General features: G+C 64.1%; 100 protein-coding genes (2 of these 100 running past the window's edge). 50 read left to right on the top strand and 50 right to left on the bottom strand.

The window, feature by feature from the left end; all coding sequences use genetic code 11:
• From CXQ81_RS29025 to leuS, 5 genes are all read right to left on the bottom strand, one after another.
• Window positions 1-1,058 carry the 5' portion of a lytic murein transglycosylase gene (locus CXQ81_RS29025; protein WP_007927094.1) on the bottom strand. It extends 265 nt beyond the left edge of the window, so only the first 1,058 of its 1,323 coding nucleotides appear in the window; the start codon lies at window positions 1,056-1,058; its stop codon lies off the left edge, out of view.
• Between the two features lie 61 nt (window positions 1,059-1,119).
• Window positions 1,120-1,281 (bottom strand): alternative ribosome rescue factor ArfA, encoded by a 162-nt coding sequence (gene arfA, locus CXQ81_RS29020; protein WP_007927093.1) that lies wholly within the window; start codon window positions 1,279-1,281, stop codon window positions 1,120-1,122.
• Window positions 1,282-1,434: 153 nt separating this feature from the next.
• Window positions 1,435-2,472, bottom strand: a complete 1,038-nt coding sequence (gene holA / locus CXQ81_RS29015) for a DNA polymerase III subunit delta (RefSeq protein WP_101339219.1) — start codon at window positions 2,470-2,472, stop codon at window positions 1,435-1,437.
• A gap of 39 nt (window positions 2,473-2,511) precedes the next feature.
• The gene (lptE, locus tag CXQ81_RS29010) at window positions 2,512-3,117 is read right to left on the bottom strand and encodes an LPS assembly lipoprotein LptE (protein ID WP_053262795.1); all 606 of its coding nucleotides are present in this window, start codon (window positions 3,115-3,117) and stop codon (window positions 2,512-2,514) included.
• 88 nt (window positions 3,118-3,205) lie between these two features.
• Window positions 3,206-5,812, bottom strand: a complete 2,607-nt coding sequence (gene leuS / locus CXQ81_RS29005; RefSeq protein ID WP_101339218.1) for a leucine--tRNA ligase — start codon at window positions 5,810-5,812, stop codon at window positions 3,206-3,208.
• 260 nt (window positions 5,813-6,072) lie between these two features.
• On the opposite strand from leuS, the gene CXQ81_RS29000 reads away from it, so the two are divergent.
• Entirely contained in the window at window positions 6,073-6,393 is a 321-nt protein-coding gene (locus tag CXQ81_RS29000; RefSeq protein ID WP_009045783.1) for a hypothetical protein, read from the top strand.
• Between the two features lie 127 nt (window positions 6,394-6,520).
• A complete protein-coding gene (locus tag CXQ81_RS28995) occupies window positions 6,521-7,288 on the top strand; it encodes a YdcF family protein (protein WP_101339217.1) in 768 nt (255 codons plus the stop codon).
• 85 nt (window positions 7,289-7,373) lie between these two features.
• Here the strand turns inward: CXQ81_RS28995 and lnt are convergent, their stop codons facing one another.
• The 5 genes from lnt to miaB form a co-directional block, all read right to left on the bottom strand.
• Window positions 7,374-8,897, bottom strand: coding sequence for an apolipoprotein N-acyltransferase (lnt, locus tag CXQ81_RS28990; RefSeq protein ID WP_101339216.1), 1,524 nt, complete (start codon window positions 8,895-8,897; stop codon window positions 7,374-7,376).
• Window positions 8,898-8,905: 8 nt separating this feature from the next.
• On the bottom strand, window positions 8,906-9,745 hold the full coding sequence (locus tag CXQ81_RS28985; RefSeq protein WP_007927086.1) for an HlyC/CorC family transporter: 840 nt from the start codon (window positions 9,743-9,745) through the stop codon (window positions 8,906-8,908).
• A gap of 5 nt (window positions 9,746-9,750) precedes the next feature.
• Window positions 9,751-10,245 carry an rRNA maturation RNase YbeY gene (gene ybeY / locus CXQ81_RS28980; RefSeq protein WP_007927084.1) on the bottom strand — a complete coding sequence of 165 codons (495 nt, stop codon included), beginning with the start codon at window positions 10,243-10,245 and terminating at the stop codon, window positions 9,751-9,753.
• Entirely contained in the window at window positions 10,238-11,257 is a 1,020-nt protein-coding gene (locus tag CXQ81_RS28975; RefSeq protein WP_007927082.1) for a PhoH family protein, read from the bottom strand. The genes ybeY and CXQ81_RS28975 overlap by 8 nt, the downstream gene beginning before the upstream one ends.
• 178 nt (window positions 11,258-11,435) lie before the next feature.
• Window positions 11,436-12,764, bottom strand: coding sequence for a tRNA (N6-isopentenyl adenosine(37)-C2)-methylthiotransferase MiaB (miaB, locus tag CXQ81_RS28970; protein ID WP_178081123.1), 1,329 nt, complete (start codon window positions 12,762-12,764; stop codon window positions 11,436-11,438).
• Between the two features lie 135 nt (window positions 12,765-12,899).
• Here miaB and CXQ81_RS28965 point away from each other — a divergent pair, with 135 nt between their 5' ends.
• On the top strand, window positions 12,900-13,226 hold the full coding sequence (locus CXQ81_RS28965) for a DUF1820 family protein (protein ID WP_007927079.1): 327 nt from the start codon (window positions 12,900-12,902) through the stop codon (window positions 13,224-13,226).
• A 48-nt stretch (window positions 13,227-13,274) separates the two neighbouring features.
• Here the strand turns inward: CXQ81_RS28965 and CXQ81_RS28960 are convergent, their stop codons facing one another.
• From CXQ81_RS28960 to CXQ81_RS28945, 4 genes are all read right to left on the bottom strand, one after another.
• Complete coding sequence (locus CXQ81_RS28960) at window positions 13,275-13,829, bottom strand: tetratricopeptide repeat protein (protein ID WP_007927077.1); 555 nt, start codon at window positions 13,827-13,829, stop codon at window positions 13,275-13,277.
• 215 nt (window positions 13,830-14,044) lie between these two features.
• Window positions 14,045-15,328 carry a glutamate-1-semialdehyde 2,1-aminomutase gene (hemL, locus tag CXQ81_RS28955; protein WP_007927075.1) on the bottom strand — a complete coding sequence of 428 codons (1,284 nt, stop codon included), beginning with the start codon at window positions 15,326-15,328 and terminating at the stop codon, window positions 14,045-14,047.
• A 24-nt stretch (window positions 15,329-15,352) separates the two neighbouring features.
• Window positions 15,353-15,970, bottom strand: a complete 618-nt coding sequence (gene thiE, locus CXQ81_RS28950; protein ID WP_009045778.1) for a thiamine phosphate synthase — start codon at window positions 15,968-15,970, stop codon at window positions 15,353-15,355.
• A gap of 17 nt (window positions 15,971-15,987) precedes the next feature.
• On the bottom strand, window positions 15,988-16,785 hold the full coding sequence (locus CXQ81_RS28945; RefSeq protein WP_101339493.1) for a hydroxymethylpyrimidine/phosphomethylpyrimidine kinase: 798 nt from the start codon (window positions 16,783-16,785) through the stop codon (window positions 15,988-15,990).
• 292 nt (window positions 16,786-17,077) lie between these two features.
• On the opposite strand from CXQ81_RS28945, the gene CXQ81_RS28940 reads away from it, so the two are divergent.
• The 4 genes from CXQ81_RS28940 (at window position 17,078) to CXQ81_RS28925 (ending at window position 23,534) form a co-directional block, all read left to right on the top strand.
• Entirely contained in the window at window positions 17,078-19,459 is a 2,382-nt protein-coding gene (locus CXQ81_RS28940; RefSeq protein ID WP_101339214.1) for a hybrid sensor histidine kinase/response regulator, read from the top strand.
• Between the two features lie 75 nt (window positions 19,460-19,534).
• Window positions 19,535-21,184 (top strand): acyl-CoA dehydrogenase family protein, encoded by a 1,650-nt coding sequence (locus CXQ81_RS28935; protein ID WP_101339213.1) that lies wholly within the window; start codon window positions 19,535-19,537, stop codon window positions 21,182-21,184.
• Between the two features lie 165 nt (window positions 21,185-21,349).
• On the top strand, window positions 21,350-22,822 hold the full coding sequence (gene amn / locus CXQ81_RS28930; protein ID WP_162136172.1) for an AMP nucleosidase: 1,473 nt from the start codon (window positions 21,350-21,352) through the stop codon (window positions 22,820-22,822).
• Window positions 22,823-22,892: 70 nt separating this feature from the next.
• Window positions 22,893-23,534 (top strand): pseudouridine synthase, encoded by a 642-nt coding sequence (locus tag CXQ81_RS28925; protein ID WP_101339212.1) that lies wholly within the window; start codon window positions 22,893-22,895, stop codon window positions 23,532-23,534.
• Here the strand turns inward: CXQ81_RS28925 and CXQ81_RS28920 are convergent.
• Both CXQ81_RS28920 and CXQ81_RS28915 read right to left on the bottom strand, forming a co-directional pair.
• Window positions 23,529-23,738, bottom strand: a complete 210-nt coding sequence (locus CXQ81_RS28920) for a DUF2788 domain-containing protein (RefSeq protein ID WP_007927060.1) — start codon at window positions 23,736-23,738, stop codon at window positions 23,529-23,531. The two genes, CXQ81_RS28925 and CXQ81_RS28920, sit on opposite strands and share 6 nt — an antisense overlap.
• A gap of 227 nt (window positions 23,739-23,965) precedes the next feature.
• The gene (locus CXQ81_RS28915; protein ID WP_009045772.1) at window positions 23,966-24,445 is read right to left on the bottom strand and encodes an Lrp/AsnC family transcriptional regulator; all 480 of its coding nucleotides are present in this window, start codon (window positions 24,443-24,445) and stop codon (window positions 23,966-23,968) included.
• A 443-nt stretch (window positions 24,446-24,888) separates the two neighbouring features.
• Here CXQ81_RS28915 and CXQ81_RS28910 point away from each other — a divergent pair, with 443 nt between their 5' ends.
• A complete protein-coding gene (locus tag CXQ81_RS28910; protein ID WP_101339211.1) occupies window positions 24,889-25,896 on the top strand; it encodes a DUF6515 family protein in 1,008 nt (335 codons plus the stop codon).
• Here the strand turns inward: CXQ81_RS28910 and CXQ81_RS28905 are convergent.
• Window positions 25,890-26,786 (bottom strand): cation diffusion facilitator family transporter, encoded by an 897-nt coding sequence (locus tag CXQ81_RS28905; RefSeq protein ID WP_101339210.1) that lies wholly within the window; start codon window positions 26,784-26,786, stop codon window positions 25,890-25,892. The genes CXQ81_RS28910 and CXQ81_RS28905 overlap by 7 nt on opposite strands.
• Window positions 26,787-26,817: 31 nt before the next feature.
• On the bottom strand, window positions 26,818-27,237 hold the full coding sequence (locus CXQ81_RS28900) for a hypothetical protein (protein ID WP_007927053.1): 420 nt from the start codon (window positions 27,235-27,237) through the stop codon (window positions 26,818-26,820).
• Between the two features lie 117 nt (window positions 27,238-27,354).
• On the opposite strand from CXQ81_RS28900, the gene hrpB reads away from it, so the two are divergent.
• The gene (gene hrpB / locus CXQ81_RS28895) at window positions 27,355-29,886 is read left to right on the top strand and encodes an ATP-dependent helicase HrpB (RefSeq protein WP_101339209.1); all 2,532 of its coding nucleotides are present in this window, start codon (window positions 27,355-27,357) and stop codon (window positions 29,884-29,886) included.
• Between the two features lie 98 nt (window positions 29,887-29,984).
• Here hrpB and CXQ81_RS28890 read toward each other — a convergent pair whose 3' ends face one another.
• Entirely contained in the window at window positions 29,985-31,064 is a 1,080-nt protein-coding gene (locus CXQ81_RS28890) for an endonuclease/exonuclease/phosphatase family protein (RefSeq protein WP_101339208.1), read from the bottom strand.
• An 89-nt stretch (window positions 31,065-31,153) separates the two neighbouring features.
• Complete coding sequence (locus tag CXQ81_RS28885; protein WP_007929142.1) at window positions 31,154-31,813, bottom strand: membrane protein; 660 nt, start codon at window positions 31,811-31,813, stop codon at window positions 31,154-31,156.
• Between the two features lie 180 nt (window positions 31,814-31,993).
• Here CXQ81_RS28885 and CXQ81_RS28880 point away from each other — a divergent pair, with 180 nt between their 5' ends.
• The 3 genes from CXQ81_RS28880 to CXQ81_RS28870 all read left to right on the top strand — a co-directional run bounded on the left by CXQ81_RS28880 (window position 31,994) and on the right by CXQ81_RS28870 (window position 34,037).
• Entirely contained in the window at window positions 31,994-32,776 is a 783-nt protein-coding gene (locus tag CXQ81_RS28880; protein WP_007929140.1) for a DUF2076 domain-containing protein, read from the top strand.
• Between the two features lie 137 nt (window positions 32,777-32,913).
• Window positions 32,914-33,393: an NYN domain-containing protein gene (locus CXQ81_RS28875; protein ID WP_007929138.1), complete on the top strand. Its 480-nt coding sequence runs from the start codon at window positions 32,914-32,916 to the stop codon at window positions 33,391-33,393.
• Window positions 33,394-33,425: 32 nt separating this feature from the next.
• Entirely contained in the window at window positions 33,426-34,037 is a 612-nt protein-coding gene (locus CXQ81_RS28870) for a PolC-type DNA polymerase III (RefSeq protein WP_007929135.1), read from the top strand.
• Window positions 34,038-34,160: 123 nt separating this feature from the next.
• On the opposite strand, the gene CXQ81_RS28865 is transcribed toward CXQ81_RS28870, so the two are convergent.
• Window positions 34,161-34,613, bottom strand: coding sequence for an Lrp/AsnC family transcriptional regulator (locus tag CXQ81_RS28865; protein WP_007930752.1), 453 nt, complete (start codon window positions 34,611-34,613; stop codon window positions 34,161-34,163).
• Window positions 34,614-34,774: 161 nt separating this feature from the next.
• Between CXQ81_RS28865 and yedA the strand changes: the two genes are divergently transcribed.
• Window positions 34,775-35,689, top strand: coding sequence for a drug/metabolite exporter YedA (yedA, locus tag CXQ81_RS28860; RefSeq protein WP_009045765.1), 915 nt, complete (start codon window positions 34,775-34,777; stop codon window positions 35,687-35,689).
• A 72-nt stretch (window positions 35,690-35,761) separates the two neighbouring features.
• Here yedA and CXQ81_RS28855 read toward each other — a convergent pair whose 3' ends face one another.
• Both CXQ81_RS28855 and CXQ81_RS28850 read right to left on the bottom strand, forming a co-directional pair.
• Entirely contained in the window at window positions 35,762-38,629 is a 2,868-nt protein-coding gene (locus CXQ81_RS28855) for a discoidin domain-containing protein (protein ID WP_101339207.1), read from the bottom strand.
• A gap of 289 nt (window positions 38,630-38,918) precedes the next feature.
• Window positions 38,919-39,374 (bottom strand): hypothetical protein, encoded by a 456-nt coding sequence (locus CXQ81_RS28850; protein WP_085534561.1) that lies wholly within the window; start codon window positions 39,372-39,374, stop codon window positions 38,919-38,921.
• Window positions 39,375-39,588: 214 nt separating this feature from the next.
• On the opposite strand from CXQ81_RS28850, the gene CXQ81_RS28845 reads away from it, so the two are divergent.
• Entirely contained in the window at window positions 39,589-40,923 is a 1,335-nt protein-coding gene (locus tag CXQ81_RS28845; RefSeq protein ID WP_009045762.1) for a DEAD/DEAH box helicase, read from the top strand.
• A gap of 178 nt (window positions 40,924-41,101) precedes the next feature.
• Here the strand turns inward: CXQ81_RS28845 and CXQ81_RS28840 are convergent, their stop codons facing one another.
• Together CXQ81_RS28840 and CXQ81_RS28835 are read right to left on the bottom strand one after the other, a co-directional pair.
• A complete protein-coding gene (locus CXQ81_RS28840) occupies window positions 41,102-42,343 on the bottom strand; it encodes a TIGR03862 family flavoprotein (protein ID WP_101339206.1) in 1,242 nt (413 codons plus the stop codon).
• A gap of 1,005 nt (window positions 42,344-43,348) precedes the next feature.
• A complete protein-coding gene (locus CXQ81_RS28835; RefSeq protein ID WP_007928907.1) occupies window positions 43,349-44,269 on the bottom strand; it encodes a histone deacetylase in 921 nt (306 codons plus the stop codon).
• 74 nt (window positions 44,270-44,343) lie between these two features.
• Between CXQ81_RS28835 and CXQ81_RS28830 the strand changes: the two genes are divergently transcribed.
• From CXQ81_RS28830 to CXQ81_RS28820, 3 genes are all read left to right on the top strand, one after another.
• Complete coding sequence (locus tag CXQ81_RS28830; RefSeq protein ID WP_007928906.1) at window positions 44,344-44,913, top strand: GNAT family N-acetyltransferase; 570 nt, start codon at window positions 44,344-44,346, stop codon at window positions 44,911-44,913.
• A gap of 101 nt (window positions 44,914-45,014) precedes the next feature.
• Complete coding sequence (gene tesB, locus CXQ81_RS28825; protein ID WP_007928905.1) at window positions 45,015-45,884, top strand: acyl-CoA thioesterase II; 870 nt, start codon at window positions 45,015-45,017, stop codon at window positions 45,882-45,884.
• Window positions 45,881-46,474 (top strand): HAD family hydrolase, encoded by a 594-nt coding sequence (locus CXQ81_RS28820; RefSeq protein ID WP_007928904.1) that lies wholly within the window; start codon window positions 45,881-45,883, stop codon window positions 46,472-46,474. The genes tesB and CXQ81_RS28820 overlap by 4 nt, the downstream gene beginning before the upstream one ends.
• A 120-nt stretch (window positions 46,475-46,594) precedes the next feature.
• Here CXQ81_RS28820 and CXQ81_RS28815 read toward each other — a convergent pair whose 3' ends face one another.
• Both CXQ81_RS28815 and CXQ81_RS28810 read right to left on the bottom strand, forming a co-directional pair.
• Entirely contained in the window at window positions 46,595-47,572 is a 978-nt protein-coding gene (locus tag CXQ81_RS28815) for a hypothetical protein (RefSeq protein ID WP_101339205.1), read from the bottom strand.
• Window positions 47,572-48,468, bottom strand: a complete 897-nt coding sequence (locus CXQ81_RS28810; protein ID WP_101339204.1) for a neutral zinc metallopeptidase — start codon at window positions 48,466-48,468, stop codon at window positions 47,572-47,574. The genes CXQ81_RS28815 and CXQ81_RS28810 overlap by 1 nt, the downstream gene beginning before the upstream one ends.
• 139 nt (window positions 48,469-48,607) lie before the next feature.
• Between CXQ81_RS28810 and pcaQ the strand changes: the two genes are divergently transcribed.
• From pcaQ to pcaG, 3 genes are all read left to right on the top strand, one after another.
• Window positions 48,608-49,537, top strand: coding sequence for a pca operon transcription factor PcaQ (pcaQ, locus tag CXQ81_RS28805; protein ID WP_101339492.1), 930 nt, complete (start codon window positions 48,608-48,610; stop codon window positions 49,535-49,537).
• Between the two features lie 103 nt (window positions 49,538-49,640).
• Window positions 49,641-50,360 carry a protocatechuate 3,4-dioxygenase subunit beta gene (gene pcaH / locus CXQ81_RS28800; RefSeq protein WP_007928900.1) on the top strand — a complete coding sequence of 240 codons (720 nt, stop codon included), beginning with the start codon at window positions 49,641-49,643 and terminating at the stop codon, window positions 50,358-50,360.
• A 10-nt stretch (window positions 50,361-50,370) separates the two neighbouring features.
• Entirely contained in the window at window positions 50,371-50,976 is a 606-nt protein-coding gene (pcaG, locus tag CXQ81_RS28795; protein ID WP_101339203.1) for a protocatechuate 3,4-dioxygenase subunit alpha, read from the top strand.
• A gap of 174 nt (window positions 50,977-51,150) precedes the next feature.
• Here the strand turns inward: pcaG and CXQ81_RS28790 are convergent, their stop codons facing one another.
• On the bottom strand, window positions 51,151-52,878 hold the full coding sequence (locus CXQ81_RS28790; protein ID WP_101339202.1) for an FAD-dependent oxidoreductase: 1,728 nt from the start codon (window positions 52,876-52,878) through the stop codon (window positions 51,151-51,153).
• Between the two features lie 209 nt (window positions 52,879-53,087).
• Here CXQ81_RS28790 and CXQ81_RS28785 point away from each other — a divergent pair, with 209 nt between their 5' ends.
• The 4 genes from CXQ81_RS28785 to CXQ81_RS28770 all read left to right on the top strand — a co-directional run bounded on the left by CXQ81_RS28785 (window position 53,088) and on the right by CXQ81_RS28770 (window position 57,240).
• Window positions 53,088-53,864 carry an IclR family transcriptional regulator gene (locus tag CXQ81_RS28785; protein ID WP_007928890.1) on the top strand — a complete coding sequence of 259 codons (777 nt, stop codon included), beginning with the start codon at window positions 53,088-53,090 and terminating at the stop codon, window positions 53,862-53,864.
• Window positions 53,865-54,364: 500 nt separating this feature from the next.
• Complete coding sequence (locus tag CXQ81_RS28780) at window positions 54,365-55,420, top strand: Gfo/Idh/MocA family protein (RefSeq protein WP_101339201.1); 1,056 nt, start codon at window positions 54,365-54,367, stop codon at window positions 55,418-55,420.
• A gap of 2 nt (window positions 55,421-55,422) precedes the next feature.
• Window positions 55,423-56,238, top strand: a complete 816-nt coding sequence (locus tag CXQ81_RS28775) for a sugar phosphate isomerase/epimerase (protein ID WP_101339200.1) — start codon at window positions 55,423-55,425, stop codon at window positions 56,236-56,238.
• A 123-nt stretch (window positions 56,239-56,361) separates the two neighbouring features.
• A complete protein-coding gene (locus CXQ81_RS28770; protein WP_101339199.1) occupies window positions 56,362-57,240 on the top strand; it encodes a DMT family transporter in 879 nt (292 codons plus the stop codon).
• Between the two features lie 91 nt (window positions 57,241-57,331).
• Here the strand turns inward: CXQ81_RS28770 and CXQ81_RS28765 are convergent, their stop codons facing one another.
• The gene (locus tag CXQ81_RS28765; RefSeq protein WP_101339198.1) at window positions 57,332-58,669 is read right to left on the bottom strand and encodes an MFS transporter; all 1,338 of its coding nucleotides are present in this window, start codon (window positions 58,667-58,669) and stop codon (window positions 57,332-57,334) included.
• A gap of 646 nt (window positions 58,670-59,315) precedes the next feature.
• Here CXQ81_RS28765 and quiC point away from each other — a divergent pair.
• Window positions 59,316-61,223: a 3-dehydroshikimate dehydratase QuiC gene (gene quiC / locus CXQ81_RS28760; protein WP_101339197.1), complete on the top strand. Its 1,908-nt coding sequence runs from the start codon at window positions 59,316-59,318 to the stop codon at window positions 61,221-61,223.
• Between the two features lie 104 nt (window positions 61,224-61,327).
• Window positions 61,328-62,005 carry a TetR/AcrR family transcriptional regulator gene (locus CXQ81_RS28755; protein WP_101339196.1) on the top strand — a complete coding sequence of 226 codons (678 nt, stop codon included), beginning with the start codon at window positions 61,328-61,330 and terminating at the stop codon, window positions 62,003-62,005.
• A 4-nt stretch (window positions 62,006-62,009) separates the two neighbouring features.
• On the opposite strand, the gene CXQ81_RS28750 is transcribed toward CXQ81_RS28755, so the two are convergent.
• Window positions 62,010-63,497 carry a PLP-dependent aminotransferase family protein gene (locus tag CXQ81_RS28750; protein WP_101339195.1) on the bottom strand — a complete coding sequence of 496 codons (1,488 nt, stop codon included), beginning with the start codon at window positions 63,495-63,497 and terminating at the stop codon, window positions 62,010-62,012.
• Window positions 63,498-63,631: 134 nt separating this feature from the next.
• Here CXQ81_RS28750 and CXQ81_RS28745 point away from each other — a divergent pair, with 134 nt between their 5' ends.
• Window positions 63,632-64,831, top strand: coding sequence for a benzoate/H(+) symporter BenE family transporter (locus tag CXQ81_RS28745; protein ID WP_101339194.1), 1,200 nt, complete (start codon window positions 63,632-63,634; stop codon window positions 64,829-64,831).
• Window positions 64,832-64,906: 75 nt separating this feature from the next.
• Here the strand turns inward: CXQ81_RS28745 and CXQ81_RS28740 are convergent, their stop codons facing one another.
• Window positions 64,907-65,761, bottom strand: coding sequence for a shikimate dehydrogenase (locus tag CXQ81_RS28740; RefSeq protein WP_101339193.1), 855 nt, complete (start codon window positions 65,759-65,761; stop codon window positions 64,907-64,909).
• Window positions 65,758-66,207, bottom strand: coding sequence for a type II 3-dehydroquinate dehydratase (gene aroQ, locus CXQ81_RS28735; RefSeq protein WP_007928871.1), 450 nt, complete (start codon window positions 66,205-66,207; stop codon window positions 65,758-65,760). The genes CXQ81_RS28740 and aroQ overlap by 4 nt, the downstream gene beginning before the upstream one ends.
• Window positions 66,208-66,463: 256 nt before the next feature.
• On the opposite strand from aroQ, the gene CXQ81_RS28730 reads away from it, so the two are divergent.
• The 7 genes from CXQ81_RS28730 (at window position 66,464) to CXQ81_RS28700 (ending at window position 76,261) form a co-directional block, all read left to right on the top strand.
• Window positions 66,464-66,982 (top strand): RNA polymerase sigma factor, encoded by a 519-nt coding sequence (locus CXQ81_RS28730; protein ID WP_007928868.1) that lies wholly within the window; start codon window positions 66,464-66,466, stop codon window positions 66,980-66,982.
• A 63-nt stretch (window positions 66,983-67,045) separates the two neighbouring features.
• Window positions 67,046-68,050, top strand: a complete 1,005-nt coding sequence (locus CXQ81_RS28725; protein ID WP_101339192.1) for a FecR family protein — start codon at window positions 67,046-67,048, stop codon at window positions 68,048-68,050.
• A gap of 132 nt (window positions 68,051-68,182) precedes the next feature.
• Window positions 68,183-70,867, top strand: a complete 2,685-nt coding sequence (locus CXQ81_RS28720; protein ID WP_101339191.1) for a TonB-dependent receptor — start codon at window positions 68,183-68,185, stop codon at window positions 70,865-70,867.
• An 81-nt stretch (window positions 70,868-70,948) separates the two neighbouring features.
• A complete protein-coding gene (locus tag CXQ81_RS28715; RefSeq protein WP_007928863.1) occupies window positions 70,949-71,569 on the top strand; it encodes a heme acquisition protein HasA in 621 nt (206 codons plus the stop codon).
• Between the two features lie 218 nt (window positions 71,570-71,787).
• A complete protein-coding gene (locus tag CXQ81_RS28710) occupies window positions 71,788-73,572 on the top strand; it encodes a type I secretion system permease/ATPase (protein ID WP_101339190.1) in 1,785 nt (594 codons plus the stop codon).
• Window positions 73,569-74,921, top strand: a complete 1,353-nt coding sequence (locus CXQ81_RS28705; protein WP_256593443.1) for an HlyD family type I secretion periplasmic adaptor subunit — start codon at window positions 73,569-73,571, stop codon at window positions 74,919-74,921. The genes CXQ81_RS28710 and CXQ81_RS28705 overlap by 4 nt, the downstream gene beginning before the upstream one ends.
• Window positions 74,918-76,261, top strand: coding sequence for a TolC family outer membrane protein (locus CXQ81_RS28700; RefSeq protein WP_101339189.1), 1,344 nt, complete (start codon window positions 74,918-74,920; stop codon window positions 76,259-76,261). Before CXQ81_RS28705 ends, CXQ81_RS28700 begins: the two co-directional genes overlap by 4 nt.
• Window positions 76,262-76,431: 170 nt before the next feature.
• Here the strand turns inward: CXQ81_RS28700 and trmA are convergent, their stop codons facing one another.
• Both trmA and CXQ81_RS28690 read right to left on the bottom strand, forming a co-directional pair.
• Window positions 76,432-77,511 (bottom strand): tRNA (uridine(54)-C5)-methyltransferase TrmA, encoded by a 1,080-nt coding sequence (gene trmA, locus CXQ81_RS28695; RefSeq protein ID WP_101339188.1) that lies wholly within the window; start codon window positions 77,509-77,511, stop codon window positions 76,432-76,434.
• Entirely contained in the window at window positions 77,508-78,803 is a 1,296-nt protein-coding gene (locus tag CXQ81_RS28690; protein WP_007930015.1) for an NCS2 family permease, read from the bottom strand. Before CXQ81_RS28690 ends, trmA begins: the two co-directional genes overlap by 4 nt.
• 205 nt (window positions 78,804-79,008) lie before the next feature.
• Here CXQ81_RS28690 and CXQ81_RS28685 point away from each other — a divergent pair, with 205 nt between their 5' ends.
• Window positions 79,009-79,458, top strand: coding sequence for a DUF4879 domain-containing protein (locus CXQ81_RS28685; protein WP_037035572.1), 450 nt, complete (start codon window positions 79,009-79,011; stop codon window positions 79,456-79,458).
• Window positions 79,459-79,527: 69 nt separating this feature from the next.
• Window positions 79,528-80,079 (top strand): DJ-1 family glyoxalase III, encoded by a 552-nt coding sequence (locus tag CXQ81_RS28680; RefSeq protein WP_009050978.1) that lies wholly within the window; start codon window positions 79,528-79,530, stop codon window positions 80,077-80,079.
• 3 nt (window positions 80,080-80,082) lie between these two features.
• Here CXQ81_RS28680 and CXQ81_RS28675 read toward each other — a convergent pair whose 3' ends face one another.
• From CXQ81_RS28675 to CXQ81_RS28665, 3 genes are all read right to left on the bottom strand, one after another.
• Window positions 80,083-80,373, bottom strand: a complete 291-nt coding sequence (locus tag CXQ81_RS28675; RefSeq protein ID WP_009050977.1) for a HigA family addiction module antitoxin — start codon at window positions 80,371-80,373, stop codon at window positions 80,083-80,085.
• Between the two features lie 15 nt (window positions 80,374-80,388).
• Window positions 80,389-80,667 (bottom strand): type II toxin-antitoxin system RelE/ParE family toxin, encoded by a 279-nt coding sequence (locus tag CXQ81_RS28670; protein ID WP_009050976.1) that lies wholly within the window; start codon window positions 80,665-80,667, stop codon window positions 80,389-80,391.
• Window positions 80,668-80,775: 108 nt separating this feature from the next.
• The gene (locus CXQ81_RS28665; protein WP_087091929.1) at window positions 80,776-82,017 is read right to left on the bottom strand and encodes an MFS transporter; all 1,242 of its coding nucleotides are present in this window, start codon (window positions 82,015-82,017) and stop codon (window positions 80,776-80,778) included.
• A gap of 501 nt (window positions 82,018-82,518) precedes the next feature.
• On the opposite strand from CXQ81_RS28665, the gene CXQ81_RS28660 reads away from it, so the two are divergent.
• From CXQ81_RS28660 to CXQ81_RS28650, 3 genes are all read left to right on the top strand, one after another.
• Window positions 82,519-83,955 carry a cytochrome ubiquinol oxidase subunit I gene (locus CXQ81_RS28660; protein ID WP_101339187.1) on the top strand — a complete coding sequence of 479 codons (1,437 nt, stop codon included), beginning with the start codon at window positions 82,519-82,521 and terminating at the stop codon, window positions 83,953-83,955.
• Window positions 83,956-83,958: 3 nt separating this feature from the next.
• Window positions 83,959-84,966 (top strand): cytochrome d ubiquinol oxidase subunit II, encoded by a 1,008-nt coding sequence (gene cydB / locus CXQ81_RS28655; protein ID WP_101339186.1) that lies wholly within the window; start codon window positions 83,959-83,961, stop codon window positions 84,964-84,966.
• Window positions 84,967-85,057: 91 nt separating this feature from the next.
• Window positions 85,058-85,225 carry a DUF2474 domain-containing protein gene (locus tag CXQ81_RS28650; RefSeq protein ID WP_023969448.1) on the top strand — a complete coding sequence of 56 codons (168 nt, stop codon included), beginning with the start codon at window positions 85,058-85,060 and terminating at the stop codon, window positions 85,223-85,225.
• Between the two features lie 213 nt (window positions 85,226-85,438).
• On the opposite strand, the gene CXQ81_RS28645 is transcribed toward CXQ81_RS28650, so the two are convergent.
• Entirely contained in the window at window positions 85,439-86,563 is a 1,125-nt protein-coding gene (locus CXQ81_RS28645; protein ID WP_101339185.1) for a methyltransferase, read from the bottom strand.
• A gap of 228 nt (window positions 86,564-86,791) precedes the next feature.
• Between CXQ81_RS28645 and CXQ81_RS28640 the strand changes: the two genes are divergently transcribed.
• Entirely contained in the window at window positions 86,792-87,568 is a 777-nt protein-coding gene (locus tag CXQ81_RS28640; RefSeq protein WP_009045734.1) for a ferredoxin--NADP reductase, read from the top strand.
• Between the two features lie 56 nt (window positions 87,569-87,624).
• Here the strand turns inward: CXQ81_RS28640 and mscL are convergent, their stop codons facing one another.
• The gene (mscL, locus tag CXQ81_RS28635) at window positions 87,625-88,038 is read right to left on the bottom strand and encodes a large-conductance mechanosensitive channel protein MscL (protein ID WP_009045733.1); all 414 of its coding nucleotides are present in this window, start codon (window positions 88,036-88,038) and stop codon (window positions 87,625-87,627) included.
• A gap of 286 nt (window positions 88,039-88,324) precedes the next feature.
• Here mscL and katB point away from each other — a divergent pair, with 286 nt between their 5' ends.
• The 4 genes from katB (at window position 88,325) to CXQ81_RS28615 (ending at window position 92,776) form a co-directional block, all read left to right on the top strand.
• A complete protein-coding gene (gene katB, locus CXQ81_RS28630; RefSeq protein WP_009045732.1) occupies window positions 88,325-89,866 on the top strand; it encodes a catalase KatB in 1,542 nt (513 codons plus the stop codon).
• Window positions 89,867-90,055: 189 nt separating this feature from the next.
• A complete protein-coding gene (locus tag CXQ81_RS28625) occupies window positions 90,056-90,604 on the top strand; it encodes an ankyrin repeat domain-containing protein (RefSeq protein WP_101339184.1) in 549 nt (182 codons plus the stop codon).
• Between the two features lie 46 nt (window positions 90,605-90,650).
• Complete coding sequence (gene radA, locus CXQ81_RS28620; protein ID WP_007930034.1) at window positions 90,651-92,018, top strand: DNA repair protein RadA; 1,368 nt, start codon at window positions 90,651-90,653, stop codon at window positions 92,016-92,018.
• Between the two features lie 29 nt (window positions 92,019-92,047).
• Entirely contained in the window at window positions 92,048-92,776 is a 729-nt protein-coding gene (locus tag CXQ81_RS28615) for a hypothetical protein (RefSeq protein WP_101339183.1), read from the top strand.
• 25 nt (window positions 92,777-92,801) lie between these two features.
• Here CXQ81_RS28615 and CXQ81_RS28610 read toward each other — a convergent pair whose 3' ends face one another.
• Window positions 92,802-93,170 carry a PilZ domain-containing protein gene (locus tag CXQ81_RS28610; RefSeq protein WP_007930036.1) on the bottom strand — a complete coding sequence of 123 codons (369 nt, stop codon included), beginning with the start codon at window positions 93,168-93,170 and terminating at the stop codon, window positions 92,802-92,804.
• 53 nt (window positions 93,171-93,223) lie between these two features.
• On the bottom strand, window positions 93,224-93,685 hold the full coding sequence (locus CXQ81_RS28605) for an isoprenylcysteine carboxylmethyltransferase family protein (protein ID WP_101339182.1): 462 nt from the start codon (window positions 93,683-93,685) through the stop codon (window positions 93,224-93,226).
• 209 nt (window positions 93,686-93,894) lie between these two features.
• On the opposite strand from CXQ81_RS28605, the gene CXQ81_RS28600 reads away from it, so the two are divergent.
• The 3 genes from CXQ81_RS28600 to yjiA all read left to right on the top strand — a co-directional run bounded on the left by CXQ81_RS28600 (window position 93,895) and on the right by yjiA (window position 97,297).
• The gene (locus tag CXQ81_RS28600; RefSeq protein WP_007930038.1) at window positions 93,895-95,961 is read left to right on the top strand and encodes a carbon starvation CstA family protein; all 2,067 of its coding nucleotides are present in this window, start codon (window positions 93,895-93,897) and stop codon (window positions 95,959-95,961) included.
• 15 nt (window positions 95,962-95,976) lie between these two features.
• Complete coding sequence (locus tag CXQ81_RS28595) at window positions 95,977-96,174, top strand: YbdD/YjiX family protein (protein WP_007930039.1); 198 nt, start codon at window positions 95,977-95,979, stop codon at window positions 96,172-96,174.
• 151 nt (window positions 96,175-96,325) lie between these two features.
• On the top strand, window positions 96,326-97,297 hold the full coding sequence (yjiA, locus tag CXQ81_RS28590) for a GTPase (protein WP_053262749.1): 972 nt from the start codon (window positions 96,326-96,328) through the stop codon (window positions 97,295-97,297).
• 81 nt (window positions 97,298-97,378) lie between these two features.
• Here the strand turns inward: yjiA and CXQ81_RS28585 are convergent, their stop codons facing one another.
• The 5 genes from CXQ81_RS28585 to CXQ81_RS28560 all read right to left on the bottom strand — a co-directional run bounded on the left by CXQ81_RS28585 (window position 97,379) and on the right by CXQ81_RS28560 (window position 105,922).
• On the bottom strand, window positions 97,379-98,089 hold the full coding sequence (locus tag CXQ81_RS28585) for a GntR family transcriptional regulator (RefSeq protein ID WP_101339181.1): 711 nt from the start codon (window positions 98,087-98,089) through the stop codon (window positions 97,379-97,381).
• Window positions 98,090-98,133: 44 nt separating this feature from the next.
• A complete protein-coding gene (locus tag CXQ81_RS28580; protein ID WP_007930042.1) occupies window positions 98,134-98,838 on the bottom strand; it encodes a FadR/GntR family transcriptional regulator in 705 nt (234 codons plus the stop codon).
• An 83-nt stretch (window positions 98,839-98,921) separates the two neighbouring features.
• On the bottom strand, window positions 98,922-100,235 hold the full coding sequence (locus CXQ81_RS28575; protein WP_009045724.1) for a C4-dicarboxylate transporter DctA: 1,314 nt from the start codon (window positions 100,233-100,235) through the stop codon (window positions 98,922-98,924).
• A gap of 354 nt (window positions 100,236-100,589) precedes the next feature.
• Window positions 100,590-101,843, bottom strand: coding sequence for a serine hydroxymethyltransferase (glyA, locus tag CXQ81_RS28565; protein WP_007924771.1), 1,254 nt, complete (start codon window positions 101,841-101,843; stop codon window positions 100,590-100,592).
• A 239-nt stretch (window positions 101,844-102,082) separates the two neighbouring features.
• A complete protein-coding gene (locus tag CXQ81_RS28560) occupies window positions 102,083-105,922 on the bottom strand; it encodes a bifunctional diguanylate cyclase/phosphodiesterase (protein WP_101339180.1) in 3,840 nt (1,279 codons plus the stop codon).
• 285 nt (window positions 105,923-106,207) lie between these two features.
• Between CXQ81_RS28560 and ettA the strand changes: the two genes are divergently transcribed.
• Both ettA and gdhA read left to right on the top strand, forming a co-directional pair.
• A complete protein-coding gene (gene ettA / locus CXQ81_RS28555; protein ID WP_007924767.1) occupies window positions 106,208-107,872 on the top strand; it encodes an energy-dependent translational throttle protein EttA in 1,665 nt (554 codons plus the stop codon).
• 260 nt (window positions 107,873-108,132) lie between these two features.
• Entirely contained in the window at window positions 108,133-109,470 is a 1,338-nt protein-coding gene (gdhA, locus tag CXQ81_RS28550) for an NADP-specific glutamate dehydrogenase (RefSeq protein WP_062824535.1), read from the top strand.
• Here gdhA and CXQ81_RS28545 read toward each other — a convergent pair.
• The 4 genes from CXQ81_RS28545 to CXQ81_RS28530 form a co-directional block, all read right to left on the bottom strand.
• Window positions 109,467-109,961: a GreA/GreB family elongation factor gene (locus CXQ81_RS28545; RefSeq protein WP_007924763.1), complete on the bottom strand. Its 495-nt coding sequence runs from the start codon at window positions 109,959-109,961 to the stop codon at window positions 109,467-109,469. The two genes, gdhA and CXQ81_RS28545, sit on opposite strands and share 4 nt — an antisense overlap.
• Window positions 109,962-110,033: 72 nt before the next feature.
• Window positions 110,034-110,390 carry a hypothetical protein gene (locus tag CXQ81_RS28540; RefSeq protein WP_009045718.1) on the bottom strand — a complete coding sequence of 119 codons (357 nt, stop codon included), beginning with the start codon at window positions 110,388-110,390 and terminating at the stop codon, window positions 110,034-110,036.
• Between the two features lie 94 nt (window positions 110,391-110,484).
• Window positions 110,485-112,338, bottom strand: a complete 1,854-nt coding sequence (locus tag CXQ81_RS28535; protein WP_101339179.1) for a DUF4105 domain-containing protein — start codon at window positions 112,336-112,338, stop codon at window positions 110,485-110,487.
• Window positions 112,339-112,432: 94 nt separating this feature from the next.
• The gene (locus CXQ81_RS28530) at window positions 112,433-112,921 is read right to left on the bottom strand and encodes a DUF3015 domain-containing protein (protein ID WP_007924760.1); all 489 of its coding nucleotides are present in this window, start codon (window positions 112,919-112,921) and stop codon (window positions 112,433-112,435) included.
• A gap of 273 nt (window positions 112,922-113,194) precedes the next feature.
• On the opposite strand from CXQ81_RS28530, the gene CXQ81_RS28525 reads away from it, so the two are divergent.
• Window positions 113,195-113,573, top strand: the beginning of a protein-coding gene (locus CXQ81_RS28525) for a Lon protease family protein (protein WP_053262742.1). It continues 2,060 nt past the right edge of the window; 379 of the gene's 2,439 nt are visible here — the first part of the coding sequence; its start codon is at window positions 113,195-113,197; its stop codon lies beyond the right edge, outside the window.

Genomic DNA, 113,573 nt, shown 5'->3' with positions numbered 1-113,573 from the left:
GCATAGGACGAGGAGTTGTTGTACTTCAGAACGGCGCGGAAGTTGTCGAGGATCAGGAACGCCGGACCGCGATAACCCGCCGGCAACAGCAAGGCTGCCGAAAGCTGCTCGGCGCCGGCCGGAACGCTGGCGCCGTTGGGCAGCTGCATGCCCAGGCGCAGCCATTCGGCTACCGGTTTGCGGATCGCGCCATCCGCCAGCGCATAGTCGAAGCCGTTCGCCAGCTGCACTTCGAAACCCCATGGCTGGCCCTTCTGCCAGCCGGAGCTTTGCAGATAGTGCGCGGTCGAGGCCAGGGCGTCGGCCGGGCTGTTCCAGATGTCGCGGCGGCCATCGCCGTCGAAGTCCACGGCATGGGTGTTGTAGGTGGTCGGGATGAACTGGGTCTGCCCCATCGCGCCGGCCCAGGAGCCGAGCATCTTCTCGGGCTGGATGTCGCCGTGCTGGAGAATCTGCAGGGCGGCCAGCAGCTGGCTGTTGGCAAAGGCCGGACGGCGACCTTCGTAGGCCAGGGTCGCGAGGGAACGGATGACCGATTTGTTGCCCTGGAACTCACCGAAGTTGCTTTCCATACCCCAGACCGCCACCAGGGCCTGGCGATCGACGCCATAACGCTGTTCGATCTGCTGCAGGATGTCGGCGTACTGATTGAGCAGTGCCTGGCCCTTGCGCACGCGCAGCGGCGACAGGGCACCGTCCAGGTATTCCCACACCGGCCGGGTGAATTCCGGCTGGCTGCGGTCGGCCTTGATCACGCCCATGTCCGGGGTGATGCCGGCGAATGCACGGTCGAAAAGATCGGCGCGGATCCCGGCGTTCAGGGCTTCGACACGGAAGCCTGCCTGCCATTGGGCAAAGGTCTGGGTTGGCTGGATGTCCAGGTTGTCGACGGCCAGCGGAGCGACGGTTGCAGGCGCGGCGAGAGGGGCGGCTTGAATGCTTTGGAGTGGCTGGGCATCTGCGGCGGTGGGTTTTTCCGCGCAGGCGACGAGCAGGGCAAGGCTGGAGGCAGCGATCAGTTGGCGCAGGTGCCAACGACGGGAAAGACAAAAGGGCATGCACAGGTCCAGAGAATACGAATCAGATACAGACCTTATCACGCCGGCGGGGTTCTCCGCTTTATGCAGCCAGAAAGTAAGAAGCCTCCCAGCTTTTAGACTGGAAGGCTTCGCGGCGGTAGCTGCCTTTGCCCTTGGCGGGTCGTTCCTGACGGCTGCGGAACAGTGGCTGGGCGATGATGGATTTGGCCTTGTTGGGGCCATGCTTGGATGGCTTGCTCATTTTCGGTTCTCGCTTGAGGTGGGTTTGCGCGGCAGATGATCGGCCAGCTTGACCCTGCTGTCCAGCCCTGTGATGCGTAGGGTTTTTCAGCAAACCTTACGGGTTCCCCCCATTCCCTGTAGGAACGAGCCTTGCTTCTGCAAGACGTTGGGGTCACTCGGCTGGGAGAGGCAGACGTTGCCCGGCCATCAACAGCGACAGGCGGCTCAGGCTGCTCCAGGGCGAACCGGCGGCCTGCCCCTTGATCTGCGCATCGATACGCTGGGCGTCGAGCAGCAATTGCGCCCAGCGCGGCGCGGAATAGCGCTGCAGGGCCTTGCTCATCAGCGGCTTGCGTTTGTCCCAGACGGGCGGACGGGCCTGGCTGAATACTTTGTCCAGCGGAGTGCCCTGGCTGTACTGCAGCGACATATTGGCCAGCGCCCGCAATTCCCGGGACAGTGCCCAGAGAATCACCGGCGGCTCGACACCTTCGCCGCGCAGGCCTTCGAGCATGCGCAGGGCATGCGCGGCCTCGCCATTGAGGATGGCGTCCACCAGCCCGAAAACATCGAAGCGCGCACTGTCGGCGACTGCCGCTTGCACGGTTTCCACTGTGATCTGGCCACCCTCGGCCATCAGCTTGAGCTTTTCGATTTCCTGGGCCGCGGCCAGCAGATTGCCTTCTACCCGGGCCGCAATGAGTTCCACGGCGTCCTGGCTGGCGGAAAGCCCGGCCTGGGACAGGCGTTGGCGAATCCACTGCGGCAACTGGTTGGCATCCACCGGCCAGACCTGGATGAACTGGGTCTGCTCGCCATCGATCAGGGCTTTGCCCCATTTGGTCTTTTGCGCACTGCCATCGAGCTTGGGCAGGCTGATTAGCAGCAGGGTATCTTCGGCCGGCCGTGAGCAGTATTCGATGAAGGCCGCGGCGCCTTTGTCGCCGGGCTTGCCCGAAGGCAGGCGCAGTTCCAGCAGGCGTTTTTCGGCGAACAACGACATGCTCGCGCCGGCTTGCAGCAGCGTTCCCCAATCGAAATTGGCGTCGGCGCTGAATACCTGGCGTTCATCGAAGCCTTGCTGGCGGGCGGCGGTGCGAATGGCGTCGGCGGCTTCCTGGCACAGCAACGGGTCGTCGCCACTGATGACATAGACCGGTGCGAGCGTGCCTTGCAGGTGTTTGCCGAGTTGAGCGGGGGCGAGTTTCATAAGGAAGGGCAAGCGGGGCGCTTGCGCGCCCCACGAGACTTACTGGTTCGGCAGCTGCATGGGCGACTGTTGCGGGGTTTCCGCCTCAGCCTTCTGCGCGGCTTCCAGCGCCTCGGCTTCGGCCTTGGCGCGGGCATCCGCGGTCTGCTGCAGTTGATCCAGCTGGGTCGGGGTCAGCAGTTGCAGGCGCAGCATCATGTTCTGCACCAGGTCGCGACGCATTTCCTTACGCACTTCCAGCGACTCCTGGTCGGAACCCACCAGGTTGTTGCCGTCGTGGATGTAGACCTTCTGCACTTGCAGCTTGTCGCTGAGCAGGGTCAGGTTGTTCTGGCCCTGGATCTCGTAGTTCAGCACGGTGGTCATTTCATATTCGGCCGAACGACCGGCACCGGCGTAGCTGAGGCTGCGCTGGGATTCCTGCTCGCGGGTCAGCACCAGCTTGTAGGGCGCCCCGGCGTAGACCTTGACGCCACTGCTCTGCAGAACCTGGCGCAGCTGGGTCACGGTTTCGCCGTAAGCGTTACGGGCGCTCAGGTCGAGTTCCTTGATCGCCAGTTCGGTGGTGCCGGTACCGCGCAGCTGAAAGCCGCAGGCGCTCAGCAGTACGGCCAGGCCCATCACCAGGAGGTTGCGTTTGATCATCTTGTTGCTCCCCTTGAAACCATGTGGGCCGACAGGGCGGCCCTGGAGGTTTTATTCGGCGTCAGCCTTGGGCTGACGCCTGATCCAATTAGCTAGCGACGATATTGACCAGCTTGCCAGGCACGACGATCACTTTACGAATCGTCAGGCCTTCGGTGAAGCGCAGCACGTTCTCGTTGCTCCGGGCGGCGGCTTCGATCTCTTCACGGCTGGCGCTGGCCGGCATTTCGATCTGGCCACGCAGCTTGCCATTCACTTGAATGACCAGCTGCAGGCTGTCCTGAACCAGGGCGTTCTCATCCAGCACCGGCCAGCCGGCGTCGATGATGGCGCCGCTGCGACCCAGCTGGCTCCACAGCTCGTGGCTGATGTGCGGGGTGATCGGCGCCAGCAGCAGGGCCACGGTTTCCAGGCCTTCCTGCAACAGGGCACGGTCCTGCGAGGTGGCTTGCGGTGCTTTTTCCAGCACGTTCATCAGCGTCATGACCTGAGCGATGGCGGTGTTGAACTTGTGGTTCTGGCCGACGTCCTGGCTGGCTTGCTTGATCGCCAGGTGGATGGCACGACGAATGACTTTCTGTTCGTCGTTCAGCGAACCCAGCTCCAGTGTACCCGGCAGGCCCTGGGCTACGTGAGCCTGAGCCAGGCGCCAGACGCGCTTGAGGAAGCGATGGGCACCCTCGACGCCGGAGTCGGACCATTCCAGGCTCATGTCAGGCGGCGAAGCGAACATCATGAACAGGCGGCAGGTGTCCGCGCCGTACTGTTCGATCATCGACTGAGGGTCGACGCCGTTGTTCTTCGATTTGGCCATCTTCTCGGTGCCGCCGATTTCCACCGGCAGGCCGTCGCTGATCAGCTTGGCGCCGACGATCTTGGCCTTGCTGTCACGCTCCAGCTCGACATCGGCCGGGTTGTACCAGGTGTAGGCACCGTTGGCTTCGCGGCGGTAGTAGGTCTCGGCGACCACCATGCCTTGCGTCAGCAGGTTCTTGAACGGCTCGTTGGAACTGACCAGGCCCTCGTCGCGCATCAGCTTGTGGAAGAAGCGGGCGTAGAGCAGGTGCAGGATCGCGTGTTCGATACCGCCGATGTACTGGTCCACCGGCAGCCAGTGGTTGGCCGCGGCCGGGTCGACCAGGCCACCCTCGTATTTTGGCGAGGCGTAGCGGGCGTAGTACCAGGAGGACTCGACGAAGGTGTCCATGGTGTCGGTTTCACGCTTGGCAGGCTTGCCGCATTTCGGGCAGCTGCATTCGTAGAACTCGGGCATGCGCGCCAGTGGCGAACCGGCGCCGTCCGGCACCACGTCTTCCGGCAGCACTACCGGCAGTTGGTCTTCCGGTACCGGTACATCACCACAGCTGTCGCAGTGGATGATCGGGATCGGGCAGCCCCAGTAGCGCTGGCGGCTGATGCCCCAGTCGCGCAGGCGGAACTGGGTGCGGGATTGGCCGAGGTTTTTCTTCAGCAGGGCAACTTCGATGGCATCGAAGGCGCCGGCAAAATCCAGGCCGTTGAACTCGCAGGAGTTGATCAGTTCGCCGTGCTCGCCGTAGGCGTCCTGCCAAGGCGCAGGCGTTTCGTCGCCAGCGCTGGTGCGCACCACGTTCTTGATCGGCAGGTTGTACTTGGTGGCGAATTCGTAGTCGCGCTCGTCGTGTGCCGGAACGGCCATTACCGCGCCATCGCCGTAGTGCATCAGCACATAGTTGGCGACCCATACCGGGAGTTTTTCACCGGTCAGCGGGTGTTCGACGAACAGCGAAGTCGGCAGGCCTTTCTTCTCTTGAGTGGCGATGTCGGCTTCGGCGACGCTGCCGCCCTTGCACTCGGCGATAAAGGCTTGCAGCGCCGGGTCGTTCTGCGCCGCCAGGGTGGCCAGCGGGTGCTCGGCGGCCACGGCGACGTAGGTCGCGCCCATCAGGGTGTCAGGGCGGGTGGTGAAGACTTTCAGTGCGCCCGCTTCGCCGATGGAGGTCTGGTCGTAGGGGAATTGCACTTCCATGCCACGGGATTTGCCGATCCAGTTGCGTTGCATGGTCTTGACCTGCTCGGGCCAGCCCGGCAGTTCGTCGAGACTCTCCAGCAGCTCATCCGCGTAGGCGGTGATCTTGAAGTAGTACATCGGGATTTCGCGTTTTTCGATCAGCGCGCCGGAACGCCAGCCGCGGCCGTCGATCACCTGTTCGTTGGCCAGGACGGTCTGGTCGACCGGGTCCCAGTTCACGGTGCCGTTCTTGCGGTAGATCACGCCTTTTTCGAACAGGCGAGTGAACAGCCACTGTTCCCAGCGGTAGTAGTCCGGCTTGCAGGTAGTGACCTCGCGGGACCAGTCCACCGCCAGGCCCAGGCTGCGCAGCTGGGACTTCATGTAGGCGATGTTTTCGTAGGTCCACTTGGCCGGTGCAACGTTGTTCTTCATCGCGGCGTTTTCCGCCGGCATGCCGAAGGCGTCCCAACCCATGGGTTGCAGTACGTTCTTGCCTTGCATGCGCTGGTAGCGGGAGATCACGTCGCCGATGGTGTAGTTACGCACGTGCCCCATGTGTAGCTTGCCGCTGGGGTAAGGGAACATCGACAGGCAGTAGTAAGTTTCCTTGCCTGGCTGTTCACTGACTTCAAAGGACTTTTGCTCATCCCAGAACGACTGGGCGGCGGCTTCGATTTCACGGGGCTGATAGTGTTCGTGCATGGCTACTTTTGAACTGAATAGGGGTGGCCTAATCCTCTTCAATGCAACGTTGGGCGGTGATGACGCCAGATATGGCGTTTTCGCTACCCAGTCGAGCTGGAAGTGGAGTTACAGGAAGCGCCGTAGCATACATGACCGCGCTCTACCGAGGGAAACCCTGATTACGCGCCGTGGGCCGTTGGTCGCGGCACCCTGCCGGTTTCGGCAGTGCGGCTAAGCTCAAAAAGGGGGAGTGATTCTTACTTTCATGAGGTGAGTGGATGGTTGAGTCGCAGCGAAAAGTTACAAAACCCGAGTTGTACGAACGATTGATAGATCGTCTGGCTTTGGCCTTGGATACAGCGAAAACAGCAGGGAGCTTGCGTAATGAGCGTCCTGCGGAGTTGGAGTTGCGGGGCCTGAGTCACGCCGAGCTCGAGGTGATCAAAGCCTATTTGGATCGTAGCGAGCGTGAGACGCAATTGAGCGTGCTCGAATGCCTGAGGCACGAAGTGACTCCACATTCGGCCAAGGTCATCTGGTTGAAAGACAAGGTGCCCGCCCGGGATGCGGTAAAGGTCCGATCCCTGCAGTTCAAGTGAGTCTGCGCAGCCCATGCGGGCATCTGCGCAGCGTCAACGCCGCGTACCTTGTGCGTGAAATCTGTTTCGTATCTGTTGTCGCTTTGCTTTTACCCACTTAGGCTTCGAGCATCTTTGGAGATGCTCGATGCCTTTTCGTTATTTCGTCAAACAACTACTCCTGCCGCCAGGTCTTCTGTTGCTGCTGCTTCTGCTTGCCTGGTGGTTTCGCCGCTCGAGGCCGCGACTGGCCGGTGTGTGTTTTGCTCTCGGCCTGGGCGGGTTCTGGTTGATGAGCCTGCCTGTGATGGTGGAGTGGGGCGCCAGTGCCCTGGAAAGTGAGCCGGCGCTGACGCAAAGCCAGTGGTCGACCCTGGCCAAACAGGCCGATGCGATTGTGGTGCTGGGGTCGGGGCGTGAACGTGGCGATCCGGCCTGGGGTTCCGACCAGCCGACCGGTGTTGGCCTGGAGCGCCAGCGCTATGCGGCGCGCCTGGCCAAGGCTTCCGGGTTGCCGATTCTGACCAGCGGTGGCCTGCACTACGGCACGCCGCCAACGGAAGCCGCGCTGATGGCCGAGTCGTTGCTGAACGATTTCGACGTGACGGTGCGCTGGCAGGAAGGGCGTAGCCGCACGACCTGGGAAAACGCCCAATTCACTGCGCAAGTGCTTAAGCCGCAGGGTGTCAAGCGTGTGGTGCTGGTCACCCAGGCCTGGCATATGCAGCGGGCTGTCTGGAGTTTCGAACAGGCAGGATTCACTGTGGTGCCGGCGCCCGTGGGGTTCCTCGGGGTGGATAACGCCAGGCCGCTGGGTGGCTGGATGCCGGAGTTCAAGTCGATCTGGCAGAGCGGCCAGTTGTTGAACGAGGCGGTGGGGCTGGTGGGCTACAAGCTGTTTTATCGTGGAGAGTAGATTCATCGTGAGCCGGCCCGCTCCTGCAGAAATCGCAAATTCCTGGCAGGAGCAGCCGCTCGACGTTCGATGGCTCGCGATGACGTCAGACGGTCTTGGCGATCCGGCTGGCCAGCAGGGCCCAGCCGAACAGCAGGACGCTCAGGATGATCAGGGGCCACGAGCGCCACTGCAGGTAAGGCGTCAGGTTGTGCATCGGCACCACTTCGCCGTACAGGATTCCGCGTTCGAACTGCGGAATCTGCACGGTGATCTTGCCGAACGGATCGATCAGGCCGGTCACCCCGTTGTTGGTGGCGCGGATCATCCAGCGGCCGGCTTCCAAAGCTCGCATCTGGGCCATCTGCAAGTGCTGCAACGGGCCGATCGAAGTGCCGAACCAGGTGTCGTTGCTGATGGTCAGCAGCAGGTCGCTGCGGGCTGACAGGCTGGCGGCGAATTCCGGGTAGACCACCTCGTAGCAGATGAACGGCGCGATCTGGTAACCCTTGGCTTGCAGTAAAGGCTGGTCGGCGGGGCCGCGGGCGAAGTCCGACATGGGCAGGTCGAAGAACGCAATCAGGCCGCGCAGCAAGTCCTGCAGGGGCACGTACTCACCGAATGGCACGAGCTTCTGCTTGAGGTACTCGCCATCGCCTTCGCCGACTACGGTAATGCCATTGAAGTAGCGCTTCTGATGGTGCACGTCCTGGCGGATCGGTACGCCGGTGATCAGCGCCGAATGCCGGTCGGCGGCGAAATTGCCCATCATGTTCAGATAACCTTCGGCCGACTCCTTGAGCACGGGCACCGCGGTTTCCGGCCATACCAGCAGATCCACGCGCTTGGAACTGAAACTCATGTCGCGGTACAGCGCCAGCTGGGAGTTGAGTTGCGCAGGGTCCCATTTCAGGCTCTGTTCGATATTGCCCTGGATCGCCGCCACGGTCAGCGGCTCGCCCGACGGGCTGGTCCAGGCATGTCCCTTGAGTGCGATGCCGATCACCCAGGGGGCGACCAGCAGCACCAGGCCGGCGGCGATAAACCCCTTGCGCCCGGCACGGATCAGGCCGGGCAGGTTGTAGAACAGGGCGGCGGTCAGCGCCAGGGCAAAGGAGATCAGCCACATGCCGCCCAGAGGGGCCAGGCCGGCCAGCGGGCCGTCGAGTTGGCTGTAGCCGGAATAGAGCCAGGGGAAGCCCGTCAGGAACCAGCCGCGGAAGGCTTCCTGGCCCACCCAAAGGGCGGCGAAGGCCAGGGCATCGGCGAGAGGGGCTTCATTGCGACGCAGCCAACGCGCCCAGAGCCAGGCCGGCAGGGCGAAAAAGAAGGCGATGGCGGCAATGAAGGCCAGCATCAGTAAACCGGCCAGCAGCACCGAGGCGCCGCCGTAGGTATGGATGCTGACGTAGATCCAGCTGGTGCCGGCGGCAAACAGGCCGAAGCCGAAACACCAGCCGCGCCACAGCGCCTGACGCGGGCTCAGCTCGCGCAGGCCGGCATAAAAGAAGCCGACCGCCAGCAGTGCCAGCGGCCAGATGTCGTACGGCGCCAGGGCCAGGGTGGTGATTGCGCCAGCCGCCATGGCCAGCAGGTTACCGGGCCAGCCGGGGCGGGTTAAGCGCAGCATGTCGATCCTTAGCGGGGGATAGGCGTTAGTCGCAGCAGATGAATCCGACGGCTGTCGGCATTCAGGATACGGAAGCGATAGGCACCGATTTCGGTGATTTCGTTACGTTTAGGCAGGTGCCCGAACGCGCTCATCACCAGGCCGCCGACGGTGTCGAACTCGTCGTCGGAGAACTCGCTGTCGAAGAACTCGTTGAAGTTCTCGATCGGCGTCAACGCCTTGATCAGGAAATCGCCGCTTGGCAGGGGCTTGATGTAGCTGTCTTCCTCGACGTCGTGCTCGTCTTCGATGTCGCCGACGATCTGCTCCAGCACGTCCTCGATGGTCACCAGGCCTGCCACGCCGCCGTACTCGTCGATGACGATGGCCATGTGATTGTGGTTGGCGCGGAACTCACGCAGCAGCACGTTCAGGCGCTTGGATTCGGGAACGAAGGTCGCCGGACGCAGCAGGTCCTTGATGTTGAAGCTGTCGCCGTTCTCCTTGAGGATCAGCGGCAGCAGGTCCTTGGCCAGCAGGACGCCCATGACGTCGTCATGGCTTTCGCCGATCACCGGATAACGCGAGTGCGCGGAATCGAGGACGGACGGCAGGAATTCGCGGGGAGTCTGGGTCGCCTTGATGCTGATCATCTGCGAGCGCGGAACCATGATGTCCCGTACCTGCAGGTCAGCGACCTGGATGGCGCCTTCGACGATGGCCAGCGCTTCGCTGTCCAGCAACTTGTTCTGATGGGCTTCGCGCAGCAGCTCCAGCAGCTCCTGGCGGTTTTTCGGCTCATGGGCAAAAGCCTGGGTCAGTTTACCCAGCCACGACTTTTGCCCGCTGCTCGATCGGTCTTCGCTCATAGCGATTACTCTAAATCCTTGGTTGTTACAGATGGATGTTCTTCGGTTTCGTCGTCCGCATAAGGGTCGGGATGACCCAGTTCTGCAAGCAACGTTCGTTCCAGTGCTTCCATTTCTTCGGCTTCGTCGTCATCTATATGGTCGTAACCCAATAGATGCAAGCAGCCGTGAATCACCAGATGGGCCCAGTGGGCCTGGAGGTCCTTGCCTTGTTCGGCGGCTTCGCGCTCGACCACTTCGACGCAGATCACCAGGTCGCCGAGCAATGGAATGTCCAGCAGTTCGTCCGGCACGTCGGCGGGGAACGACAGGACGTTGGTGGCGTAGTCCTTCTGCCGCCAGGTGCGGTTCAGTTCGCGGCCTTCGGGTTCGTCCACCAGGCGGATGGTCAGTTCCGAGTCGGCGGTGCGCTGGCGCAGGGCCAGCTCACACCATTGGCGGAACAGGGCTTCACTGGGAGCAGGCTTGTCGCTTGCCAGTTGCAGATCAAGCTCAAGCATCGTGGCGATTGCCTTTTTCCGCGGCGGACTGGGCGGACTCGTCGGCCACGCGCTGCTCGAAGCGCTCATAGGCTTCGACGATGCGTTGCACCAGCGGATGGCGCACCACGTCCTTGGGCATGAAGTGGGTGAAGCTGATGCCCGGGACGTCCTTGAGGACGTTGATCACATGGGCCAGGCCGGACTTGGTGCCCTTGGGCAGGTCGACCTGGGTGATGTCGCCCGTGATCACGGCGGTGGAGCCGAAGCCGATCCGGGTCAGGAACATCTTCATCTGCTCGACGGTGGTGTTCTGGCTTTCGTCGAGGATGATGAAACTGTTGTTCAGCGTACGGCCGCGCATGTAGGCCAGCGGCGCAATCTCGATGACCTGGCGTTCGATCAGCTTGGCGACGTGTTCGAAGCCGAGCATTTCATACAGTGCGTCATACAACGGGCGCAGGTACGGGTCGATCTTCTGGGCCAGGTCACCCGGCAGGAAACCGAGTTTCTCACCGGCTTCGACCGCCGGACGCACCAGCAGGATGCGTCGTACCTGCTCGCGCTCCAGTGCGTCCACCGCACAGGCCACGGCCAGGTAGGTCTTGCCGGTACCGGCCGGGCCTATGCCGAAGTTGATGTCGTTGCCGAGGATTTCCTTGACGTAGCGCTGCTGATTCAAGCCGCGGGGGCGAATCATGCCTTTTTTGGTGCGCAGGGCCACGGCCGCTTCGGCGACAGGGTGATTGTCCAGTTCTTCGACGGCGGATTCCTGGAGGAACAGGTGAACCATGTCCGGCGACAGCTCGGTACCCTTGGTTTCCCGGTACAGGCGGCGCAGGAGGTTTTCCGCGGAGGTGGTGTGCTTGGGTTCGCCGATCAGTTCGAACTGATTGCCGCGGTTGCGGATCTCGATGGTCAGGCGCTGCTCGATCAAGCGCAAATGCTCGTCGAATTGCCCGCACAGATTGGCGAAGCGGCGAGCCTCAAAGGGCTCGAGGATGAAACGATGTGGTTCTATGGGTGCGTTCAAGGTCGTTTTTTAGCCGCCCAACGGCAATAAGGGATGAATTCAAGGATAACGCCAGCGGCCTGGGTGCGAAAGCTCTTATACAAAGCAATGTCTTTCGCCACATTTTCCTTGGAAGCCGGCTTCCCGGCGATGGCGTGCCCGAGGCCGCTACCGCTGGTCAGCCAGCATCGGCAGGAGGTTATTGCAGCAGCGATCCGCGCAGCGAGTGAGGCTGGGCCGAGTCGATGTGCACATCGGCAAACTGGCCGATCAGCGTCGGGTTGTCGCAGCGGAAATTGACGATGCGGTTGTTTTCGGTCCGCCCCTGCAGTTCGCCCGGGTCTTTCTTCGAATAGTCGGTGACGAGGATGCGCTGGATCGAACCGACCATTTGTCGGCTGATTTCGAATCCTTGCTGATTCAGCCGATGTTGCAGCGCGTTCAGGCGTTCCTTTTTCAACTCTTCCGGGGTGTCGTCCGCCAGGTCGGCCGCCGGGGTGCCCGGGCGCTGGCTGTAGACGAACGAGTAGGAGAAGTCGAAGCCGACGTCTTCGATCAGCTTCATGGTCTGTTCGAAGTCTTTTTCGGTCTCGCCGGGGAAGCCGACGATGAAGTCCGAGCTGATGCAGATGCCCGGCACGGCGGCGCGCAGTTTGCGCAGCTTGGATTTGTATTCCAGCGCCGTATGGTTGCGCTTCATGGCCGCGAGAATCCGGTCGGAACCCGATTGCACCGGCAAGTGCAGGTGTTTCACCAGTTCCGGCACTTCGGCGTGGGCCTGGATCAGGCTGTCGGAGAACTCCAGCGGATGGGAGGTGGTATAGCGGATGCGCTCGATGCCATCGACCGCCGCGACCACACGGATCAGTTCGGCGAGGTCGGCCAGGCGGCCGTCGTGGGTCTGGCCACGGTAACCGTTGACGTTCTGCCCCAGCAGGGTGACTTCGCGCACGCCGTTTTCCGCCAGGTGGATGATCTCGCAGATCACGTCGTCGAACGGCCGGCTGACTTCCTCGCCACGGGTGTAGGGCACCACGCAGAAGGTGCAGTACTTGCTGCAGCCTTCCATCACCGAGACATAGGCACTCGGGCCGTCGATGCGTGGCTCTGGCAGGTGGTCGAATTTCTCGATTTCCGGGAACGAGACGTCGACCTGCGGCAGCTTGCTGCTGCGGGCGGCATCGATCATTTCCGGCAGGCGGTGCAGGGTCTGCGGGCCGAAGACCACGTCGACATAGGGCGCGCGATCGCGGATGGCCGCGCCTTCCTGGCTGGCCACGCAACCGCCGACGGCGATGACCATGTCCGGGTTGGCCTGCTTCAGCTCGCGCCAGCGACCCAGTTGGGAATACACCCGGTCCTGGGCTCGTTCGCGGATCGAGCAGGTGTTGAGCAGGATGACGTCCGCGTCTTCGGCGCGGGCGGTGACTTCCAGGGCCTGGTGTTCACCCAGCAGATCGACCATGCGCGAGCTGTCGTACTCGTTCATCTGGCAACCGTGGGTTTCTATGTAGAGCTTCTTGGCCATGGACGGAGTCATCACGTGATTCAAAGAACCGCGCATTATAGGGAACATGGCCTGAGGTTCCTACCGCTGCGCGTCCGGTGGCTATGCTATAGTTCGCGCCCTCTTTTATATCCCCCGATGTGTTACCCGCCCACCATGACCAAACGTGAAGCTCCAATCTACAAGGTGATTTTCCTCAACCAGGGACAGGTGTTCGAAATGTACGCCAAGCAGATCTATCAAAGTGATCTGTGGGGTTTCCTGGAGGTGGAAGAGTTCGTCTTTGGCGAGCGCACGCAAGTGGTCGTCGATCCGAGCGAAGAGAAGCTCAAGGCCCAGTTCGAAGGCGTGGTACGCAGCTTTGTGCCGATGCATTCGATCGTGCGCATCGACGAGGTCGAGCGCCTGGGTACACCGAAGATCAGCGAGGCGCGTGGCGTGAGCAACGTCATGCCGTTTCCGATGCCGATGCCTGAGAAGTAAAGGACTGTATCGAGTGTGCTATCGCGAGCAAGCTTGCTCGCGATGTCATCAAGGCAGGGGTGAGAAGGGCGAACGCCCGTCGGCGCTCTGCAATTCCATCAGGTATTTGCGGAAAATCTGCCCCAGCACCTGGGTGGCGACTTCCAGCTCGTCGCGCTGCATGTGCTCAGCCACTTCGTCAGCCGTGTCCAGTGCCTCTTCGGCGCCATTGACTGCCGCCATCTTCAGCACGATATAGGCCTGAACGTTGTTGGCCGGTACGCCTTCGCCGCGAAAGAACATGGTGCCGAGTTTGAATTGCGCCTGGGCGTGGCCTTGCAGCGAGGCCTTTTCAAAGTAGCTCAGGGCCTGATTGAGATCGCGCGGGGTATTTTTACCTTCGTAGTAGAACTCGCCCAACTCGTATTGCGCTTGCGCATCCCCTTCGTCAGCCGCCTTCTGGCAGACCGCCAGGGCCTCGGACAGATCCTGTGACTGAGTATTGAGGGTGCAGCGACCCATCGCTGGGATCAACAACGAGTTGCCGCCTGCTTGTGCGTGCGCGAGCAGGGGCTGAAGGAGCAACAGGCAGCCCAGTGCAAGGGCGCGGCCGGTGCGGTTCATGGGAATCGACTTACCTCTGAAGGGCGCGCGGACCCATCGAGGGATCCAATAAGCGCGCATTATGAAATAAGCAGGGCCAACCTTACAAAGTCTTTACTCGTTTTTCTGCTGCGCGGGCGCGATATCCGCCGCTTTCGGGGCTGTTTCGGGAGTTGGGGCGCGAATGCAGCGTAAAACAGGCGCCAGCAAGTGTGGCGCCGGTTTGGTGGGGAAGGTTACTTCAGGGCAGCGAAAGCGCGTTCGGCCGCGTCCAGGGTCAGTTTCAGCTCGGCGTCGCCGTGGGCGATCGAGGTGAAGCCGGCTTCGAAGGCACTCGGGGCCAGGTAGACACCGCCTTCGAGCATCAGGTGGAAGAAGCGTTTGAACAGATTGGCATCGCTGGCCATCACATCGTCGAACGTGACGATGTCGTCGGCGCCGCTGAAATACAGGCCGAACATGCCGCCCGCCTGGGTGGTCACGAATGGGATGCCGGCGGCGTCGGCGCGTTGCTGCAGGCCGTCGAGCAGGCGGCTGGTGTAGTCGCTCAGCTCGGCGTGGAAGCCCGGACGGCTGATCAGGCGCAGGGTGGTCAGGCCGGCGGCCATGGCCAGCGGGTTGCCCGACAGGGTGCCAGCCTGGTAGACCGGGCCCAGCGGCGCGATGTGTTCCATGATCTGGCGTTTACCGCCGAAGCAACCCACCGGCATGCCGCCGCCGATGATCTTGCCGAAGGTGGACAGGTCCGGGGTCACCCCGTAGTGCGCCTGGGCACCGCCCAGGGCGACGCGGAAACCGGTCATCACTTCGTCGAAGATCAGCACCACGCCGTGCTTGTCGCACAGGCTGCGCAGGCCTTCGAGGAAGCCCGGGGCCGGTGGCACGCAGTTCATGTTGCCGGCCACCGGCTCGACGATGATGCAGGCCACTTCCTGGCCGACCTCGGCGAGCATCTTCTCGACCGCGTCGATGTCGTTGAACGGCAGGGTCAGGGTGTGTTTGGCGAAGGCCGCCGGTACGCCGGCCGAGCTGGGCACGCCCTGGGTCAGCGCGCCGGAGCCAGCCTTGACCAGCAGGCTGTCGGAGTGGCCGTGGTAGCAGCCTTCGAACTTGATGATGCTGTCGCGACCGGTGAAACCGCGGGCCAGGCGAATCGCGCTCATGGTCGCTTCGGTGCCGGAGCTGACCATGCGCACCATTTCCATGGACGGCACGATGGAGCAGACCAGGTCGGCCATTTCGGTTTCCATGGCGGTCGGTGCGCCGTAGGACAGACCGTGTTCCAGCTGTTTGCGCACCGCGTCCAGCACATCCGGATGGCTGTGGCCAAGGATCATCGGCCCCCAGGAACCGACGTAGTCCACATAACGCTTGTCGTCTTCGTCGGTGACGTAGGCGCCTTCGGCGTGTTTGAAGAACAGCGGCGTGCCGCCCACGCTCTTGAACGCACGTACGGGCGAGTTCACGCCGCCGGGGATGTGTTTCTGGGCATTGGCAAACAGGGTTTCGGAACGAGACATGATCGGACTCTCGAAAATCAGCGGTTAGAAGAGGGCGTTGAAGGCGCGGGCGCGGCGGGTCACTTCCTGGGCGCTGTCGGCGCCGAACAGGCCATGGACCACGGCCAGCAGGTCGACGCCATGGGCGACCAGCGGCGCGGCGTTCTCCAGGGTGATGCCGCCGATCGCGCAGATCGGCAGGTGCAGCCGGGCGCGGGCCTGGTCCAGCAGCTCCAGGTTGGCCGTCGGCGCGCCGGGCTTGGTGTTGGAATTGAAGAAGCGACCGAAAGCGACATAGCTGGCGCCTTCCTTGGCGGCTTGCTCGGCCAGCTCCAGTTGGGCGTGGCAGGTCGAGCCGATGATCGCCTGGCGGCCGAGCAGGGCACGGGCCGGAGTCAGCGGGCCGTCGGTCTGGCCCAGGTGTACGCCGACGCCAATGCGCGCGGCCAACTCGGCGTCGTCGTTGATGATCAGTTGCGTCTTGTAGCGCTCGCACAAGCTGTGCAGGGCTTCGGCTTCGCGCAGGCGGCGGGCCTCGTCGCTGCTCTTGTCGCGGTATTGCAGGAGGGTCACGCCACCGTCGAGCGCCGCCTCCACGTACTGCAGGAATTTGCCGGCCAACAGTTGGCTGTCGGTAATGGCATACAGACCACGTAGTTTCATCGAGCGAGCCTCATGGCTTACGAGCAGAAGTCCAGTGGCAGGCGGCGCGGTACGAACTGGCCTTGGCCCAGTTGCTCGGCGTCGCGCAGGGTGCGCCAGGTGTAATCGAGGGCCGACTTCACGGCGCTGGCCAGGTTTTCACCCTGGGCCAGGCGTCCGGCCAGGGCGCTGGCCAGGGTGCAACCGGAACCGTGATAACTGCCCGGCAGCCGCTGGCAGGTGTAGGTGTGACGGCTGCCGTCGCGGCTGTACAGGCGATTATGCACTTCATGCTCGTCGCCATGGCCGCCGGTGATCAGCAGGTGTTTGACGAACGGCAGGAGCTTTTCCGCGCACTGGTCCGCAGTGCCTTCGGGCAACTCGGCGAGGATTCGTGCTTCCGGAAGGTTCGGGGTGGCGATGGTCGCCAGTGGCAGCAGGCGTTCACGCATGGCGTAACCGACCTCGTCCTTGCCCAGGAGTCCGCCGCCGCCGGCGCGCAATACCGGGTCGCAGACCATCGGCAGGTGCGGATGCGCCTGCAACAGCTCGACCACAGTGTCGACCATTTCCAGCGAGCCGAGCATGCCCAGCTTGACCGCGGCGACCGTGGAGTCGTTGAGGACGGCGTTGGCCTGGGCCAGCACCCACTCGCGATCCAGCACACGGAAGTCGCTGACGTTGACCGTATCCTGCACGGTCAGCGCGGTCACGGCGGGAGCTGCATGGCAACCCTGGGCGAGCAGGGCTTCGATATCTGCCTGCAGGCCGGCGCCACCACTGGGGTCGTGGCCGGAGAGACAGAGGACAACGGGGCGAGAGCTGTAGATATTCATGGTGCGCGAGCTTACCACCAAACGTCTTTTTTGCACGGCTCCTCGCGTGTCGGCCGGGGCTGGTTTTTCCGCCTTGCCGACAAGTTGACCGAGGCAACAGCTCTAGATCAATGGATAGCGCTGAAACGCCCGTTCTAGAGCCTTTAAACTAAAACTTTTCATGGTGTTCTTTGGCCATCAACGGCTATGCTAGAGTGGATCCAAACCAATAACAGGTCATGCCGGTTTTACGTCTACTCAAAGGGAAATGGGGGGCTTCCTGACACCACCGGACAGGCCACGCTGGGGCTTTATGCGCTATTTGCTGATGTTGCTGTTGAGCTTGCCGATGCTGGCTGGCGCGGTCGAGTTCGACGAGTTCACCCAAAGCCTGCCCTTGGGTCGGGTGATGCAGGTGTTTGAAGACGCGAGTGGTCAGGCAACGATCGCGGATGTCAGCACAGCGGCGATGGCCGGCAGTTTCAAGACCCATGACAAGGCCACCCTCAACGCCGGTTACTCCCGCTCGGCATTCTGGCTGAAAATCCACCTCAGCTACCGTCCCGCCAACCCTTCCATACGACACACCTGGCTGCTGGAGCTGGCCTATCCGCCGCTCGATCATCTGGAACTGTATGTGCCCGATGAAACCGGGGGCTACCGTCTGGCCCAGCGCACCGGCGATGCCTTGCCGTTCGACAGCCGACAGATCCGCCAGAACAATTACCTGTTTGACCTGAGCTTCGCGCCCTACGAGCAAAAGACCCTGTTCCTGCGCCTGCAGAGCCAGGGCTCGGTCCAGGCGCCGGTGACGCTCTGGTCCAGCACGGCTTACCTGGAAGCGCAGCCGGTGCGCCTGTATGTACTCGGCCTGATCTACGGCGTGCTGCTGGGGATGCTGGTCTACAACCTGTTCATTTACCTGAGCGTGCGCGACACCAGTTACCTCTATTACATCCTCTACATCGCCTCGTTCGGGCTGTACCAACTGTCGGTGAACGGCGCCGCGGTGGAGTACTTCTGGCCGGACAACCCGTGGTGGGCCAACGCGGCAACGCCATTTTTCATCGGCGCGGCGGCCCTGTTCGGCAGCCAGTTCGCCCGCAGTTTCCTGCAGACCGCCAGCCACAGCCGTTGGGTCGATCGCCTGCTGCTGGTGCTGATCCTGTGCAGCGCCGTGGTGGTGGCCCTGTCGCTGATGACCAGCTACGCCCTGGCGTTGCGTCTGGCCACGGCCCTGGCGCTGATCTTTACCGTGGTGATCTTCGTCTCCGGCATCGTCGCCTGGTGCCGCGGCATGCGCGTGGCGCGCTACTTCATCATCGCCTGGTCGGCGTTCCTGGTGGGCGGGATCATCAATACCCTGATGGTGCTGGGCTATCTGCCGAACATGTTCCTGACCATGTATTCCAGCCAGATCGGTTCGGCCATCGAGGTGGCGCTGTTGTCGCTGGCCCTGGCCGACCGCATCAACTCGATGCGCGAGCAGCAGGCGCAGACCCTGTTCGATGCCGGGCAGAAGCTTGAAGTGCTCAACCAGCAGCTGGCCCACAGCAACCGGCTCAAGGATGAGTTCCTCGCCACCCTGACCCACGAACTGCGCACGCCGATGAATGGGGTGATCGGTTCCCTGGAACTGATGCAGACCGTCGATCTCGATCCGGAGCTGGAGCAATACCAGCAGACTGCCGCCGGTTCGGCCCGGGACATGATGCGCATGGTCAATGGCATCCTGACCCTGACCGAGCTGCAGGCCGGTAAGCTCAGCGCCCAGCACGAGACTTTCAGCCTGCGTTCGCTGCTCGATGCCTTGCTGGGCCAGTTTTGCGCCAACGCCTCGGCCAAGGGGCTGGGCTTCGATCTCGACCTGGCCGCCGGGCTGCCCAATCGGCTGCTGGGCGATCGCGGCAAGTTGAGCCAGTGCCTGGAGTGCCTGCTGGACAATGCCATCAAGTTCACCCGGGTGGGTGGCCTGGTCCTGCGAGTGACTGGCAAGCCGGTGGCAGCCGGGCGGGTGGCGATGACCTTTGCGGTGATCGACACCGGCATCGGTTTCGTCAACCTCGATGAGGCCTCGTTGTACCAGCGCTTCTTCCAGCTCGATGGATCGATGACCCGTGAGTACGGCGGACTGGGCGTGGGGCTGGCGATCTGTCGGCAACTGGTGGATCTGCTGGGCGGCCATCTGACCCATGAATCGGAGCCGGGGCGTGGCAGCTGTTTCCGCCTGGAGGTGACCTTCGAGGTGGACGGCGAGCAGCCGATGGCCTCCCAGCCGGCCCTGCGGGTCCGCGCCGTCCGGCGCATGCCGCAGGATTGCAGCGTGCTGCTGGTGGACGACAACAGCATCAATCAACTGGTGATCCGCGGCATGTTGCTCAAGCTGGGTTATCAGGTACGCACGGCCGAGAGCGCTCGCGGGGCGCTGGCGTTGTTGCGCCGGGAGTCGGTGGATGCGGTATTGCTCGATTGCCAGATCGAGCAGGCCGAGGCGCTCAAACTATGCGACCAGGTGCATGGCATGCCGGGTTGCGCCGGGTTGCCGGTGCTGCTGGTGTCGGCCTCGGCACATGGTCTGGATGCTGAGCGCTGCCTGCTCGATTACCTCTCTTGGCCGGTGAAATTCGAGGATCTGCAAGCTGTTCTGGCGCGTCGGGTACTGGCCTCGGAACAGGGCGAAAGCGCCGGCATTTAGGCGGGTATGCCACTTTGTTCGGTGGGGAGGGGGTGCTTAACTGAGGTTCTGGCACACCCCTCAAGGAGCCCCGACATGAACCTGCACCAGTTCGCCGAGACCCACGAAGTCACCAACCAGCCACCTTCCCTGGACGGTACCAACCTCTATCGAATCGATCTGCCGTTGCAGGAGTGGGCACGGCATTTCGGCGCCGGCTGGGCCGAATCGCGGATCGACGCCTACGGTGCCCTGGCCGGTGGGCCGCTGATGGAAGCGGGGTTCCTGGCCAACCAGAACAAGCCGGTATTCACCAGCCATGACCGTTACGGGCATCGCCTCGACCTGGTGGAGTTTCATCCGGCGTATCACGAGCTGATGCGCACCGCCATCGAGCACGGCCTGACGTCCTTGCCCTGGGCTCATCCGCAATCCGGGGCGCATGTCGCGCGCGCCGCCATGACCTATCTGCACAGCCAGGCCGAGGCCGGCAGCGGTTGCCCGCTGACCATGACCTTCGCCTGTGTGCCGGCGCTGAAGCTGCAGCCGGATCTCGCCGAACAATGGCTGCCGAAAGTCCTCGCCACCGAATATGACCCGCGCAATGTCGGCATGGCCCACAAGGCCGGCGTCACCATCGGCATGGCGATGACCGAGAAACAAGGCGGTACCGATGTGCGCGCCAACACCACCAAGGCGTATCCGGTGGGTGCTACGGGGCCGGGGCAGGCTTATGAACTGGTGGGCCACAAATGGTTCTGTTCGGCGCCGATGTGCGACGCCTTCCTGACCCTGGCCCAGACCGAAAAAGGCCTGACCTGCTTCCTGTTGCCTCGCCATCGTCCGGATGACAGCCGCAACCAGTTCTATATCCAGCGCCTGAAAAACAAGCTCGGCAATTGCTCCAATGCCTCCAGCGAAGTGGAGTTCCGTGGGGCCCTGGCGTGGATGATCGGTGAAGAAGGGCGCGGTGTGCCGACCATCATCGAGATGGTGGCCATGACCCGCTTCGATTGCATGGTCGGCTCCAGCTCGCTGATGCGCCAGGCGCTGACCCAGGCCGCCCATCATTGTGCCCATCGGCTGGTGGGCGGGCGTGTACTCAGCGAGCAACCCTTGATGCAGAACGTACTGGCCGACCTGGCGCTGGAAAGCGAGGCGGCGCTGGCCTTGAGCCTGCGCATGGGCCGCGCGCTGGACAACCTGGATGACCCGCAAGAAGCCATGTTCTCGCGACTGGTGACGGCGGTGGGCAAGTACTGGATCTGCAAGCGGGCCCCGGCAATGATCAACGAGGCCGCCGAGTGCATGGGCGGCGCCGGTTATGTCGAGGAGAGCATTCTGCCGCGGCTGTACCGCGAAGCGCCGGTCAACTCGACCTGGGAAGGTTCCGGCAACGTGCAGTGCCTGGATGTGCTGCGCGCCTTGTCCAAGGAGCCGGGCGTGCTCGATGCGTTGTTCGCCGAGCTGGGCGATGGCCATGGCGACAGGCGCCTGGCCGCGCATATCGCCAACCTGAAAGGCGCCTTCCAGGACACCGACGACATTCAGTACCGCGCCCGCCAGCTGACCGAGGACATCGCCCTGGGCCTGCAGGCCAAGCTGCTGCTGGAAGCCGGCAACGCGGCGGTCAGCGATGCCTTTATCGCCAGTCGCCTGGGTTCGGCGGGAAGGGTCTACGGCACCTTGCCGCGAGGGCTGGATGTGGAAGCGATAGTCGCGCGCTCCACCCCGACAGGCTTCTGACTGGTTTGTTGTAGGAGCGAGCTTGCTCGCGATAAATAGTCCAGGCTACCGATCGGCTGGGGCCTGAAAGATCTTTCGCGAGCAAGCTCGCTCCTACGCATATTCCGCTGTTCCCGTGAGACGGCGTTGCAGGCAAGATGAAGGCCTGCAAGATCAGAACACAGGATGCTTACCGTGACCGAAGCTTTTATTGTCGTTCAAACCGCCGAGCAAGCCGTGGACCGGCTTGCCGCTTTGCATGAGCGGGCCACCACGTCGCTGAGCCAGGCGCTCAAGCGTTACCTCAAGGATCGTGTCGAACCGGACGCCGAACAGCGCGCGCTGTTTCGTTACCCGGAATTGCGCCTGACTTATCTCTGTCAGGGCGAAGTTCCACAGACCACCCGGGCCTACGCCAAGGTCCAGTTGCCGGGCACCTACAGCGTCACGGTCACCCATCCCGCCGCCTTCCGTAAGTACCTGCTGGAACAGCTGGTGCCACTGATGCACGACTTCACCGTGACCGTGGAAGTGGGCGTCAGCGAGCAGAACATCCCGTATCCGTACGTGGTCGAGCAGGGCGATGAGCTGGCCGGTTCCGGCGTCACCGCCGCGGTGCTGGCGCGGGTGTTCCCCAGCACCGACCTGTCCGCCGCCACCGATGGCATCGCCGACGGGCTGTACGATTGGGAAAACACCCATCCACTGCCCCTGGCGCTGTTCGATGCCGCGCGGGTGGATTTCTCCCTGCGCCGCCTGGTGCACTACACCGGCAGCGACTGGCGCCATGTGCAGCCATGGATCCTGCTGACCAACTACCACCGCTATGTCGACCAGTTCATCACCCACGGCCTTGAGCAGTTGCGCAGCGATCCGCGGTTCGTGCGCATGGTCCTGCCGGGCAATGTGATCATCGAGAAGGGCATGGACCACGGCGAAGCCTCGTCGATCGCCGCCGGGGTGGTCTGGCACCGCTACCAGATGCCGGCTTATCACCTGCAGGCCAGCGACGGCCACGGCGTGACCCTGGTGAACATTGGCGTCGGCCCGTCCAACGCCAAGAACATCACTGACCATTTGGCGGTATTGCGTCCGCACTGCTGGCTGATGATCGGCCACTGCGGCGGCCTGCGGCAGTCGCAGACCATCGGCGACTACGTGCTGGCCCATGCCTACATGCGTCGTGACGGCATTCTCGATCGCGTGGTGCCGCCGAACATTCCGATTCCGGCCCTGGCCGAAGTGCAGCTGGCGTTGCAGCAGGCCGCCGCCAACGTCACCGGCGAGAAGGGCGACGACCTGAAAAAACGCCTGCGCACCGGCACCGTACTGACCTACGACGACCGTAACTGGGAGTTGCGCTGGGCCCAGGAGCGTCCGCTGATCAACCTGTCCCGCGCCGTGGCGGTGGACATGGAAAGCGGCACCATCGCCGCCCAGGGGTATCGCCTGCGGGTGCCGTACGGCACCTTGCTGTGTGTCTCGGACAAGCCGCTGCACAGTGAAATCAAGCTGCCGGGGTCGGCCAACGCCTTTTATGAGCGCGCGGTCAGCCAGCACCTGAAGATCGGTATCGCCGCGGTGGATCTGCTGCGCACCGAGCTCAACTCGCTGCACTCGCGCAAGCTGCGCAGCTTCGACGAGCCACCGTTCCGCTGATCGCGGGATGGTCATTTAACGGTCGGGCCACTAGCATGGTCGGCCCTGACCGTTAGATGTTCTGTTCGCCATGTCTCGTCCTCCTCGTCCCGCTTCCCGCCGCCCCGGCGTGAAGAGCCCTTCGTCTTCTTCCGCGCCGCGCCGAGTTGCCAAAGCGCCACCGGCCGAGCCGAAGCTGATCCTGTTCAACAAACCCTTCGATGTGCTGACCCAGTTCAGCGACGGCGAAGGGCGGGCGACCCTCAAGGACTTCATCGCGATCCCCGGCATCTACCCGGCCGGGCGCCTGGACCGCGACAGCGAAGGCTTGCTGCTGCTGACCAACGACGGCCAGTTGCAGGCGCGCATCGCCGACCCCAGGCACAAACTGGCCAAGACCTATTGGGTGCAGGTGGAAGGGGAACCCATGGCCGAGCAATTGCAGCGTCTGCGTGATGGCGTGGAATTGAATGACGGCATGACCCTGCCAGCCGAAGCCCGGCAGCTGGAAGAGCCGCAACTGTGGCCGCGCAACCCGCCGGTGCGCTTTCGCAAGAGCGTGCCCACCAGTTGGTTGGAATTGATCATTCGTGAAGGGCGCAATCGCCAGGTGCGACGCATGACCGCGGCCGTGGGGTTGCCGACATTGCGCCTGGTGCGGGTCAGGATCGGCGACTGGACGATCGAAGGGCTCGATCAGGGCCAGTGGAAGGAGGTTCCGGCGCGCTTATAAGGCGCCGGATTCGATCAGGCCGATCACCACGCTCTTGATAATGAACGCGGCCACGCCCAGGCCCAGGACGAAGAACAGGATGAAAGAGCCGAAGCGTCCGGCCTTGGACTTCTTCGCCAGATCCCAGACGATGAAGGCCATGAAAATGATCAGGATGGTCACCAGGCCGGTCATCATCCACTCTTCGAATACTGCAGGATCCATCGAACATCTCCAGCGCGGGCAAGGCTAAAAGGCGGGGGCGAGTATACGCCAAGGGGCCGCGACCGGGCATTGATCCAGGTGCGCTTCGTCGTCACACCACCGGGGTCTTCCGTAGGAGCGAAGCTTGCTCGCGATAGCGATCTCTAGGTTCAGGTGATGTGTGGCCTGGAATATTTATCGCAAGCAAGAACTGGGCTTCCCCCTCGCTCCTACAGGATGACGGCAGCTCAGTTGCGCAGGTGAGTCAGCGGCAGTTCGGTGCTGTTGAGCACCTGATTGAGCACGAAGCTGGAGCGCACGCTGGTCACGCCTTCGATGCGGGTCAGATGGCCCAGCAGCAGTTTCTGGTAGTGATCCATGTCCGGCACCACCACCTTGAGCTGGTAGTCGGCGTCCATCCCGGTCACCAGGCTGCATTCGAGGACCTGCGGCAGGCTGCGGATCGCCGCCTCGAAGTTCTCGAAACGCTCGGGGGTGTGGCGGTCCATGCCGATCAGCACGTAGGCGGTCAGGCTCAGGCCGAGCATCTTGCGGTCCAGCAGGGCGACCTGGCGGGAAATGTAGCCGTCGTCTTCCAGTTGCTTGACCCGACGCGAACACGGCGAAGGCGACAGGCCGATACGTTCGGCCAGTTCCTGATTGGAGATGCGGGCGTCGCGCTGCAATTCCGCCAAAATGCTGAGGTCGTATCGGTCGAGTTTGCTCATGGAACAGGCCTTTTTAATAACTATTGCGCAATATTATCTATCCTGAGTTAAAAATTGCGCAAGTCATGTTTATTGGAGCAATCTTCGCAATCCTCTGTCGACGCGCCAGGCCTATTCTTATCACCAGAATCACTGCCCGGACATAGAGTCCACTGCGGCCCGCCGAATCAGGCCTGCCGCGGCCGCCAATCCCACAGGGTTGAGCCGGCCCCCGGGCTACACACTGTCCAGAAGACGGCGTGAGGTGAGCCGGCGCCATAAGCGTCGAGCACGGACGAAATTCTCAAAGGGGGACCGACGGGTCCCCCTTTTTTATTGCCTGCGCGCCAGGAAATATCCCGTGGCGCCTCAATAAATAAGTGTTGCGACTGATAACCTGTGGCAGAACCGGCCTGGGCTTTTCCAGTCTTATCTACAGGCCCCCATCCGTAGTGAGGAATAGCATGAAATCGCGCATCTGGCGTTTGGCAGGTGTTGGTTTGCTGTGTGTGAGCGTCAGTGCGCAGGTGCTCGCCGATGACCGCGATAATCGCAATGACGGTCGCGGTGGCTCCGATGGCGGCCAGCGCGGTGGCGAGGGGCACCCGGGCAGGGGGCAGGGGCGTGGCGAAAACCAGCCGCCGCGCCCGCAGACTGAAATCATTCGCGGCGACAACAGCCAGCAGTTCGAGCGCAACGTCGAGAACGGGCGCTGGCAGAACCACGGGCCGAATGATCAAGGGCGGGGGCGACCGGCACAGCCGTCCGCCAACCTGCCGATCCAGGGCCGCCCCGATACCGTCCGCCAGACCCAGGAACCGCGCCAGGGTTATTACCAGGACATCCCGCGCCGCAACGACTACAACCCGCATTGGCAGGCCGGCGGGCCGGGCTCGCGTCCCTACGACTATCGCTGGCCGGGCCGTCCGGAGGGGCGTGGCAATGGCTGGGGGCCAGGCCCGCAATATCGGCCGGGTTATGTGATCGATCGTTTTCCGGACCGGCATTACCGTGTGCCTTATCGCGGCCGGGACTATTACTTCTCCGGTGGCTATTGGTACCGCCCAGAGGGGCCGCGTTACGTTGTGGTGCGCCCACCCTACGGGATTCGCGTGGCCTACCTGCCGGACTACGCGCGCGAGGTGTGGATCGGCAGCGCGCTGTTCTTCCTGGCCGCGGGCGCCTACTACAGCTACGAGGCCAGTACCCAGCAGTACGTAGTGGTCGAGCCGCCGGTGGCCAGCCCGCCGCCGCAGTCCGGCAATGATTACAACGTGCTGGCCTACCCGGTCAGCGGGCAGAGCCCGCAGCAGATCAATCAGGACCGCTACGACTGTTATCGCTGGGCGGTGCAGCAGAGCGGCTTCGACCCGGCGGCGATGACCTATCCCCCGGCGCCGCAGGTGGTCCAGACCTACCGCCAGGCCCAGGGCGGTTGCTTGAGCTCGCGCGGCTATCAGGTGACTTACTGAGTCCGGGCGGCGAGCACCGCTTCCTGCGGGTCGGCGTGCACCAGCACCTCGGCCCGCGGGTAGGCCGCATGGATCGCCTCGGCGGCCTGATCGCTGATGCCGTGGGCCACCGACAGGGTCAGCTCCCCCGGTAATTCCAGATGCAGTTGCACGAACCAGTGGTTGCCGGAAATCCGCGTGCGCAGGTCATGGGCGCCGAGTACCCCGGGCACGGCGCATACCAGCTCCAGCATGTGCTGGCTGACCTCGGGCGGCAGTTCCTCATCCATCAGCACCGCCACGCTTTCCCGAGCGATCTGGATCGCGCTCCACAGGATGTAGACGGCAATCGCCAGGCCGAACCAGGCGTCCAGTTGCTGCCAGCCGAAACTGGCCAGCACCAGCGCCAGCAGGATGCTGCCATTGAGCAGCAGGTCGGAGCGATAGTGCAGCGAATCGGCGCGTACCGCGGTGGAGCCGGTTTCGCGGATCACCCGGTATTGCACCATCAGCAGCGCCACGGTCAGCGCCAGCGACAACAGCATCACGCCGATACCGATCCAGGGCGCGCCCAGCGGTTCGGGGTTTTGCAGGCGTTCGACGGCCTGTACCCCGATCAGCACCGCGCTCACCGCGATGAACAGCGCCTGGGCCATGCCCGACAACGATTCGGCCTTGCCGTGGCCGTAGCGGTGGTCTTCGTCGGCCGGGCGCAGGGCATAATGCACGGCCAGCAGGTTGAGGAACGACGCGGCGCCATCGAGCAGCGAGTCGGTGAGGCCGGCCAGCAGGCTGACCGAGCCGCTCAGCCACCAGGCGATGGCCTTGGCCACGATCAGGATACTGGCCACCGCCAGCGAGGCGCGGGTGGCCAGGCGCAACAGGCGTGCGTGTTCCGGGCTACTGCTCATACAAGGTTTGTTCCTTCAAGAAACGCGAGGGTCAGGCTGCCGGTTGCAGACCGTACAGGGCCAGTTGCTGCGCGCTGCCCTTGTGCTGGATCAGGCGTGGATCGTCCAGAGGGAAGCTGCGGCCCAGCTCGCTTTCGAGGATAGCCTGCAACTTGTGGTTATCGACCTGGCCGTCGGCGCCTATGGCTTGCTGCAGCTTGTGCGGGTCGACCTGCGCGGTCTTGCCCGGTTCCAGGTAGATGGCGCCGGTGGCGAAGTCGACGCCAAAGGCGATCAGCCCCGGGATCACATAAAACAGCAGGCCCACGGCGTCGAGCACAGCTACCAGCGGGTCGATCTTGCCGTCGATCTGGCCGCGCCGGTCGGGGAAGAAGATCGAGCCGCAGGCGGTGAGCTGAGTCAGCAGGGTGGCAACCAGGACGCCACCGATGATGCGGAAAGGAATACGCATGTAAATCTCCTGAACAGACACGAAAGAGCAAGGCTGAAGCGTTGCCGGTATGAATTCAGACCGTGATTAACGCCAGGCAGTTCGCCGTTATACTCGCGCCTCTGTTTGGGAGCCAGTATGAATTCTTTGCCAATTGATGAAGTTTTACCCGCTCTGCGTGAAGCCCTGGCGACACGCCACGAGGCCGTGCTCGAAGCACCGCCCGGCGCCGGTAAGACCACCCGTGTGCCTTTGGCCCTGTTGAACGAACCCTGGCTGGCCGGACAACGCATTCTCATGCTCGAACCGCGGCGTCTGGCGGCGCGGGCGGCGGCCGAGCGCCTGGCCAGCGAACTGGGGGAAAAGGTCGGCGAGACCGTGGGCTACCGCATCCGTCTGGATAGCAAGGTCGGCCCGAACACCCGCATCGAGGTGGTTACCGAGGGCATCCTGACCCGCCGCCTGCAAGACGATCCGGCGCTGGAAGGCGTCGGCTTGCTGATCTTCGACGAATTCCACGAGCGCAGCCTCGACGCCGACCTGGCCCTGGCCTTGAGTCTCAATGGCCGCGATCTGTTTCGCGACGAGCAGCCGCTGAAAATCCTCCTGATGTCGGCGACCCTGGAAGGCGAGCGCCTGGCCGGGCTGCTGGACGACGCGCCGATCCTGCGCAGCGAAGGCCGCATGTTCCCGGTCGATGTGCGCTGGGGGCGGCCCTTCCAGCCGGGCGAGTTCATCGAGCCGCGGCTGGTGCAGACCCTTCTTGAAGCGCTGAACGATGAAAGTGGCAGCGTCCTGGTGTTCTTGCCGGGGCAGGCCGAGATCCGTCGGGTGCACCAGCAGTTGGCCGACGCCCTGGGCGAGCGCCCGGAGATGCTGCTCTGTCCGCTGCACGGTGAACTGGACCTGGCGGCGCAGCGCGCGGCCATCGAACCGGCCCCGCCCGGCAAGCGCAAAGTGGTGCTGGCGACCAATATCGCCGAGACCAGCCTGACCATCGACGGCGTGCGCGTGGTGGTCGATGCCGGGCTGGCACGGGTGCCGCGTTTCGACCCGGGCAGCGGCATGACCCGTCTCGACACCCAGCGTATTTCCCGTGCCAGCGCCACCCAGCGCGCCGGCCGGGCCGGGCGCCTGGAGCCGGGTGTGTGCTATCGCCTGTGGTCCCAGGACCAGCACGAACAACTGGCGGCCTATGGCAGCGCGGAGATTCTCCAGGCGGACCTGGCGGGCCTGGCCCTGCAACTGGCCCGCTGGGGTGTGACACCGGCGCAACTGGTGTGGCTGGATGTGCCGCCCGGCGCGGCCTATGCCCAGGCCCAGGACTTGCTCGAACGCCTCGGAGCGCTGACGGCCAAGGCTGGCGAGGACTGCAAGCTGACGCCTCATGGCCAGGCAATGGCCGAGTTGCCGGCCCATCCGCGCATTGCCCATCTGCTGTTGCGCGGCCAGGCCCTGGGGCTGGCGGACATGGCCTGCGACGTCGCCGCCTTGCTCGGCGAGCGCGACATCCTGCGTGGCGGCGGTGCCGACCTGCATAGCCGCCTGGTGCTGCTGTCCGGCGAAGAGCGCGCGGCCCGTGGCGCCCAGGGCGGGGTCCAGCGGGCTCGGCAGCTGGCCCGGCAATACCGTGGTTATCTGCGCGGACAACCAAGCCAGGCGGTGGCGGACCCGGATCACCCGCGCTGGCTGGGCGCCTTGCTGGCGCTGGCCTATCCGGACCGGGTCGCCCAGCAACGTCGTCCCGGCGGCGCCGAATACCGGCTGGCCAACGGCCGCGCGGCGCTGTTCAGCGAGACCGACAGCCTGATGAAGCAACCCTGGCTGGTGATCGCCGACCTGGGCAGTCGCCAGGGGCAGCGGGAAGAGCGCATCTACCTGGCGGCGGATTTCGACCCGGCGCTGTTCGACTCGGTCCTGGCCGAGCAGGTGCGCTGCGTCGATCAGCTTGATTGGGACGAGCGCGAAGGGGTGTTGCGTGCCGAGCGCCAGCGCAAGGTCGGCGAACTGGTGCTCAGCCGCGAGCCGCTGACCGGCCTGGACGAGGCAGCGCGCTGCCAGGCGCTGGTCAACCTGGTGCGGCGCAAGGGCCTGGAACTGTTGCCCTGGACCCCGGAGCTGCGCCAGTGGCAGGCCCGGGTGGCCTTGTTGCGCCAGCTCGATCTAGAGGCCAAGGGCGAAAGCCAGTGGCCGGATGTCAGTGACGCGGCGTTGCTCAAGAGCCTGGAAAGCTGGCTGCTGCCGTATCTGGGCAAGGTTTCGCGCCTCAGCCACTTCGCCAGCCTGGAACTGGCCAGCATTGTCCACAGCCTGCTGCCCTGGCCGTTGCCGCAGCGCCTGGACGAGCTGGCGCCGCACCACCTGACAGTGCCGTCCGGCTCGTCGATCCGCCTTGATTACAGTGAACAACCGCCGATTCTCGCGGTGCGCTTGCAGGAGTTGTTCGGCCTGGCAGAGACACCACGGATCGCCGGTGGCCGGCAGGTGGTCAAGCTGCATCTGCTGTCCCCGGCGCGGCGGCCGGTGCAGGTCACCCAGGACCTGGCGAACTTCTGGCGCAGCACCTACGCCGAGGTGAAGAAGGACCTCAAGGGCCGTTACCCGAAACACTACTGGCCGGACGACCCGCTGGTGGCCGAAGCCACGGCCCGTGCCAAACCGCGCAAGTAACCCAGTGTGTAGCCGCTGCCGCAGGCTGCGATAGGTCCGCAGGACCTTTAGCGCCAGTGCCGACGCCAGCGACCGTTCCGGCCGATCGGCGGCAGCGGCTACGGTGCGGCGGGCAGCAGGAAGCGGGCAATCAGTGGCAGGTGGTCGGAGATGCGCAGGGTGTCGTCCTGCCGTACCTGGGCCTCGACTCGCTTGAGCCGCGGGCTGTGGAACAGGTAGTCGACGGTGCGATCCGGGCCGCTCAGGGCCGGGTCGTTGGGGTAGTGGGTCAGCCACAGGGCGCGGTCGATACCGCTGGCTTCGTTGTTGGTGGGAATCATCGGGTACTTGTCCCAGAGCGTGTGCAGCGCGCTGTCGGCGGAGTAGGGCGTGCGTTGCTCGGGGGCGAGCCGCTGGTACTGGCCCAGGGGCAGCAGGCTGAAGTCGCCGCCGATCAGCCAGGGCGTACCACGGGCTTCGAAGCGGTCGAGGATCCTGGTGACCGCGTTCACCTGGGCTTGCAGGGTGTCGTCGGGTTTCGTCGCGCGCTCCAGATGGGTGTTGAGCACCGCCATCTGCCCGCCGTCGCTTAACGGCAGGTAGCTGACCAGCACGGCGTTTTTCGGCTGGAACTGGCGGCTGAGGAGATTGGCCTCGGGCACCGGCAATTGCAGGCGTTCGGCGTGTTCGATGCGGTAGCGGCTCAAGGTCGCCAGTTGCCGGCCGACGCTGCCGAAGATGTGCGGGGAGGGTACGAAGTCGGCCTTCCAGTCGAAGGCCTGTGTGCTGCACGGATACAGGTCGGTCAGGCGTTCCTGCAGCAGCTTGAGCTGGTCCTGGTAGCCGCTGGCCTTGGCGCCGTCGTCCAGCTCCTGCACCAGCACGATGTCCGGCTGTTCATCGCGAATCACCCGGGCCACTTCGTCCAGGCTGAAGGCCATGTCTTCCGGGGTCGGGCGCTCGTCCGGCCCTTGGGCCTGGTCGTTCCAGAACACGTAGCGCTTGCCTGCCAGGTACTGCACGTTCCAGATCATCACCTTCAGCGCCTGGCCCGGCACCAGGCTGGGCACCTTGCCGGTGCAGGCGACCGGCAGCGACTCCTTGGCGTCGGGGCGCCAGGTCAGGCTGTAGACCAGGGCTGATAACAGGCCTGCGCTGATCAGCAGGCCCAGGAGGATGAAGCGAAATAGGCGGGGCATCGGCTCGGCTTATGGCGTTGCTGGATTGAGCCCGAGCATAACCGAGAGCGGGACCGCGGCCCAAGGGGTAGAGCGGTCGGCCCCCGGGGTCATTGCTGGTCAGGCGAGTCGCCGATCAGCATGAACAGGCGGAATACCACCACGCTGGTGAACAACTGCAGGAAGCTGTGGGCGCTTTCGATCAGCAGCGACAGCATCGGACCCGGCTCGGGGTACGCCGCCAGGCTGGCGCCCTTGAGCACCCACAACGGGGCCATCACGGCCAGGATGCAGACCAGGATCCGCAGGAAGTGCCCGCGGGTCAGGCGGAAGCTTTCCTTGATCGCGGCCAGTGGTTGCAGGCCCTTGAGCACCAGCAGGTATTCGGCGAAGGCCAGGGTCACCATCAGCCACAGCCCGGGCAGGAAATACAGCGACAGGCCCAGCAGGATCAGCAGGGTGTTGATGGCGGTCAGCAGGGCAAAGCGCGGCCACAGGCTGACGGTCGCGGCGAGCAGGTCGCGGGCCAATGGCGATTCGCCACGGCTGCGGGCATCTAGAAACAGGATCAGTACCCCGGTGTAGAGCGGGTAGATCAGCAGGCCGACGATCACGCTGTAGCCGGGAAAGGCCTCGGGGCCCAGCGAGCTGTCGACCGCCTGCTGCAGCAGCGCTTCGAGGACCACCAGCGGCAGGCACAGTTGGACGATACGGCCCAGGTTGCGCTGGCAGAAGTACAGGGAGTCGCGCAGAACGGTTAACGGATTCATCAGTGGTTATCGCAGATCACAAAAAGCGGTTGGACACTTTAACCGATGCAGCCCCGGGGCGAGCAAACGTAAACGTTAGGTAAAGGCCATTGAAAGCTCGCTGGGCAGCCCCATTACTGGTTGCACCTTGCGCATGACGGACAAGGCCCCGTTTTTTACCGGCAATCTAAAGAGGTCGCCATGAACAGCGAAGAGCAAACCCTGATCGATGGACTGTTTTCACGGTTGCAGCAAGCCGAGAAGGATTCAGCCCCGCGCGACGCCCAGGCCGAGGCGCGGATCAAGGAGCATCTGACCCGGCAGCCTGCCGCCGGGTATTTCATGACCCAGGCGATTCTGGTGCAAGAGGCGGCAATCAAGAGCCTCGACGAGCAGAACAAACAACTCACCCAGCAAGTCCAGCAACTGCAGGCCGAGCTGCAGCAGGCCAGGTCCCAGGCCGCGGCGCCGGCGCCCAGCAGCGGTGGCGGCTTCCTTTCGAGCATCTTCGGCAGCGGTTCCCGCGATCCGCAGCCGGCGCCGACGCAAAGCGCTCCGGCCTCGTCCGGCGGTGGCTGGCGCGAACCGGCGCGGCCGGCGTTCAACCCGCAGCCGCAGCAGAACTACCCGCAACAGAGCTATCCCCAGCAAAACTATGCCGCGCCACCTCAGCAGGCTCCGGCCGCGGCTGGCAGCAGCTTCCTCGGCGGCGCGCTGAAAACCGCCGCCGGTGTGGCGGGTGGCGTGATGCTGGCGCAAGGCCTCAGCAGCCTGTTCCACGGCAACCAGCAGCCGCAGGAAATCGTCGAAGTGATCAAGGAAGAACCGGCGCCCGCCAGCGACAACGCGGGTGGCTGGGGCAATGACGAGCAGCGCATGGCCAACAACGACTCCTGGGGCAACAACGACCAGGGTGGTTTCAGCGATGCCGACTACGGCAACGACGACAGCTCGTTCTTTTCCGACGACGATTCCTTCGTCTGATCCGCCATCGGTCCGGAACGCAACAGCGTCCCGGACCGATTATTCGCGGAACCTTCCTTCTGGCTGGCATACTGGGCGACTTTTCAGGGTTTGAGTCCCGGCCCAGTTCGCGCGCGTGAGCGCCATGAGGATAAGCGGTGAAAAAAATCGCTGTGTTCGCCGATGTCCAGAATCTCTATTACACCGTGCGCCAGGCCTATGGCTGCCACTTCAACTATGCCGCCCTGTGGGCCGATATCAGCCAGCAGGGGCAGATAGTCGAGGCCTACGCCTATGCGATCGACCGGGGCGACAGCAAGCAGCAGCAGTTCCAGCAGATCCTGCGCAACCTGGGCTTCACGGTAAAACTCAAACCCTATATCCAGCGCAGCGACGGCTCGGCCAAGGGCGACTGGGACGTGGGGATCACCATCGACATCATGGACGCCGCCGCCCATGTCGACGAAGTGGTGCTGGCTTCCGGTGATGGCGATTTCGACCTGTTGCTCGAGCGCATCATCAGCAAGCACGGGGTCGAAGCGGTGGCCTATGGCGTGCCGGGGTTGACCGCCAATTCGCTGATTCGCGCGGCCACGCGCTACGTGCCGATCGAAGGCGCGCTACTGCTCAAAAGCTGAGCTGACTATTTTTTGTACGGAGCTGGACAGGTTTGGAACGCATCGCAGTCATCGACTTTGAAACCACCGGGATCTCCCCGAGCAGCAGTTGCCGGGCCACGGAAATCGCCGTGGTGATCCTTGAGCAGGGGCGCATCGTCGAGCGTTACCAGAGCCTGATGAACGCCGGCGTGCGGGTGCCGGCCTTCATCGAACAACTGACCGGCATCAGCAACGCCATGCTGCGCGGCGCGCCGCCGGCCGAGCAGGTGATGAACGAGGTCAACGAGTTCGTCGGCACCACGCCGCTGCTGGCGCACAACGCTGCGTTCGACCAGAAGTTCTGGGACTACGAACTCGGCCGGATCAAGCGCACCCGCTTGCAGAACTTCGCCTGTTCCCTGTTGCTGGCGCGACGGCTGATGCCGGCGGCGCCCAACCACAAGCTCGGCACCCTCACCAGTTTCGCCAGCCTGCCCCATACCGGCCAGGCTCACCGGGCCATGGCCGATGCGGAAATGGCCGCCAACCTCACCGCCCACCTGGCGCTGGAGCTGCGGCAGAAACACGGGCTGCGCGAGCTGTCCCACGATTTCCTGTGCAAATTGCAGAAAGTGCCGGCCGCCAAGATCGGCGAACACCTCAAGCGCCATCGCGGCGCCTGACTCCCGTAGCCGCTGCCGCAGGCTGCGATAAGGCTCGAAGAGCCTTCCGAGGCCCTCAAGAGCGCGTCTCCTTCGGAGCCGATCGCAGCCTGCGGCAGCGGCTACAGTCGGCGCTGGCTGGGTTCACTTGCCGTTGCTTTCCAGATGCCCCAGCGGCACGCGCTGTTCGATGGCGCTGGAGAGCACGATCGAGGTCTTGCTGAACCCGTACTTCGCCACCCGGTTGATCAGCTCTTCCAGCTCCGGCATCGAGCCGACGGCGGCGCGCATGATCACGCACGGATCGCCGGTGACCCGCTGGCATTCGGTGAGTTGCGGGATCCGGCTCAGTTCGTCGTAGGCCTTCTGATTGCCGTGCTGGGCCATGCGCAGTTCGATCACGCACTGGATCGGCAGCCCGAGCTTGGCCAGGTCGACCTTGGCCTGGTAACCGGTGATCACTCCGCTGGCTTCGAGTTTGGCCACCCGTTCGGCCACGGCGGGGGCGGAGAGGTTCACCTTGCGCGCCAGCTCGGCGTAGCTCGCCCGGCCATTTTCCAGCAGGGCGGCGAGGAGCATGCGGTCATATTTATCCATGATAAGGCTCTCAAACTCAGCGACTTTCGAAAGCATGGTTTATAGCCAGAATCTCCATGTTTTGAAAAGTGTACCGATGCTTTAAACAGGTTTTGTAACTTAAGTTCCGCCGGCCGGCTTTCTAGAATAACCCTCTCCCTCGTCCTGTCTTCGAGCTTCCCATGCCTGGCCTACGCCGTTTTCCCTTGCCCCTGATTGCCGCCTTTTTTGCGTTGTACGTGATCTGGGGGTCGACCTACCTGGTGATCCGTATCGGTGTCGAATACTGGCCGCCGCTGATGCTCGCCGGCATCCGTTTCGTTATCGCCGGCAGCCTGATGTACGGCTTCCTGCGTTGGCGCGGGGCGCCGGCACCGACCTGGGCGCAATGGCGGGCGGCGGGGGTGATCGGCATCCTGCTGCTGAGCTGCGGCAATGGCGCGGTCACTGTCGCCGAACACATGGGCGTGGCGTCCGGAGTGGCGGCCCTGGCGGTGGCCACGGTGCCGTTGTTCACCCTGCTGTGCGGTTACTTCTGGGGGGCGCGCAACACTCGCCTGGAATGGGCCGGGATCGTCCTCGGGCTGATCGGCATCGCCATGCTCAACCTCGGCTCCAACCTGCAGTCGAGCCCGACCGGCGCGGCTTTGCTGGTGTTCGCGGCGGCGGCCTGGGCCTTCGGTTCGGTGTGGAGCAAGCACCTGCCGTTGCCGCAAGGGGCGATGGCCAGTGCCGTCGAGATGCTGGTGGGCGGCGTGGTGCTGCTGATCGGCAGCTGGTTGAGCGGCGAGCAACTGGCCGCCGTTCCGCCGATCGAAGGCTGGGCAGCCCTGGCGTACCTGATCGGTTTCGGCTCGATCATCGCCTTCAACGCCTACATGTACTTGCTCAAGCATGTGCGTCCGGCGGCGGCCACCAGCTATGCCTACGTCAACCCGGCGGTAGCGGTGCTGCTGGGGATCGTGTTTGTCGGCGAGACCATCGGCCTGGAGGAGGCGCTGGCGATGGTGGTGATCATCAGTGCCGTGGTGTTGATCGGCCTGCCGCAGTGGAGCCGACCGAAAGTGAAAGTGCTGGCGGAAGAAACGACTGCCTGACACTGGCGGTCGTGATTGCCTGAACCCCCGGGCGAGCGCGCTGCGTTCGCCCGGGGGGCAGTTACAGGGGCATCAGTTACAGGCGCCTTCGTCGCGCCAGACCTTGCCGCTGCCTTCGCCTCCGGTATACGCCGGGTTACCCGGTTCATTGCCCTGGGTCCACCAGCGCGCGGTATAGAAGTGGCCGTTGTGGCTGACCTTGTTGCCGGTCAGGTACGCGCTCTTCGCGTTCCATTGCCCCAGGCAGAGGCTGGGTTGTCCACCTTCCTCGACGCTGACCTTCACGTTGTGCTCGCTGACCGCTGTGTGATGGCCGTTGCTCAGTTCGAGGCTGAAGCGGTAGTTGGCGTCCTTGCCGGTCTTCGGTGCGATGAACGTCAGTTGCGGCCCGTTGGCCTGGAAACTCAGGCTCGGGGTGACGCTCCAACGGTACTCCAGGGGCAGGCCCGCGGGGTCGCTGGAGCCCGAGGCGTCGAGCCGGACCTGCTCGCCGGCCTTGGCTTGGGTCGCACCGTTGATGCTCGGTAGCGGTGGCTCGACCTGAGTGTCGTTGTCGCATGGTCCCAGATCCTTCCACACCTTGCCGCTGCCGTCGGCGCCGGTGAAGTTCGGATTGCCGGGTTCGCTGCCCTGTACCCACCAGCGGGCCATGTATTGGCGACCCTTGTGCTGCACCTGGTTTTTCTCCGTATAGACCTTGCCGGCTTCCCACTGGGCTTGGCAGCTGGCCGCGTTGCCGCCGGCCTTGACCAGCACTTCATGGCTGGCGCTGCTGCTCTGCTTGCCGTTGCTCAGCTTCAACGTGAAGCGGTAGCGGGTGTCGCTGGCCCGTTCGGGCGCGCTGAAGCTCAGGCGCGGGCCGTCGAAGCTGAAGTCCAGGGCCGGCGTCACTTCCCAGGCGTAACTCAGGGCATTGCCCTGCGGGTCGCTGGACGCGGAGGCATCCAGGACCACCTGCTGCCCGGCCTCGGCCTCGGTCTTGCCATTGATCACCGCCACCGGCGGCAGGTCGGCGTCGACCGGCTTGAGGGCGGCGGACTTGACCTCGTTGTCGGCGCTGAATTCGCCATCGGCGAGCAGCGTCCACGGACCGTCCGGGCCGGCGCCGCCATACACCTGGTAATCCTTGATATTGCCGCTCAGGCCCTGGTCCTGGCGTGGCAGGTAATGCAACTGGGAGAAGCGGCTCTCGGTGCCCAGGTCGATCACCAGTTGATGGGGATAACCGGCCCCGGTCGCCGAGGCCCAGTAGGACTTGGGGTTGCCGTCGAGGATGTTGCTGCCGGGCGAACCGGCCTGGGTGCTGCTGGCGGAGTGGATGCGCCAGCCGCGGGGCAGGGATTTGCCGCGGGCATCGGCCAGGTGCAGTTCGGCGATGCTGGCGCCTTCCTTGCCATCCACCGAGGAATTGGCCACCAGCCGCACATAACGCGCCTTGACGGTTTCGTTCTGGGTGGCGAAGGCGTGACCCTCGATCACCATGCCGGCCACGCTCTTGTTCTTTTCCACACGCAACGCCAGGTACCAACGGCCGGCCTGCGGATCGTTGACCGCCAGGGCCACGCCGTTGTTTTCCAGGGAACGGTAGTCATAGTCGCTGACGCTTGGCTGGCTGCCCTGCTTGAGCAGCAGTTGGACCTTGCTCGACGACTCGTTCTGCGGGCCCTGGGTCACGCTGAACACCAGGCGCTGGGTGCCGCTGGGGACGTCCAGGGGGAAGTAGCGTATTTCGTCCTTGGCCAGATCGACCGACTGTTGCAGCAAGGGTGTGGCTTGCTCGTCGGCCAGGGGCACCACGGCAGGCGCGTAGGCGGAGATCTTCGCTGCGTTCTCGCGCCAGACCCTGGCCATGTTCGCGGTCTGCGCATCGCCCAGCGGCACTCCACGGCTGTCCTTGAGATCCGGGTTGGAGTAGTAGGGCACCTGGTTGCCGCAGAGGATGGTGCCGACCCGGCCGTTGTTGTAACCGAAGCGGTAGCTTTTGCCGTCCGAGCAGTGGCTGCCGCCGATGTTGTGCGCCAGTTCATGGCGAAACACCGTCGGCCCATTGATGTAGTTGATCGAGTAGCGCCCGTTGACGTAGGCCCAGCCGACGGCCGTGTCCTGGCCCGGGACGCCGCGCACGAAGCTGGCGACCAGGTCCGGGCTGTACTGCTTGATGCCGTCGGCGAACACTTTGCTGACCTGGCTCAGGGAGCCTGTGGTGATCGGCATGTCATCGCTGACCACCTGGGTACCTACCAGGCGTAAACGCACGCCCTGGATCTGCGATTGCTGCACGGCGCGGTTGACCGCCACCACCTGCGCCAGGGCATAGGCTTCGGGGTCACCGATAAACCTGGCCGACGCCTCCGAGAAGCCTGCCAGCAGGTCGATGAGGATGTCCCCGTTGGCGCTGCGATCAAGCTGATAGCTGCGTTGGCCGCTGCGCGATTCGAGCAGGTTGGGCTGCTCCTTGCCCGGGACTTCCAGGGAGTCCTGGGCATGGGCCGGGCGTTGCGGGCCGTCGAAGCGCAACAGCGACTGCTGGCCATCGGCGGTGCCACGAATGATCGCATTGGCTTGCGGCAACAGCGCGACGAAGCTGCCATCGGCGCGACTGGCGACAATCATTTCGTCCTCCGGCTGCAAGCTGCGGCTATGGGTCTTGCCGACCAGCACCCTGAGGTCCTTGAAGCCATCGGCCGTGGTCGGCACGAGGCTGCGGATGCTCAGGCCGGTTTCCTGTTGCAGGCGTTGGGTGCCGACCTCGGCCGTACTGCGGGCTCCCGGGGCGAGGGTCTGGAGGTTGATGAAGGGGCCGCTCTGGGCGGCCGGAGCCTGCGAGCCGGTCTCCTGGGCCAGTAGCTCGCCGCTCACGGGCAACAGTACGGCCGCCGCGAGGCTGGCGCAGTAAAGGCGGTGGGCGCGGGAAAGCGCGGTCAATCTGAAGCGAGGCATAACCATTCCTGAAACCGCACGGACGCCCCCCAGCCGATCGGGATCGACAGAGTGCCTGTGCGGGTAAGTGATGAATAAGGAGGTGTGCCGGCGGCCGGGATCATAGGCGGTGGGTCACTGCCCTGTACATTGACCCGGCGGCTTTTCGTACCCGTCCGAAACGCTCGGTGTCCGGGCGCAAGGTATTTTTACGTGATGCCTGGAAGAGGCCTCCGCTTGAGAGTGTCGGGTAGCGCGCGAGCAAAAACGCCGGGCATTGCCCGGCGTTTTTTGTTCCAGCCTGTCGTACTCAGTCCGGGTTGGACAGCATCACCAGCGCTAGCAGTACCAGGACGAAGGCCAGCATGAACAGCAGGCTGATCCCGGCGACGCGCCACAACGAGAAGAAAGGCCCCTTGCTGAGTTTGTGTTCGATGACAACCGGACCGAAGAGCTGGCGTGCGTAGGTGTTCATCGCAAAAATCGGTGGCAGTACGAAGACCACGGCTGGAACGCTTTCCGGCAGCACCGCGCCCAGCACCATCATCAGGATGAGCAGGCCGATACCGATGTACCAGGCCTTCTTCACTTCGCTTTCACGGCCGAGCGCCTTGAGGTTGGCGGCGATCATGTAGGACCCCGCCACGGAAGTGCCGAGGAAGGTGGCAAGGCCGACAGCGTTGATACTGTACAGGCGCAATGGCGCAGTCGCCGCCGGGGTCTGCAATTCGGCGGTCGGTGTCTGGAAGGGGTTGGGTGTATCCATACAGGTCAGGCTCCTGGATCTTCAAAGGTGCGATAGGGAAAAAAGGGGCTGAATTCTCCTCCCGTACCTCAAGGCGCGTCCACCCGCATTCTTCATGCCCGCCAGCTGGCGAGCTGTAGCGGGGCAACTCGTCAGCCCGAAAGAAACCCGCCTGAATTAGGGTAAACTGCCGCCCATTGCACACCTGCGCTGACAACTTCCCTACGGTATCCCCATGACATTCGCCACTCTTGGCCTGATCGAACCCTTGCTGCGCGCCCTCGAAACGCTTGGCTACCAGACCCCGACACCGGTGCAGGCGCAAGCCATTCCGGCGGTGCTGGGCGGTCGCGACCTGATGGCCGCGGCCCAGACCGGCACCGGCAAGACCGCCGGCTTCGCCTTGCCGCTGTTGCAGTTGCTGGCCATGGAAGGGCCGAAAGTCACCGCCAACTCGGTGCGCGCCCTGATTCTGGTGCCGACCCGCGAACTGGCCGAACAGGTGCACGAAGCGGTGCGCCAGTACGCCGAGAACCTGCCGCTGCGCACTTACGCGGTATACGGCGGCGTCAGCATCAATCCGCAAATGATGAAGCTGCGCGGCGGCGTTGACCTGCTGGTGGCCACGCCGGGCCGCCTGCTCGATCTGTTCCGCCAGAACGCGCTGAAGTTCAACCAGTTGCAGACCCTGGTGCTGGACGAAGCCGACCGCATGCTCGACCTGGGCTTTTCCGAAGAGCTGGCGAACATTTATCGCGCCCTGCCGAAAAAGCGTCAGACCCTGCTGTTCTCCGCGACCTTCTCCGATGACATCCGCCTGCTGGCCGGGCAGATGCTCAACGACCCGCTGAGCATCGAAGTCAGCCCGCGCAACGTTGCCGCCAACACCGTCAAGCAATGGGTGGTGACGGTGGACAAGAAGCGCAAGCCGGAGCTGTTCAGCCACCTGCTGCGCAAGAACCGCTGGAAGCAGGTGCTGGTGTTCGCCAAGACCCGCAACGGCGTGGACGCGCTGGTGGAAAGGCTGCAGGGCCAGGGCGTGAACGCCGACGGCATCCATGGCGACAAGCCCCAGGCCACCCGCCAGCGGGCGCTGGACCGCTTCAAGGCCAGCGAGATCCAGATCCTGGTGGCCACCGATGTCGCGGCCCGTGGCCTGGACATCGAGGACTTGCCGCTGGTGGTCAACTTCGATCTGCCGATCGTCGCCGAGGATTACATCCACCGCATCGGCCGCACTGGCCGCGCCGGCTCCACCGGTGAGGCGATCTCGCTGGTGTGCGCCGATGAAGTGAACCTGCTGTCGGCCATCGAGATGCTGACCCGCCAGACCCTCAAGCGCCACGACGAGCCGGACTTCATCCCGGAGCACCGGGTGCCGGAAACCGACGCCAGCGGCCAGGTGATCAAGAAGCCGAAAAAGCCGAAGAAACCCAAGACTTCCGGCGGTGGCGGCAAGCGCAACCTGGGCAAGTGGGTGGACAGCGGCGAAGTGGCCGAAGCCCCGGCGGTGAAACCGGTGCGCAAGGTGCCGGCGTTCAACACCGGGCCGCGCAAGCGCAAGCCGTAAGCCAGAGGCCAACACCGCCCCTGTAGCCGCTGGCGCAGCCTGCGATCGAGGACGCAGTCCTCGTAAAACCAAACGACCCGGTTCTCCTGGAGAAGCCGGGTCGTTTGCTTTGGCGGCCGCTGCGCGGCCGTTCGCAGCCTCGCTTCGCTCGGCAGCGGCTACAGGGCGTAGGCCGGGTTCAGGCCTTTTCCCGCAACCACTCGAGCATTCCCAACCCCGCTGCCCGCCCACTGGCGAAACACGCGGTGAGCAGGTAGCCGCCGGTGGGTGCTTCCCAGTCGAGCATCTCCCCGGCGCAGAACACGCCGGGCAATTGCTTGAGCATCAGGCGTTGGTCCATGGCCTCGAACGTCACCCCGCCGGCGCTGCTGATGGCTTCGTCCAGGGGCCGGGTTTTCACCAGGGTCAGCGGCAGGGCCTTGATCGCCTTGGCCAGCAGCGCCGGGTCGGCGAAGCAGTCGGCGCTGGTCAGTTCACGCAAGAGCGCGGCTTTTAACCCCTCGATGCCCACCTGGCTGTGCAGGTGCTTGGCCATGGAGCGCGAGCCCCGTGGCTTGCTCAGCGCGGCCTGGATCCGGTCATGGGGTTTGCCCGGCAACAGGTCGATATGCACCGTGGCGGTGCCGTGCTTGTTGATTGCCTCGCGAATCGGCGCCGACAGCGCGTAGATCAGGCTGCCCTCGATCCCGGTGGTGGTGATCACGCACTCGCCGAGGCGGGGTATGTCGTCGTTCAGGCCAATGGCCACGTTCTTCAGCGGGGCACCGGCGAACTTGCTGCGCAGCAGATCGCTCCAGTCCTGCACCTCGAACCCGCAGTTGCTCGGTTGCAGGGGCGCCAGTTGCACGCCGCGCTGCTCCAGCGGCAGCATCCAGGCGCCATCCGAACCCAGGCGCGACCAGCTGCCGCCACCCAGCGCCAGCAACACGGCGTCGGCCTGAACCGATTTTTCGCCTTCCGGGCTGTGGATGCGCAGGCTGCCATCGACATTCCAGCCGAGCCAGCGATGGCGGGTGTGGATAACCACGCCGGCATCGCGCAGGCGCTTGAGCCAGGCGCGCAGCAGCGGCGCGGCTTTCATGTCGGTGGGGAACACCCGGCCCGAGCTGCCGACGAACGTCTCGATGCCCAGGTCGTGAATCCATTGGCACAACGCCTCGCTGCCGAACTCGCGCAACAGCGGGGCCATCTGTGGGGCCCGTTCGGCATAACGCGAGAGGAAGGCCGGGTAGGCCTCGGAATGGGTGATGTTCATGCCGCCGACCCCGGCCAGCAGGAACTTGCGGCCTACCGATGGCATGCCGTCGTAGAGATCGACGCGCAGGCCCGCCAGGCTCAGCACCTCGGCCGCCATCAGGCCGGTGGGGCCGCCACCGATAATGGCGACGTGATGGGGCAGGGTGGTGCGGGATAAGGTCATGGCGGGCGGCGGCGTGGCGGAATAAGCCAGGCATTCTACCCGAGGCAGGCCCGTCGCCAATGCTCCATGCGTCCCGCAGCGGCTTATACAGGGGGTTGATCAAAAAATGTTCAGTGCTCTGCAGGGCTTGTACGGCATGGCCTGCAGACCCTTGCACTCAGGTTATCCACAAGCGGCTCCACAGAGATTGGGGGTAAGGCGCCCACAATTTCATGACCGCCTGATGAAGGTTTTTGTAGCCGCTGCTGCAGGCTGCGCAAGGTTCGCAGGACCTCCAGCGCCAGTGCCGACGCCAGCGAGCGTTCCGGTCGATCGCAGCCTGCGGCAGCGGCTACAGGTGTTGGTCGAAAAATGAGCAGAGGGCTGGAGGGCTTGTACTGCCTGGCGTGCAGCGGCTTACGCGCAGGTTATCCACAAGCGGCTCCACAGCGGTTGGGGGTAAGCCCCCCCACTTTTTGATGACAACCCGATGACGCGACCGGCCCCCATTTCTGTAGCCGCTGCCGCAGGCTGCGCAAGGTCCGCAGGACCTCCAGCGCCAGTGCCGACGCCAGCGAGCGTTCCGGTCGATCGCCGCCTGCGGCAGCGGCTAAAGGTGTTGGTCGAAAAATGATCAGTGGGCTGGAAGGCTTGTACTGCCTGGCGTGCAGCGGCTTACGCGCAGGTTATCCACAGGCGGCTCCACAGCGGTTGGGGGTAAGACGCCCATCTTTTGATGACAACCCGATGACGCGACCGACCCCCATTTCTGTAGCCGCTGCCGCAGGCTGCGCAAGGTCCGAAGGACCTCCAGCGCCAGTGCCGACGCCAGCGAGCGTTCCGGTCGATCCCAGCCTGCGACAGCGGCTACAGGTGTTGGTCGAAAAATGAGCAGTGGGCTGGAAGGCTTGTACTGCCTGGCGTGCAGCGGCTTACGCGCAGGTTATCCACAGGCGGCTCCACAGCGGTTGGGGGTAAGACGCCCATCTTTTGATGACAACCTGATGATGCGGCGGCGCTCATTTTTCAATGGCAACCCAATGACGTCCACACCCGTTGCGCGCTGTGGTGCAGGATACCGTGGCGCCGGGCCAGGGCCTGGCGGTCCTTGCTGTAGCCACCGCCGATCACCCCCAGCACCGGGATGTCGCGGCCCAGGCAATGGCGCATCACCTGTTCGTCGCGGGCGGCGACGCCCTGGTCGGTCAGCTTCAGGTAACCCAGGGCATCGTCCTGGTGCACATCCACCCCGGCGTCGTACAGCACCAGGTCCGGCTGGTACAGCGGCAGCAGGTAATTGAGGGCATCGTCGACCACCTTCAGGTAGTCGGCGTCGCCCATGCCCATTGGCAGGGGGATGTCCCAGTCGCTGCTGGCCTTGCGCGCCGGGAAGTTTTTTTCGCAGTGCAGCGAGACAGTCACGGCATCCGGGGTATGTTCGAGAATCCGCGCGGTGCCGTCGCCCTGGTGCACGTCGCAGTCGAAGATCAGCACCCGGCCGACCCGTCCGGCTTCCAGCAGGTAATGGCTGATCACCGCCAGGTCGTTGAAGATGCAGAAGCCCGCCGGGTGGTCGTAGTGGGCGTGATGGGTGCCGCCTGCCAGGTGACAGGCCAGGCCATGCTCCAGGGCCTGTTCGGCGGCCAGCAACGAGCCACCGACGGCGCGCACGGTGCGCCGGGCCAGGGCTTCGTTCCAGGGCAGGCCGAGGCGCCGCTGGTCTTCCCGCGACAACTCGCCGGCCATATAGCGTTCGATATACCCAGGGTCGTGGGCCAGGGCGAGAATTTCCCTGGGGCATAGTTCCGGGCGCAGCAGGTCGGCATCGCGGGTCAGGCCGCTGTCCACCAGGTGGTCGCGCAGCAGGCGAAACTTGTCCATGGGGAAGCGGTGCTCCGCCGGGAACTCAGGGCTGTAGTCTTCGTGGTAGATCAGCGGCAGTGGCATGGCAATTTCATGTAGGAATCCGAAAAGGATCCTACCAGCGATGTAGACTGGCACGCATGGAAATGGAGGGGACGATGGAGCCGATACTGCAACTCGAAAGTGCTCGACTGCTGTTGCGCCAGTGGCGCGACGAGGATTTGCCGGCGTTCGCGGCGATGTGTGCCGACCCGCAGGTGATGCGTTATTTTCCGGCCCCCTTGAGCCGCCTGGAAAGCGCCGCGCTGATCGGTCGGATCCGTGGGCATTTCGCCGAGCACGGTTTTGGCACGTGGGCGCTGGAGCGCAAGGATACCGGGGCCTTTATCGGTTTTACCGGGTTGGGCGTGGTGGGCTTCGAGGCGCCGTTCACCCCGGCGGTGGAAATCGGCTGGCGCCTGGCGCGCGAGCACTGGGGCCTGGGCTATGCCAGCGAAGCGGCCTGGACCGCGCTGCGCTGTGGTTTCGATCGCCTGGCCCTGAAGGAGATCGTCGCCTTCACCACCACCAGCAATCTGCCGTCGCAGAAAGTCATGCAGGCCATCGGCATGCAACACGCTGCGCACGACGATTTCGATCACCCAAAGCTCGGCAGCGAGCATCCGCTGCGTCATCATGTGCTGTATCGCATCAACCGCGAACAATGGTTGGAAACCTTGCATGGATAGCAGGTCGGGGGCATCTGGAGTGTGCCCATGTGTGTGAACCCGATTGAATCGACCGCAGCAGCGAAGACTGCGCGGCATTGCTCTGTGTGAGGAGAGTCTGAATGAGCCACGTGTTGGATGATCTGGTCGACCTGTTGACCCTGGAACCGATCGAGGAAAACCTGTTTCGCGGTCGCAGCCAAGACTTGGGTTTCCGCCAGCTGTTCGGCGGCCAGGTATTGGGTCAGTCCCTGTCCGCGGCCAGCCAGACTGTCGAAGAGGCCCGCCATGTGCATTCGCTGCACGGTTATTTCCTGCGCCCGGGCGACGCGGCGTTGCCGGTGGTGTACCAGGTCGATCGGGTACGCGATGGCGGCAGTTTCAGCACCCGCCGGGTGACGGCGATCCAGAAGGGCAACCCGATCTTCACCTGCAGCGCCTCGTTCCAGTACGACGAGGAAGGCTTCGAGCACCAGGACACGATGCCCCAGGTGGTCGGCCCGGAAAACCTGCCGTCGGAGCTGGAGATCACCCAGCAGCGCGCGCACCTTATCCCTGAGCACATGCGCGAGAAACTGCTGTGCCCCAAGCCCATCGAAGTGCGCCCGGTCACCGAGAAAGACCCCTACAACCCGCAGCCGGCGGACCCGATCAAATACGTCTGGTTCCGCGCCGACGGCAGCCTGCCGGACATTCCCGCGCTGCATAAATACCTGCTGGCCTATGCCTCGGACTTCGGCCTGCTGACCACCTCGATGCTGCCCCACGGCAAGTCGGTGTGGCAGAAGGACATGCAGGTCGCCAGCCTCGACCATGCGCTGTGGTTCCATGCCGACCTACGCGCCGACGACTGGCTGCTGTATGCCATGGACAGCCCGTGGGCCGGCAATTCCCGTGGTTTCTCCCGTGGCAGCGTGTTCAACCGCGCCGGCCAGCTGGTGGCGTCGGTGACCCAGGAAGGCCTGATCCGCCACCGCAAGGACTGGGCATGAGCCTGGCCGAGGTTCGGCATTGGGTGTTCGACATGGACGGCACCCTGACGGTGGCCGTGCATGATTTCGCGGCCATCCGCGAAGCGCTGGGGATCCCGCCGGAGCACGACATCCTGACCCACCTCGCGGCCTTGCCCGCCGCCGAAGCCGCGGCGAAACACGCCTGGCTGCTGGAGCACGAACGCGACCTGGCGCTGGGTTCGCGGCCGGCGCCGGGGGCGGTGGAGCTGGTGCGGGAGCTGGCGGCGCGGGGCTATCGCCTGGGCATCCTGACCCGCAATGCGCGGGAGCTGGCCCATGTCACCCTGGAGGCCATCGGCCTGGCCGACTGCTTTGCCGTCGAGGACGTGCTGGGGCGCGACGAAGCACCGCCCAAGCCTCACCCGGGCGGCTTGCTGAAGCTGGCCGCGGCCTGGGAGGTGGCGCCTGCCGAAATGGTGATGGTCGGCGACTACCGCTTCGACCTTGATTGCGGTCGCGCGGCGGGCACCCACACGGTGCTGGTCAACCTGCCGGATAACCCGTGGCCGGAGCTGGCCGACTGGCATGCCGAGGATTGCAGCGCGCTGCGGCGGATGGTGCTGGCTTAAAAAGCATCGCGGGCAAGCCTCGCTCCTACGGATCTGCGTTGTAGCCCTCTGCCGGGTACGACAACGAACCTGTAGGAGCGAGGCTTGCCCGCGATAGCGTTCTTGCTGATCTCACTCTGTTTATTGGCCGAACAATGCCTTCTGCCCCTCGGGCGAAGTGAACATCTTGTCGCCGTCATGCCCGACCCCGGGCACTTCGATCAATTGCTGTTGCAATCCCTGGGGATGGCGCTGTTTCAGGTAGTCGAAGTAGTTGTGCCCGCGAATCAAGCGGTAGGCGCCCTGGGCCTCGGCGGCGCAGCTGGTGTCCAGCGCCGGGTGGTGCGGGTCGGTGTCCTGTTTGCCTAGCAGGTAGGTGATATCGCGTTTGACGTAGCGCTGTTCCAGTTGCTGCGCGGTCTGGCCGGCGGCGTAGGCCGGCAGCTTGAGCAGGCCGTACTTCCAGCGGTTGAAACCGGGGCACGCGCCGGCATCGACCTTCACCGGGCGCTGCTCGTCGAAGTAGGCATAGGACGACGGGTTGGCGATGACGTAGCGCAGCTTGATGCCGTCATCCTCCAGGCCCGGATGGTGCTGGCCGAGCAGGGCGAAACGCTGCACCACCTGGGCGCCACCGGAGTGGCCGGCGATGACGATCTCGGTCAGGGACGGGAACTGCTGGCGATCGCTCAGCCGCGTGATGATCGCGTCCAGCACCGCATAGGAACTGATCGCCCTGGGCCCGCTGGACGGCTCGCCGGCCATCCAGTCATTGCCCTGCCAGCGCAGCAGCGAACCGGGTAATTGGTGACGCTCGATATCGCTCTGGTTGAGAAACTGCGGGGCGACCACCAGGGTGGACGCACTTTGCCCGGCCTGGCTGGCGGCCTGTTCGGCGCTTTGCAGGTATGTCTGGGCGTTACGCAGGCGTCCGTGGACAATGATCAGCGCCCGCTGGACCTCGGGCAGCGGCCGCTGCCAGTCCTGGCTCAGGCCGATGGCCAGTTCGCCGCCTTCGAGGTTCAGCCGCGCGGGGCTGATCGTCTTGACGCCATTTTCCGCTGCCTGCGCGCCGGCGCAGATCATCCATAACGTGAGCAGCACCAGTACCCGGCGCATTACAGACTCTTCGCCGCGAAGGTGTCGCACTGGCCGACTTGGCCCTGGGTGAAACCGGCCTTGAACCAGCGTACCCGTTGCGCCGAGCTGCCATGGGTGAAGGAGTCCGGTACCACGCGGCCCTGGCCTTGCTGTTGCAGGCGGTCGTCACCGATGGCGTTGGCGGCGTTCAGGGCTTCTTCGATATCCCCCGGCTCCAGCCAGTTCAGGCGTTTCTGCGCATGGTTGGCCCAGACGCCCGCCAGGCAGTCGGCCTGCAGCTCCTGGCGCACCAGCAGGCCGCCGTCGCCTTCCATCTGCCGGCCTTGTTGGCGGGCCGCCTGGATCTTCGCCGAGACGCCGAGCAGGGTCTGTACGTGGTGGCCGATTTCGTGGGCGATCACGTAGGCCTGGGCGAAGTCGCCGGCGGCCGAGAAGCGTTGGTCCATCTCGCGGAAGAAGTCCATGTCCAGGTACACCTGCTGGTCGGCCGGGCAATAGAACGGGCCGGTGGCGGAGGTCGCCGAGCCGCAGGCGGAGTTCACCCGGCCACGGAACAGGATGAGCTTGGGTTGCTGATAAGTGCGTCCGGCCTGTTGGAAGATCTGGCCCCAGGTGTCTTCGGTGTCGCCGAGGATGGAGCGCACGAATTCCGCCTGCTCGTCGTTGGCCGGCGGCGCCTGGCGGGTCTGCTGGGTGGTGGCGGGCGCCGAGGACTGGTCCATCTGCCCGGCGAGTTGTCCGAGGATTTGCAGCGGGTCCTGGCCGGTGACCCAGCCGATGCCGACGATCAGGATAATGGCGGTCAGGCTCAGGCCCTTGCCGCCGCCAAAGCGCAGACCGCCGCCTCCACCGCCGCCACTGTCATCGCGAGCATCCACCACGTTGTCGCTGCGCCGTCCTTTTTTCCAAAGCATGGGTGAATCCTCGTTCTAATTTGCTGATCAGTGTTGCTGGTGAGTAGGGCAGACGCCAGTCCGGTCGTCAGCCTTTTGCATGCACGCTACCATGGCCCGCAGCCGCATCGATCCTGTCGCGACACATCCGGGGCCTCCTTTGAACATCGATACCCGCATCAAATTCCGTCACCTCGTATGTTTTCTTGAAATGTCTCGCCAGGGCAGCCTGGCTCGGGCGGCGGATGTGCTCGCGGTAAGCCAGCCGGCGATGTCGAAAACCCTCAAGGAACTGGAAGAACTGCTCGACACCCGGCTGTTCGCCCGGAGCAAGGCCGGGCTCAGCCTGACCGAGGCCGGCATGGCCTTTCTGCGTTACGCCGGGCCCTCGGTGCAGGCCCTGCGCGAGGGGGTGAACACCCTGCGCGGTGGCGAATATGCCGCCGGCGTGGTGCGCCTGGGTGTGCTTTCGACCGCCGAAAGCCTGCTGCTGCCGGAGGTGGTGCGGCGCCTGCACGAACGGCATTCGGCGCTGGTGGTGAGCGTGGTCACCGGCCCCAGCGCCTACCTGCTGTCGCAGTTGCGGGTCGGCGATGTCGACCTGGTGGTCGGGCGCATGACGGACAGCCCGCAGATCCAGGGCCTGAGTTTCGAGCATCTGTACAGCGAGTCCATGACCCTGGTGGCGCGCCCCGATCATCCGTTGCTGCACGGGCCGTTGGATCGGCATGTGCTGGAGCGCTACCCGCTGGTACTGCCGCTGGCCGGCACCACCATCCGCAAGTTCGCCGACAGCCTGTTCGTGCAGTGCGGCATCAGCCAGTCGCGCCAGCGCCTGGAAACCCTCTCGGTGGCCTTGAGCCGGCGTTATGTGCTGTCCAGCGATGCGCTGTGGATCGCCCCGCTGGATGCAGTGCGCCTGGACCTGGCCAATGGCGAGCTGCGCGAGATCGACCTGGGGCAGCGTGAGCCGGGCGGCTCGGTGGGCATCTCCAGCAACGCCAGCCTGCCGCTGTCGCTGGCGGCGCAATGGTGCGTGGAGGTGCTGCGGGAGGTCGGGCAGGCCTATCGCGAGGGGCGTTATCCATAACCTATTGGTTATGTATTGGAGGGGGCTTTTCAATAGTCGTCGGGCTGCTGTTGTTTGAAACTGCGTGGGCTGCGCTCCATAAATCAAACAACAGGAGACCGACATGTCCGATGCAGACAGCAGTCGTTTCGTTATCCGTGACCGTAATTGGCATCCCAAGGCCCTGACCCCCGACTACAAGACCTCCGTGGCCCGTTCGCCACGCCAGGCGCTGGTGAGCATTCCGCAATCGCTGAGCGAAACCAGTGGCCCCGATTTCTCCCATCTGAAGACCGGGCGTTTCGACAACGACCTGCTGCTCAACTTCAATAACGGCGGCTTGCCGGTGGGCGAGCGGATCATCGTCGCCGGCCGGGTCTGCGATCAGTACGGCCAGCCGATTCCCCACACTCTGGTGGAGATGTGGCAAGCCAACGCCGGTGGTCGCTATCGGCACAAGAACGACCGCTACCTGGCGCCCCTGGACCCGAACTTCGGCGGTGTCGGCCGGGCCCTGACCGACCGCGACGGCTACTACAGCTTCCGCACCATCAAGCCCGGCCCTTACCCGTGGCGCAACGGCCCGAACGACTGGCGCCCGGCGCATATCCACTTCTCCATCAGCGGGCCGTCGATCGCCACGCGGTTGATCACCCAGCTGTATTTCGAGGGCGACCCGCTGATCCCGCTGTGTCCGATCGTCAAGTCGATCGCCAACCCGGACGCGGTGCAGAGCCTGATCGCGCGGCTGGACATGAGCAGCGCCAACCCGATGGACTGCCTGGCCTATCGCTTCGACATCGTGTTGCGCGGCCAGCGCAAGACCCACTTCGAGAATTGCTGAGGAGCCCGCCATGCCTATCCAATTGCTGCCTGAAACCCCTTCGCAAACAGCCGGCCCTTATGTGCACATCGGCCTGGCGCTGGCCGCCGCGGGCAACCCGACCCGCAGCGACGAGATCTGGAACCGGATGGCCGGGCCCGACGCCCAGGGGGAAAAGATCCTGCTGATCGGCCATGTGTATGACGGTAACGGCCATCTGGTGCGCGACTCGTTCCTCGAGTTCTGGCAAGCCAACCACGAGGGCGTCTACGACCCTGTGTTCGATTCGGAGAAAGCCTTCAACAGCTTCGGGCGCACGGCCACCACCTTCGATGCCGGCGAGTGGATGCTGCACACGGTCAAGCCGGGCGTGGTGAACAACGCCGCTGGGGTGCCGATGGCGCCGCACATCAACGTGGCGCTGTTCGCCCGGGGGATCAACATCCACCTGCATACCCGCCTGTATTTCGCCGACGAGCCGGAAGCCAACGCCGCCTGCCCGGTGCTGAACCTGATCGAGCAGCCGCAGCGGCGCGACACCCTGCTGGCGCATCCCTGTGACGTGGATGGGCAGCGGGCGTACCGCTTCGATATCCGCATCCAGGGGGAAGAGGAGACGGTGTTCTTCGATTTCTGATTGGCCATCCGTAACCGCGGGCGTCTCCTGCGGAGCCGATCGCAGCCTCGCGGGCTTCGGCAGCGGCTACAGGGATTCCGTGCTTTCTGTAGCCGCTGGCGCAGCCTGCGATAAGGTCCGCAGGGCCTTCAAGCGATCTCAATAACCACGCTCTCTTCGAGGGTGATTGCTGGCTTATTCGTAAGCGCTGGCGCCCGCGATGTGCCGCCCGGCGATGTAGCCGAAGGTCAGCGCCGGGCCGAGATTGATACCGCCGGCGGGGTAGTGGCCGCCCATGATGCTGGCCATGTCGCTGCCGGCGGCATACAGGCCGGCGATGGCCTGGCCCTGGCCGTCGAGCACCTGGGCGTGGGGGTTGACCTTGAGCCCGGCGAACGTGCCGAAGCAGCCCGGCTGGACTTTCACCGCGTAGAACGGCCCCTGTTCGATGGGCGCCACGCACGGGTTGGGTTGCTGGCGCGGGTCGCCCTGCTTGCGGTTGTAGGGCGTCGAGCCCCGGCCGAACAGCGGGTCCTGGCCTTGTCGGGCATGCCGGTTGTATTCCGCCAGGGTGGCGCGCAAGCCGTCCGCATCGATGCCGCAGGCCTGGGCCAGCTCCTCGATGCTCGCGCCACGCTTCAGGTAGCCACTGCGGATAAAGGGCGCCAGCGGCACCGGGAAGGGCCGGGAGATGCCCAGGCCATAGCGGCGCTGGAAGCCGTGGCTGCAGATCAGCCACGACGCCACTTCTTCGCTCTCGGGCGCCGCCGCGACCATCGCTCGCACATAGTCGTAGTAACCGTCGGCTTCGTTGACGAAGCGCTGGCCGTTGCGCAAGACGCCGATGACTCCCGGCTTGCCGCGTTCGATGATGTGCGGGAAATGTCCGCGGCTGCCGTCCTGGTAGGGCACCGCGGAGACCGGGGCCCAGGCCACGGGGGATTCCATGTCGGTATCGACCCGGGCACCGACGCTTTCCCCCAGGCGCAAGCCGTCGCCCGAGACCGCCAACGGCGGCAGGGCCAGATGCTCGTGGCCGGTGGGCGTGCGTGGGAACAGCGCCTTGCGCCGCTCGATGTCGTTGGCGAAGCCACCGGCCGCCAGCACCACCGCTTTGCGGGCGCGGATACGAATGGGCCCCCGGGTGGCGCTGCTGACAATCGCCCCGGTCACCGCGTCGCCGTCACGCAGCAATTCGGTGACCGGCGCCGATTCCCAGAGCAGTACGCCAAGGTCCTGCGCCGACTTGGCCAGGCGCGCCACCAGCGCCACACCGTTGACCAGTTGCAGGGCGCGGCGATGGGTGATGAGGTCGCGCAGGTGGCGAGCGACGCGTTTGCTCACGTGCCAGGCCGCCGGCAGCGAGCGACTCAGGTTGAGGAAGGCCGTCAGGTCGGCGCCGGCCATGATCGGCATGCCGATGAACGAGGTTTCGCGCATCGTCTTGCGCAGGCGCTTGAGCAGCGTGCCGACCTCGCGCCCATCGTAGGGCGCGGCGATCACCGAGCGTCCGCCGGTGCCGGCGCCCGGCGTATCGCCGTTGATATCGGCGATGGCGTTGCCGTCGGCGAATTGCAGTGCGGTATGGCGCTCGAAGAACGACACCATGCGCGGGCCGGCTTCGAGGAAGGCGTCGATCATTGCTGGCCGGTAGCGTTCGCCCAGTTCATGTTTCAGGTAGGTGCGCGGCAGTTCCACGTCCTCGACTATGCCGGCCCGTCGCGCCAGCGGGTTGCACGGCACCCAGGCCCAGCCGCCGGACCAGGCGGTGGCACCGCCGAACACCGGGTCTTTCTCCACCACTATGACCTTCAGGCCATGCCAGGCCGCGGTCACGGCCGCCGAAAGGCCGGCGGCGCCGGAGCCGACGACCAGCACGTCGCAATCGATATCGGGGTGGTGCAGGGAGGCGGTGGCAGGCATGGAAGAAGCAACTCCGCTAAACGAACGATTATTGTTTTTGGAACTTGATTCCAAAAAATATACGGAGTCGAATAGTCGGCAGCAAGGCGAGGGCAGGATCATCTGCGCCGTGCCGAGGTTTTTATGGGCGGTTATCGAACGAGGCCGCGGTGTGTTTCCCATTGCGCCGGTTGTCACTAGAATCGGCCAAATTTCGTCTGGACCCGACCATGGCCGGCAGTCAAATCGAGCGCGTCTTCAGCGTTCTGGAAAGTCTTACCAGCGACCCTCGCGGCCTGCCGATGCAGACCCTGGCCGAGCAGCTGGGCATCCCCAAAAGCGCCACCCACCGGCTGTTGGCGGAGCTGATCCGCCTGGGCTACGTGCGCCAGAACCCGGACAACCTGCGCTATCACCTGTCGACCAAGCTGGTGGCCATGGGCTTTCGCTACCTGTCCAGCAGCGGCGCGGATATCGTCCAGCCGGTGCTCGACCGGCTGGCCCAGGAAACCGGCGAGCTGGTGCGCCTCGGGGTGATCGAGGACGAGCGCCAGACCTGGATCGCCAAGTCCCAGGGCGCCCGTTCCGGGTTGCGCTACGACCCCGACATGGGCCGCGAGGCGCCGTTGTTCTATACCGCTTCCGGGCATGCCTGGCTGGCCTGCCTGAGCGATGCCGAGGCGTTATCGCTGGTGGAGCGCCAGGCCGCCGAGATCCCCGCGGACCTGGGCCCGAACGCGCCGCGCTCGAACATCGAACTGCTCGAACGCCTGCGCCTGGCCCGGGAACAGGGCTACGCCTGGGTCGAGGAAAGTTCGGCGGTGGGCACCTCGGCGGTGGCCGCGGTGGTGCGTCATCCGGTCGACGGCCGGGTGGTTGGAGTGCTGAGCATCGCCGGCCCCAGCGCGCGCATGCCGCTGGCGCGCCTGCATGAACTGGCGCCGCTGCTGTTGAAGTTCACCGACGAACTCTCGGCCGCCAGCCAGGCCTCCGAACTCTTCAGCTGACCCTGTAGCCGCTGGCGCAGCCTGCGATCGGCTCCGCAGGAGCTGCAAAACCAGCCTCTGCGGTGGGACAGGCTGAATGCGGTCGCCTGTTTTACGGCCGCTGCGCGCCCGATAGCAGCCTCGCGGGGCTCGGCAGCGGCTACAGGGTTTCCTCGTTTTCTGTAGCCGCTGGCGCAGCCTGCGATCGGCTCCGCAGGAGCCGCAAAACCAGCCTCTGCGGTGGGACAGGCTGAATGCGGTCGCCTGTTTTACGGCCGCTGCGCGCCCGATAGCAGCCTCGCGGGGCTCGGCAGCGGCTACAGGGTTTCCTCGTGTTCTGTAACCGCTGGCGCAGCCTGCGATAAGCCCGCGCCACGCTGGTCGCAGGGCCTTCCCGATCTCAAGCCTTAAAGCTGTTCGCTGATCGGACACTATTTCGTTTTGCTCTTGTGTGAAAGTGGAACCGAGTTCTAAATATTTGAAATCTCACGTTCCCATAACAATCACAAGAGGATCCCGCCTTGCACTCGCCTTTGCGCATTGCCCTGATCGGCGCCGGCAATATGGGCCAGCAGCATTACCAGCACCTCAAGACCCTGACCGAGGCCAGGCTCTGCGCCGTGGCCGACCCCGGCCCGCTAGCCGCCGGGATCGCTGCGCAGTGGCAGGTGGCGTATTACTCCGACCCTCGACAGATGCTCGAACAGGCCCGCCCCGACGCCGTGATAGTCGCCAACCCGAACAACCTGCATGTCGGCACCGCCCTGGATTGCCTGGCGGCCGGGGTGCCGGTGCTGCTGGAGAAACCGGTCGGCGTGCACCTGGATGAAGCGCGCGAACTGGTGGCCGCGGTGAAAAGCAGCGGTGTTCCGGTGCTGGTGGGCCATCACCGGCGCCACAATCCGCTGATCGTTCGCGCCCATGCGCTGGTGCGGTGCGGGGCATTGGGCCGGCTGACCACGGTCACCGCGCTCTGGCAGTTGCAGAAGCCCGACAGCTATTTCGAGATTCCCTGGCGCCGCGAACCCGGGGCCGGGATGCTGCTGACCAACCTGATTCACGACCTCGACCTGCTGCGTCATCTGTGCGGCGAGGTGCATCAGGTGCAGGCCGTCACCAGCAACGCGGTGCGTGGTTTTGCCAACGAGGATTGCGCCGCCGTCCTGCTGCAATTCGCCAACGGTGCCCTGGGCAGCCTGACCGGTTCCGACGCCGTGGCGGCGCCCTGGAGCTGGGAGCTGGATTCCGGCGAAAACCCGGTATACCCGCGCCAGGCCGACCAGCCGTGCTACCTGCTGGCTGGCACCGCTGGCGCCCTGAGCATTCCGCAGCTCAAGCGCTGGCAGTACGCCGAGGCCGGCGCCGGCTGGCATCAGCCGTTGCTGGCGGTCGAGGAACCTTTCACCGCCGCCGAGGCCCTGCGCCTGCAGTTGCAGCATTTCGTCAAAGTGGCGCGGCGCGAGGTCGAGCCGCTGGTCAGCGTGGCCGATGCGGCGCGGACCCTGGCGCTGATCGAGGCGATCCGCGAAGCGGCGGCGACCGGTCGGGCCTGTGCCCCGGCGTCGATCGAGGGATGAGCATGAGCGAACGTATTCTGTCCCTGGCCAGCCTCACGGTGCTGGAAATTTCACCGCCGCAGATGGTCGAGGTGGCGGCCCGTGCCGGTTACAGCCATGTCGGTTTGCGCCTGGTGCCGGCGACGCCGCAGGAGCATCACTTTGCCCTGGTGGCCGATGCCGATCTGCGCCGACAGACCCTGAGCCGCCTGCGCGACACCGGTGTCGGCGTGCTGGATGTGGAGATCCTGCGCCTCAAGCCGCACACCCGGGTCGCGGATTTCGAGGCGGTGCTGGCGGTCGGCGCCGAGTTCGGCGCCAGCGAGCTGCTGGTGGCCGGCAACGACCCCGACGAGGGGCGCATGACCGAGCGCTTCGCCGAACTGTGCGACCTGGCGTCGATCTACGGCCTGCACCCGCACCTGGAGTTCATGCCCTGGACCGATGCACGCAACCTGGAGCAGGCGGTGCGGGTGGTAGAGAACGCCGGCCGCGACAACGCCGGCGTGCTGGTGGATGCATTCCACTTCGATCGCTCGGCCTCGCGCCTGGAGGACTTGGCAAAGGTCGCGCCGTCACGGCTGCGTTATGCCCAGCTGTGCGACGTGGCTGGCCTGCGACCGGACGATATGCAGGAGATCCTGCGCCAGGCCCGCAACGAGCGGCGTTTCCCCGGGGATGGCGATTGCGACCTGGCGGGGCTCCTGCATTGTCTGCCGGCCAACCTGCCGTTGAGCCTGGAGATCCCCACGGTGAAATTGCTCGAACAGGGCGTCGGTGCCCTGGAGCGGGCGCAGATGGCCCTGGACAAGACCCGGGCGTTGTTGGCGCGGCTCTAGTTGGTAGCCCGTATGACCCCAATCGCGGGCAAGCCTCGCTCCTACGGACGCCGCGTCTGTAGGAGCGAGGCTTGCCCGCGAAGCTGTTTCTACAAACAAACCCTATCTTGAGAGACCCCGCGGATGACCCTCAGCACACCCCTTTCCGGTGTCAACCAGCCCTTCAAGGGCATCCTGTTGGTCGTCGTGGCGACCTTCCTGTTCGCCAGTCACGACGCCTTGTCGAAATACCTTTCGGGGTTCTATCCGATCGTGATGGTGGTCTGGGCCCGCTACCTGGTTCATACCCTGCTGATGGCCGGGATCTTCCTGCCGCAATCGGGCCTGCGGGTGTTGCGCACCAAGCGGCCGTTGCTGCAACTGGCGCGGGCCTTGTGCCTGCTCGGCACCAGCCTGCTGTTCACCTCGGCGCTGCTGTTTATCCCGCTGGCGGAAGCCACGGCGGTCAACTTCCTGGCGCCGGTGCTGGTCACCGCGCTCTCGGTGCCGCTGCTGGGCGAGCGGGTCACGAAGGGCCAGTGGCTGGCGGTGATCTGCGGTTTTATCGGGGTGCTGATCATCGTTCACCCGGGTGGCGACCTGTTCACCCCGGCGGTGCTGCTGCCTTTCTGCTCGGCACTGTTTTTCTGTTTTTACCAACTGCTGACCCGCAAGCTCGCCGAGCACGACAGCCCGACCACCAGCAACTTCTTCGCCGGCCTGTGCAACCCCCTGGTGATGAGCGCGCTGGTGCCGTTCTTCTGGCAGGTGCCGGGCTTTGTCCATGGTGTGTTGATGCTGGCGCTGGGGGCCTGCGGCATGACCGCCCACCTGTTCCTGACCCAGGCCTTCCGCCATGCGGCGCCGGCGCTGTTGGCGCCGTTCGGCTATTGCCAGATCGTCTTCGCCGGATTGCTGGGCTGGCTGTTGTTCAGCCATACACCACAGCCGATCACCCAGCTGGGCATCACGGTGATCTGCCTCAGCGGCCTGGCGGCTGCCTGGCAACAGCGGCGGCGCTGAGTGGCGTTAGCAGTGGGAGGACAGTCGATATCGACTGAGAGAAGGGGGGAGAAAAAAGCAGGCCCGGAACCGGGCCTGCGAGAGGAAAGCGTCAGTCTTCTACTTTTGGAATCTTGCGGGGGGCCATGAAGTACATCCAGGTCAGGGCAATGAAGTACATCGCCGGGATCAGGGTGAACAGCACGGTGTAGTTGTTGTTGGTGACGGTCAGGATATGGCCCACCAGCTGGGTCATGAACATGCCGCCGATGGCCGCGCACATGCCGCCGAAACCGAACACCGTGCTCATCATGTGCTTGGGCGTGTAGTCCATCACCAGGCTCCAGATGTTGGCGGTCCAGGCCTGGTGCGCGCCGATGGCCAGGGAGATGGCGAACACCGCCAGCCACAGGTTGCTGGCCCCGGCGGCCATGACCACGCCGACGATGCAGCAGGCGAACAGCAGCATGGACATCAGGCGCGCCTTGATCGGGTTGACCCCGCGGCCGATCAGGAACGACGAGAGGATGCCGCCGCCGACGCTGCCGAAGTCGGCGGTCAGGTAGATGATGATCAGCGGGATGCCCATCTGGGTCACGTTGATGCCCAGGTTGTACTGCTGGTTGAGGAACGGCGGCAGCCAGTACAGGTAGAACCAGAACACCGGCGCGGTGATCGCGTAGGCCAGGGCGAAAGCCCAGGTGCCGCGCATGCGCAGGATGCGCGAGAAAGGCACGCGGGCCTGCTCCGGTTCGACTTCTTTCTGGATGTACTCGAGCTCGGACTGTTTGACGCTCGGGTGATCTTCCGGGTTGAAGTACTTCAGGCCCCAGAACAGCAGCCAGATGCCGCCCAGCGCAGCCATGCACAGGAATGCCGCCTGCCAGCCCCAGGCGTGCAGGATCAACGGCAGCAGCATCGGCGTGAACATGGCGCCGACGTTGGTCCCGGCGTTGAAGATGCCGGTGGCCACGGCGCGTTCGCCGGCCGGGAACCACAGGCGCGTGGTCTTCACGCAGGCCGGGTAGTTGGCGGCCTCGGTCAGCCCGAGGATAAAGCGGCAGACCATGAAGCCCGCGGCCGAAGTGGCCAGGCCGTGAGCGCCGGTGGCCAGGCTCCACAACAGCACGGCGAAGAAGAACACGCGCTTGACGCCGACCCGGTCGATCAACCGTCCTTGCAGGACGAAACCGACGGCGTAGCCGACCTGGAACCAGAAGTTGATGTTGGCGTAGTCCATCGCCGTCCAGCTCATTTCCTTGGCCAGGATCGGCTGCATCACACCCAGGGCGGCGCGGTCGATGTAGTTCAGGGTGGTGGCGAAGAACACCAGGGCGAGCATGCCCCAGCGGGTCTTGCCGACCGCCATGGCGCCGCGGATCTTGTCGCCGATGCCGCCGGAGGCGGTGCCGAGGCTCGGGGCCATGCGGGAGCTTTGAGAAGGAATCATGTGTGCCATCCGTTCAATGACTGACGAGGGACAACTCGTCGGGACTCAAGGGCGCGTGATCGATTGTCGGCTATGCGGACGGGCCGCGGGTGAACTCGATGATCGATCGGCTGAGTGCTTTGGTCGACGCGCGTCGGGCGCGGCGGTGGAAAGCGGGTTGGTCAGCGTGCGGGCATGGTCAGCCCAGGGGCCGTAGTGCGTCCGTCTGAAGGCGGCTGTTGGAGGCGTGGCCGGGTGAGGGCCGAAGGGCCAGGCAGAGAGGTGTGGCGTTGAGTGCAAGCATGAGGGGGTACCCGATTTTTGAAATTTTTATGGTGTGTTCTGGGTCTTGGGTGATTGAAGCCGGCGGTTCGGTGCCGGCTCAATGTGTTGCCGATGGTGCGCAGCGGACGAAAAATCGTCAATTCGCCAATGGCCATTTTGTTCGATAATCGCACGAAAAACTAACTGGTTCGTACACTTTGAATTGCTGTCTGTACTGCCCGGCTCAATAATCCGCCCCATCCAATAACAAACGTACCTGTAGCCGCTGCCGCAGGCTGCGATCGCCCGCGAAGCGGGCGCGGGATCTTCAGTGCGCTGGAGGACCTGCGGCAGCGGCCACAGGCACGGCGCCCGATCTGTGGTCATTACCGGGAGTTGAAACATGCAGCGTTCCATTGCCACCGTCTCCTTGAGCGGTACCCTGCCGGAAAAACTCGAAGCCATTGCCGCCGCTGGTTTCGACGGTGTGGAGATTTTCGAGAACGACCTGCTCTACTACGACGGCAGCCCTCGGGAAATCCGCCAGATGTGCGCGGACCTGGGCATCGCCATCACCCTGTTCCAGCCTTTTCGCGATTTCGAAGGCTGCCGCCGCGACCGCCTGCAACGCAACCTGGAACGCGCCGAGCGCAAGTTCGACCTGATGCAGGAACTGGGCACCGACCTGGTGCTGGTGTGCAGCAATGCCGCGGCCGACAGCGTCGGCGACCGGCAGATCCTGGTGGACGACCTGCGCCTGCTGGCCGAGCGCGCCGGTAGCCGTGGCCTGCGGATCGGCTACGAAGCCCTGGCCTGGGGCCGGCACGTCAATACTTATCAACAGGTCTGGGACATCGTTCGCGAGGCCGACCATCCGAGCCTGGGCGTGCTGCTCGACAGCTTCCACACCTTGTCGCTCAAGGGCGACCCGGCGGCGATCGCCGAGATTCCCGGGGACAAGATCTTCTTCGTGCAGATGGCCGACGCGCCGATCCTGGCCATGGACGTGCTGGAGTGGAGCCGGCATTTTCGCTGCTTCCCGGGGCAGGGCGATTTCGACTTGCCGGGGTTCCTCGCGCCGATCATCAAGAGCGGCTACACCGGGCCTTTGTCCCTGGAGATCTTCAACGACGGTTTCCGCGCCGCGCCACCCCGGGCCAACGCCGCGGACGGCCTGCGCTCGCTGCTGTACCTCGAGGAGAAAACCCGCCAGCGCCTGGCGCAGGAAGCCACGCCGGTGGCCAATATCGATACGCTGTTCGCGCCGCCGCCGGCCAGTGAATATGGCGGCACCGAGTTTCTCGAGTTCGCCGTGGACGAAGCGCTGGGCGCCAAGCTTGGCGGCTGGCTGGAACGCCTGGGGTTCGCCAGGGCCGGCCAGCACCGCTCGAAGAATGTCAGCCTGATGCGCCAGGGCGATATCAACCTGATCCTCAATTCCGAGCCTTATTCCTTTGCCCACAGCTTCTTCGAGGCCCACGGCCCCTCGGTGTGCGCCACGGCGATCCGGGTCAAGGACAGCGCCAAGGCGCTAGAGCGCGCGGTGGCCTACAAGGGCCAGCCGTACCGCGGGCTGGTGGGCCCCAACGAACTGGAACTGGCCGCCGTGCGCGAGCTGGATGGCAGCCTGATCTACCTGGTGGACCAGGAGCAGGGCGGGAACCTGTACGACACCGATTTCAATATGCTCCCCGGCGTGGTGACCAAGGGCGGCCTCAAGCGCATCGACCACATGGCCATGGCGTTGCCGGCCGACAACCTCGACAGCTGGGTGCTGTTCTACAAGAGCCTGCTGGATTTCACCGCCGACGACGAAGTGGTGCTGCCCGACCCCTACGGCCTGGTGAAGAGCCGGGCGCTGCGCAGCCGTTGCAGCACCATTCGTTTGCCGCTGAACATTTCCGAGAACCGCAAGACCGCGATCTCCCATGCGCTGTCCAGTTACGGCGGCTCGGGCGTGCATCACATCGCCTTCGATTGCGACGATATCTTTGCCGAAGTCAGCCGGGCCAAGGAGGCGGGCGTGCCGCTGCTGGACATCCCGCTCAACTACTACGACGACCTGGCCGCGCGCTTCGATTTCGACGACGAGTTCCTCAGCGAGCTGGCTTACTACAACGTGCTCTACGACCGTGACGCCCAGGGTGGCGAGCTGTTCCATGTCTACACCGAGCCGTTCGAGGGGCGCTTCTTCTTCGAGATCATCCAGCGCAAGAATGGCTATGTCGGTTATGGCGCGGCGAACGTCGCGGTACGCCTGGCGGCCATGGCCAAGTCGCGCAGTGGCGGGGTGCGGCACGCGAAGTTGTAGGAGTTTCGTAACGGCGGCGGCAAAGGGCCGCCGTCCTGCTTTCCTTCGCTGCGCGAGGCGGCCCATAATCGCCCGCGTGTGCAGCGATGGCCGTGAGCCCCAGAATGACAATGACCACAGAACTCTCCGTAGCGCCCGAGCAGCCCGTGATCGAGCCACGCAAGAGTCGCAAGAACAACCCGGAAAAGACCCGCGAGAACATTCTGCAAGAAGCCATTGTGGAGTTCGTGCAGCAGGGCCTGTCCGGTGCTCGGGTGGATGCCATCGCCGAGCGCATCCACACCTCCAAGCGCATGATCTATTACTACTTCGGCAGCAAGGAGCAGCTGTACGTCGAGGTGCTGGAGAAGCTCTACGGCGATATCCGCAACACCGAAAGCCGCCTGCACCTGGCGGAGCTGGCGCCGCGCGAGGCGATTCGTCGGCTGGTGGAGTTCACCTTCGATCACCACGACCGCAACGTCGATTTCGTGCGCATCGTCAGCATCGAGAACATCCATAACGCCGAATACGTGAAGCGCTCCGAAGCGATCAAGGCGATGAACAACACCATCCTGCATGCCCTGGGCGAGATCCTCCGGCGCGGGGCCGACGAGGGCGTGTTCCGCGCCGACCTGGACCCACTGGACGTGCATTTGCTGATCAGTTCGTTCTGCTTCTACCGTGTGTCCAACCGCCACACGTTCGGCGAGATCTTCCAGATCGACCTGCCCGACGAAGCGATCAAGCAGCGCCACCGCGAGATGATCTGCGAGTCGGTGCTGCGTTACTTGCAGGCCTGATCGCCTAGAGGGTTGAACCCCGCTGTCGATCGATCAGCCGGCACAAGGTTTCAACCGCATCCGGCATCGACTCCGCCCGGGTATTGCCAAAGCCCATCAGCAAGCCCGGGCGTGATCCGCCCTGGGCACCCACGAAAAAACCTGACAGCGGCGCGACGCCGATTTTCCGGGCATGGGCGGCGGCCGCGATCGCCTGGTCGTCGAGCCCATCGGGCAATTCGGCGAGCAGGTGCAATCCGCTGGCGCTGCTGGCTACCGTCATGCGCTCGCTGCCGGCGTTGTGAATGGCCGCCAGCAAGGCGGCGCGACGCTGCGCATAAACCGCCTGGCTACGACGGATATGGCTGCCGAGGTGGCCATTGCCGATGAACTCCGCCGCCGTCGCCTGGAGCGACAAAGGCACGCGGTGGCCGCTGCCATTGCGCACGTTGCGCAACACCTCCACCACCGCCTCGGGGGCGACCAGAAAGCCCAGGCGCAGGCCCGGCGCCAGCAGCTTGCTCAAGGTCCCGACATAAATGACCCGCCCCTGATGGCCGTCCAGGGCCTTGAGCGCCGGTGTTGGCGCGCCGCCGTAGCGGAACTCGCTGTCGTAATCGTCTTCGAGGATGAAGGCATCGGCATCGTGGGCCCATTGCAGCAAGGCCAGGCGTCGCGCCAGGCTCATGCCGACCCCCAGGGGATACTGGTGCGAAGGTGATACCAGCGCCAGCCGCGCATCGGGCGCGAGCCGGCGGCCGGCCTGTACATCCAGGCCTTCTGCATCCACCGGAACGCCCACGGCCTGCACACCGGCCAGCAGCACGCTGCGGTAGGCCGCATCGTAGCCGGGGTTTTCGACCCAGACCCGCTCTCCCAGGTCGGTGAGCGCCAGGGTGGCAATCGACACCGCCGCCTGGGCACCGGGAGTAATCACGATGTGACTGGCCTGGCACACCACTCCGCGTGCCGCGCCGAGGTACGCCGCCAGGGCTTCGCGCAATGGCAGGAAACCCTGCGGGTCGCCGTAGGACAGGTCGGGAAGTGGCCGGCGTCGCCAGAAGCGGCCTTCCAGGCGCCCCCACAGCGCATAGGGAAAGGCGTCCAGCGCCGGCAGGCCCGGGGTCAGCGGCCAGGCGGCCCGGGCCACGGACATCGAGTCGGTCCCCGTCAGCGCCCGGGCCCGGGTGGAGCCGACGGGGGCCTCTGTCCGGGCGGGCGGCGAGGCCGTTTGCTCGGCGATCCGTGCCATGACGTAGGTCCCCGAACCTGTCCGGGCTTCCAGGAAACCCTCGGCGATCAACTGCCCATAGGCCTCGGTCACGGTCATGCGCGATAGCCCCAATTGTGTCGCCAGCACGCGTGAAGCCGGCAGGCGGATCCCGGCCTTGACGCTGCCGTCGGCGATGCCTTTGCGCAGGAACAGCAGCAATTGCTCGCGCAAGGACAAGTGGCCGTCCTTGGCCAGTTGCAGACGGTTCCAGATGGGATAGGCGGTTTTGCGGGTTTTCATCGGGGGCCTGTGGATTGCCGGTCGGCGGCAGCTGGAAAAGTGGTCTGGGATATTGATTGAAAGTGGATATTTTATACAGGCCATTACCTGCGGATACTCCCTCGCCTTGCCAACACAGCCAGAGGGTTGCCCCGATGAAAACCGCCAGCATCAGAATCGCTGACCTGCTGCATCCAAGCGTTGCCGCGCTGATCTCGGTCATCGTCAATTACGGGGGAACCTTCATTCTGGTTTTCCAGGGGGCCAAGGCGGCCGGGCTGAGCCCGGAGCAGACCGCTTCGTGGATCTGGTCGATCTCGATCGGCGTCGGCCTGACCGGCGCCTGGCTGAGTTATCGCTACCGCGAGCCGATCATTACCGCCTGGTCGACACCGGGCGCGGCCTTCCTGATCGCGGTACTGCCGAGCACGCCTTACCCGGAAATGATCGGCGCCTTCATGCTGTCGGCTGTCGGCTTCGTGGTGCTGGGCATGTCGGGTTATTTCGAGCGAGTGGTGAAGCTGATCCCGCCGGGGATCGCGGCGGGCCTGTTGGCGGGTATTCTGTTGCGCTTCGGGATTGGCGCTTTCGACGGCGCTGGGGTCGATCCTTTGCTGGTGGGCGCGCTGCTGCTCAGCTATGTGCTGCTACGGCGCTTTACCGCGCGTTATGCGATTGTCGGGGTGTTGCTGATTGGCATCGTGCTGTTGCTCGGGTTGGGGCAGGTCAGTTTCGCCAGCCTCGAACTCAAGCCGGCCCTGCCGCTGCCGACCGTGCCGGTGTTCTCGCTGAATGCGCTGCTGAGCGTGGCCCTGCCGTTGTTCCTGATCACCCTGACCGGCCAGTACATGCCCGGCATGCTGGTGCTGCGCAACGATGGGTTCAAGACCAGTGCCAATCCGATTCTCACGGCGACCGGCCTGGGCTCCTTGTTGATGGCGCCGTTCGGTTCCCATGCATTCAACGTCGCCGCCATTACCGCCGCCATCTGCACGGGCAAGGAGGCGCATGAAGAACCGGCCAAGCGTTATCTGGCCGGGCTCGCGTGTGGGGTGTTCTACCTGCTGGTGGGGATCTTCGGCAGCACCCTGGCGGCGCTGTTCGTGGTCCTGCCGGCGACCTTTATCACCACCCTGGCGGGCCTGGCCCTGCTGGGGGCGATCGGCGGCAGCCTCGCCACCGCGCTGGTCGAGCCGAGTGGCCGGGAAACCGCCTTGATCACCTTCCTGGCGACCGCCGCCAATATCACCTTGTTCGGGTTGGGCGGCGCATTCTGGGGCTTGCTGGCGGGATTGCTGGCGCACGGCGTGATGCACGGACGGCTGCGGCCAGCCGGTCGTCATGAGCGCGCCTAGTCGCCATGTATGGCCGCGGGGAGTGTGCCGAGAGCGGAGCCGATCACAGCCCCGCACTGATCCGGTCAGGCGCTGTCAGCCATTCATGCTCTGGAAATGCGCGAGCATGCGCTGGGCATCCGGCGCCACGCCGCTGAACAGCTCGAACGCCTTCACCGCCTGAAACACCGCCATGTTGCCGCCGTCCAGGGTGCGGCAACCGAGGGCTCGGGCGTTGCGCAGCAGCTCGGTTTCCAGGGGGAAGTAGACGATCTCCGCGACCCACAATCCGGGGCGCAGCAACTCAACCGGTACCGGAATGCCCGGCAGCTTGGCCATGCCCACGGGTGTGGTGTTCACCAGGCCGTCGGCGGCAGCCAGGGTGGCGGGCAGGTCGACGCCGGCCTTGGCCCGGCCGGGGCCGAAATGCTGGTTGAGGTTATCCGCCAGGCTCTGGGCGCGGGCACTTTCCACATCGAAGATATGCAACTGTTGCACGCCTTCGCTGAGCAGCGCATGGGCCACCGCCGCACCGGCACCGCCGGCGCCCATCTGCACCACGCGCGCCAGGGCCACGCCTTGCAAGCCGCGGCGCAAACCTTCGGCAAAACCCAGGCAATCGGTGTTGTGGCCGATGCGCTTGCCATCCTTGAGCACCACGGTGTTCACCGCACCGATGCCGCGGGCTTCCGGCGACAGCTCGTCGAGCAGCGGGATGATGCTTTGCTTGCACGGGAAGGTGATATTCAACCCGGTGAAGTTCATGCGCTCGGCGGCCAGCAGCAGGTCGGGCAGGGCATTGCTGTCGAGTTGCAGCTGGTCCAGGTCGATCAGCCGGTACAGGTAGCGCAGGCCCTGGGCGTCGCCTTCGTGCTCATGCAGCGCCGGGGTGCGCGAGGCCTGGATGCCGGCGCCGATCAGTCCGGCCAGTACTGTGTGCTGCTGGGTCATGCCTGGGCTCCTTGAAAGCGCTGGCTGAAATGCGCCAGTGCCAGGCGATAGCCATGGCTGCCAAAGCCGCACATTACTGCCAGGGCGATGCCCGAGACAAAGGAATGATGGCGGAACGGTTCGCGGGCGTGGACGTTCGACAGGTGCACTTCGATCACCGGCAACTCGCTGGCCACCAGGGCATCGCGGATCGCCACCGAGGTGTGGGTCCAGGCCGCCGGGTTGATCACGATCCCGGCGCAACGGCCACGGGCGCCGTGAATCCAGTCCAGCAGTTCGCCTTCGTGGTTGGTCTGGCGAAACTCCACGGTCAGGCCGAACTCCTCGGCGGCACGCCCGCACAGGGCGGAAATGTCGGCCAGGGTCTCGTGACCATAGGTGGCGGGTTCGCGGGTGCCGAGCAGGTTCAGGTTCGGGCCGTTGAGCACCAGAACGATAGGGCGCATGGGGGGAATTCTCCGTTGTTATTGTGGGCGTGGCTTGAGCGGCCAGCGGCTGGAGCTAAATTGTACTAACTGGTTAATTTGGTCAATGAGCCGGGGGACAGCCCCGAAATAATGGTTCGATAATCGAACACTACCCGGATGAGCGGAGAAGTTCTTTCACCTTCTCGGCAGAGGATGCGTATTCATATCAATTGAAAATAATTCTTAGTAAGCCGTAAGATGCCGGCCAATTTCCTTCAAGTTCCAGGGAGTCGGTTTGTCGGACGTGGATCTCAAGGGGCTGTTTCTCAAGCATGCCGCTACCTTGCGTGGGTACCTGGCGCGCAAGGTACGGGACCCGCAGTTGGCCGCTGATCTGGTGCAGGAGAGTTTCCTGCGGCTGGCCGAACAGACGCGCGGCGAGCGCATCGACAATTCCCAGGGCTATCTCTACCGCACGGCGAACAATCTGCTGATCGACCATGTCCGTCAGGAGGCGCGGCGCAAGACCGACACCGTGCCCCATGAAGCCCTGGCCGAGATCGAGGACGAGCAGGCCGGTCTGGAGGCTCAGGCGATGGCGCAGCAACAGCGCAAGGCATTGAAGCAGGCCATTCTGGAGTTGCCGCCGCGCACTCAGGAGATCTTCCGCTTGAACCGGATCGAAGGCATGACCCACGCCGAAGTGGCCAGGCATCTGGAGATTTCCGACAGCTCGGTGCAGAAACACCTGTCCAGGGCCCTGGCCCATGTGATGCAGCGCCTGGCTACCGGCGGTCGGGCGGCCGACGAGTGAGTTACGGTAAAACCCGGGGTCAGTCGTCACTGCTTATATATAACGAGAAATCGAGATTCACACGTGAATAGCCAGGGTCCGCAAGAGCGCAGTATCACTGAGGCCGCCGCCGACTGGGCGGTGCGTTTGCATGCCGGTGGACTGAGCGCCGCCGAGCAGGCCGAGCTGGAGCAATGGCAAGCGCGGGACCCGCGCCACGCCCCGGCGCTGGCGTTTGCCCGGCGGACCTGGGACGCGCTGGGCGAGCTGCGCCTGGAGCCGGAACTGGCGCAACCGCGTCGCGCGCCCGCCGCCAGGGCCACGGCGGTTCAGCGGCCGCGCCGCCGGCGTTTCCTGCCACGGGCGGCCAGCGCGGCGGTGCTGGTGCTGGCTGTCGCGCTCGGCTGGTGGCAAGGGCCGCACGCCTTGCTGCGGATGCAGGCCGACTATCTCACCGGCAAAGGCGAAGTGCGCACCGTGCAGCTGGCCGATGGCAGTACCGTGGAGCTGGATTCGTCCAGCGCCATTCGCCTCGATTTCAACCAGGCCCAGCGCCAGGTGCATTTGCTCGCCGGCTCCGCGGTGTTCGACGTGGCGCCGATGGGCGGCGAGGAGTCCCGCCCTTTTGTGGTCGAGAGTGCTGGCGGGCAGACCCGCGCCCTGGGCACGCGCTTCGTGGTGGGGCGTGAAAGCAGCCAGCAAGCCTGGGTCGGCGTGCTGCAACACAGCGTTGCCGTAAGCCTGGATACGCCGGCGCAGCAAGGCGCTTCCGAGCGGGTCCTGCAGGAAGGGCAGAGCGCCCGCTACAACCCGCTGTCGGGGGTGGTCACTCTGGATGGCCTGGATCTGCAACGGGCCACGAGCTGGCGGCGCGGCGTGCTGGTGTTCGATCGCCAGCCGCTGGCGCTGGTGATCGAACAGCTCAATCGTTATCGCCCCGGCCGGGTGGTATTGGGTAACGAAGCCCTGGCCCAGCGTCAGGTCAGCGGCGTGTTCCGCCTGGACATGCTCGACACTGCCCTGGCCACCCTGACCCGGGAACTGCAGGTGCGGCACTTCGATCTGGCCGGCGTCAGCCTGATTTACTGAGGCCTGGCGCCGCCGCTTTCCTCCCCGTGAAAAATAGTTGGAAAAAACCTTACTGAGTTTTCCTGCCTGGCACGTCTAGCTAATTGAGATGCATTCGCATCAATAAAAAGCAGCCAGCGCAGGAATACGGATATGAGGGTAAGCAGTCGCACTGGAGTTCACGCCGCAAGCCGGTTGGCCCTGGCTATTCATCTGGGCGCCGCGGGGCTGCTGCTCGATGCCGGGCTGGCGCATGCGGCGCAGGGGGCCGCGGTTGCCGGTGCCGAGCAGCAAAGCCGCCTGATGTTCGACATTCCTGCCCAGGCCCTGGACAGCGCCGTGCTGGCCTTCGCCGAACAGGCCGGGCTGCAAGTGCTGTTCGACAGCCAGCGCCTCAAGGGCCTGCACAGTTCGCCGCTCAAGGGCAGCTACAGCGTCCAGGAAGGGTTGGCGCGGCTGCTGGGCAACGCGCCGGTGGAATACCGCTTCACCGGCGACAGCCAGGTCACCCTGAACCGCGTCGCCGCCGAACACCAGGGGGCCTTGGCCTTGGCCACCACCACCGTGTCCGGCAACCTCGAAGGGCGCAAAGGCGACTGGGTCTACAGCGCGCCGCGTTCGGTGAGCGTCGTCAGCCGTGAGCAAATCGACCGCAATCCGCCCCGGCACGCGGCGGACATGCTGGAAGAAACCAGCGGCGTGTATTCGGCGGTCAGCCAGCAGGACCCCGGCCTGTCGGTGAACATCCGCGGCATCCAGGATTACGGGCGGGTCAACATGGCGGTCGACGGCATGCGCCAGAACTACCAGCAGAGCGGCCACCAGCAACGCAACGGCACCCTGTATGTCGACCCCGAGCTGCTCTCCGAGGTGGTGATCGAGAAGGGCGCGACCTCCAGCATGGGCGGTGCCGGGGTGATCGGCGGGATCGCCAATTTCCGCACCCTGGAAGCCCGCGACCTGATCAAGCCGGGCGAGGAAATGGGCGGGCGCATCCGCCTGACCAGCGGCCTGGGCGGGCGCAGCAACGGCACGCATTTTATCGGCAGTTCGGCCTTCGCCATCGGCACTGAAGTCTGGGACATGCTGGTCGCCGCCAGCGAGCGGCACCTGGGCGACTACGACCCGGGAACCCGCGGCAGCATCGGCGAACTGCGCACCGGCGGCTGGCGGGACCCTTCGATCAACGACCGGGTGAAGAACTCGCCGGTGGCCTATTCCGCTTCGGTGATGCGCTCGCGCCTGGCCAAGCTCGGGCTGAACCTGCCCCAGGACCAGCGCCTGCAGTTCAGCTACCTGACCACCCAGGTGTCCTACGACGACGCCAACATGCTCAACACCGAGAAGGATCAGCTGTGGGAGAAGCTGGGCAGCAGCGATGTGCGCTCGCAGAACTTCGCCCTCGACTACAGCTACACCCCGGACAACCCGCTGGTGGACTTCAAGGCCAAGCTCTATTACGTCGACAACCGTAACGACCAGAGCACCCTGCAACGGGGCATCACTCCCGGATATTCGATCACCTACCAGACCGACACCTACGGCGCCCAGGCGCAGAACACCTCGACCTTCGCCCTCGGCGAGCTGTCGACGCTCAAGGCCAACTACGGCCTGGAGTTCTTCTACGACAAGGTACGCCCGGACTCCAGCCAGCCGGTGGCGAGCGGTTCGGCGGTGAACGCCCCGGCCTCGGAAGGCATGACGCCCAAGGGCGACCGCGCACTCGGCAGCCTGTTCGCGCGCCTGGACTACGACTACGACGGCTGGCTGAACCTGAACGCCGGGTTGCGCTACGACCGTTACCGGCTGCGCGGCGATACCGGGATCAATACCCGCACCTTCATTCTCGGCACCACCCGGCAAACCACGGTGCCGATCGACTATGACGTGGACACCGAGGAAGGGCGTTTCTCGCCGACCTTCGGCCTGTCGATCAAGCCCGGCGTGGACTGGCTGCAACTGTTCGCCAGCTACGGCAAGGGCTGGCGTCCGCCGGCGATCACCGAGACCCTGATCACCGGCCGGCCCCACGGCGGTGGCGCCGAAAGCATGTACCCCAACCCCTTCCTGCGCCCGGAGCGTTCCACCACCTGGGAAGCCGGGGTCAATGTGTTCAAGGAAAACCTGTGGTTCGACGAGGACCGGCTGGGGATCAAGGTCGCGTACTTCGACACCCGCGTCGAAGACTTCATCTTCATGAACATGGGCGTGCAGCCCCCCGGCTACGGCATGGCCGGGATCGGCAACAGCGCCTACGTCAACAACCTGCAGGACACCCGCTTCAAGGGCGTGGAGTACCAGCTCGACTACGACGCCGGGCGCGCCTACGGGCAGCTGGCCTACACCCATATGATCGGCAGCAACGACTTCTGCTCGAAGACCGCGTGGCTGGGCGGGGTGACCCAGACCGTAAAGAACAGCACGGCCGGACGCGCCCCGGTGGTCGGCATGCGCCCGGACGCACAGGCCAATAGCGCCAGCCATTGCAGCGCGATCCTCGGTTCGGCCGAACACATGCCGATGGACCGTGGCACCTTGACCCTGGGCGCGCGCTTCTTCGAACGCAAGCTGGATATCGGCGCCCGAGCCCGCTACAGCGCGGGCTACTCGGAGGGCGGCAGCAACGCCCGCACCACCACCAGCGTCTACCCCGCGGACTGGAAGTCCTACACCGTTTACGACCTGTACGGCAGCTACCGCGCCACCGAAGAACTGACCCTGCGCCTGGCGATGGAGAACGTCACCGACCGCGCCTACCTGGTGCCCATGGGCGACGTGCTGGCTTTCACCCTGGGGCGTGGCCGCACCTTGCAGGGCTCCCTCGAATATCAGTTCTGACCGCTTTTGCCCAGAGAAGGGCAAAACCGTAGCGGGCATCGGCTCGCTGCGGAGTGACCAACCTATGTACTGGAGTTTTGCATGAGCATTTCCATTTCCTACAGCGCTACCTACGGCGGCGTCAGCGTTGCGAACTACCTCAATGACTGGTCGGCCTACTTTGGCGACGTCAACCATCGCCCGGGCCAGGTGGTCGATGGCACCAACACCGGCGGCTTCAACCCGGGCCCGTTCTCGGGTACCGAGTACGCCCTGAAAAGCACCAACAGCGACGCCGCGTTCGTGGCCGAAGGCAACCTGAACTACACCCTGTTCGAGAGCCCGAGCCACACCCTGTGGGGCAACCTGAACACCGTCTCGCTGGGTGACACCCTGACCGGTGGTCCGAGCGCCGGCGGCTACGACCTGGTCAGCCAGGAAGTCAGCTTCACCAACCTGGGCCTCAACAGCCTGCGCGACGAAGGCCGTGCCGGCGAAGTGCACAAGGTGGTGTATGGCCTGATGAGCGGCGACAGCTCGGCGCTGGCCGGCGAGATCGATGCCCTGCTCAAGGCGATCAGCCCGAACCTGTCGGTCAACTCGACGTTCGACGACCTGGCCGCGGCCGGTGTCGCCCACGTTGCCCCGGCATCCGCCGCCGCGGCCGACATCGGCCTGGTGGGTGTGCAGGATGTGGCCCAGGACTGGGCGCTGGCAGCCTGAATGGCCGCTTGAGGCATAAAAAAACGAATGAAAGATCGCTCTTCCATTCGTTCGCTTGAATCACCCCCGTCGCCCGAGTTTTCGAAGGCCAGGGCGGCGGCGGTGGCAAATTCTGGGGAGCGCCGCGATGGCTGTCAACGCACGCGGCGCGCCTCTTGCCGACCCGCACCGCCGGAGCGGGTGGCGGTGTATTTCTCGACTCCCAACAGGACACCTCGATGAGCAGGCCGAACCCACTTGCCGGTTCCGAGACGCTGGCGGCCCTGGCCGCCTATAAAAGCGGCTTCTTCAACATCGGCCTGTTCTCGGCGGTGATCAACCTGCTGATGCTGGCGCCCGCGCTGTACATGCTGCAGGTGTACGACCGGGTGCTGGCGTCCGGCAACCAGATGACCCTGTTGATGCTGACGCTGATGATCGTCGGCCTGTTCGGCCTGATGGGGGCCCTGGAGTGGGTGCGCAGCCAGGTGGTGATCCGCCTGGGCACGCAGATGGACATGCGCCTGAACCAGCGGGTCTACGACGCGGCCTTCGAGGCCCAGCTCAAGGGCAGCCCGCAAGCCGCCGGCCAGGCCCTGAATGACCTGACGGCCCTGCGCCAGTTCGCCACCGGCAATGCGCTGTTCGCGTTTTTCGACGCGCCGTGGTTTCCGGTCTACCTGCTGGTGATCTTCATGTTTCACCCCTGGCTTGGCCTGCTGGCCCTGGGCGGCGCGCTGCTGTTGGTGGCCCTGGCCTGGATCAACCAGCACATCTGCCAGGCGCCGCTGGCGGAGGCCAGCCAGCTGTCCATCAGCACCAGCCAGCAGGCCACGGCCAACCTGCGCAACGCCGACGCCATCGAAGCCATGGGCATGCTTGCCGCGCTGCGCGCGCGCTGGTTCGGTGGGCACCAGGCGTTCCTCGCCCAGCAGAACCTGGCCAGTGAAAAGACCGCGCTGATCAGTGCCTGGTCCAAGGGTGTGCGCCTGGCCCTGCAATCCTTGGTGCTGGGCCTTGGCGCGCTGCTGGCGGTGCAGGGGGAAATCACACCGGGGATGATGATCGCCGGTTCGATCCTGATGGGCCGGGTGCTCAGCCCCATCGACCAGTTGATTGCCGTGTGGAAACAGTGGAGTTCGGCGCGCCTGGCCTATGCGCGGTTGTCAGAGATGCTGCAGGCCAATCCGCCACGCCCGGCGCGCATGAGCCTGCCCACACCCAAGGGCGAACTGAGCGTCGAGCAACTGAGCGCCTGCGCCCCCGGCAGTCGCCGGCCGGCCCTGGCCAACCTGGGTTTCAGCCTGCCGGCCGGGCAGGTGCTGGGAGTCATCGGCCCCTCGGGTTGCGGCAAGTCGACCCTGGCGCGGCTGCTGGTGGGGGCCTGGACGCCGCTGGCCGGCAAGGTCCGCCTCGACGGCGCGGAACTGAGCCAGTGGGACCGCCAGCAACTTGGCCCGCACATCGGTTACCTGCCCCAGGATATCCAGCTGTTCGCCGGCAGCATCGCCGAGAACATCGCGCGCTTCGGCGAGGTGAACTCTGACCAGGTCCTGGCGGCGGCGCAGATGGCCGGGGTGCATCAGCTGATCCTGCAACTGCCGCAAGGCTATGACACGCGCCTGGGGGAGGGCGGGGCGGGGCTGTCCGGGGGGCAGAAGCAGCGCATCGGCCTGGCCCGCGCGCTGTATGGCCTGCCGGCGCTGATCGTGCTCGACGAGCCCAACGCCAACCTCGATGAGGCCGGCGAGCAGGCGCTGTTGCAGGCGATTGCCCAGCTCAAGCAGCAGCGCCGGACCCTGGTGCTGATCACCCACAAGCCCAACGTGCTGAGCCTGACCGACCAGTTGATGATCCTGCGCGAGGGCCAGTTGCAGGCCTTCGGGCCGACGACGCGAGTCCTGGAGACGATGCACAAGCCCAAGGCCGCCGCGGCCCCGGTGACGCCGACGAGCACCCCCGCGGCCAGCATGAATGTCAGTTATCGCCTGGGCGTGGCCGCCGGCGAAGGAAAAAAAGCATGAGCCAAGCACAACCCCTGGGTCGCCTGCCGACCGCCGACCACCAGCGCGCGCCGGGCACCCTGCTGGCCCTGGACGAGAAGAAATATTCGCGCCTGGGCTGGCTGCTGGTGTTTGGCGGTTTTGCCGGCTTCCTCGGCTGGGCCGCGCTGGCGCCCCTGGACAAGGGCGTGGCGGTGGCCGGCAAAGTCATGGTCTCCGGGCATCGCAAGGCGGTGCAGCACCCCAGCGGCGGCATCATCGAGCGCATCGAGGTGCGTGACGGCGAAGTGGTCAGCGCCGGCCAGGTGTTGATTCGCCTCAAGGAGCTGCCGCTGCGCACCCAGGTGCAGTCGCTGCGGACCCAGTTCCTCGGCTCCCTGGCCAGCGAGGCCCGCTTGAATGCCGAGCGCGATGGTGGCCAGGTCCTGGCCTTTGCCCCGGAACTGCGGGCCCAGGCCGATGACCCGGAAGTGGCCGCCACCATGGCCCTGCAACGCCAGCTGTTCAGCAGCCGCGCCCAGGCCCTGGCGATGGAGCAGCAGGGCATCGCCGAAAGCATCGCCGGCTCCGAGGCCCAACTGCGCGGCACCCGCGATTCCCAGGCGAGCAAGGTGCTCCAGCGCCGCGCCTTGAACGAACAACTGCAAGGGCTGCGCGAACTCGCACGCGACGGCTATATCCCGCGCAACCGGCTGCTGGACAGCGAGCGCCTGTATGCGCAGATCGACGGCTCGATCGCCGAGGACTTCGGGCGCATCGGCCAGTTGCAGCGGCAGATCCTCGAGATGCGCTTGCGTATCCGCCAACGGGCCGAGGAGTTCCAGAAAGAGGTGCGCAGCCAGCTGGCCGAAACCCGTACCCGCAGCGAAGACCTGCGCAACCGCCTGGCCTCGGCCGAGTTCGAGCTGGCCAACAGTCTGGTGCGCGCGCCGGCGGCCGGGGTGGTGGTGGGGCTGGAGGTGTTCACCGAGGGCGGGGTGGTCAAGCCGGGGCAGGCGCTGATGGAGATCGTGCCCCAGGGCGAGCCGCTGCTGGTGGAGGCGCGGGTGCCGGTGCAGATGATCGACAAGGTGCACCCCGGGTTGCCGGTGGAACTGATGTTCTCGGCCTTCAGCCAGAGCACTACGCCGCGGGTCGCCGGGCAGGTGACCCTGGTGTCGGCCGACAGGCAGGTGGACGAGCGCACCGACGAGCCGTACTACACCTTGCGTGCCGAGGTCAGCGCCGACGGCATGCAGCAACTGAGCGGCTTGCAGATCCGCCCTGGCATGCCGGTGGAAGCCTTTGTGCGCACCGGCGAGCGCTCGATGCTCAATTACCTGTTCAAGCCGTTGCTGGACCGCACGCACATGGCACTGGTGGAAGAATGAACCGGCGTCTTATCCCTTGGCTGCTGGCCAGCCTGTATGGCCTGTGCGCCCCCGCGGCCCACGCCCTGGGGCTGCTGGACGCTTACGCGCTGGCGGTGCGCAACGATCCGACTTTCCAGGCGGCGATCCAGGAGCGCGACGCCGGCGAAGAGAACCGCGTGCTGGGCCGCGCCGCCCTGTTGCCGACCCTGTCGTGGAATTACAACAACTCGCGCAACCAATCCGAGGTGACCCAGGCCACGCCCCTGGGGGACTCTTCCACCGATCGCGACTACCGCAGCTATGCCTCCAACCTGACCCTGCAGCAACCGCTGCTGGATTACGAAGCCTATGCGCGCTTTCGCCAGGGCGCGGCCCAGGCGCTGTTCGCCGACGAGCGTTTTCGCAGCAAGAGCCAGGAACTGGCGGTGCGGCTGTTGGGCGCCTACAGCCAGGCCCTGCTGGCCCAGGAGCGTATCGAACTGAGCCAGGCCCAGCGGCGCGCCTATGCCGAGCGCCTGCAACTCAACCAGCGTTTGCTCAAGGGCGGAGAAGGCACCCGCACCGACGTGCTGGAAACCCAGGCGCGCTTGAGCCTGGCCCTGGCCGAGGAGATCGAGGCCCGTGACCTGCAGGACAGCGCCCTGCGCGAGCTGGAAGCGATAGTCGGCCAGCCGTTGCGGGTCGACGAACTCGACCCGCTGGCCCGCCGGTTTGATATCCAGCCGGTGCAGCCCAACCGCTTCGAGAGCTGGCGCGACCTGGCCGTCGCCAACAACCCGGAACTGGCCTCCCAGCAGCACGCGTTGCAGGCCGCGGAATATGAGGTGGAGCGCAAGCGCGCCGGGCATCTGCCAAAGATCAGCCTCTACGCCAGCAGCCGCCAGACCCGTTCGGATTCGGAAAGCACCTACAACCAGAAGTACGACACCAACAGCGTCGGCATCCAGGTCAGCCTGCCGCTGTTCGCCGGCGGCTCGGTGTCGGCGTCGACCCGCCAGGCGGCCAGCCAGCTGTCCCAGGCGCAATACGAGCTGGATGCGCAGACCGCCAACGTGCTGATCGAGCTGCGCAAGCAGTTCAACCTCAACACCAGCGGCGCGGCGCGGGTCCGCGCCTATGAGATGGCGGTCGAATCGGCCGAGGCCCTGGTCCAGGCCACCCTGAAAAGCGTGCGCGGCGGCGAGCGGGTCAACCTCGACGTGCTGGATGCCGAGCAGCAGCTGTTCAGCGCCCGGCGCGACCTGGCCGATGCGCGGCACGCCTACCTGCTGGCGCGGGTCCAGCTCAGGTTCTATGCCGGCCTGCTCAATGAACAGGACTTGCAGCAGCTGGCCGGGTACTTCCGCCCTGTCAGCTGACACTCCTCTGTAGCCGCTGCCGCCGGCTGCGATCGGCCAACGGCCGTGGCGATCTTGCAATCGCTGAAGGTCCTGCGGACCTTATCGCAGCCTGCGGCAGCGGCTACAGGAAACCGTGGAATGCAAACAGCCGTCACGAGGACGGCTGTTTGCTGTGCAGCGGGGCGGGTTCAACGCCGGGTCAGCAAGACCCCGGATTCCATGTGGTGGGTCCACGGGAACTGGTCGAACATCGCGCAGCGGGTGATGCGGTGGGTGTCGTGCAATTGGGCGATGTTGGCCGCCAGGGTTTCCGGGTTGCACGAGATGTACAGGATGTTGTCGAAGCGCCGGGTCAGCTCACAGGTGTCCGGGTCCATGCCGGCGCGCGGCGGGTCGACGAACACACTGCCGAACTCGTAGCTCTTCAGGTCCACGCCCTGCAGGCGGCGGAACGGACGCACTTCGTTCAAGGCTTCGGTCAGCTCTTCGGCGGACAGGCGCACCAGGGTGACGTTCTCCACCGCGTTTTCGCTGAGGTTGCTCAGGGCCGCGTTGACCGAGGTCTTGCTGATCTCGGTGGCCAGCACCTTGCGCACCCGGGTGGCCAGGGGCAGGGTGAAGTTGCCGTTGCCGCAGTACAGCTCCAGCAGGTCGTCCGGGCGATCGCCCAGGGCGTCGTAGGCCCAGTCGAGCATCTTCTGGTTGACCGTACCGTTGGGCTGGGTGAAGGCGCCTTCCGGTTGGCGGTAGCTGAAGGTGCGCCCGCCGACTTCGAGTTTCTCCACCACGTAATCGTGGCCGATCACTTCGCGCTTGCCCTTGGAACGGCCAATGACGCTGACGTTCAGGTCGGCCGCCAACTGGCTCGCCGCGGCGTGCCAGTGCTCGTCCAGCGGGCGGTGATAACACAGGGTGATCATCGCGTCGCCGGCCAGGGTGGTGAGGAACTCGACCTGGAACAGCTTGTGGCTCAAGGCGCTGCTGGCTTGCCAGGCGGCCTTGAGTTGCGGCATCAGCTGATTGATGCGCAGGCTGGCGATCGGGAATTCTTCGATCAGGATCGGCGTGCGTTTGTCTTCCTGGGAAAACATCGCGTAGTGACGCTCGCCGGCTTCGCGCCACAGGCGGAACTCCGCGCGCAGGCGGAAGTGCTGCAGCGGCGAATCGAAGACCTGTGGCTCGGGGGCATCGAACGGCGCCAGCAGTTCACGCAGGCGCGCGACCTTGTCGGCGAGCTGGGTGGCGTAAGCCTGGGAATCGAAAGTCATGCGTTGAACCAACCCAACTTGATCACAAACAGTACCGACAGGATCACCAGCGGCGCGTTCAGCTCACGGGCGCGGCCCGACAGCAGCTTGATCGCGGTCCAGGCAATGAAGCCGAAGGCGATGCCGTTGGCGATGGAGTAGGTGAACGGCATGGCCAGGGCGGTGACCACCACCGGCGCGGCGACGGTGATGTCGTCCCAGTCTATTTCCGCCAGGCCCGACGTCATCAGTACCGCGACGAACAGCAGGGCCGGGGCGGTGGCGAAAGCTGGCACGCTGGCCGCCAGCGGCGAGAAGAACAGCGCCAGGAGGAACAGGATCGCCACGACGATGGCGGTCAGGCCGGTGCGGCCACCGGCGCTGACGCCCGCGGCTGATTCGATGTAGCTGGTGGTGGTCGAGGTGCCCAGCAGGGAGCCGGCCATGGCCGCGGTGCTGTCGGCGATCAGGGCCCGGCCCATTTTCGGCATGTGGCCGTCCTTGCCCATCAGGCCGGCGCGCTTGGCGACGCCGATCAGGGTGCCGGAGTTGTCGAACAGGTCGACGAACAGGAAGGCGAAGATCACGCTGACCAGGCCGATGTCCAGCGCGCCCTTGATGTCCAGTTGCAGGAAGGTCGGCGCCAGCGAAGGCGGCATCGAGGTCACGCCGCCGAACGGGGTGAAGCCCAGGGCGATGGAGACGATGGTCACCGAGAGGATGCCGATCAGGACCGCACCGCGGACCTTCAGGGCTTCCAGGGCGACGATCAGGGCGAAGCCCAGGGTCGCGAGGATCGGGGCCGGTTGTTTCAGATCACCGAGGCCGACCATGGTCGCCGGGTTGCCGACCACGATGCCGGCGTTGTGCAGGGCGATCAGCGCCAGGAACAGGCCGATACCGGCGGCGATCGCCGAGCGCAGCGGCAGCGGGATGCTGTTGATGATCCATTCGCGGATCTTGAAGATCGACAGCAGGAAGAACAGCACCGCCGAGATGAACACCGCGCCCAGCGCCACTTGCCAGGTATGGCCCATGTGCAGGACCACGGTATAGGTGAAGAAGGCGTTCAGGCCCATGCCCGGAGCCAGGGCGATCGGGTAGTTGGCGATCAGGCCCATCACGGTCGAGCCGATGGCGGCGGCCAGGCAGGTGGCGACGAACACCGCACCCTTGTCCATGCCGGTCTCGCCGAGGATGCTCGGGTTGACGAAGAGAATGTAGGCCATGGCCAGGAAGGTGGTGAGGCCCGCGAGAATCTCGGTCCGCACATTGGTGTTGTGTGCCTTGAGTTGAAACAGCCTTTCCAGCATGTCTGCTCCCCGTGGCGCGCAGGGCGCCGTGAATGTATCGACCCAGACAGCAAAGCACAGACCATAAAAAAGCGTCCGGGGATTTTGTGCGGGTCGGAAAAAGCCGCGCATCATACCAGCAGCGCAGGGCTATGGCTGCGATCCTCGGCGATGTTTTGCCCGAGTGGCGACTGGGGCATACTGCGCCGACGTTTTGGGGGGACTTATGCACAGCACGATAAAAACGATGGCCTTGGCGGTAGTGGCCAGCAGCCTGTGGTTGGGCACGGCGCCGGCCATGGCCCGTTCCGCGCCACCCTTGAGCCAGGTGGAAATCCTCAAGGTCGAGTCGCAGTCCTGTGGCCTGGAGGATGTGTCGGACGGACGCGACAAGACCGCCTGCGATCACCAGGGCCCGAACATCAAGGTGTACGTGCTGGAAATCGGCTATGGCCGCCAGCCCCGGGTGGCGCTGGACGGCTTCGAGGTCAACGGCACGCGCGCCGCGGTCTGCGAAGAGGGTTCCAGCCTGGTGCCGTGCGGCAACTCCGGGATCACCGTCGGCTACATCTATACCTTCGACCTGGCCGGCAAACAGGAAGGCACCTTCACCTTCAGCAACACCTCGCTCAACGCGCCGGGCAACAGCATGAGCGCGCAGATCTACATCAAGTGACGGCAGCGTCCGAACGCGGAGGGCTTTAAAGCTGACTAAGCTTTAAAGACCCTACCGCGGACACAGCCCATGACCTTTAGAGCCCTGATTCCCCTCGCCGAGGGTGTCGACGACCTGCAAAGCGTGACCCTGATCGATGTGCTGCGCCGTGCTCAAGTCGAAGTGCTGGTGGCCAGTATCGAAGGGCGGCGCATGCTCACCTGCGCCCGCGGCACCCGCATGACCGCCGACGGCATGCTGGTGGATGTGCTGGCCCAGAACTTCGACCTGATCGTGCTGCCCGGTGGCGCTGTCGGCGCGCAGCACCTGGCGGCCCATCAACCGCTGATGCAATTGGTCAAGGATCAGGCCGCCGCCGGGCGCCTGTTCGCCGGCATCGCCGAAGCGCCGGCCCTGGCGTTACAGAGTTACGGGGTGCTGCGCCAGCGGCGCATGACCTGCCTGCCCAGCGCCAGCCATCAGCTGTCGGGCTGCAACTTCGTCGACCAGCCGGTGGTGGTGGATGGCAACTGCATCACCGCGCAAGGCTCGGGGGCGGCCCTGAGTTTTGCCCTGACCCTGGTGGAACAACTGTGCGGCAGGGGCCGGCGGACGGTGGTGGAGGGGGAGTTGCTGGTTTAGCGATCAGCAGACATGAGCGGCAATGGGCTCGATGCGCGGTAACAAGGCTTGTTCGGTCTGCCAGATATCGTAGTCAGCCTGTACCGCCAGCCAGACCTTGGCTTTACCTATTCCGGCGCGTTCCAGCCTTACCGCCAGTTCCGGCCGGATCGGCGCGTGGCCGTTCAGCACCTTGGAGAGATGGGGACGGGCGTAGCCAAGATGCCTGGCCAGTTCCGTCACGCTGATTCCCAACTCGGGCAATACGTCCACACGCAGTGTTTCACCGGGATGTGGCGGGTTGTGCATGGGCATGATCCTGCCTCCTGTTCAGTGGTAATCCAGATAGTCGACCAGCTCGATATCCGAACCCGTAAAACGAAAAATCACTCGCCAATTTCCCGATACGGTCAGTGACCAGTATTCGCGACGCTCGCCCTTGAGCGGATGCAATCGCCATCCCGGGAGGTCGAGGTCGTCAGGCTCTGTCGCGTGATCCATGAAAGGCAGCATGCGCGCCAGGCGCCTCGCATGATCGGCTCGGATCCCTCGAGTCGATCCCGTTTCATAGAAGGCCTTGAGGCCTTTGTGCTGAAAGGATTTGATCATGCGGCGAGTGTAAGGCGATACCTTACACTCTTCCCATCGGATATGTATTGCAGCGCGTGAATCGGACGATCAACGGCGACGTCCTGTGAGCTTCCTGCCTGTCTCGAATCAGGCCTTGGCTTGTTCTTCCACCGGCCCATGCATGCGATCGCGACGGGCCAGGGTCGGGAACAGTTTTATCCACACCCCGGTCACCAGCAGGGTGCCGACTCCGCCCAGCACCACCGCCGGCACGGTGCCGAACCAGTGGGCGGTAAGCCCGGACTCGAACTCGCCGAGCTGGTTGGAAGCGCCGATGAACAGGCCGTTGACGGCGCTGACCCGGCCGCGCATTTCATCCGGGGTTTCCAGTTGCACGAAGGAGGCGCGGATCACCATGCTGATCATGTCCGCCGCGCCCAGCACCACCAGCACCGCAAGCGAAAACCAGAACGAGGTCGACAGGCCGAAGGCAATGGTGGCGACGCCGAACACGCCGACGGCGGTGAACATCACCCGGCCGACATGGCGGTCGACCGCAAAGCGCGCCAGCCACAGCGACATCAGCAGGGCCCCCACCGCCGGCGCCGAGCGCAGCAGGCCCAGGCCCCAGGCGCCGGTGAGCAGGATGTCCTTGGCGAACACTGGCAGCAGGGCGGTGGCGCCGCCCAGCAATACGGCGAACAGGTCCAGGGAGATCGCCCCGAGAATGTCCGGGCGGCTGCGAATGAAGCGTACCCCGGCCAGCAACGAATCCAGGGTGGCCTTGCCCTTGTTCAGCGGCGTCTGCCGCGCGGGCAGGTTGAGCATCAGGCAGCAGGCGATCACATACAGCAGCACGGTCGGGCCATAGACCCACACGCTGCCAAAGGCGTAGAGCAGGCCGCCGAGGGCCGGCGCGACGATGGTCGCCGATTGCTGGGCGGACTGTGCGGCGGCCACGGCGCGCGGGAACAGCGCGCTGGGCACGATGCTCGGCAGCAGCGCCTGGGTGGTCGGCATCTCGAAGGAGCGGGCGGCGCCCAGCAGGAACGCGAGGATGAAGATCATCTCGCGAGTGACGTTATGGGTGGCGCTGCCGATGGCCAGGGACAGGGCGATCAACGCCTGCAGCGACTGGCAGATGGCTGCCACCTTGCGCCGGTCATAGCGGTCCGCCACATGCCCGGTGTGCAGCATGAACAGCACCCGCGGCGCGAACTCCACCAGCCCGACCAGGCCCAGGTCGAGCACGTTACCGGTCAGTTGGTAGAGGTTCCAGCCGATGGCCACGGTGAGCATCTGGAAGCCGCTGGCGGTGAAAATCCGCGCCAGCCAGAAAGCAATGAATGGACGGTGATGGCGAAGCAGCAGAGGGTCTTGGCTGGGCATCTGAAAGGCAGGTCTGGGCGTGGAGTAAGGCGAGGTTATCACCAAGATGTAACCAATAGTTGCAGAATCCTTAGCCTCGCATCTATCTCGTTCATTCGAAATAACCCAATCCCTGTAGCCGCTGCCGCAGGCTGCAATAAGGGCCGAAGGACCTTCGAGGGAGCAGAAATCGCCACGACCGTTCCGGTCGATCGCAGCCTGCGGCAGCGGCCACAGGGAGAGCAAAACTTCGGGGAAACCCCGTACTTGACGTGGTGAGGCAACCTGTCACGCGACAAAAGACCACACAAACCAACGGCGAAAATGCGACTACTCTTTCAGCGTTGATTGATCCAGATCAAAACCTTTTGCAAGGTTGGGTCTGGTGGCCAGATGGCCAGACTCCCTGCGTTGCGATGGGTTTAAAAAGAACGAATTCGAATTCGCCACACTCCAGATCCGTGGGGGCAGTGGGTGCAGGCCTCCAGCCGGCAGCCGGTATTACCTGACAGAGGAAAGCTTATGTTCGGTTTGGAGGCACTAGATCTCGCCCGAATTCAGTTCGCGTTCACCATCTCGTTCCACATCCTGTTCCCCGCCATCACCATCGGTCTGGCGAGCTACCTGGCGGTGCTCGAAGGTTTGTGGCTCAAGACCCGCGACGATACCTACCGTGACCTGTACCACTTCTGGTCGAAGATCTTCGCCGTCAACTTCGGCATGGGGGTGGTCTCGGGCCTGGTCATGGCCTACCAGTTCGGCACCAACTGGAGCCGGTTCTCCGATTTTGCCGGCTCCGTTACCGGGCCGCTGCTGACCTATGAAGTGCTCACCGCATTCTTCCTCGAAGCCGGCTTCCTCGGCGTGATGCTGTTCGGCTGGAACCGGGTCGGGCGCAAGCTGCACTTCTTCGCCACCGTAATGGTGGCCATCGGTACGCTGATTTCGACCTTCTGGATTCTCTCGTCCAACAGCTGGATGCAGACCCCGCAAGGCTACGAAATCGTCGACGGCCGAGTGATTCCAGTGGACTGGCTGGCGGTGGTGTTCAACCCGTCGTTCCCGTACCGCCTGGCGCACATGGCCACGGCCGCCTTTGTCGCCACCGCGTTCTTCGTCGGTTCGTCCGCTGCCTGGCACCTGCTGCGCGGCCGTGACAACCCGGCAATCCGCCGCATGCTGTCGATGGCCATGTGGATGGCCCTGATCGTCGCGCCGATCCAGGCCGTGATCGGCGACTTCCACGGCCTCAACACCCTCAAGCACCAGCCGGCGAAAATCGCCGCGATCGAAGGGCATTGGGAAAACGTCGGTGACGAGCCGACCCCGCTGATCCTGTTCGGCTGGCCGGACATGAAGGCAGAAAAGACCAAGTTCGCCGTCGAGATCCCGTATCTGGGCAGCCTCATCCTCACTCACTCGCTGGACAAGCAGGTGCCGGCGCTCAAGGAGTTCCCGCCGCAAGATCGGCCGAATTCGACCATCGTGTTCTGGTCGTTCCGGATCATGGTCGGCCTCGGCATGCTGATGATCCTCACCGGCCTGTGGAGCCTGTGGCTGCGCAAGCGTGACCGCATCTACCAGAACCGCGCGTTCCTGTACCTGGCGCTGTGGATGGGCCCATCCGGCCTGATCGCGATCCTCGCCGGCTGGTTCACCACCGAGATCGGTCGCCAGCCGTGGGTGGTCTACGGGCTGATGCGTACCGCGGATGCTTCGTCCGGGCACAGCCTGATGCAGATGAGCATCACCCTGGCGCTGTTTGTCGTGGTGTATTTCTCGCTGTTCGGGGTCGGTATCGGCTACATGATGCGCCTGGTGCGCAAAGGGCCGAAGACCAACGAAGGCGCGGAAGTCAGCCACGGTGGTCCTGGCCAGAAACGCACGCCGGCCCGTCCGCTGTCGGCCGCCGACGACGATGCCGAAGACAACGGCACCAGCCTGAACAAGGGGAATTGAGTCATGGGTATCGATCTTCCGCTGATCTGGGCCGTGATCATCATCTTCGGCATCATGATGTACGTGGTCATGGACGGGTTCGACCTCGGGATCGGGATTCTCTTCCCGTTCGTCAAGGACTCCCGCGACCGTGACGTGATGATGAACACCGTCGCCCCGGTCTGGGACGGCAACGAAACCTGGTTGGTGCTGGGCGGTGCCGCGCTGTTCGGCGCCTTCCCGCTGGCCTATTCGGTGGTGCTTTCGGCGCTGTACATGCCACTGATCCTGATGCTCATCGGCCTGATCTTCCGCGGCGTGGCCTTCGAGTTCCGCTTCAAGGCCAAGGAAGCCAAGCGCCACATCTGGGACAAGGCGTTCATCGGCGGTTCGGTGGCGGCGACCTTCTTCCAGGGGCTGGCGCTGGGCGCCTTCATCGATGGCCTGCCGGTGGTCGACCGCCAGTACGCCGGCGGTTCGCTGGACTGGTTCACGCCGTTCACCCTGTTCTGCGGTGTCGCGCTGGTGGTGGCCTATGCCTTGCTCGGCTGCACCTGGCTGATCATGAAGACCGAAGGCAAGCTGCAGGAGCAGATGCATGACCTGGCGCGGCCGTTGGCTTTCGTGCTGCTGGCGGTGATCGGTGTCGTCAGTATCTGGACGCCGCTGGCCCACCCGGAAATCGCTTCGCGCTGGTTCACCCTGCCGAACCTGTTCTGGTTCCTGCCGGTGCCGATCCTGGTGCTGGTGACCCTGTACGGCCTGCTGCGCGCGGTGGCCCGCAATGCTCACTACACGCCGTTCCTGCTGACCCTGGTGCTGATCTTCCTCGGCTACAGCGGCCTGGGCATCAGCCTGTGGCCGAACATCGTGCCGCCGTCGATCTCGATCTGGGACGCCGCCGCGCCGCCGCAAAGCCAGGGCTTCATGCTGGTGGGCACGCTGTTCATCATCCCGTTCATCCTGGGTTACACCTTCTGGAGCTACTACGTGTTCCGCGGCAAGGTCACCCACGAAGACGGCTACCACTAGTCAATGCGCCGCTCCCCGTGCGGGAGCGGATCTGCTCGCGATGGCGCCCCGAGCGACGCCATCGTCTCCATTCCGAGAGGAGTATTCGATGATGGCTGGTAAACCCACGTTGCAGGAAATCGAAGAAGCCGAGAAGAAACCGCTCTGGCAGCGTCTGGGCTGGCTCGCCGGGATCTGGGTCGGCAGCGTGCTGGCGCTGTTTATCGTCGCCAGCCTGATGCGCATGTTCATGAACGCCGCGGGCCTGACCACACACTGATTTTTACTACCGCTCATCCCATCCCGTTGCCTTGTGGCACGGTTTTATAGCCCTCCTCTGGAGGGTTTTTTTTTGCCTGCGCGATTGCCAAGCTTTTCTTCCGTAGGAGCAGCCGGTCGACGCTCGATTGCTCGCGATGAACGATAACGCAGTGCTTCAGGCATTCCGCGTGGCACGTATCGCGAGCAAGCTTCGCTCCTACAGAGAGGGGGATTATTTGCGGGCTTTGAGGATCACGAACTTGGGCGTGGCGGCCACTTGCTCGACGCCGCGGAACAGCCGCGCCAGCTTGCTGTGATAACCCAGGTGGCGGTTGCCGACGATGTACAGCGCGCCGCCCACCACCAGGGCTTCGCGGGCCTGCTGGAACATGCGCCAGGCGAGGAAGTCGCCGACCACCTGCTGCTGGTGGAAGGGCGGGTTGCACAGCACCACGTCCAGCGACTGCGGTTCCTGGCCGGCCAGGCCATCGCCGGCGCGCACGGTCACTTCGCGCTCGCCCAGGGTCGCGCGCCAGTTCTCCAGGGCCGATTGCACAGCCATGAAGGATTCGTCCACCAGGGTGTAATGGGCATCGGGGTTGTGCAGGGCGCTGGCGATGGCCAGCACGCCGTTGCCGCACCCCAGGTCCGCGACCCGGGCCTTGCCGAGGTTTTTCGGCAGGTGCGGGAGGAACGCGCGGGTGCCGATGTCCAGGCCTTCGCGGCAGAACACGTTGGCGTGGTTGAGCAGCTCGATGGCGGGCTCGTCGAGCTTGTAGCGGGTCGGGTAGGGCGAAACCGCCGGGGGTTTCGCCTCCGGGGTGGCGATCAGTAAACGGGCTTTTTTCACCGCCAGCGAAGCCTGTACCGGGCCGATATAGCGTTCCAGCAGGTCGCCGGCGGCCCGTGGCAGGTGCTTGACCATCGCCGCCGCCACCACCTGGGCGCCCGGGGCCAGTTGGCCTTGCAGGCGGATCAGCTGTTCTTCCAGCAGGGCCAGGGTCTTGGGCACGCGGATCAGTACGCGGTCGAACGGCCCGGTCAACGGCTCGCTGGCCGGTACCACTGTTACGGCGTCGAATGGCAGGCCATTGCGCACCAGGTTTTTCTCCAGCGCCAGCGCGCCGAGAAACGAATCGCCGCTGCTGTGCACCTGTACGCGTCCGACCAGGCTGGCCGCCAGCGCGCCGAAGCTGTCGTTGAGCACCAGCACCCGGGTGTCCGCCGTCGGCTGCTGTTCGGCCAGGTGATTGAGCAAGTACTCGTCCGCTGCGTCGAAAGCTTGCAGGGGCTCGTTCTGTTGTTCGGGCTGGCGGATCAGGTCGAGCTGGGCGAAGGAGCTTTCGAGCAGGGGCATGGGACGGACTCTTGGTAATCGGTGAATGTCCTGCCGGCGGGAGGGGCGCGATGCGGGCTGGACCGTTCGGGCAGGTGGCGCGCAGGCCGCGTGGCAGGTGCCCGAAGAGGGGGCCAATGGTACGTTTTTTTGCGCTCGATTGCCCACGCTCTATGCCATTACAAACCGCCGGTGTTTCTGCCGCGCGCTTTGCGGGACACTAAGGGCATTCGCTTATTGGAGCCTGCCATGACTGCCAGTGCAGAAAAATACACGCGCCAGACCTTGCTCGACGTCCAGCCTCTGACTCCCAGCCTGTTCACCCTGCGCGCCACGCGGGACGCGGGCTTTCGCTTTCGCGCCGGGCAATTCGCCCGTCTGGGCGTGACCAAGGCCGATGGCAGCACGGTGTGGCGTGCGTACTCCATGGTGTCTTCGCCCTTCGACGAGTTTCTCGAGTTCTTCTCCATTGTCGTGCCCGGCGGCGAGTTCACCAGCGAGCTGAGCCGGCTGGGGGAGGGCGATACCCTGATGGTGGACCGCCAGGCGTTCGGTTATCTGACCCTGGACCGTTTCGTCGATGGCCGCGACCTCTGGTTGCTGTCCACCGGCACCGGGATCGCGCCTTTTGTTTCGATCCTGCAGGACTTCGAAGTCTGGGAGAAGTTCGAGCGGATTATCCTGGTCTACAGCGTGCGCGAAGCCAAGGAACTGGCTTATCAGCAATTGCTGGCCGAGCTGAAACAGCGCGATTATCTGGCGGAAGTTGCCCACAAGCTGCAAGTCATCACCACGGTGACCCGTGAACAGCATCCGGGCAGCCTCAACGGGCGGATCACTCATCTGATCGAGAGCGGCGAACTGGAACGTGTCGCTGGCGTGCCCCTGAGCGCCGAGCACTCGCGAGTGATGCTCTGCGGCAACCCCCAGATGATCGACGACACCCGCGCCTTGCTCAAACAACGGGACATGCACCTGAGCCTGACCCGGCGGCCCGGGCAGGTGGCAGTGGAAAACTACTGGTAAAAAAATGGCGCCGCCTGCAATACCAGCAGGGGCGCCGTTTTGTTGCGGCAGAAGCCTCAGGGCTTGTTGTTCTGCGCCTTGAGCAGGTCGCGGATCTCGCCCAGCAGCTCTTCTTCCTTGGTCGGAACCGGCGGCAGGGTTGGCGCCACGGCCTCTTCGCGCTTCAGGCGGTTGATCGCCTTCACACCCATGAAGATGGCGAAGGCAACGATGATGAAGTCGATCAGGCTCTGGATGAATTTGCCATAGGCCAGCGTCACGGCCGGTGTCTCGCCGACGGCGTCCTTGAGCGTGATCGCCAGATCACTGAAGTCCACCCCACCGATCAGCAAACCGATTGGCGGCATCACCACATCGCCAACAAACGACGAGACGATCTTGCCGAATGCGGCGCCGATGATAATACCGACGGCCATGTCGACCACATTACCTTTGACCGCGAAGGCCTTGAACTCACTTAGCACGCCCATAGGTTATTCCTTGTTACAGATGAGGTTGGTGAACGCAGTGTAATTCAGCACAAGGCATCTTGCTTGCAACAACTGCTTACAGCGTTCGCAGTTATCGACCGAGTTAACGGCAAATAGTTTACAAAGTGCCATCAATCGCGCGCGATATACCCGCGCTTGCTCTTACATACCAGCATATTTTTTCAATCAGACTGTTGCGACCTTTCTATTTAGAGTTCGACTCTTTGGTCACTAGCCTCTGACAGGCGCACCTGGATGCGTTCGATTAAAACCAGAGGAATAAAACATGACCATGATCATTGGCCTTGGGAGCTTTTCCCAACGACGCGTATTGGGCGTACTCGCCGCCAGTATGCTTTCTCTTTCCGTACAGGCCGCCACTCTGACCCGCGACAACGGGGCCGCGGTGGGCGATAACCAGAACTCGCAGACCGCGGGCGCTACCGGACCGGTATTGCTGCAGGATGTGCAGTTGATCCAGAAGCTCCAGCGTTTCGATCGCGAGCGCATTCCAGAGCGGGTGGTGCATGCCCGTGGCACCGGTGCCCATGGTTCCTTCACCGTGACCGACAGCCTGAGCGACCTGACCAAGGCCAAGGTATTCGCCGCCGGCCAGGTAACACCGGTATTCGTGCGTTTTTCCGCGGTAGTGCATGGCAACCATTCGCCGGAAACCCTGCGTGACCCGCGTGGTTTTGCCACCAAGTTCTATACCGCCGATGGTAACTGGGACCTGGTCGGCAACAACTTCCCGACCTTCTTTATTCGCGACGCGATCAAATTCCCGGACATGGTTCATGCGTTCAAACCTGATCCACGGACCAACCTGGATGACGATTCCCGGCGCTTCGATTTCTTCTCCCATGTTCCGGAAGCCACCCGGACCCTGACCGAGCTGTATTCCAATTCCGGCACTCCGGCCAGTTACAGGGAAATGGACGGTAACGGCGTGCACGCCTACAAGTTGGTGAATGCCAAGGGCGAAGTGCATTACGTGAAGTTTCACTGGAAGAGTTTGCAGGGCATCAACAACCTCGATCCCAAACAAGTGGTCGAGGTGCAGGGGCGCGATTACAGCCATATGACCAATGACCTGGTGACGCATATCAACAAGGGCGACTTCCCGAAATGGGACCTGTATGTCCAGGTCCTGAAGCCGGAAGATCTGGCCAAGTTCGATTTCGACCCGCTGGATGCCACCAAGATCTGGCCGGGCGTGCCTGAGCGCAAGGTCGGGCAGATGGTGCTCAACCGCAACCCGGCCAACGTGTTCCAGGAAACTGAACAGGTGGCCATGGCTCCGGCCAACCTGGTACCGGGCATCGAGCCGTCGGAAGACCGCCTGCTGCAAGGCCGGGTGTTCTCCTATGCCGATACCCAGCTGTACCGCCTGGGCGCCAACGCCCTGCAATTGCCGATCAACGCGCCGAAAGTCGCGGTGAACAATGGCAACCAGGACGGCGCGATGAACAGCGGCAGCACCAGCACCGGCGTGAACTACCAGCCGAGCCGCCTGATGCCGCGTGAAGAGCCGCAAAGCGCGCGTTACAGCCAGCTGGCGCTGAGTGGCAGCACCCAGCAGGCGAAGATCCAGCGCGAGCAGAACTTCAAGCAGGCCGGCGATCTGTATCGTTCGCTGAGCCAGAAGGAGCGTCAGGACCTGATCGAGAACTTCGGCGGTTCCCTGGCGACCACCGATGACGAGAGCAAGCACATCATGCTGTCGTTCCTCTACAAGGCCGATCCGGAGTACGGCACTGGCGTGACCAAGGTGGCCAAGGGTGACCTGGCCCGGGTCAAGGCCCTGGCCGCCAAGCTGTCGGATTGATCCCACCCCGCGTCACGCCCCTGGCGTGACGCTTCCTCTTTATATAGGCGCGAGGCTTGCCCGCGAAAGGCCGCAAAGCGGCCTCAATACCGGTGATGGCGTTCTAACTGACGAGCGTATTTGCCCGGGCTGAAGTCATCGCGGGCAAGCCTCGCTCCTACAGAATCTTTGAGACAAGGGAGTCGCACCATGCGCCTGTTCATTTCGCTGCTGCTGGCCGCCTGCTCGCTGGGTGCTCATGCGCAGCCACCGGCCCCCACGGACCCGGTGGCGGTCAAGGTCCAACTAGAGAATTACTACTTCGATGCGGCCCGTCGCGGCGACGTCGAGATGCTCAATACCTTTATCGAGGCCGGTTATTCCCTCGATACCCAGGACGAGAAGGGCTACACCGCCCTGATCCTCGCGGCATATCACGGCCAGGGGCCGGCGGTGGAGCGTTTGCTGGCCGCCGGTGCCGACGCCTGCGTGCAGGATAAAAGGGGCAACACGGCGCTGATGGGCGCCATTTTCAAGGGCGAAGTGAAGATCGCCCGGCGCCTGCTGGCCACCGACTGCAACCCCGACCAGCGCAACGGCGCCGGCCAGACGGCGGCGATGTACGCCGGGCTGTTCAAGCGGGTGGAGCTGCTCGACGCCCTGGCGACCAAGGGCGCCGACCTGAATGCCGAGGACTCGCTGGGCAACAGCGCCACGCGTCTGGCCGAGGGCGAAATCCGCACGGTGGCGCCGCGCTGATCCGCTCCAGCTGAGCTATCATCGCGGTTTTTGCCCGGGGGATCAGATGGCCAAGGCCAAGCGCATGTACGGCTGCACCGAGTGCGGCGCAACCTTTCCCAAATGGGCCGGCCAGTGCGGCGAATGCGGGGCCTGGAACACCCTGACCGAAACCATGGTGGAAAGCGGCGGTGCCGCGGCCCCCAGCGGTCGTACCGGCTGGGCCGGGCAGCAGGCGCAGATCAAGACCCTGGCCGAAGTCAGCGTCGAAGAGATCCCGCGTTTTTCCACGGCTTCCGGCGAACTGGACCGGGTGCTCGGCGGCGGCCTGGTCGACGGTTCGGTGGTGCTGATCGGTGGCGACCCGGGGATCGGCAAGTCGACCATTTTGTTACAGACCTTGTGCAACATCGCCACCCGCATGCCGGCGCTCTACGTCACTGGCGAGGAATCGCAGCAACAGGTGGCGATGCGCGCCCGGCGCCTGGGCCTGCCCCAGGACCAGCTGCGGGTGATGACCGAAACCTGTATCGAAACCATCATCGCCACGGCCCGGCAGGAGAAGCCCAAGGTCATGGTGATCGACTCGATTCAGACCATCTTCACCGAGCAACTGCAATCGGCCCCCGGCGGTGTTTCCCAGGTGCGCGAGAGCGCGGCGCTGCTGGTGCGTTACGCCAAGCAGAGCGGCACGGCGATCTTCCTGGTGGGCCATGTGACCAAGGAGGGTGCGCTGGCCGGGCCGCGGGTCCTCGAGCACATGGTCGACACCGTGCTGTATTTCGAAGGTGAATCCGACGGCCGTCTGCGCTTGCTGCGGGCGGTGAAGAACCGTTTCGGCGCGGTCAACGAACTGGGCGTGTTCGGCATGACCGACCGCGGCCTGAAAGAAGTTTCCAATCCTTCGGCGATCTTTCTCACCCGTGCCCAGGAAGAAGTCCCGGGCAGTGTGGTCATGGCTACCTGGGAAGGCACCCGGCCGATGCTGGTGGAAGTCCAGGCGCTGGTGGATGACAGCCACCTGGCCAACCCGCGGCGGGTTACCCTGGGCCTGGACCAGAACCGCCTGGCGATGCTGCTGGCGGTACTGCACCGCCACGGCGGCATTCCGACCCACGATCAGGACGTGTTCCTCAACGTCGTCGGCGGGGTCAAGGTGCTGGAAACCGCCTCCGACCTGGCGCTGATGGCGGCGGTGATGTCCAGCCTGCGCAATCGGCCCTTGCCCCACGACTTGCTGGTGTTCGGCGAAGTCGGCCTGTCTGGTGAAGTGCGCCCGGTGCCGAGCGGCCAGGAGCGCCTCAAGGAAGCGGCCAAGCACGGCTTCAAACGGGCCATCGTGCCCAAGGGCAATGCCCCTAAAGAGCCACCGCCGGGCTTGCGAATCATTGCGGTAACCCGTCTGGAGCAGGCGCTGGATGCGCTGTTCGAATGACCCCTTGTGCCACTGAAAGGAAGCAGTTGATGCAGATGACAGGAGCGGGCCTTGGCGCCCTTGGTTTTACGCTATTTTGGGTAAGCGGCCTGGCTGTGGCCAGCCAGGAAGATGCGCCGCACGGCTATCGGATCGCCCAGGAACTGCTGGTCGGCGACGGCACGGTGCTCGAGGTGCTGGAAGACCGACGCATCACCGCGCAATTGCATGCGCAGAGCTGGGGCAGCGGCCTGGACGAGGAAACTTTCGACGAGTCGACGGACAGCGAGCACCAGCCGCAGCTGGAGGCTCGGGTGCGTCTGGTGTCGGAGGTCGGCGAAGTGCTGGCCGAGCAGTCCCTGGGCTACCCGCTGGCGAAGGTGGAGAAGGCGCCGCTCAGTGGCCTGCCATACCCGGCGTTTTTCCTCACCGTCGATCAGACGGCCCCAATGGGCAGCTATAGCGGCCCGGCCACGCAGATCCTGGCACCGACGCAAAGCCGCTTGGAGCCCGTACTGTATCGGGACGAAAACGGGGAGCAGCGCCCGCTGGCGATGGCCCAGACCGGCAAGGCGGCCTGGCGGATACTTCCATCGGCATCGGGGGCTACCGAGTCGATCGCCCAGGTGTCTTCGGCGCCTGCCAGCGAGGGTGACGATTTTGTGACCACCTACCGGATTTATCGCTGGGTGGACGGGCAGTGGACCGCCGCCAGTCGGCAACAGCCCGGTTATTGGGATATGGAAAGCGAATTTCCCGAGCCCTCGGCGTTCCCCTGAACGGCTGACGGGAAGAGGCGGGCGCTCAAACCTCCAGCAGCGCCCCCAGCTCGCGCTCCAGCTCCTGCGGGTCGGCGAGATTCAGTTCGATCAGCCGGCGCAGATGTTCGATCGACTCCAGGTCTATATGCAGGCAGACGAAGCCCAACTGACCGTGATCGTCGTGCGCCAGTCGCACGTCCATGCGTACTTCGGCGTCATCGCTCAAATGGATATCGGCTTCGAACGGCTGGCTTTCGTCCCCCAGCCAGGGATCGGGGCGCTGGATCAGCATGCCCCTGAGCGAGAGATCGACCAACTGCACGGACCAGCGATAAGGGCCCTGGCTCAGTTCGGTACGGGCATCGAAGGCGATGCGTTTGAAACGGCGACGATCGGAATGGTGTTCGCTCATGAGCAGCCCCTCTGCATGGTGAAATGACTATAGACCCGGGTTTGCCCAACCCGCTACAGCCAGCGGCGCACCTTGCGGCAATAGTCACGGTAGCGGTCGCCGAACAACTCCAGCAGATGGTGCTCGTCCGGCCGGATCACCGTCAGGTTCATCAGGTAAATCAGCAGCGGCAACAGCAGCCACGGCCACAGGCTGCCGAGCAACAGGGCGATGGCGCAGTAACCCAGGGTGTCGCCGAGATTGATGGGGTTGCGCGAGATTGCGAACGGGCCATCGCACAGCAGGCGCCGGGGTTCGCCGGCATTGCTGGTGGTGGTGTGCCGTTGCCTGAGACGCCATATCGCCCAGAACGACAGGCCCTGGCCGCCGATAATCAACAGCAGGGCCAGGGTGCGCAGCCAGCCGTTGACCGGGACCGGCAAGGGCACACCGTCGGCAAGCGACAGCGCCGCCACCAGGAACAGCAGATACAGCAGCGGTGGTGACAACGGCGGTCTATTGGGCGGCGCGGGCATGGGCACTCCAGACGACGAGTCCTTACAGGTGCGACCGCTTTTTCGCTCGGGTGGTTCAGTGCTCCGGGAACGCTTGCACCGAGGCGGTGCAAAACCTAGGAAAAAACTCAAAAGGACGCTCTAGACCAACGTGGGGGGTGGCCTTTGGGGCCAGTAGCGCTAAACTCCGGATGGCTGTCTTTCTTGTCCACCCTGGCTGGAATAATAAAATGAAAAATAATAATAGCCCGCTACGCCACTTACCCTGGCTGGTGCTGGCAATCGTAGGAGCGTGCGCCCTCGGCGTAGTGGCATTGCGCCGCGGCGAGGCGATCAACGCCTTGTGGATCGTGGTCGCTGCCGTGGCCATCTATCTGGTCGCATACCGTTACTACAGCCTGTTCATCGCTAACAACGTGATGCAGCTCGATGCGCGCCGGGCCACCCCCGCCGTGCTCAACAACGACGGTCTGGACTACGTTCCGACCAACAAGCACATTCTCTTCGGTCACCACTTCGCGGCCATCGCCGGCGCGGGCCCGCTGGTGGGGCCGGTACTGGCGGCGCAGATGGGCTACCTGCCCGGCACGCTCTGGCTGATTGCCGGGGTGGTGCTGGCGGGGGCGGTGCAGGACTTCATGGTCCTGTTCATGTCCACCCGGCGCAACGGCCGTTCCCTGGGCGACATGGTCCGTGAGGAAATGGGCCGGATCCCGGGGACCATCGCGCTGTTCGGCTGCTTCCTGATCATGATCATCATCCTTGCGGTGCTGGCGCTGATCGTGGTCAAGGCCCTGGCCGAAAGCCCGTGGGGCATCTTCACGGTGATGGCGACCATCCCGATCGCGATGTTCATGGGCGTCTACATGCGCTACATCCGCCCGGGCCGCATCGGTGAAATCTCCATCATCGGCGTGCTCCTGCTGCTGGGCTCGATCTGGCTGGGGGGCCAGATCGCCGCGGATCCCGTGTGGTCCAAGGCCTTCACCTTCACCGGCGTACAGATCACCTGGATGCTGATCGGCTACGGTTTCGTCGCCGCGGTGCTGCCGGTATGGCTGATCCTGGCGCCTCGCGACTACCTGTCGACCTTCCTCAAGATCGGCACCATCATCGCCCTGGCGATCGGCATCCTGATCACCATGCCCGAGCTGAAGATGCCGGCGCTGACCCAGTTCACCGACGGCACCGGCCCGGTCTGGAAAGGCGGCCTGTTCCCGTTCCTGTTCATCACCATCGCCTGTGGCGCGGTGTCCGGCTTCCACGCGCTGATCTCTTCCGGGACCACGCCGAAGCTGCTGGATAACGAAACCAACGCCCGTTACATAGGTTACGGCGGCATGCTGATGGAGTCCTTCGTGGCCATCATGGCGATGGTTGCCGCTTCGGTGATCGAGCCTGGCGTGTACTTCGCCATGAACAGCCCGGCAGCCATCGTCGGCGGTGACGTGGTCACTGTGGCGCAGACGGTCAGCAGCTGGGGCTTCGCCATCACTCCGGACGCCCTGCAAGCGGTGGCCAAGGACATCGGTGAAACCACCATCCTGGCCCGTGCCGGCGGTGCGCCGACCCTGGCGGTCGGTATCGCGCAGATCCTGCACACGGTGCTGCCGGGCGAGAACACCATGGCGTTCTGGTACCACTTCGCGATCCTGTTCGAAGCGCTGTTCATCCTGACCGCGGTGGACGCCGGTACCCGTGCCGGTCGTTTCATGCTGCAGGACCTGCTGGGCTCCTTCGTGCCAGCCCTGAAACGCACCGAGTCCTGGACCGCCAACCTGATCGCCACCGCCGGCTGCGTGGCCCTCTGGGGTTACCTGCTGTACCAGGGCGTGATCGACCCGCTGGGCGGCATCAACACCCTGTGGCCACTGTTCGGCATCTCCAACCAGATGCTGGCGGGTATCGCGCTGATGCTCGGCACCGTGGTGCTGATCAAGATGAAGCGTCAACGCTACATCTGGGTGACCTTGCTGCCAGCCGCCTGGCTGCTGATCTGCACCACCACCGCGGGCCTCATCAAGCTGTTCGACGCCAACCCGGCAGTCGGTTTCCTGGCCCTGGCCAAGAAGTACAGCGATGCCCTGGCCAATGGTCAGATCCTCGCGCCGGCCAAGGACATCACGCAGATGCAGCACGTGATCTTCAACGCCTACACCAACGCCACGCTGACGGTGCTGTTCCTGCTGGTGGTATTCAGCATCCTGTTCTACGCCCTCAAGGTGGGTATTTCCGCCTGGGGTAAAAAAGAACGCACGGATAAAGAATCGCCATTCCATGCACTGCCAGATGCTTGATCGAGGACTGCAATCGTGTTCAATGACCTGAGTCGCCTCGGTAAATACCTCGGTCAGGCCGCGCGCCTGATGGTCGGCATGCCCGACTACGACAACTACGTCGAGCATATGCAGACCAAGCACCCGGACAAGCCGGTGATGTCGTATGAGGCGTTCTTCCGGGAACGCCAGGAAGCACGATACGGCGGCAAAGCCGGGCCAAAATGCTGTTGATTCGTTAGTCCCTCTGTAGGAGCGAGCGTGCTCGCGAAAAACGTAAAGACGCCGAGTTCATTCTGAACGCACATGGTGTCCTTGAGTTCTTCGCGAGCAAGCTCGCTCCTACAGTTGTTTTTGCGTTCCCATTTTTTCAGGAGAACCGCTTTTGTCCTCTCCAATCCCCGTCACCGTTCTCAGCGGTTTCCTCGGCGCCGGCAAGACCACCTTGCTGCGCCACCTGCTCAAGGCCGAACACGGTCTGAAAATCGCCGTGATCGAAAACGAATTCAGCGATGCCGGTATCGACACCCAGTTGCTGGGCGACGAGCCGGTGCAAGTGATGACGCTGTCCAATGGCTGCGTCTGCTGCACCATCCACACCGATCTGACCAAGGCGCTGTACCTGTTGCTGGAACGGCTGGACAGCGGCGAGATCGCCTTCGACCGGCTGGTGATCGAATGCACCGGGCTGGCCGACCCCGCGCCCGTGGCCCAGACCTTCTTCATCGACGAAGAGCTGCGCGAGCGCTATATCCTCGACGGCATCATCACCCTGGTGGACGCCAAGCACGCCGAGCACCACTTGACCCAGACCATCGCCCAGGCCCAGATCGGCTTCGCCGACCGTCTGCTGGTGAGCAAGCGCGACCTGGTGGACGAGCAGACCTTCAATGCGCTGAGCGAGCGCCTGACCCGGATCAACCGCCGTGCGCCGATCCGTGTGGTCGAGCATGGGCGCATCGATTTGGCCGAACTGCTGGATGTGCGAGGCTTCAACCTGAATGCCGACCTGGGCGGCGGTGTCAGCCTGCGTCCGGTGAGCAAGGCGCCTTCCATCGATCGTATTTCCAGCCTGGTGCTGCGCACCGACGCGCCGCTGGATATCGACCGGCTCAGCGAGTTCATGAACGAACTGCTGGAAGAACACGGCAAGCAGCTACTGCGCTACAAGGGCGTGCTGAACATTGCCGGCGAGCCACGGCGCCTGGTGTTCCAGGGCGTGCTCAAGCTGTACGGTTTCGACTGGGATACCGAATGGGCCGAAGGCGAGGCGCGCGAGAGCGTGATTGTGTTCATTGCCGACGATCTGCCGGAAGAAAAGATCCGTGCCGGATTCGCCCGGATGGCGGCGCAGTAGTTTCGTTACACATTTGCCACGAGGTCATCGCGAACAAGCCCGCTCCGGTCTGCAGGAGCGAGCGTGCTCGCGAAACGCCGGTTACTGTGGAACCGCGCTGGCCTTGAGCAACCTTTCCTCCAGGTGAGCCAGGTGCCCGGTCATCAAGGCGACCGCGGCCTTTACGTCACCGTCTTCGATGGCATCGACAATCGCCGCGTGCTCCTGCCAGGCGCAATGGCTGCAGGCGCGGGTTTCATGGTGGGCAATCGCCAGTGACGTCAGCGGCACCAGGCTGCCGAGGAAATGCGCCAGCGGCGCGTTGCCAGCCACCTCGGCCAATTGCAGGTGGAACTCGCCGGACAGGCGGATCGCCGGGCCACGCAAGCCGCGGTCGATGCAATCGCGCTCAGCGGCGATCAGCTCCCGCAGACGCTTGAGGTTGCGCGGTGCCGGTTGCTGGCAGGCGAGCCTGACCAGGGTGATTTCCGTCAGGCGTCGGGCGTGCAGGATCTGTCGCGTTTGCTCGTGGTCCGGAGCCGCCACCTGAGGCCGGTGGTTGGGCCGCAGGATGATCACCTGTTGATGGGACAAGCGCGCCAGGACCTGGCGAATGATGCTGCGACTGACCCCGAACACTTCGCCGAGGCTGTCCTCGGTGAACCGGCTGGCGGGGGCGATGCGTTGTTCGAGAATGGCATCGAAAATCTGCGGATAGACATCGTCGACCAGCAGTTTTCTCTCGCCGCTGCGGCGCCGTGGCAGGGCAGCGGGGAGGGGGAATGCAAGTTTGTTCAAGGCGTAGCTGGCCATGGCCTGTCTCCAGTCCGGTTACCGATACGAAAGTGTTGTGCGGCTTAGTTGCCCAGATGGTCGTCCGGGATGTTCAGCTCGATGCCCATGCGCTGGCCTTCCCTGAGGATGTGCCGGCGCATTTCGGCACTGGCCAGCGCGCTGTTCTTGTTGCGGATCGCCCGGACCACCGCTTCGTTTTCTTCCAGGCGTTCGGCCAGGTGCTCCGGCGAGTTGCGCAGGATCTCAGCGCTCTGCTTGAGGGCGTTGCTGGTCTGCTGCACCACGTTCTGGAAGATCGGGTTGGAGGTCAGGGTGAACAGCTCTTCATGGAAGGCGATGTAGGCGTTCATCCCGGCTTCGCTGTCGTTGGCGTCCAGGGCCTCGCGCATGTCCATCAGGGTCAGGCGCAACTGGCCCACTTCCTTGCTGCTGATGGACTGCGCCACCAGGCCGACGATGAACGGCTCGAGGGTGTAGCGCAGTTGCAGCACATCCTCGAGGCTGGCGCCCGCCACGCCGCTGTCGCTGGCCGGTTGTTCGTTGAGGCTGGCCTCCAGCACCACCACGCCTTTGCCGGGCATGGAGCGCACCAGGCCCAGGGTTTCCAGAACAGTCACCGCCTCGCGCAGGCTCGGGCGGCTGATGCCCAGTTGCTCGGCCAATTCACGTTGTCCCGGCAGCATGTCGCCGGAGCGCCATTGGCCACGGGCCAAGGCCGCCCGCAGCTTTTCTACCACTGAATTTACAACCGTTGACGAGGTGATCACTGTTCACTCCCTGGAATATGGCGGATGAGGCCCATGGCAGGCGCTGATTGTTGTGCCTGCCGGCGAGAGGCACAAGGCATGCCTCAGAACTCCTGCTGCTGCGCGCCGGGCAGCGGCTTGCGCGGTTGGAAACCATAGCCCTGCTGGCCGCTCAGGACTTTGTTGGCCCGTTGAATATCGATGTCTTTTTCCCAGCGGGCGATCGCCACGGTGGCGACGCAGTTGCCGATCAGGTTGGTCAGCGCCCGGCCGATGCCCATGAACCAGTCCACCGCCAGCACCAGCACCAGGCCCACCACCGGGATGGCCGGGATCGCCGTCAGGGTGGCGGCCAGGATTACCAGCGCCGAACCGGGAATCCCGTGGGCGCCTTTGGAGGTGATCAGCGATACCAGCAGGATGGTCAGCAGGTCGGACATCGACAACGGCGTACCGGTGGCATTGGCGATGAAGACGATGGCCAGGGTCAGGTAGATCGAGAACCCGTCGAGGTTGAACGAATAACCCGTCGGGATGACCAGGCCGACCGTGGAACTGCCGATGCCCAGGTGCTCCAGTTTGCGCATGATCTGTGGCAGTACGGCGTCGGAGGAGGCGGTGCCGAGGACGATCAGCAATTCCTCGCGCAGGTATTTGAGGAACGGCAGCATGCGCAGGCCGGAACAGCGCATGACCAGCCCGAGAATCACCGCCACGAAGGCGAAGCAGGTCAGGTAGAACAGGCCCACCAGGCTGCCCAGGTGCTGCAGCGAGTCCAGGCCGTATTTGCTGGTGGTGAAGGCGATGGCGCCGAACACGCCGATCGGCGCCAGGCGCACGATCATGCCCATGATGCGGAAGATGATGTGGCTGAGTTCGTTGATCAGCCGCGAGATACCGGAAGCGGCTTCGCCCACCAGATTCAACGCACTGCCGAACAGCACGGAGAACAGCAGCACCTGCAGGATGTTGTTTTCGGCGAAGGCGCCCAGTACCGAGTTGGGGATCAGCCCCATCAGGAACTCGGAGGTGCCGTGCATGTGCTGGCTGCGCTGGGCGATGTCGCCCATGTCGGCGGCGGACAGCTGTTCCAGATGGATATTGGCGCCGCTGCCGATGCCGGTGGTGAAGGCGAAGACCAGGCCGATCACCAGGGCGATGGTGGTCAGGACTTCGAAGTAGATGACCGATTTGAGCCCGATGCGTCCGACCTTTTTCAGGTCGCCGGCGCCGGAGATGCCGCTGACCACCACGCAGAAGACGATCAGGCCGATCAGCATCTTGATCAGCTTGATAAAGGCATCGCCCAGTGGCTTGAGTTGCGAGGAGTATTCGGGGAGTGTCAGTCCGCACACGATGCCGAGCATCAGTCCGAGGACTACCTGGAGGAAAATCGAACGCGAGCACCATCTGAGCATGAGGGGAATCCTGGTCGGTGTCCCGGCTGCCGTGCGCGGAGCGCATCAGATTCGGGACTTAATTATTGTGGTCTTACCGGTATGTCCAGTGCAGGCGCAGTCTATGCCCGATTTTCCCGCGAATACAAGGGTAAATCCGAAAATTGGCATGACCGGTCTGACCAGTGGTGCTGGTCCTGTAGCCGCTGCCGCAGGCTGCGATAAGGGCGAAGGCCTTCCTGCGATCTTCAGAGTGTCGCGGCCGTGCCGGCCGATCGCAGCCTGCGGCAGCGGCTACAGGCCCCGGGCCAGACAATTCGCGGCCGAAAAAAAGCCCGGCGCGAAGGCCGGGCTTTTCAGGTAACGCTCTGCTAATTAAGCGCCGTATACCGGCAGCTTCTTGCAGATGGCTTTGACTTTCTCACGAACGGCGTCGATCACCGCTTCGTTATTCAGGTCAGCCAGGATGTCGCAGATCCAGCCCGCCAGTTCCTTGCACTCGGCTTCCTTGAAGCCGCGAGTGGTCACAGCCGGAGTACCGAAGCGCAGGCCGGAGGTAACGAACGGGGAGCGTGGGTCGTTTGGCACGGAGTTCTTGTTCACGGTGATGAAGGCCTTGCCCAGGGCGGCATCGGCGTCTTTACCGGAGATTTCCTGCTTGATCAGCGACAGCAGGAACAGGTGGTTCTGCGTACCGCCGGAAACCACGTCGAAACCGCGCTCGATGAACACGCCGGCCATGGCCTGGGCGTTCTTCACCACTTGTTGCTGGTAGGCCTTGAACTCAGGCTGCAGCGCTTCCTTGAAGCAGATGGCCTTGGCGGCAATCACGTGCTCCAGCGGACCGCCCTGGGCGCCCGGGAATACCGCGGAGTTCAGCTTCTTCTCGATGTCGGCGTTGGCGCGCGCCAGGATCAGGCCGCCACGTGGACCGCGCAGGGTCTTGTGGGTGGTGGTGGTTACCACGTCGGCGAAAGGCACCGGGTTCGGGTAGACGCCAGCGGCGACCAGTCCCGCAACGTGAGCCATATCAACAAAGAGATAGGCACCGACCTTGTCGGCGATTGCGCGGAAACGTGGGAAGTCCAGGACCTGCGAGTAGGCAGAGAAGCCGGCCACGATCATCTTCGGCTTGTGCTCGACCGCCAGGCGCTCGACTTCGTCGTAGTCGATCAGGCCGTTGGCATCGATGCCGTACTGGATGGCGTTGTACAGCTTGCCGGAGGAGGAAACGCTGGCGCCGTGGGTCAGGTGACCGCCGTGGGCCAGGCTCATACCCAGGATGGTGTCGCCAGCCGACAGCAGCGCCAGGTAAACGGCGGCGTTGGCTTGCGAGCCGGCGTGCGGCTGAACGTTGGCGTAGTCGGCGCCGAACAGCTCCTTGGCACGGTCGATGGCCAGCTGCTCAACGACGTCGACGTATTCGCAGCCGCCGTAGTAACGCTTGCCTGGGTAACCTTCGGCGTATTTGTTGGTCAGCACCGAGCCTTGAGCTTCCATCACCGCAGGGCTGGTGTAGTTTTCCGAAGCGATCAGCTCAATGTGCTCTTCCTGGCGCTGAGCTTCTTGCTCCATGGCGGCAAAGAGATCGGCGTCGTACTTGGCAATAGTCAAATCACGGCTGAACATGGCGGTCCTCAAGGATCGGGGCAGAAAAGGGGGGCATTCTAACCCAACGGGTTTTAGATGGCATATGAAAGGACATCATGTCGCAGACAAGTGGTGTTCATGAGCTGCCCAGGCTGAGTCCTGTAGCCGCTGCCGCAGGCTGTGATCGACCACGCAGTGGTCGTGCTCTTGAGGCCACTGAAGGCCTTCGGCCTTATCGCAGCCTGCGGCAGCGGCTACAGGGATGGCGATGCCCGGGGTCAATCGAACATGAACAGTGCGTCGTTGCTGAACTGCCCTTCGAAGCTGTTGGCCGGCATCGGCCGGCCGAACAGATAGCCCTGGACTTCGTCACAGCCGTGCTCGCGCAGGAAGTCCAATTGCTCATGGGTTTCCACGCCCTCGGCGATCACCGCCAGGTTCAGGCTGTGGGCCATGGCGATGATGGCGCGGGCGATCTGCGCGTCCTGCTCGCCGGACGGCAGGCCGTCGACGAAGGTGCGGTCGATCTTCAAGACATCGATGGGGAACTGCTTGAGGTAGTTCAGCGATGAATAACCGGTGCCGAAGTCGTCGACGGCGATGCTCAGGCCGAGGTTCTTCAGCCCGTCGAGGATCTGCATCGCCTCGCTGACTTCGCGCATCAGGATACTTTCGGTCAGTTCCAGCTCCAGGCAGGCTGGCGGCAGGCCGGTGTCCTTGAGGATGGTGGCGATCCGCATGCCCAACTGGCCATCGGAGAATTGCCGGGCCGAGATGTTCACCGAGACCTTCGGCACCCGGACCTTGGCCTGGTGCCAGGCCTTGAGCTGGCGGCAGGCTTCGCTGATGACCCAGTCGCCGACATCCACCACCAGCCCCAGTTCTTCGAGCACCGGGATGAAGTCCCCCGGCGGTACCAGCCCGCGTCGCGGATGGCGCCAGCGCAGCAGGGCCTCGGCGCCGGTCAGGCGCTTGCCGTCGCCGCTGAACTGCGGCTGGTAGTAGAGGATGAATTCCTGCTGTTCCAGGGCGTGGCGCAGGTCGCTTTCCAGCTCCAGGCGTTCCAGGGCGCTGGCATTCATGTCGGCCTGGTAGAACTGGAAGTTGTTCTTGCCGCGCTCCTTGGCGTGGTACATCGCGGTGTCGGCGTTTTTCATCAGTTGGCTCAGTTCGTTGCCGTCCTGCGGGCTCAGGGCGATGCCGATACTGGCGGTGACGAAGAACTCACGGCCTTCGAGCACGAACGGCTTCACCAGGCTGGCGAGAATCTGTTCGGCGACGTGGATCGCCCGGTTCAGGGCGATCTCGCGGCTGGTCCGCGGTTGCAGGAGCAGGGTGAACTCATCGCCGCCCATGCGCGCCACGGTGTCGTCATCGTCGACGCAATCGAGCAGGCGGGTGGCCATCTCCTTGAGCATCCGGTCGCCCGCGGCGTGGCCCAGGGAGTCGTTGATTGGCTTGAAACGGTCCAGGTCGAGGAACATCAGCACCACCCAGGACTTCTGCCGCTCCGCCGATTGCAGGGCGGTGTGCAGGCGGTCCTGGAACAGGGTGCGGTTGGGCAGGTGGGTCAGGGCGTCGTAGTAGGCCAGGCGGTGAATGCGCTGTTCGCTGGCCTTGCGTTCGCTGATGTCGGTGAAGAAACACACGTAGCTGGCCAGGTCGCCTTCGTCATCGAGCACCGCGGTGATGCCGACCCAGGCCGGATAGTGCTCGCCGTTGCGACGCTTGAGCCAGACCTCGCCTTCCCAGGTGCTGTGCTGGTGCAGCTGCTTGAGCACATAGCGCAGGTGGGCTTCCTGCTGTTCGTCGACGGTGAGCATGTTCGGCAACTGGTCGAGCACCTGGGACACCGCGTAGCCACTGACCCGGCTGAACGCCTCGTTGGCCTGGACGATGTAGCCCGCCGGGTCGGTGATCAGGATCGCCGAGGTCGAGTGCTCGAATACCGTGGCCGCCATGCGCAGGTCTTTTTCCGCGCGACGCTGCTGGCTGATATCGCGGCCGACCCCGAGCACGCCTTCGAAAGCGCCGTGTTCGTCCCACACCAGCACCAGGCGCAACTCGATCGGAATCTTGCGCCCGTCGGCCCGCAGGCAGTCGAACAGGAACAACTGGGTCTGCACCTGGTTACGCAGGCGTGCCAGTTGCTCGGGCTTGTCCAGGGCCTTGCTGACCCGCTCCATCAGGGCGTAGATGCCGGTCAGTTGTTGCGGGTTGGCGATGGTCGATTGCCAGCCGTTCTGGAAGATCCACTCCACGTCATAACCCAGTACCGACTGCACCGAGGGGCTGACATAGTTGAGGGCCATCTTACTGTCGGTGGAGAAAATCACGTCGCTGATGCTTTCGGCGAGCATGCGATAGCGTCGTTCGCTGTCGCGCAGGGATTCGCTGGCCTCGATCTGGTCGGTGATGTCCTTGGCCACGCCGATGATGCGCGTGACCTGGTCGTACTTGTCCCGCGCCAGGGCCTGTTCGCGGATGTCGAAACAGCGCCATTGGCCGCTGCGGTGGCGAAAGCGCAAATGGCACTGCAGCAACTGCAGGTAGCCGGCATGCCGCTGTTCCTGGCGCAGGCGGTGATAGAGGTCGGCGTCTTCCGGGTGCAGGAGGATTTCCCAGAAATACTCGCCCATCTGGTGCAGTTCGGTCTTGTTGTAGCCCAGGGTCTGGCCCAGGTGATGGTTGCTGAAGATCATCCGCTGGCTGATGACGTCCTGCACATACAGGTGGTCCGGCACGGTGCGCACCACATCCGACCAGAAACCCTCGCGCTCCAGCAGCGACAGCTCGATGAGCTTGCGGCTGGTGATGTCGCTGATGCTGAGGATCACCGCGCGATAGTCGCAGGGGTCTTCCGGCAGGCGCAGTACCAGCCACAGATGCTGGTCGTGGCCCTGGGCGTCGCTGAGGCGGATTTCCAGCTCCAGCTGTTTGTGCTGGTTGATCACGGTCTCCAGCAGCTGGTTGCCGATGGCGCTGTTGTGGAGCGGGCTGCCTTCGATCAGCAGTTTCCAGGCCTGCTCGCAGGAGTCGACGTTGAGCAGCCGCAGGGCCACCTGATTGACCTCGGTGACGCGCAGTTCTTCAAGCAGCAGCTGGCGCTGCTGTGGGCTGTGCTCCAGCCAGGCCTTGAGCTGTTCGCTGTCGTGCAGTTGCGCCTTGTCGAGAAACGCCGGCAGCCCGGAGATATCCAGGACACAGAGAGCGACCCCGGTGCCTTCGAAAATATCCTGATAGCGCCGACGCCCTTCGTGCAACTGACGCTGGCGGCGGCGCATGTTCAGCAACGCGATCACCGGCAGCAGGGAAAACGCCAGCCCCAGCAGGCACTTGGCGATAAACGCCGGCAACAGTTGCTCGATCACCGCGCGCTCGTCGAACAGGCCGCGCAATTGCCAGTCGCTATTGCCCAGTGGCGCGACCAGCACGCTGTTGGCGATGTCGTCGGTGCTCACCGGGGTGTTGCTGCCGTCGTCGCGGCTGAGGGTTTTCTGGTTCAGGCGGTTTTCAATGACCCAGGTCGGGTGAAAACCCTGGTCGGGACTGGGCTCCAGGGATTGGACGAAAGACGGTGCCAGGCGCAGCACCCAGTAACTCTTGAGGGCGCCGCTGGGCTGGTGCAACAGCAGCTGTACCAGCGCGCCGTTGGTGGCGTTGCTGTAGTAGTAGCGCTGGCCGCGGCTGCGGCTGGTCAGCTCGGCGAGCCATGCGGCGTCCTGGCCGTCGGCGCCACTGTCGCTGATGAGCTGGCCCTTGGCATCCAGCAGCGCGATGCTTTGCAGGTCGGGCAGGGACAGCTGCAGCCTTTTCAGCAGCAGTTGTTGCTGTTCGGCATTCTGGGGCGGCTCGACGATCGGCAGCAGGTTGAGGGCGATCTGCGCATTGAGTGCCAGGTTGAGGCTGATGTGCTCGGCCAGGTCGGCGTTGTAGTCGATCGCGTGTTGACGCTGGTCTTTGCGGGTCTGTTGCAGTTGGTCGAGCAGTTGCCAGAACAGCAGGGCGAGCAGCAGCAGGACCAGGGTCGCCAGCACGCCTTTCAGGGTGCCGCGCAGGGGCGAGCCGGACGCAGGTGCAGGTGCGCGCAGGGAAAAGGGCGGAGTGGCATTGGACAAACTGTGATCCTGCGGTTTGGCTGGACTGGCGCGACGTGCACTATAAGCCGGACGCCCGAAGGGCGGCTAGCATGCCTTGAGTTGTGGCAAAGTGCCAGTCCCGGCTGGCTGGACCTTGCCCGGCCATTGAGGTAGCTTTGCCGGTTACGCGGGAGCGCTCCAGCTCCAGACAATCAGGCTTTTTCCGTACGCAGGCATTGATCGCGATCAAATGCCGGCGCCGCGCATGGCCTGGCCCGGGCTTCGCCCGCTCTCCATTCATCAGTCACTGACGCTAGGTTCATCATGGCTCAATACGTCTTCACCATGCATCGGCTGGGAAAAGTTGTTCCGCCGAAGCGGGAAATCCTGAAAAACATCTCTCTGTCGTTCTTCCCGGGCGCCAAGATCGGCGTGCTGGGCCTCAACGGTTCGGGTAAGTCCACCCTGCTGAAAATCATGGCCGGCGTCGACACCGAGTTCGAGGGCGAAGCCCGTCCGATGCCCGAGCTGAACATCGGCTATCTGCCTCAGGAGCCTCAGCTGGATCCGACCAAGACCGTGCGTGAAGTGGTCGAGGAAGCGGTCAGCGTGATCAAGGACGCCCAGGCGCGCCTGGACGAGGTCTACGCGGCCTACGCCGATCCGGATGCCGACTTCGACAAGCTGGCCGCCGAACAGGCCAAGCTCGAAGCGATCCTGCAGGCCAGCGATGGCCACAACCTGGAACGCCAGCTGGAAGTCGCCGCCGATGCGCTGCGCCTGCCGGCCTGGGACGCCAAGGTCGAACACCTGTCCGGTGGTGAAAAGCGTCGCGTGGCCCTGTGCCGCCTGCTGCTGTCCGCTCCGGACATGCTGCTGCTCGACGAACCGACCAACCACCTGGACGCCGATTCCGTGGCCTGGCTGGAACACTTCCTCCATGATTTCCCGGGCACCGTGGTTGCGATCACGCACGACCGTTACTTCCTGGACAACGTCGCCGGCTGGATTCTCGAGCTCGACCGCGGCGCCGGTATTCCTTACGAGGGCAACTATTCGGGCTGGCTGGAAGCCAAGTCCGATCGTCTGGCCCAGGAATCCAAGCAGCAGTCGGCCCATGAAAAGGCCATGAAGGAAGAACTGGAGTGGGTGCGCAAGGGCGCCAAGGCTCGCCAATCGAAATCCAAGGCCCGTCTGGCCCGCTTCGAAGAAATGCAATCGCAGGAATTCCAGAAGCGCAGCGAGACCAACGAGATCTACATCCCGGCCGGTCCGCGCCTGGGCGACAAGGTCATCGAGTTCAAGAACGTCACCAAGGGCTACGGCGATCGCGTGCTGATCGACAACCTGTCGTTCTCCATGCCAAAAGGCGCCATCGTCGGCGTGATCGGCGGTAACGGCGCCGGTAAGTCCACCCTGTTCCGCATGCTGATGGGCAAGGAAACGCCGGACTCGGGCAGCATCGAAGTCGGCGAAACCGTGCAGCTGGCTTGCGTCGACCAGAGCCGCGAAGACCTGGACGGCAGCAAGACGGTGTTCCAGCAGATCTCCGACGGTTCCGACCAGATCCGCATCGGCAGCTACGAGATCCCGTCGCGTACCTACGTCGGTCGCTTCAACTTCAAGGGCGGCGACCAGCAGAAGTTCGTCAAGGACCTGTCCGGTGGTGAGCGTGGCCGCCTGCACCTGGCTCTGACCCTGAAAGAGGGCGGCAACGTCCTGCTGCTCGACGAACCGTCCAACGACCTCGACGTCGAAACCCTGCGTTCCCTGGAAGAAGCCCTGCTGGACTTCCCGGGCGCCGCCATTGTGATCTCCCACGACCGGTGGTTCCTTGACCGTGTCGCGACCCACATCCTGGCGTACGAAGACGACTCGCAAGCGGTGTTCTTCGAAGGCAACTACACCGAGTACGAAGCCGATCGCAAGAAGCGCCTCGGCGACGCGGCAGCCCAACCGCACCGCGTTCGTTACAAGAAACTGGCCTGATCGGGCCGGTTGCTTGAAAGAAACGGAGCCTTCGGGCTCCGTTTTTTTTTGCCTGTTTTTCGGGTTCGCCAACATGGGGCGTTGCTGGCGATTCGGATCCCCTGAATGGTGCGTGAAATGCCGAAAATGGCGAAAAATTTATATCAATTGCACCATTTAAATTCATAACTGCGACATTTTGCTCTGTCATGGTGCTGTTCGAGTTGCTAAAGTCCCGGGCAAATCTGCGTTAACGACAATAAATTTGCCGAGACTTTCCCATGATCGAATCCGTCGAAGACTTCCTCGCCCGCTTGAAAAAACGCGACCCGGACCAGCCTGAATTCCACCAGGCGGTGGAAGAGGTGCTGCGCAGCCTGTGGCCGTTCCTGGAGGCCAATCCGCATTACCTGACCTCGGGCATTCTCGAGCGCATCTGTGAGCCGGAGCGGGCGGTGGTGTTTCGTGTGTCGTGGGTCGACGATCAGGGCAAGGTCCAGGTCAATCGCGGGTTCCGCATCCAGATGAACAGCGCTATCGGCCCGTACAAGGGCGGTTTGCGCTTCCACCCTTCGGTCAATCTTGGGGTGCTGAAATTCCTCGCCTTCGAGCAGACCTTCAAGAACTCCCTGACTTCGCTGCCCATGGGCGGCGGCAAAGGCGGCTCGGACTTCGATCCGAAGGGCAAGAGCGACGCCGAGGTGATGCGCTTCTGCCAGGCCTTCATGAGCGAGCTGTATCGCCATATCGGTTCGGACGTGGACGTGCCGGCGGGGGATATCGGCGTGGGCGCCCGGGAAATCGGCTTCCTGTTCGGCCAGTACAAGCGCCTGAGCAATCAGTTCACTTCGGTGCTGACCGGCAAGGGCATGAGTTACGGCGGCAGCCTGATCCGTCCGGAGGCTACCGGCTTTGGCTGCGTGTACTTCGCCGAAGAAATGCTCAAGCGCCGTGACGAGCGGGTGGAGGGCAAGCGCGTGGCGATTTCCGGCTCCGGCAACGTGGCGCAATACGCCGCGCGCAAGGTCATGGACCTGGGCGGCAAGGTGATCTCCCTGTCGGACTCCGAAGGCACGCTGTACTGCGAGGCCGGGCTGACCGAGGAGCAATGGCAGGCGGTGCTGGAGCTGAAGAACGTCAAGCGCGGGCGCATCAGCGAGCTGGCGACGCGGTTCAACCTCGAGTTCCTTGCCGGACAGCACCCCTGGGCGCTGCCGTGCGACATCGCGCTGCCGTGCGCCACCCAGAACGAACTGGACGCCGAGTCGGCACGCACGCTGCTGCGTAACGGCTGCATGTGCGTGGCTGAAGGGGCGAACATGCCGACCACCCTGGAGGCTGTGGATATCTTTATCGAGGCCGGCATTCTGTTCGCCCCGGGCAAGGCGTCCAACGCCGGTGGCGTGGCGGTCAGCGGGCTGGAGATGTCGCAGAACGCCATGCGCCTGCTGTGGAGCGCCGGCGAGGTGGACAGCAAGCTGCACGGCATCATGCAGTCGATCCACCACGCCTGCGTGCATTACGGCGAAGAAAACGGCCGGATCAACTACGTCAAAGGGGCGAACATCGCCGGCTTCGTCAAGGTCGCCGACGCCATGCTGGCCCAGGGCGTGGTTTAAGCCGGGTCGATGCGGATCACCTCGATCAACTGATCGCCTGCCGGCCGCTGCCACAGCACTTCATCGCCAAGCTGGGTGCCCAGCAGCGCCCGGCCCAGCGGCGAGCCCCAATTGATCAGGCCCTTGGCGACATCGGCCTGATCCTCTCCCACCAGTTGCACACACTGCTCGGTGCCGTGCTCGTCGGCGAAGATGACCCGGCTGCCGATCTGCACTTTCGACCGCGATGTCGCCTGGGGAACCACCTGGGCGCTTTGCAGGCGCTGGTTGAAGTAGCGCAGGTCGCGTTCGATATCGGCCAACTGCTGTGGGTCCGCCTGGTCGCCCAGCGCCGATTGTTCGTTGTGCCGGGTTTGCAGGAACGCGACCTTGGCCTGCAGTTCGCTCAGGCCCTGCGGGGTGACGTAGTTGGGCTGCGCGCTGATCTGCCGTTCCACGGGTTGGTCGGCCTGGGCGGCAGTCAGTTCCTCATTGACGAAGGCTCGGCTCATGGGCGTTTTCCCGTAATGGAGGTGTGGGCCATGGTCGCAGCCTTTTGGTTTCTGGCCATGCCTGAAAGCGACTTACTGTGAGCGATAGGCTCGCGCGGCGTCGCGGTCTTTTTCTTCTTGCCAGGCGCGTTCGCGTTCGTCCCAGTGACGTTCCCGATAATCGTTGCGGTCCTGGTTTTCCAGCATGGCCTGGCACTGGCGAAAGCCGTCGCTCCAGCCTTCGGCGTATTGCGGGTCCTTGAGGTAGCGCGGCACGTTCTTGCGAAATTCGCCGTTGATCGCCCCGGCGGCCTGGCGACCGCTGGCGCAGCCATCATCGAAGCCGTCGGCGAAGGCCGGCGGATAACCCTGCTTGAGCAACTGCTCGTGGGTCGTCTCGCAACCGGTCATCAACGCCAGCAACGCTGCCACTACCGCATACCGCCACATCTCTGACTCCCACGCCGTTCAACGGCTGATAGAGAAAGTCTAGAAGGGGATTCGTCAGTGGTCTGTGAAAGCACGGTGAGAATGCTACCGGGCGTCAGTAGTGGTACCACTTCAGCTCCAGCATCACCTCGTTTTCCGCCGTGGCCAGGTGGCTGAACTCGCGCTGGGCGCTCAGGCGCAGGCCCAGGTTGCGCGACAGCTCCCATTGCTGGTTGAGGCTCAGGCTGCGACGCACCTCGCCATTGGTGAAGTAATCGCCCTTGGCTTCGACGCTGAAGTTGCCCAACGGGTTTTTCCACAGCAGGCCGGTGTTGAAGCCGGCCGCCGGGGTGATGAAACCGGCGAAATCGGCGTTGTGCTCGACGCGCATGGTGCCCAGGGCGAAGCCGAGCATGTTCTCGCTGAGCTGCCAGGTGCCGCCACCGCCACCGTTGACATGGCTGACCAGGGTTTCATCGTCGTGTTTGCCCGGCACCCGCTCCAGGCCGCCGGTGACCTGCCAGGACCAGGGTTGCAGCAGTTCGTTACGCGGCGTCAGCGAACGAATGGTCGCCAGGTCCAGTTGCTGTAGCTGCCAATAGTTGCCTTCGTACTGGCGCAGCTTCATCTGCAGGATTTCGATCTGTGCGCCCAGGGGGAAACCTTCGGCGTTGTCATTGAGGTCGTGATAGGCCATGCGCAGCCCGTATTCGCCAAAGGCCTGGTCGCCGCGGGTGCCCACGCCGACCTGCCAGGTGCGCGATTCATGGCCGTCTTCCGGCAGGCCAGGGCGTTCGATGGACAGTTCGGGCGGCGGGTTGCGGTTGATCGCCCGCAACAGCTCGAAACTGCGCTGCGCCCGTTGCGGATCGCGCTCTTGACCGTTGGCCCGGTAGCGCTCGAGGCGATAGGCCGCATCGATGATCAACGCCTGGCGGTCCCGTGGCAGGGCCTTGAAGGCCGGCTCCTGCAGCTGTTGCTGGTCGGCGCTGACCTTCAGCACCCATTGCTGTTCGTCGCTGCTCAGCGGCTTGGCGCGCTCGAGCAGCTCACGTTCGCGGGACGGACGATATTCGATCTTCTCCACCAGGCCGGCTTCCTTCACCGCCTTGACGGTGTCGGTAGGAATCGCCGTCAGCGGGAATTGCCCGGTCAGGCGCAGGCTCGGACGGGCGACCTGCAGCAGCTCGAGCAAGCGGTAGGAGCAGTTCTCGTCGAAGAAGAAGTAGTCGAACTTGATCTGCTTCAGTTCCCAGACGTGCTCGACCATGCGTTCGGTTTCGGCCTGGGTCAGGTTCAGCCGGTATTCCCACAGGTCGCGGTTTTCCAGGCTGCGGTACTCCGAGAGCTTTTCCTGGTAGGGCACCAGGGCGAACAGGCCGGGATAGCCGCCCATCAGGCCTTTCCAGGCATAGAGAATGCTGTTGTCCGAGCCTTCGATATAGGCGCCGAAGTTGATCGCGTAGCTGAGCAGGGCGGTGTGGTTGCTTTGGACGTCGGCCTGGTCGATGCGCAGCAGGGTATGGCCGAACATCGACGACGGGCTGTTCAGGTAGGCCGCCGGGAAAATCATCACCGTGCTGTGGGGTGAGACGTCCTTGAACCACTGGTTGAACTCATTGCAGTCCACCGCCGGCAGATCGCTCAGGCGCAGCTGGGCATTGAGCCAGCGGGTGCGGGCGGGGTACACGCATTGAGCATGCTGGTTGCCGCTGCTGGCGGGGGCGTAGAGCGCGTCAAGGGTGGCCTTGAGTTCGGCGTCGGGGTGTTCGGCACCGTCTTTGGCGAGGAAAAACTTCGGGTCGCTGACATAGCTGCGCCAGCCACCGAGCTTGGCGGTTTCGTAGTGGCCAAGGGAAATCCAGAACGGATCGCTGGCCAGTTGCTGCAAACGTGAGTGGTCGATGTGTGGCGCGGCGGACAGCGGGGCGCAGACACAGAGCGCCAGGGAGGCAAGGCGTTTGAGCATGGTGGGCAACTTGAGTCGGAAAAAACAAAGACCCGGGAGGGGTCATGTCCGAAAAACAAAAGCCCGCTCCCCGAGAAGAGCGGGCGGGTCGAGATTAAGCCGGGGTGGCGTACTTGGCCAGGCGTGCATCGCTTTTCAGCACGGCCAGGGTGTTGGTGTGCACATCTTCCGCGGTCACATCGGCTTTGCTGAAGATCTGCTGGAAGTGCTCGTGGGTGACGGCGGCGAAGTGCGCGCGGTCTTCAGGAGCGACGCCCAGGACCACGGCGTAGGTGGTCAGCGCTTCGCCTTCACCTTTGGCCATGTCTTCGGAGAGCTCGTTCATCATGCCATTCATGGCAAACCAGGATTTGCCGCCGTAAGTCAGCGCGCTGTTGGTCGAGCAGCCGTTGGTGCCGGAAGTCATACCGAAGGTCGCGTTACCGGAGGTGCCGTTGGTGGTGGAGGCCAGGAAGTGAGCCGGAGTGCCGCGCTGTCCTTCGAACAGCAGGTTGCCCCACCCACAATCCGGACCGCCTGGCGCTTGGGCCATTGCATTGATGGAAACAGCGGTGAAGAGAGTACCGAGAAGAATCCGTTTCATAGCTTTGTTCTCTTTATGTGCAAACCAATGGACAAGGGTTCTGGCCCATGTCGGCGCCAGTGGGCCGGTTATTAGTCCAGCCGCGCAGCTTGGAGTTTAGGCAGATTCCAAGGGTTCCGTGTTTTTTTGCATGACATTCCTTGAAATAGACGGTTTTTATGCTGTCTGCGTGGGGCCGGGGATTTGCCCGCGCTTTCGCTGCGTCGCGCCTTGCCAGCCGCTGTACCCGGCGCCAGAATGCCCCATCTGCCCCGCCTGATGTAAGGAAGCCCGATGCCTGATCCTGTTGCTGCCAGCTTGCGTCTAGCGCCCGAAGCGCTGACCCGTCCGTTTTCCGCTGAACAGTTCAGCTTCTCGACCACCAATGATTTGGAGCCCTTTCGCGGTGTGCTTGGCCAGGAACGTGCGGTCGAAGCCTTGCAGTTCGGTGTGGCCATGCCTCGCCCCGGTTACAACGTCTTTGTCATGGGCGAGCCCGGCACTGGCCGCTTCTCTTTCGTCAAACGCTACCTGAAGGCTGAAGGCAAACGTCTGCAGACCCCGTCCGACTGGGTCTACGTCAACAATTTCGATGAGCCGCGCGAGCCACGCGCGCTGGAGCTGCCTTCGGGGGCCGCGGGTGCGTTCATCAGTGACATCAACGGCCTGATCG

It is taken from the genome of Pseudomonas sp. 09C 129 (assembly GCF_002843625.1).
GTDB classification, from domain to species: Bacteria; Pseudomonadota; Gammaproteobacteria; order Pseudomonadales; family Pseudomonadaceae; genus Aquipseudomonas; species Aquipseudomonas chlororaphis.
Note: the sequence above shows the minus strand (reverse complement) of the source record. Positions and strands in the feature narration are given on the sequence as shown.

Bases quoted from the DNA above. Each gene is read 5' to 3' on its own strand.
- arfA (WP_007927093.1), bottom strand. From the start codon at position 1,281: ATGAGCAAGCCATCCAAGCATGGCCCCAACAAGGCCAAATCCATCATC.
- holA (WP_101339219.1), bottom strand. From the start codon at position 2,472: ATGAAACTCGCCCCCGCTCAACTCGGCAAACACCTGCAAGGCACGCTC.
- lptE (WP_053262795.1), bottom strand. From the start codon at position 3,117: ATGATCAAACGCAACCTCCTGGTGATGGGCCTGGCCGTACTGCTGAGC.
- leuS (WP_101339218.1), bottom strand. From the start codon at position 5,812: ATGCACGAACACTATCAGCCCCGTGAAATCGAAGCCGCCGCCCAGTCG.
- CXQ81_RS29000 (WP_009045783.1), top strand. From the start codon at position 6,073: ATGGTTGAGTCGCAGCGAAAAGTTACAAAACCCGAGTTGTACGAACGA.
- CXQ81_RS28995 (WP_101339217.1), top strand. From the start codon at position 6,521: ATGCCTTTTCGTTATTTCGTCAAACAACTACTCCTGCCGCCAGGTCTT.
- lnt (WP_101339216.1), bottom strand. From the start codon at position 8,897: ATGCTGCGCTTAACCCGCCCCGGCTGGCCCGGTAACCTGCTGGCCATG.
- CXQ81_RS28985 (WP_007927086.1), bottom strand. From the start codon at position 9,745: ATGAGCGAAGACCGATCGAGCAGCGGGCAAAAGTCGTGGCTGGGTAAA.
- ybeY (WP_007927084.1), bottom strand. From the start codon at position 10,245: ATGCTTGAGCTTGATCTGCAACTGGCAAGCGACAAGCCTGCTCCCAGT.
- miaB (WP_178081123.1), bottom strand. From the start codon at position 12,764: ATGGCCAAGAAGCTCTACATAGAAACCCACGGTTGCCAGATGAACGAG.
- CXQ81_RS28965 (WP_007927079.1), top strand. From the start codon at position 12,900: ATGACCAAACGTGAAGCTCCAATCTACAAGGTGATTTTCCTCAACCAG.
- CXQ81_RS28960 (WP_007927077.1), bottom strand. From the start codon at position 13,829: ATGAACCGCACCGGCCGCGCCCTTGCACTGGGCTGCCTGTTGCTCCTT.
- hemL (WP_007927075.1), bottom strand. From the start codon at position 15,328: ATGTCTCGTTCCGAAACCCTGTTTGCCAATGCCCAGAAACACATCCCC.
- thiE (WP_009045778.1), bottom strand. From the start codon at position 15,970: ATGAAACTACGTGGTCTGTATGCCATTACCGACAGCCAACTGTTGGCC.
- CXQ81_RS28945 (WP_101339493.1), bottom strand. From the start codon at position 16,785: ATGAATATCTACAGCTCTCGCCCCGTTGTCCTCTGTCTCTCCGGCCAC.
- CXQ81_RS28940 (WP_101339214.1), top strand. From the start codon at position 17,078: ATGCGCTATTTGCTGATGTTGCTGTTGAGCTTGCCGATGCTGGCTGGC.
- CXQ81_RS28935 (WP_101339213.1), top strand. From the start codon at position 19,535: ATGAACCTGCACCAGTTCGCCGAGACCCACGAAGTCACCAACCAGCCA.
- amn (WP_162136172.1), top strand. From the start codon at position 21,350: ATGCTTACCGTGACCGAAGCTTTTATTGTCGTTCAAACCGCCGAGCAA.
- CXQ81_RS28925 (WP_101339212.1), top strand. From the start codon at position 22,893: ATGTCTCGTCCTCCTCGTCCCGCTTCCCGCCGCCCCGGCGTGAAGAGC.
- CXQ81_RS28920 (WP_007927060.1), bottom strand. From the start codon at position 23,738: ATGGATCCTGCAGTATTCGAAGAGTGGATGATGACCGGCCTGGTGACC.
- CXQ81_RS28915 (WP_009045772.1), bottom strand. From the start codon at position 24,445: ATGAGCAAACTCGACCGATACGACCTCAGCATTTTGGCGGAATTGCAG.
- CXQ81_RS28910 (WP_101339211.1), top strand. From the start codon at position 24,889: ATGAAATCGCGCATCTGGCGTTTGGCAGGTGTTGGTTTGCTGTGTGTG.
- CXQ81_RS28905 (WP_101339210.1), bottom strand. From the start codon at position 26,786: ATGAGCAGTAGCCCGGAACACGCACGCCTGTTGCGCCTGGCCACCCGC.
- CXQ81_RS28900 (WP_007927053.1), bottom strand. From the start codon at position 27,237: ATGCGTATTCCTTTCCGCATCATCGGTGGCGTCCTGGTTGCCACCCTG.
- hrpB (WP_101339209.1), top strand. From the start codon at position 27,355: ATGAATTCTTTGCCAATTGATGAAGTTTTACCCGCTCTGCGTGAAGCC.
- CXQ81_RS28890 (WP_101339208.1), bottom strand. From the start codon at position 31,064: ATGCCCCGCCTATTTCGCTTCATCCTCCTGGGCCTGCTGATCAGCGCA.
- CXQ81_RS28885 (WP_007929142.1), bottom strand. From the start codon at position 31,813: ATGAATCCGTTAACCGTTCTGCGCGACTCCCTGTACTTCTGCCAGCGC.
- CXQ81_RS28880 (WP_007929140.1), top strand. From the start codon at position 31,994: ATGAACAGCGAAGAGCAAACCCTGATCGATGGACTGTTTTCACGGTTG.
- CXQ81_RS28865 (WP_007930752.1), bottom strand. From the start codon at position 34,613: ATGGATAAATATGACCGCATGCTCCTCGCCGCCCTGCTGGAAAATGGC.
- yedA (WP_009045765.1), top strand. From the start codon at position 34,775: ATGCCTGGCCTACGCCGTTTTCCCTTGCCCCTGATTGCCGCCTTTTTT.
- CXQ81_RS28855 (WP_101339207.1), bottom strand. From the start codon at position 38,629: ATGCCTCGCTTCAGATTGACCGCGCTTTCCCGCGCCCACCGCCTTTAC.
- CXQ81_RS28850 (WP_085534561.1), bottom strand. From the start codon at position 39,374: ATGGATACACCCAACCCCTTCCAGACACCGACCGCCGAATTGCAGACC.
- CXQ81_RS28845 (WP_009045762.1), top strand. From the start codon at position 39,589: ATGACATTCGCCACTCTTGGCCTGATCGAACCCTTGCTGCGCGCCCTC.
- CXQ81_RS28840 (WP_101339206.1), bottom strand. From the start codon at position 42,343: ATGACCTTATCCCGCACCACCCTGCCCCATCACGTCGCCATTATCGGT.
- CXQ81_RS28835 (WP_007928907.1), bottom strand. From the start codon at position 44,269: ATGCCACTGCCGCTGATCTACCACGAAGACTACAGCCCTGAGTTCCCG.
- CXQ81_RS28830 (WP_007928906.1), top strand. From the start codon at position 44,344: ATGGAGCCGATACTGCAACTCGAAAGTGCTCGACTGCTGTTGCGCCAG.
- tesB (WP_007928905.1), top strand. From the start codon at position 45,015: ATGAGCCACGTGTTGGATGATCTGGTCGACCTGTTGACCCTGGAACCG.
- CXQ81_RS28820 (WP_007928904.1), top strand. From the start codon at position 45,881: ATGAGCCTGGCCGAGGTTCGGCATTGGGTGTTCGACATGGACGGCACC.
- CXQ81_RS28815 (WP_101339205.1), bottom strand. From the start codon at position 47,572: ATGCGCCGGGTACTGGTGCTGCTCACGTTATGGATGATCTGCGCCGGC.
- CXQ81_RS28810 (WP_101339204.1), bottom strand. From the start codon at position 48,468: ATGCTTTGGAAAAAAGGACGGCGCAGCGACAACGTGGTGGATGCTCGC.
- pcaH (WP_007928900.1), top strand. From the start codon at position 49,641: ATGTCCGATGCAGACAGCAGTCGTTTCGTTATCCGTGACCGTAATTGG.
- pcaG (WP_101339203.1), top strand. From the start codon at position 50,371: ATGCCTATCCAATTGCTGCCTGAAACCCCTTCGCAAACAGCCGGCCCT.
- CXQ81_RS28790 (WP_101339202.1), bottom strand. From the start codon at position 52,878: ATGCCTGCCACCGCCTCCCTGCACCACCCCGATATCGATTGCGACGTG.
- CXQ81_RS28785 (WP_007928890.1), top strand. From the start codon at position 53,088: ATGGCCGGCAGTCAAATCGAGCGCGTCTTCAGCGTTCTGGAAAGTCTT.
- CXQ81_RS28775 (WP_101339200.1), top strand. From the start codon at position 55,423: ATGAGCGAACGTATTCTGTCCCTGGCCAGCCTCACGGTGCTGGAAATT.
- CXQ81_RS28770 (WP_101339199.1), top strand. From the start codon at position 56,362: ATGACCCTCAGCACACCCCTTTCCGGTGTCAACCAGCCCTTCAAGGGC.
- CXQ81_RS28765 (WP_101339198.1), bottom strand. From the start codon at position 58,669: ATGATTCCTTCTCAAAGCTCCCGCATGGCCCCGAGCCTCGGCACCGCC.
- quiC (WP_101339197.1), top strand. From the start codon at position 59,316: ATGCAGCGTTCCATTGCCACCGTCTCCTTGAGCGGTACCCTGCCGGAA.
- CXQ81_RS28755 (WP_101339196.1), top strand. From the start codon at position 61,328: ATGACAATGACCACAGAACTCTCCGTAGCGCCCGAGCAGCCCGTGATC.
- CXQ81_RS28750 (WP_101339195.1), bottom strand. From the start codon at position 63,497: ATGAAAACCCGCAAAACCGCCTATCCCATCTGGAACCGTCTGCAACTG.
- CXQ81_RS28745 (WP_101339194.1), top strand. From the start codon at position 63,632: ATGAAAACCGCCAGCATCAGAATCGCTGACCTGCTGCATCCAAGCGTT.
- CXQ81_RS28740 (WP_101339193.1), bottom strand. From the start codon at position 65,761: ATGACCCAGCAGCACACAGTACTGGCCGGACTGATCGGCGCCGGCATC.
- aroQ (WP_007928871.1), bottom strand. From the start codon at position 66,207: ATGCGCCCTATCGTTCTGGTGCTCAACGGCCCGAACCTGAACCTGCTC.
- CXQ81_RS28720 (WP_101339191.1), top strand. From the start codon at position 68,183: ATGAGGGTAAGCAGTCGCACTGGAGTTCACGCCGCAAGCCGGTTGGCC.
- CXQ81_RS28715 (WP_007928863.1), top strand. From the start codon at position 70,949: ATGAGCATTTCCATTTCCTACAGCGCTACCTACGGCGGCGTCAGCGTT.
- CXQ81_RS28710 (WP_101339190.1), top strand. From the start codon at position 71,788: ATGAGCAGGCCGAACCCACTTGCCGGTTCCGAGACGCTGGCGGCCCTG.
- CXQ81_RS28705 (WP_256593443.1), top strand. From the start codon at position 73,569: ATGAGCCAAGCACAACCCCTGGGTCGCCTGCCGACCGCCGACCACCAG.
- CXQ81_RS28700 (WP_101339189.1), top strand. From the start codon at position 74,918: ATGAACCGGCGTCTTATCCCTTGGCTGCTGGCCAGCCTGTATGGCCTG.
- trmA (WP_101339188.1), bottom strand. From the start codon at position 77,511: ATGACTTTCGATTCCCAGGCTTACGCCACCCAGCTCGCCGACAAGGTC.
- CXQ81_RS28690 (WP_007930015.1), bottom strand. From the start codon at position 78,803: ATGCTGGAAAGGCTGTTTCAACTCAAGGCACACAACACCAATGTGCGG.
- CXQ81_RS28685 (WP_037035572.1), top strand. From the start codon at position 79,009: ATGCACAGCACGATAAAAACGATGGCCTTGGCGGTAGTGGCCAGCAGC.
- CXQ81_RS28680 (WP_009050978.1), top strand. From the start codon at position 79,528: ATGACCTTTAGAGCCCTGATTCCCCTCGCCGAGGGTGTCGACGACCTG.
- CXQ81_RS28675 (WP_009050977.1), bottom strand. From the start codon at position 80,373: ATGCCCATGCACAACCCGCCACATCCCGGTGAAACACTGCGTGTGGAC.
- CXQ81_RS28670 (WP_009050976.1), bottom strand. From the start codon at position 80,667: ATGATCAAATCCTTTCAGCACAAAGGCCTCAAGGCCTTCTATGAAACG.
- CXQ81_RS28665 (WP_087091929.1), bottom strand. From the start codon at position 82,017: ATGCCCAGCCAAGACCCTCTGCTGCTTCGCCATCACCGTCCATTCATT.
- CXQ81_RS28660 (WP_101339187.1), top strand. From the start codon at position 82,519: ATGTTCGGTTTGGAGGCACTAGATCTCGCCCGAATTCAGTTCGCGTTC.
- cydB (WP_101339186.1), top strand. From the start codon at position 83,959: ATGGGTATCGATCTTCCGCTGATCTGGGCCGTGATCATCATCTTCGGC.
- CXQ81_RS28650 (WP_023969448.1), top strand. From the start codon at position 85,058: ATGGCTGGTAAACCCACGTTGCAGGAAATCGAAGAAGCCGAGAAGAAA.
- CXQ81_RS28645 (WP_101339185.1), bottom strand. From the start codon at position 86,563: ATGCCCCTGCTCGAAAGCTCCTTCGCCCAGCTCGACCTGATCCGCCAG.
- CXQ81_RS28640 (WP_009045734.1), top strand. From the start codon at position 86,792: ATGACTGCCAGTGCAGAAAAATACACGCGCCAGACCTTGCTCGACGTC.
- mscL (WP_009045733.1), bottom strand. From the start codon at position 88,038: ATGGGCGTGCTAAGTGAGTTCAAGGCCTTCGCGGTCAAAGGTAATGTG.
- katB (WP_009045732.1), top strand. From the start codon at position 88,325: ATGACCATGATCATTGGCCTTGGGAGCTTTTCCCAACGACGCGTATTG.
- CXQ81_RS28625 (WP_101339184.1), top strand. From the start codon at position 90,056: ATGCGCCTGTTCATTTCGCTGCTGCTGGCCGCCTGCTCGCTGGGTGCT.
- radA (WP_007930034.1), top strand. From the start codon at position 90,651: ATGGCCAAGGCCAAGCGCATGTACGGCTGCACCGAGTGCGGCGCAACC.
- CXQ81_RS28615 (WP_101339183.1), top strand. From the start codon at position 92,048: ATGCAGATGACAGGAGCGGGCCTTGGCGCCCTTGGTTTTACGCTATTT.
- CXQ81_RS28610 (WP_007930036.1), bottom strand. From the start codon at position 93,170: ATGAGCGAACACCATTCCGATCGTCGCCGTTTCAAACGCATCGCCTTC.
- CXQ81_RS28605 (WP_101339182.1), bottom strand. From the start codon at position 93,685: ATGCCCGCGCCGCCCAATAGACCGCCGTTGTCACCACCGCTGCTGTAT.
- CXQ81_RS28600 (WP_007930038.1), top strand. From the start codon at position 93,895: ATGAAAAATAATAATAGCCCGCTACGCCACTTACCCTGGCTGGTGCTG.
- CXQ81_RS28585 (WP_101339181.1), bottom strand. From the start codon at position 98,089: ATGGCCAGCTACGCCTTGAACAAACTTGCATTCCCCCTCCCCGCTGCC.
- CXQ81_RS28575 (WP_009045724.1), bottom strand. From the start codon at position 100,235: ATGCTCAGATGGTGCTCGCGTTCGATTTTCCTCCAGGTAGTCCTCGGA.
- glyA (WP_007924771.1), bottom strand. From the start codon at position 101,843: ATGTTCAGCCGTGATTTGACTATTGCCAAGTACGACGCCGATCTCTTT.
- ettA (WP_007924767.1), top strand. From the start codon at position 106,208: ATGGCTCAATACGTCTTCACCATGCATCGGCTGGGAAAAGTTGTTCCG.
- gdhA (WP_062824535.1), top strand. From the start codon at position 108,133: ATGATCGAATCCGTCGAAGACTTCCTCGCCCGCTTGAAAAAACGCGAC.
- CXQ81_RS28545 (WP_007924763.1), bottom strand. From the start codon at position 109,961: ATGAGCCGAGCCTTCGTCAATGAGGAACTGACTGCCGCCCAGGCCGAC.
- CXQ81_RS28540 (WP_009045718.1), bottom strand. From the start codon at position 110,390: ATGTGGCGGTATGCGGTAGTGGCAGCGTTGCTGGCGTTGATGACCGGT.
- CXQ81_RS28535 (WP_101339179.1), bottom strand. From the start codon at position 112,338: ATGCTCAAACGCCTTGCCTCCCTGGCGCTCTGTGTCTGCGCCCCGCTG.
- CXQ81_RS28530 (WP_007924760.1), bottom strand. From the start codon at position 112,921: ATGAAACGGATTCTTCTCGGTACTCTCTTCACCGCTGTTTCCATCAAT.